The organism is Butyrivibrio sp. MB2005 (genome assembly GCF_000424285.1).
GTDB lineage: Bacteria > Bacillota > Clostridia > Lachnospirales > Lachnospiraceae > Butyrivibrio.
Genome location: NZ_AUJP01000020.1, coordinates 1 through 91,823 on the forward strand (window position 1 = coordinate 1; position 91,823 = coordinate 91,823).

Annotated in this window: 92 protein-coding genes, 1 tRNA gene and 1 pseudogene; 12 read left to right on the forward strand and 82 right to left on the reverse strand. The window is 42.3% G+C overall.

Annotated features, from left to right (window positions below; all coding sequences use genetic code 11):
* Positions 1-172: 172 nt before the first annotated feature.
* The 16 genes from G610_RS20665 to G610_RS23765 all read right to left on the reverse strand — a co-directional run bounded on the left by G610_RS20665 (position 173) and on the right by G610_RS23765 (position 17,921).
* Complete coding sequence (locus tag G610_RS20665; protein ID WP_051197954.1) at positions 173-1,081, reverse strand: alpha/beta hydrolase; 909 nt, start codon at positions 1,079-1,081, stop codon at positions 173-175.
* A gap of 93 nt (positions 1,082-1,174) precedes the next feature.
* Positions 1,175-1,372, reverse strand: coding sequence for a hypothetical protein (locus G610_RS0111580; RefSeq protein WP_026524928.1), 198 nt, complete (start codon positions 1,370-1,372; stop codon positions 1,175-1,177).
* Positions 1,373-1,418: 46 nt separating this feature from the next.
* Complete coding sequence (locus G610_RS0111585; RefSeq protein ID WP_026524929.1) at positions 1,419-3,134, reverse strand: class I adenylate-forming enzyme family protein; 1,716 nt, start codon at positions 3,132-3,134, stop codon at positions 1,419-1,421.
* Positions 3,135-3,188: 54 nt separating this feature from the next.
* Entirely contained in the window at positions 3,189-3,980 is a 792-nt protein-coding gene (locus G610_RS0111590; protein ID WP_196809841.1) for a lysophospholipid acyltransferase family protein, read from the reverse strand.
* Between the two features lie 807 nt (positions 3,981-4,787).
* Entirely contained in the window at positions 4,788-5,816 is a 1,029-nt protein-coding gene (locus G610_RS0111595) for a threonine aldolase family protein (RefSeq protein ID WP_026524931.1), read from the reverse strand.
* 57 nt (positions 5,817-5,873) lie between these two features.
* Positions 5,874-6,680, reverse strand: coding sequence for a response regulator (locus tag G610_RS0111600; protein WP_026524932.1), 807 nt, complete (start codon positions 6,678-6,680; stop codon positions 5,874-5,876).
* Positions 6,677-7,192: a hypothetical protein gene (locus G610_RS0111605; protein ID WP_026524933.1), complete on the reverse strand. Its 516-nt coding sequence runs from the start codon at positions 7,190-7,192 to the stop codon at positions 6,677-6,679. Before G610_RS0111605 ends, G610_RS0111600 begins: the two co-directional genes overlap by 4 nt.
* Positions 7,176-10,673: an EAL domain-containing protein gene (locus G610_RS22235; protein WP_026524934.1), complete on the reverse strand. Its 3,498-nt coding sequence runs from the start codon at positions 10,671-10,673 to the stop codon at positions 7,176-7,178. Before G610_RS22235 ends, G610_RS0111605 begins: the two co-directional genes overlap by 17 nt.
* A gap of 151 nt (positions 10,674-10,824) precedes the next feature.
* Positions 10,825-12,108, reverse strand: a complete 1,284-nt coding sequence (gene dinB, locus G610_RS0111615) for a DNA polymerase IV (RefSeq protein WP_035797444.1) — start codon at positions 12,106-12,108, stop codon at positions 10,825-10,827.
* Positions 12,109-12,172: 64 nt separating this feature from the next.
* Entirely contained in the window at positions 12,173-13,522 is a 1,350-nt protein-coding gene (locus G610_RS0111620; RefSeq protein WP_026524936.1) for an MATE family efflux transporter, read from the reverse strand.
* 15 nt (positions 13,523-13,537) lie between these two features.
* Positions 13,538-14,113, reverse strand: coding sequence for a xanthine phosphoribosyltransferase (locus tag G610_RS0111625; protein ID WP_026524937.1), 576 nt, complete (start codon positions 14,111-14,113; stop codon positions 13,538-13,540).
* Positions 14,114-14,144: 31 nt separating this feature from the next.
* Positions 14,145-15,233 (reverse strand): metallophosphoesterase, encoded by a 1,089-nt coding sequence (locus G610_RS0111630; RefSeq protein ID WP_026524938.1) that lies wholly within the window; start codon positions 15,231-15,233, stop codon positions 14,145-14,147.
* A 3-nt stretch (positions 15,234-15,236) separates the two neighbouring features.
* Positions 15,237-15,524, reverse strand: a complete 288-nt coding sequence (locus G610_RS0111635; protein ID WP_026524939.1) for a Nif11-like leader peptide family natural product precursor — start codon at positions 15,522-15,524, stop codon at positions 15,237-15,239.
* A gap of 64 nt (positions 15,525-15,588) precedes the next feature.
* Positions 15,589-16,374 carry a histidine phosphatase family protein gene (locus G610_RS0111640; protein ID WP_026524940.1) on the reverse strand — a complete coding sequence of 262 codons (786 nt, stop codon included), beginning with the start codon at positions 16,372-16,374 and terminating at the stop codon, positions 15,589-15,591.
* A gap of 63 nt (positions 16,375-16,437) precedes the next feature.
* Positions 16,438-17,004 (reverse strand): rhomboid family intramembrane serine protease, encoded by a 567-nt coding sequence (locus G610_RS0111645; protein WP_026524941.1) that lies wholly within the window; start codon positions 17,002-17,004, stop codon positions 16,438-16,440.
* A gap of 62 nt (positions 17,005-17,066) precedes the next feature.
* Positions 17,067-17,921 carry a patatin-like phospholipase family protein gene (locus G610_RS23765; RefSeq protein WP_026524942.1) on the reverse strand — a complete coding sequence of 285 codons (855 nt, stop codon included), beginning with the start codon at positions 17,919-17,921 and terminating at the stop codon, positions 17,067-17,069.
* Positions 17,922-18,087: 166 nt separating this feature from the next.
* On the opposite strand from G610_RS23765, the gene G610_RS0111655 reads away from it, so the two are divergent.
* Positions 18,088-18,861: an HD domain-containing protein gene (locus G610_RS0111655; protein WP_026524943.1), complete on the forward strand. Its 774-nt coding sequence runs from the start codon at positions 18,088-18,090 to the stop codon at positions 18,859-18,861.
* Positions 18,862-18,910: 49 nt separating this feature from the next.
* Here G610_RS0111655 and ybaK read toward each other — a convergent pair whose 3' ends face one another.
* The 30 genes from ybaK to G610_RS0111810 all read right to left on the reverse strand — a co-directional run bounded on the left by ybaK (position 18,911) and on the right by G610_RS0111810 (position 49,292).
* Positions 18,911-19,384, reverse strand: a complete 474-nt coding sequence (gene ybaK, locus G610_RS0111660; protein WP_026524944.1) for a Cys-tRNA(Pro) deacylase — start codon at positions 19,382-19,384, stop codon at positions 18,911-18,913.
* 57 nt (positions 19,385-19,441) lie between these two features.
* The gene (locus tag G610_RS0111665; RefSeq protein ID WP_026496874.1) at positions 19,442-19,675 is read right to left on the reverse strand and encodes a GlsB/YeaQ/YmgE family stress response membrane protein; all 234 of its coding nucleotides are present in this window, start codon (positions 19,673-19,675) and stop codon (positions 19,442-19,444) included.
* Positions 19,676-19,907: 232 nt separating this feature from the next.
* Positions 19,908-20,123 (reverse strand): hypothetical protein, encoded by a 216-nt coding sequence (locus G610_RS0111670; protein WP_026524945.1) that lies wholly within the window; start codon positions 20,121-20,123, stop codon positions 19,908-19,910.
* 27 nt (positions 20,124-20,150) lie between these two features.
* A complete protein-coding gene (locus G610_RS0111675) occupies positions 20,151-21,485 on the reverse strand; it encodes a hypothetical protein (protein WP_026524946.1) in 1,335 nt (444 codons plus the stop codon).
* Positions 21,486-21,504: 19 nt separating this feature from the next.
* Positions 21,505-21,699: a helix-turn-helix transcriptional regulator gene (locus G610_RS0111680; RefSeq protein WP_026496877.1), complete on the reverse strand. Its 195-nt coding sequence runs from the start codon at positions 21,697-21,699 to the stop codon at positions 21,505-21,507.
* Between the two features lie 3 nt (positions 21,700-21,702).
* Complete coding sequence (locus G610_RS0111685) at positions 21,703-22,236, reverse strand: DUF6442 family protein (protein WP_026524947.1); 534 nt, start codon at positions 22,234-22,236, stop codon at positions 21,703-21,705.
* Between the two features lie 220 nt (positions 22,237-22,456).
* The gene (locus G610_RS0111690; protein WP_026524948.1) at positions 22,457-23,290 is read right to left on the reverse strand and encodes an AIM24 family protein; all 834 of its coding nucleotides are present in this window, start codon (positions 23,288-23,290) and stop codon (positions 22,457-22,459) included.
* Positions 23,291-23,310: 20 nt separating this feature from the next.
* Complete coding sequence (locus G610_RS0111695; protein WP_026524949.1) at positions 23,311-24,081, reverse strand: hypothetical protein; 771 nt, start codon at positions 24,079-24,081, stop codon at positions 23,311-23,313.
* A 14-nt stretch (positions 24,082-24,095) separates the two neighbouring features.
* Positions 24,096-24,758, reverse strand: a complete 663-nt coding sequence (locus G610_RS0111700; protein WP_026524950.1) for a DUF4230 domain-containing protein — start codon at positions 24,756-24,758, stop codon at positions 24,096-24,098.
* A 40-nt stretch (positions 24,759-24,798) separates the two neighbouring features.
* Positions 24,799-25,107, reverse strand: a complete 309-nt coding sequence (locus G610_RS0111705; protein WP_026524951.1) for an endo-1,4-beta-xylanase — start codon at positions 25,105-25,107, stop codon at positions 24,799-24,801.
* 352 nt (positions 25,108-25,459) lie between these two features.
* Positions 25,460-26,191 carry a glucosamine-6-phosphate deaminase gene (gene nagB, locus G610_RS0111715; protein WP_026524952.1) on the reverse strand — a complete coding sequence of 244 codons (732 nt, stop codon included), beginning with the start codon at positions 26,189-26,191 and terminating at the stop codon, positions 25,460-25,462.
* 21 nt (positions 26,192-26,212) lie between these two features.
* On the reverse strand, positions 26,213-26,956 hold the full coding sequence (locus G610_RS0111720; RefSeq protein ID WP_026524953.1) for a response regulator transcription factor: 744 nt from the start codon (positions 26,954-26,956) through the stop codon (positions 26,213-26,215).
* Between the two features lie 2 nt (positions 26,957-26,958).
* Positions 26,959-27,810, reverse strand: coding sequence for a carbohydrate ABC transporter permease (locus tag G610_RS0111725; RefSeq protein ID WP_026524954.1), 852 nt, complete (start codon positions 27,808-27,810; stop codon positions 26,959-26,961).
* Position 27,811: 1 nt separating this feature from the next.
* Entirely contained in the window at positions 27,812-28,699 is an 888-nt protein-coding gene (locus tag G610_RS0111730) for a carbohydrate ABC transporter permease (protein ID WP_026524955.1), read from the reverse strand.
* Between the two features lie 6 nt (positions 28,700-28,705).
* Complete coding sequence (locus G610_RS0111735; protein WP_026524956.1) at positions 28,706-30,097, reverse strand: ABC transporter substrate-binding protein; 1,392 nt, start codon at positions 30,095-30,097, stop codon at positions 28,706-28,708.
* Between the two features lie 97 nt (positions 30,098-30,194).
* Positions 30,195-31,880: a sensor histidine kinase gene (locus G610_RS0111740; RefSeq protein WP_026524957.1), complete on the reverse strand. Its 1,686-nt coding sequence runs from the start codon at positions 31,878-31,880 to the stop codon at positions 30,195-30,197.
* Positions 31,880-33,295, reverse strand: coding sequence for a phosphoglucomutase/phosphomannomutase family protein (locus G610_RS0111745; protein WP_026524958.1), 1,416 nt, complete (start codon positions 33,293-33,295; stop codon positions 31,880-31,882). Before G610_RS0111745 ends, G610_RS0111740 begins: the two co-directional genes overlap by 1 nt.
* Positions 33,296-33,308: 13 nt before the next feature.
* Positions 33,309-35,753 carry a GH36-type glycosyl hydrolase domain-containing protein gene (locus tag G610_RS0111750; protein ID WP_026524959.1) on the reverse strand — a complete coding sequence of 815 codons (2,445 nt, stop codon included), beginning with the start codon at positions 35,751-35,753 and terminating at the stop codon, positions 33,309-33,311.
* 106 nt (positions 35,754-35,859) lie between these two features.
* On the reverse strand, positions 35,860-36,576 hold the full coding sequence (locus G610_RS0111755; RefSeq protein WP_026524960.1) for a Pr6Pr family membrane protein: 717 nt from the start codon (positions 36,574-36,576) through the stop codon (positions 35,860-35,862).
* A 117-nt stretch (positions 36,577-36,693) separates the two neighbouring features.
* A complete protein-coding gene (locus tag G610_RS0111760) occupies positions 36,694-41,199 on the reverse strand; it encodes an InlB B-repeat-containing protein (RefSeq protein ID WP_026524961.1) in 4,506 nt (1,501 codons plus the stop codon).
* 322 nt (positions 41,200-41,521) lie between these two features.
* Positions 41,522-43,513, reverse strand: a complete 1,992-nt coding sequence (locus tag G610_RS0111765; protein ID WP_026524962.1) for an oxidoreductase — start codon at positions 43,511-43,513, stop codon at positions 41,522-41,524.
* A 136-nt stretch (positions 43,514-43,649) separates the two neighbouring features.
* A complete protein-coding gene (locus G610_RS0111770) occupies positions 43,650-44,465 on the reverse strand; it encodes a nitroreductase family protein (protein ID WP_026524963.1) in 816 nt (271 codons plus the stop codon).
* The gene (locus tag G610_RS20675; RefSeq protein WP_026524964.1) at positions 44,465-45,031 is read right to left on the reverse strand and encodes a DUF3990 domain-containing protein; all 567 of its coding nucleotides are present in this window, start codon (positions 45,029-45,031) and stop codon (positions 44,465-44,467) included. Before G610_RS20675 ends, G610_RS0111770 begins: the two co-directional genes overlap by 1 nt.
* A 151-nt stretch (positions 45,032-45,182) precedes the next feature.
* A complete protein-coding gene (locus tag G610_RS22240; protein ID WP_026524965.1) occupies positions 45,183-46,718 on the reverse strand; it encodes a sensor domain-containing diguanylate cyclase in 1,536 nt (511 codons plus the stop codon).
* A gap of 204 nt (positions 46,719-46,922) precedes the next feature.
* Positions 46,923-47,078: a hypothetical protein gene (locus tag G610_RS23085; protein ID WP_155831018.1), complete on the reverse strand. Its 156-nt coding sequence runs from the start codon at positions 47,076-47,078 to the stop codon at positions 46,923-46,925.
* Positions 47,079-47,125: 47 nt separating this feature from the next.
* The gene (locus G610_RS0111790; RefSeq protein ID WP_026524966.1) at positions 47,126-47,344 is read right to left on the reverse strand and encodes a hypothetical protein; all 219 of its coding nucleotides are present in this window, start codon (positions 47,342-47,344) and stop codon (positions 47,126-47,128) included.
* Positions 47,345-47,584: 240 nt separating this feature from the next.
* Positions 47,585-48,064, reverse strand: coding sequence for a hypothetical protein (locus tag G610_RS0111795; protein ID WP_026524967.1), 480 nt, complete (start codon positions 48,062-48,064; stop codon positions 47,585-47,587).
* An 80-nt stretch (positions 48,065-48,144) separates the two neighbouring features.
* Positions 48,145-48,750 (reverse strand): LURP-one-related/scramblase family protein, encoded by a 606-nt coding sequence (locus G610_RS0111800; RefSeq protein WP_026524968.1) that lies wholly within the window; start codon positions 48,748-48,750, stop codon positions 48,145-48,147.
* 35 nt (positions 48,751-48,785) lie between these two features.
* The gene (locus G610_RS0111805) at positions 48,786-49,022 is read right to left on the reverse strand and encodes a hypothetical protein (RefSeq protein ID WP_026524969.1); all 237 of its coding nucleotides are present in this window, start codon (positions 49,020-49,022) and stop codon (positions 48,786-48,788) included.
* 18 nt (positions 49,023-49,040) lie between these two features.
* The gene (locus G610_RS0111810) at positions 49,041-49,292 is read right to left on the reverse strand and encodes a GlsB/YeaQ/YmgE family stress response membrane protein (RefSeq protein ID WP_242829648.1); all 252 of its coding nucleotides are present in this window, start codon (positions 49,290-49,292) and stop codon (positions 49,041-49,043) included.
* Positions 49,293-49,559: 267 nt separating this feature from the next.
* Here G610_RS0111810 and G610_RS0111815 point away from each other — a divergent pair, with 267 nt between their 5' ends.
* Positions 49,560-50,396 (forward strand): alpha/beta fold hydrolase, encoded by an 837-nt coding sequence (locus G610_RS0111815; RefSeq protein ID WP_330368118.1) that lies wholly within the window; start codon positions 49,560-49,562, stop codon positions 50,394-50,396.
* Between the two features lie 55 nt (positions 50,397-50,451).
* Here the strand turns inward: G610_RS0111815 and G610_RS23390 are convergent, their stop codons facing one another.
* The 4 genes from G610_RS23390 to G610_RS0111835 all read right to left on the reverse strand — a co-directional run bounded on the left by G610_RS23390 (position 50,452) and on the right by G610_RS0111835 (position 56,180).
* Positions 50,452-50,682, reverse strand: coding sequence for a hypothetical protein (locus tag G610_RS23390; RefSeq protein ID WP_207637774.1), 231 nt, complete (start codon positions 50,680-50,682; stop codon positions 50,452-50,454).
* Positions 50,683-50,812: 130 nt separating this feature from the next.
* Positions 50,813-53,656 (reverse strand): type I pullulanase, encoded by a 2,844-nt coding sequence (gene pulA, locus G610_RS0111825; protein ID WP_026524973.1) that lies wholly within the window; start codon positions 53,654-53,656, stop codon positions 50,813-50,815.
* 124 nt (positions 53,657-53,780) lie between these two features.
* On the reverse strand, positions 53,781-54,278 hold the full coding sequence (locus tag G610_RS0111830; protein ID WP_035797449.1) for a GNAT family N-acetyltransferase: 498 nt from the start codon (positions 54,276-54,278) through the stop codon (positions 53,781-53,783).
* A 15-nt stretch (positions 54,279-54,293) separates the two neighbouring features.
* Positions 54,294-56,180, reverse strand: coding sequence for a leucine-rich repeat domain-containing protein (locus G610_RS0111835; RefSeq protein ID WP_026524975.1), 1,887 nt, complete (start codon positions 56,178-56,180; stop codon positions 54,294-54,296).
* 211 nt (positions 56,181-56,391) lie between these two features.
* On the opposite strand from G610_RS0111835, the gene G610_RS0111840 reads away from it, so the two are divergent.
* Complete coding sequence (locus tag G610_RS0111840; protein ID WP_026524976.1) at positions 56,392-57,327, forward strand: bile acid:sodium symporter family protein; 936 nt, start codon at positions 56,392-56,394, stop codon at positions 57,325-57,327.
* A gap of 50 nt (positions 57,328-57,377) precedes the next feature.
* Here G610_RS0111840 and G610_RS0111845 read toward each other — a convergent pair whose 3' ends face one another.
* On the reverse strand, positions 57,378-57,743 hold the full coding sequence (locus G610_RS0111845; RefSeq protein WP_026524977.1) for a YccF domain-containing protein: 366 nt from the start codon (positions 57,741-57,743) through the stop codon (positions 57,378-57,380).
* Positions 57,744-57,848: 105 nt separating this feature from the next.
* On the opposite strand from G610_RS0111845, the gene G610_RS20685 reads away from it, so the two are divergent.
* Positions 57,849-58,223 carry an alpha-hydroxy-acid oxidizing protein gene (locus G610_RS20685; protein ID WP_051197955.1) on the forward strand — a complete coding sequence of 125 codons (375 nt, stop codon included), beginning with the start codon at positions 57,849-57,851 and terminating at the stop codon, positions 58,221-58,223.
* 127 nt (positions 58,224-58,350) lie between these two features.
* Here the strand turns inward: G610_RS20685 and G610_RS0111855 are convergent, their stop codons facing one another.
* From G610_RS0111855 to G610_RS20690, 5 genes are all read right to left on the reverse strand, one after another.
* Complete coding sequence (locus G610_RS0111855) at positions 58,351-58,926, reverse strand: hypothetical protein (protein ID WP_026524978.1); 576 nt, start codon at positions 58,924-58,926, stop codon at positions 58,351-58,353.
* A 534-nt stretch (positions 58,927-59,460) separates the two neighbouring features.
* Positions 59,461-59,679, reverse strand: coding sequence for a hypothetical protein (locus G610_RS0111865; RefSeq protein WP_026524980.1), 219 nt, complete (start codon positions 59,677-59,679; stop codon positions 59,461-59,463).
* A 141-nt stretch (positions 59,680-59,820) separates the two neighbouring features.
* Positions 59,821-60,273, reverse strand: a complete 453-nt coding sequence (locus tag G610_RS0111870) for a PaaI family thioesterase (RefSeq protein ID WP_026524981.1) — start codon at positions 60,271-60,273, stop codon at positions 59,821-59,823.
* Positions 60,270-60,905: a DNA glycosylase AlkZ-like family protein gene (locus tag G610_RS0111875; protein ID WP_026524982.1), complete on the reverse strand. Its 636-nt coding sequence runs from the start codon at positions 60,903-60,905 to the stop codon at positions 60,270-60,272. The genes G610_RS0111870 and G610_RS0111875 overlap by 4 nt, the downstream gene beginning before the upstream one ends.
* Positions 60,902-61,495 carry an NUDIX hydrolase gene (locus G610_RS20690; RefSeq protein ID WP_051197956.1) on the reverse strand — a complete coding sequence of 198 codons (594 nt, stop codon included), beginning with the start codon at positions 61,493-61,495 and terminating at the stop codon, positions 60,902-60,904. Before G610_RS20690 ends, G610_RS0111875 begins: the two co-directional genes overlap by 4 nt.
* A 235-nt stretch (positions 61,496-61,730) precedes the next feature.
* On the opposite strand from G610_RS20690, the gene G610_RS0111885 reads away from it, so the two are divergent.
* Positions 61,731-62,570, forward strand: a complete 840-nt coding sequence (locus G610_RS0111885) for a CPBP family intramembrane glutamic endopeptidase (RefSeq protein ID WP_026524983.1) — start codon at positions 61,731-61,733, stop codon at positions 62,568-62,570.
* A gap of 49 nt (positions 62,571-62,619) precedes the next feature.
* Here the strand turns inward: G610_RS0111885 and G610_RS23805 are convergent, their stop codons facing one another.
* The 4 genes from G610_RS23805 to G610_RS23090 all read right to left on the reverse strand — a co-directional run bounded on the left by G610_RS23805 (position 62,620) and on the right by G610_RS23090 (position 66,797).
* Complete coding sequence (locus G610_RS23805; protein ID WP_330368119.1) at positions 62,620-63,735, reverse strand: AlkZ-related protein; 1,116 nt, start codon at positions 63,733-63,735, stop codon at positions 62,620-62,622.
* A 133-nt stretch (positions 63,736-63,868) separates the two neighbouring features.
* Positions 63,869-65,086, reverse strand: a complete 1,218-nt coding sequence (locus G610_RS0111895; RefSeq protein WP_026524984.1) for an RNA-splicing ligase RtcB — start codon at positions 65,084-65,086, stop codon at positions 63,869-63,871.
* A gap of 131 nt (positions 65,087-65,217) precedes the next feature.
* Positions 65,218-66,690: a DUF2828 family protein gene (locus G610_RS0111900; protein WP_026524985.1), complete on the reverse strand. Its 1,473-nt coding sequence runs from the start codon at positions 66,688-66,690 to the stop codon at positions 65,218-65,220.
* A 34-nt stretch (positions 66,691-66,724) separates the two neighbouring features.
* Positions 66,725-66,797: transfer RNA gene (locus G610_RS23090), tRNA-Ile, on the reverse strand.
* A 287-nt stretch (positions 66,798-67,084) separates the two neighbouring features.
* Here G610_RS23090 and G610_RS0111905 point away from each other — a divergent pair.
* The 4 genes from G610_RS0111905 to G610_RS0111920 all read left to right on the forward strand — a co-directional run bounded on the left by G610_RS0111905 (position 67,085) and on the right by G610_RS0111920 (position 70,101).
* Positions 67,085-68,071, forward strand: coding sequence for a WYL domain-containing protein (locus G610_RS0111905; RefSeq protein ID WP_026524986.1), 987 nt, complete (start codon positions 67,085-67,087; stop codon positions 68,069-68,071).
* Positions 68,072-68,164: 93 nt separating this feature from the next.
* Entirely contained in the window at positions 68,165-69,178 is a 1,014-nt protein-coding gene (locus G610_RS0111910) for an aminopeptidase (RefSeq protein ID WP_026524987.1), read from the forward strand.
* Positions 69,166-69,540: a hypothetical protein gene (locus G610_RS0111915; protein ID WP_026524988.1), complete on the forward strand. Its 375-nt coding sequence runs from the start codon at positions 69,166-69,168 to the stop codon at positions 69,538-69,540. Before G610_RS0111910 ends, G610_RS0111915 begins: the two co-directional genes overlap by 13 nt.
* A 9-nt stretch (positions 69,541-69,549) precedes the next feature.
* Positions 69,550-70,101 (forward strand): DUF2087 domain-containing protein, encoded by a 552-nt coding sequence (locus G610_RS0111920; protein WP_026524989.1) that lies wholly within the window; start codon positions 69,550-69,552, stop codon positions 70,099-70,101.
* Positions 70,102-70,279: 178 nt separating this feature from the next.
* Here G610_RS0111920 and G610_RS0111925 read toward each other — a convergent pair whose 3' ends face one another.
* The 8 genes from G610_RS0111925 to G610_RS20700 all read right to left on the reverse strand — a co-directional run bounded on the left by G610_RS0111925 (position 70,280) and on the right by G610_RS20700 (position 76,138).
* The gene (locus tag G610_RS0111925) at positions 70,280-71,041 is read right to left on the reverse strand and encodes a GNAT family N-acetyltransferase (protein WP_026524990.1); all 762 of its coding nucleotides are present in this window, start codon (positions 71,039-71,041) and stop codon (positions 70,280-70,282) included.
* A complete protein-coding gene (locus G610_RS0111930) occupies positions 71,038-72,366 on the reverse strand; it encodes an MFS transporter (protein ID WP_026524991.1) in 1,329 nt (442 codons plus the stop codon). The genes G610_RS0111925 and G610_RS0111930 overlap by 4 nt, the downstream gene beginning before the upstream one ends.
* A gap of 188 nt (positions 72,367-72,554) precedes the next feature.
* The gene (locus G610_RS0111935; protein ID WP_026496157.1) at positions 72,555-72,812 is read right to left on the reverse strand and encodes a zinc-ribbon domain-containing protein; all 258 of its coding nucleotides are present in this window, start codon (positions 72,810-72,812) and stop codon (positions 72,555-72,557) included.
* A gap of 275 nt (positions 72,813-73,087) precedes the next feature.
* Complete coding sequence (locus G610_RS0111940; protein WP_026524993.1) at positions 73,088-73,345, reverse strand: hypothetical protein; 258 nt, start codon at positions 73,343-73,345, stop codon at positions 73,088-73,090.
* A gap of 160 nt (positions 73,346-73,505) precedes the next feature.
* Positions 73,506-74,042, reverse strand: a complete 537-nt coding sequence (locus G610_RS0111950) for a TIGR00730 family Rossman fold protein (RefSeq protein ID WP_026524994.1) — start codon at positions 74,040-74,042, stop codon at positions 73,506-73,508.
* A gap of 23 nt (positions 74,043-74,065) precedes the next feature.
* The gene (locus G610_RS0111955; protein WP_026524995.1) at positions 74,066-74,959 is read right to left on the reverse strand and encodes a phosphotransferase; all 894 of its coding nucleotides are present in this window, start codon (positions 74,957-74,959) and stop codon (positions 74,066-74,068) included.
* A 51-nt stretch (positions 74,960-75,010) separates the two neighbouring features.
* Entirely contained in the window at positions 75,011-75,676 is a 666-nt protein-coding gene (locus G610_RS0111960; protein ID WP_035797454.1) for a trimeric intracellular cation channel family protein, read from the reverse strand.
* A gap of 231 nt (positions 75,677-75,907) precedes the next feature.
* Positions 75,908-76,138, reverse strand: a complete 231-nt coding sequence (locus G610_RS20700) for a DUF1622 domain-containing protein (RefSeq protein ID WP_330368122.1) — start codon at positions 76,136-76,138, stop codon at positions 75,908-75,910.
* 119 nt (positions 76,139-76,257) lie between these two features.
* Here G610_RS20700 and G610_RS0111970 point away from each other — a divergent pair, with 119 nt between their 5' ends.
* Positions 76,258-77,109, forward strand: a complete 852-nt coding sequence (locus G610_RS0111970; RefSeq protein WP_026524997.1) for an alpha/beta hydrolase — start codon at positions 76,258-76,260, stop codon at positions 77,107-77,109.
* Positions 77,110-77,235: 126 nt separating this feature from the next.
* Here the strand turns inward: G610_RS0111970 and G610_RS0111980 are convergent, their stop codons facing one another.
* The 13 genes from G610_RS0111980 to G610_RS23545 form a co-directional block, all read right to left on the reverse strand.
* Positions 77,236-77,649, reverse strand: coding sequence for a PaaI family thioesterase (locus G610_RS0111980; protein ID WP_051197957.1), 414 nt, complete (start codon positions 77,647-77,649; stop codon positions 77,236-77,238).
* 47 nt (positions 77,650-77,696) lie between these two features.
* Positions 77,697-78,194 carry a peptide-methionine (S)-S-oxide reductase MsrA gene (gene msrA / locus G610_RS20705; protein ID WP_035797456.1) on the reverse strand — a complete coding sequence of 166 codons (498 nt, stop codon included), beginning with the start codon at positions 78,192-78,194 and terminating at the stop codon, positions 77,697-77,699.
* Between the two features lie 28 nt (positions 78,195-78,222).
* The gene (locus tag G610_RS0111990) at positions 78,223-79,881 is read right to left on the reverse strand and encodes a transporter substrate-binding domain-containing protein (RefSeq protein WP_026524999.1); all 1,659 of its coding nucleotides are present in this window, start codon (positions 79,879-79,881) and stop codon (positions 78,223-78,225) included.
* An 89-nt stretch (positions 79,882-79,970) separates the two neighbouring features.
* The gene (locus G610_RS0111995) at positions 79,971-81,569 is read right to left on the reverse strand and encodes a hypothetical protein (RefSeq protein ID WP_026525000.1); all 1,599 of its coding nucleotides are present in this window, start codon (positions 81,567-81,569) and stop codon (positions 79,971-79,973) included.
* Positions 81,570-82,277: an ABC transporter ATP-binding protein gene (locus G610_RS0112000; protein WP_026525001.1), complete on the reverse strand. Its 708-nt coding sequence runs from the start codon at positions 82,275-82,277 to the stop codon at positions 81,570-81,572.
* Between the two features lie 195 nt (positions 82,278-82,472).
* Positions 82,473-82,643, reverse strand: a complete 171-nt coding sequence (locus G610_RS0112005; RefSeq protein ID WP_026525002.1) for a hypothetical protein — start codon at positions 82,641-82,643, stop codon at positions 82,473-82,475.
* Positions 82,644-82,660: 17 nt separating this feature from the next.
* Entirely contained in the window at positions 82,661-83,050 is a 390-nt protein-coding gene (locus G610_RS0112010) for a hypothetical protein (protein WP_026525003.1), read from the reverse strand.
* Positions 83,051-83,146: 96 nt separating this feature from the next.
* A complete protein-coding gene (locus tag G610_RS23095; protein ID WP_155831020.1) occupies positions 83,147-83,323 on the reverse strand; it encodes a hypothetical protein in 177 nt (58 codons plus the stop codon).
* A gap of 19 nt (positions 83,324-83,342) precedes the next feature.
* Positions 83,343-85,013 carry a glycoside hydrolase family 13 protein gene (locus G610_RS0112020; RefSeq protein WP_026525004.1) on the reverse strand — a complete coding sequence of 557 codons (1,671 nt, stop codon included), beginning with the start codon at positions 85,011-85,013 and terminating at the stop codon, positions 83,343-83,345.
* Positions 85,014-85,134: 121 nt separating this feature from the next.
* Positions 85,135-86,529: an MATE family efflux transporter gene (locus G610_RS0112025; protein ID WP_026525005.1), complete on the reverse strand. Its 1,395-nt coding sequence runs from the start codon at positions 86,527-86,529 to the stop codon at positions 85,135-85,137.
* A 12-nt stretch (positions 86,530-86,541) separates the two neighbouring features.
* Positions 86,542-87,138 (reverse strand): 2-dehydropantoate 2-reductase, encoded by a 597-nt coding sequence (locus tag G610_RS0112030; RefSeq protein ID WP_026525006.1) that lies wholly within the window; start codon positions 87,136-87,138, stop codon positions 86,542-86,544.
* Between the two features lie 170 nt (positions 87,139-87,308).
* On the reverse strand, positions 87,309-87,464 hold the full coding sequence (locus G610_RS23100; RefSeq protein ID WP_155831021.1) for a hypothetical protein: 156 nt from the start codon (positions 87,462-87,464) through the stop codon (positions 87,309-87,311).
* Positions 87,465-87,628: 164 nt separating this feature from the next.
* Positions 87,629-88,879, reverse strand: coding sequence for a macro domain-containing protein (locus G610_RS23545; RefSeq protein WP_026525007.1), 1,251 nt, complete (start codon positions 88,877-88,879; stop codon positions 87,629-87,631).
* Positions 88,880-89,117: 238 nt separating this feature from the next.
* Between G610_RS23545 and G610_RS0112045 the strand changes: the two genes are divergently transcribed.
* Positions 89,118-89,810: a vWA domain-containing protein gene (locus G610_RS0112045; protein ID WP_026525008.1), complete on the forward strand. Its 693-nt coding sequence runs from the start codon at positions 89,118-89,120 to the stop codon at positions 89,808-89,810.
* Positions 89,811-90,179: 369 nt separating this feature from the next.
* On the opposite strand, the gene G610_RS0112050 is transcribed toward G610_RS0112045, so the two are convergent.
* On the reverse strand, positions 90,180-91,481 hold the full coding sequence (locus G610_RS0112050; protein WP_026525009.1) for a leucine-rich repeat protein: 1,302 nt from the start codon (positions 91,479-91,481) through the stop codon (positions 90,180-90,182).
* A gap of 102 nt (positions 91,482-91,583) precedes the next feature.
* On the opposite strand from G610_RS0112050, the pseudogene G610_RS0112055 reads away from it, so the two are divergent.
* Positions 91,584-91,823: pseudogene (locus G610_RS0112055) on the forward strand (IS110 family transposase); the annotation flags it as partial.

Sequence of the window (91,823 nt, forward strand, 5' to 3'; positions counted from 1 at the left end):
AGAGGTTGGTTGTCAAGGAAGGGCACCCCAATATATAGTCTCTGACATTTCACTCTACTATTTTGAAAAATGTCCTTGACAAGGGGTACACTTTATCAACTATATCTGCTTGTTGAACTATCCTGCCTGCCCAAGAGCATACCTTAATATATATCAATAAAAAGTTGTAATACTAATGTCCCAAGGCATTTTCATGTTGTCGGAACCATCCTATTATCTCATCGATAACTCTCTCGCTTTCCGTCAGATCCGGGCGTAATACAGGATATGCATGGATCAGTTTAGGGTCGCTTCCCATGTGACGAAGGAAGTGTTCCACGCCTTTATTGCCAAGCTCTCCGGCAAAATCCAGAGTGTACCGTTCAAGCATATCTGCCTTACTCGTAATGAGATAACACGGCGGAATATTGTATATGATCTCCGGATGTTCAGGATTCGTATACTGAGCCATTGCAATACTTCGAGCATCTTTTCCATAAAACGAACGGGAAAGGAATCGTCCCAAATCATCTTTTCTTGTTGTATAAAACATCCCACTTATAAGACCCATGGCCTTGATACTCATGCGTGTCGGCTCATATCCTATGGCATCCTGTAATGCCTTTGATTTCTTCATAGCTGCTACATATGTTGCAAGATATGCCCCCGCACTTTCTGCCACCAGATATATCCTTGTAAAATCAACATCGAACTCCACAAGTTTCCTGCCCACACAATCCATCCCAGCACAGACATCATCAAACTGCTCATACACACGAACATTCGGTATAAGACGATACTCAAGTGAGCATACCAGATACCCCCTTTTTGCTATCTGACGGCAGAACCCTGTGGATAAGTTTTTGCTGCCGTCAATCAACCCACCACCATGAATATTGATAATAACCGGCAGTTCTGTCCCCGGTGCGACTATTGGCTCAAATATATCCATCAGAAGTTCTTTGCCTGACCGGTTAGTATACGGGATGTCCCTGTGTTCCTTTAATCCGTCGGCCGACATTTCAATAACATTATCAAGATCCAAAGCTTTACTGAGCTTTCGCTTTGTGATCTCGATTATCGCATTCTCGAATAAACTCATTATGATTTACCTCATGTAGCAATATGTAAGCATTATTCCATCTATTTAAAATTTTTCTATCTGCCTATCCATTTGTCAGACCGTTTTATATCTTTACAAATTCGTATCCTCTACCGATTTTGCACCAAGGCTTATTCCCTCCGTCGGAACAAGAAAAGCTGTCGGTATAACTCCCTGTAATAACTTACTTTTCTTTATGTCAACCACGACGCAATCTTCTACCATCTCATCGTGATTTATAGCATTTTCAATCGGTATCGGTGACACCTGATGACCATCTGGTCTCTTCATGAGGCGTTTATACCTTCCTCCATACGTTGAGAAAATCACCTACCATTTATATAGCTTCTTTCTCAAGTGACCTATAATCGATTTTTCCTATTGGGGTAAGAGGTAATTTGTCTACAATTTGTATTTTTCCCGGTTGAGCATATTCGGGCAACTCCGTTTCGCATAATTCAACCAATTCATTTATTGTTTGCTCTTTATCATGCTGACCTTTGCCGGATAAAACAGCAAAAAGTATCGGCACCATACCTTGGGCATGATTATGATCAGGCGCTCCTACCGCACAGCATTCCTTTACCTTATCGCTTTTAATAACTACATCCTCGATATAGCTTGGAAACACTTTAAATCCATCATGTCGAACAATGATTCTTTTTATCCTTCCTTCAATAAACAAGAAGCCATCTTTATCCATGTATCCTATGTCACCGGAATGTACCCAAACAAGTCCATCCGTATGAATTCTTAGCATTTGATCCGTTTCCTTATCGTTTTCATAATATCCCACCATCGTATTAGGTCCCGTCATGCAGACCTCACCTATTTCACCATACTTTAATTCTTTGCCCGTCTCCGGATCAAAGACTGATATGATAGTATGTGCAAAAGGAATTCCGACACTGCCTATCTTATTTATTCTATCTGACATACATGCACTGACAGCTGCAGAAACTTCCGTCATTCCATAACCCTTCATGACATTGTTTTGACCATTGTGAGACTTAATAAATGTGTTTACTTTCTTCTCTAGTTCGGGCTTCATTGAGTCACCACCAACAACCGGCGAAACAAGATATGAAATATCCTTTTTATTCATTTTTTTACTGCTAATGATATTTTCATAATGCGACGGAACCCCAACTATATGAGTTGGATTATATTTGATCATGAGTTCATCATATTTCTTAGGATCAAATGCAGGTATCAAAACTACTTCCATTCCCTTTATTAAAGGCATATGTAATCCATTGCCTATGCCATAAGCGATAAAAGGTGGCATAATATCCGCCCATACATCTCCACGATTTAAATTGAATTCGCTATTAATTAACTGAAATGCAGACTGGTTAAGGTTATCGTTTGATAACATAACACCTTTAGGAAATCCGGTAGTACCTCCTGTATGAACTATTACACAGCATTCTTTTTCACGATAAGGGGTATCCTTACAATCCTGATCTTTCCCAATTTCAATAAACTTATTCCACATCATATGATCAGAATTAACCTTAGTTTTTCCTTTGGTTAATCTGTAAAGAATCTTCATTCCGGTTGGAAGAGAATCCGATGGCGATACAACAACGATTGTTTTTACCTGTGTTCCCTCTATAGCCTTAACTATTTTTTGATAGGCAATATCAAGAACAACAACTACCGTCGTTTTTGTTTCTAAGAGATACTCTTTTATCCCTTCAGCACTTGTCCTAGGATCAATCATATTCGAAATTGCACCTATACGATTTAAACCATAGAACGAATATATAACTTCAGGAATACTGACCGCAATTATGGCAACTATATCCTTTTCAGAAACTCCCAGTTTTGTGAAGCTCTTTGCCACCTGTTTTGTATAATCAAAGAATTGACCATATGTGATTTTTCTGCCGTAATAGTTAAATGCTGTTGAATCAGAATAATCCTTATTCTGTGCTTCAATATAGTCAATTATCTTGTATTTAGGTAATTCGGCATTTATCTGCTCTTCCGAGTAATATTTCAGCCAAGGCTTATCTATAGACGGATACCCTGTCTGTCTGTCAAGCATTGTCTTTCTCCTCCTAAACATTTATACTTACAGAAACTCAATTAGATTTTGTTCTTAACTGTTAGAGCCAAAAGCTCTTTTGTCAAACAAAAATGCATTATTCAAATTAGGAACAAGTAAATTCTGATGAGAAAATACATCAGATGGATCTGTTGTATCTTTTGGGTGAAACGCTTCTTCCTGTATATCTTCTACAGTAAGTGAGTATTCCGCATTCAATGAAAGAATACTGCTTATGAAATCGTCATATGCTGACTCTGATACATCTCTACGAGATAGCATCGGAAACCGCTCAATAATATCCCACTTTAACGAAGCCATGCAGTTTCTAAGTTCACCTGTAAGAGCAAATCTATCTTCGATCGTATGACCTTCGTAGCTTATATTCTCTCCCAGGGCAATATAGTAGTCATCACCATTCCTGCATATTGCCATCGGTACAATTTCTGCGTCACAAGTAATTGCCAGTTCAACAGCCCCTGCATACAAATATCCAACAAGTGCATTGGCACTGATATTCTGGACACCTTCTGGAAACAGCAGCAGATTCCCGCCTTTTTTAAGCAGAGCGATCATCTGGGCTTTAGCGGCTCTTCTGTCTTCCTTATGCATCACATCAAGTGGTATCCAGCCATTCATTCTGAGCATCATACCATTGATGTCCTTATACAGCTCATGTGGATCTCCAAGCACAATCCAGCATGGACTCTTTATTGCAAGAAAAGACATTTCAATATCCACACCACCTATATGAGTAGGACAGAAAATAATAGGACGAGATGTCTTTTTTCTGTCATCTCTGACTACATGCAGTCGTCGACCTGTCAGCCTCATCTCTGCTCTCATAAGTTGCACCAGTATATGATGCACAAACGAATGTAGTTGCAGATGTTCGACATGTCCTCCATAGGTATGGTAGCGTTCCAATCGCTTTTCGCGGCAGAATATCTCATAATCTGGTTTTGGCAGAGATAACATATAAATGAATGATCTAAGGTCTTTTAATGCACTCATGTTTTTGTCGCTACTCCTACGGATGGCTTATCAATTGATGGATACCCAGTCAGTTCCCCTGTCTGTCTCCTCCACACACTTGTCAAATTCTATATCCACTCGTTTTTCATTATGTTTACAAACGATTATTCGTATGAATTTTCTATAAACTCCATAATAAAATATAGCTTAAACATTTAATGATTTCAATTGGATATTCAACGATTGCTCACATCTAGTGTTCCACAAATCTATCAACTTATTTAAAGAGCTGCATTTGGTCGCCAGGTTCCGACACAGGCAAATTTCATTGTGGCATTTTATACGGAGGATATCCTTCTCATACTCATACAAATCACTAAAGATTTTACCAAGTATGAACCTTCTGGAGGAATACCTGTCCTGTTTCTGTCGCTTATCGCGGAATAGTACTCAACATGAACATTGCTTTCACAGAATGGGCAAGGTTTTAGCATGCCTTCCCCTTCAGCCTTTCTAATAGATTCGCTTTTCTCAGATAACCTGAAACCAAACCCGCTCCCAACTCTGTCTGCCAGATAAAAGAACCCTCAAACCTAACCCTCAAAAACTCCCATACAAAAAGGACCTGACCCTCAAGTCAGACCCTCAAAACGCTTGGCAAACCCTCAAAAAGTTTGATTATGATAACGCCTTATCCAGCTCAGCCAGATCCTCATCTGTTGTGGACCAGCTTGTGGCAAGTCTGACAACCGTGTGGTTTTCATCGGTCTTCTCCCAGAAGCTTACGGCTACCTTCTCCTGTAATTTCTTAAGCTTCTCATCTTCAAAAGCTACAAACTGTTGATTTGTAGGAGACTCCAAAAACATCGTAAGATCGTGAGCCTTACAAATAGCTTTAAGCTTCTCAGCCATATCTATGGCGTGCTTACTGATCTTAAAATACAGATCATCTGTGAAAAGTGTATCGAACTGAACGCCCAAAAGTCTTCCTTTTGCAAGAAGTGCACCGCGCCTTTTGATGGAAGTCAAAAAGTGCTTGGGCTTATTACCCTTTGTGAAAACCACTGCCTCTCCGCAAAGTGCGCCAACCTTGGTGCCTCCGATATAGAAAACATCGCAAAGTCTTGCTATATCCTTCAAAGAAACATCAGTGGAATTGCTCATAAGTCCGTATCCAAGTCTTGCTCCGTCAAGGAAAAGAGGGATCTCATACTCTCTGCAGACTTCAGAAATCTCACTGAGCTCTGCCTTGGAATACAGTGTTCCATACTCTGTGGGATGAGAAATATATACCATTCCGGGCCTGGTCATGTGCTCATGATTCTCGTCAGCAAAATATCCTGCAAGATAATCCTTAAGTACCGATCCTTCTATCTTTCCGTTTTTCTGAGGAATCTCTAAAACTTCGTGTCCTGTGTACTCGATGGCTCCTGCTTCGTGGGAACTTATATGCCCCGTTTTTGCAGCTATTACACCCTCATAGTCTGACAGCATGGTAGAAATAATAACTGAGTTAGTCTGCGTTCCGCCAACCAAAAACTCAACTTCTGCCTCCGGTATTCCTACTGCCTTTTTTATCTTTTCCTTTGCACTGTCGCAGTACTTATCACTTCCATAACCGGATAAGCACTCCATATTAGTCTCCGTAAGTGCCTTCAAAACAAGCGGGTGAGCTCCACAGATATAATCGCTCTCAAATGAAATCATAAAATGTCCTCTCTTCTTGTCTATACTATTCTGCCTGTGACATTTGTGCACAGCCCATCACCAATCCTCGTCATAGCTGTATTCATCAAGCTCTGCCATATAGAATTCCGACCAGCTGTACTGACTCAGGAATTCGCCGGCGTATTTATACTTGGACTTATCCTTGTTTTCAAGCCAGTCATAATAATCGCATTCTATTCTGTCTTTGGCGATGGCCATACTGCCACGTTGTTTAAGGATTATACCATCAAGCTTCAGCTTCTTAAATGTGTTTTGAAGATCCTGTCTTAAGTTACAAAGATAAGACAACTTTTTTTCAGGGTCGCCGTCATCCTCCCAAAGGTTGGCGATAATCTCACCATTAGTGGTCTGCGCCCCCTTATTGGCTATAAGAAGAGCCACTATCTCCTTGGTCCTCTTATATTTAAAATCCACAGGCTCTCCGTCCACAAAAAGCTCGAAGTTACCAAAGGTCTGCGCAAAAACCCTCTTGAACTTTTTGCGCATCTCAGGATAGCGCATATACTCCAGTTCCTTCTGAAACTCCGCTCCGGTGCCGGGCTTTTTGATATAGCCGCTGGCATGAAGCTTCATAGCATCATAAGCATGCTCTGTCTCATCGGAAACATAAATAAGATTTATGTAAGGATTTAGTTCAGAAAGATATTTTCCAAGATCTATACCTGAAAGTTCAGGCATATTCACATCCAGAAATGCCACGTCCATTTCCTCTTCTCTGGCCTTGGCAAGGGCGGAAAGAGGACTGTCAAAATAAAAACAATTGGCATCGGGCTTTACCTTCCCGAGAATGGTTTTCATTTTCTTTAGAGATGCCTCGTTACTGTCGACCGCCAATATATTCACTGCGCACCTCCTGTAGGCAAGGTTATGGATTTAACCTTCTGATTCTGACGCTGCTGCGCCGTCATGTGAAGAGGATCCGCCTCCCCTACCACAAGAGTATCTCCGTCATTAAGTGCAGCCTCGTGCAAAGGACCTGAATTCATATCTGCCAGTACAAGAGCTGCAAATCTGTCGTAATTATCATCATCTATTACAGGAAAATGATACTTCATCCTGTACCAGTGCTCCGGGTCATAGCCTGCGCCTCCGATGTAGAGTCTGTCTGCAGTATCTGCAACCTCATCAACTCCGGCTTTTTCTCCCGGCTCAAGCCCTGCCTCCTCACAAAAAAGCATAGCGTAAGCCTTAAGTACTCTGTCTCTTACTGTTTCATCGCTGCCACTTTTATTCTTTCTTCCTGTGGGAGTATCCATTACCTTGTAATAAAATTCCTGAGCCTCTTCGCTTTCATCAAAATTTACGATAGCGTTGTAGAACTCCCTGACATCTATGTCCTTAGCTATTGAAGCCATTTCTCTCTCCTTTCAGAGCGCTCTTATTCTCGTACATGTTCTTGTCTGCCCTTGCAAATACCGCAGCCACATTCTCATCATCATCGAATCTTGACATACCTGCCGCAATGACAACTTTTCTTTCAAACTTATTTATTCTGTTACTCTGGGCAACGCTCTCCATGAGAATCTCCACGTTGTCATAGTCAGTACCCTGAACAACAATAGCAAACTCATCACCGCCAAGCCTGAAAACAGGACTGTGCTTGAATATCTGACAGATCCCATCGCATCCATCCTTGATGAACTGGTCTCCGGCCTGGTGTCCAAGAGTATCATTGACCTGTTTAAGTCCGTTTATATCGAATACAGCAATTGCAAACTCCGGTTTTTTACCTGCCTTGATCTTTCTGTTTAGCTTTGCCTCCATCTCAGCATAAGCATGCTTATTCTTTACGCCCGTAAGCTCATCATAATTGGCCTTTTCCTTGGCTTCCATGAGGTTTGATTCATACGCCTGTTCTCTTCGTACTTCCTCATCAATATTAACAACACCAATTATTACACTGTCCACACCATCCTCATGCACCATGGTGGCTTTCAGCATGGCATAAATCGGCTTTCCATTTATCACAAGCCTGTAGTTAAGAGTAAACATGCCTTTATTCTTTATCTGAGACATGACTTTTTCCTTCTTGAACATTTTGAGGAAATAATCAAGATCATCAGGATAAATAACGCTTAGGGCTTTTTCCGCGGTGTCATCATAAAAATGTTCACCCTCTTTGCCGGTTCCAATATGTTCAAAATAATGGCTGGAGGTGTATTTTGTATACGCATCCGTTTCAGGATTGACCGTATAAAGAGCCATATAATCTCCGGAAAGAGCAATGATCCTTGAATAGGTAATCTGCTCCTCCCTCATCTTTTCAAGGGCCTCTTCATGCTTCATCTGGGCATCCACATTATTGATTCCTATGATAATATTGTTGCCCTTATTTCTGACCTTAACAACCTTCATACTTACATAGACAGGCTCTCCGTCCATCATTACCCTGTAGGTCAATGTGAAAATGCCGTTTTCCTTAAGGCTTTTTTCCACCTTCTCCGGGGTGAAGCTCTTAACAAACTCTTCTGCGTCTTCCTGATATACATTATTCTTTGCCACACTTGCTGTAAGTCCAAAGAAATCATGACCACGAGTTGAGACATTCATATCCCGGTTCACCCCATCCGGGCTGTACTCTGTATAATCTCCGTTATCCATATTTACAAAATACAGGTGAATATAATCCTCTGACAGCGCTCTTGCCACATAGTTGTAGGTGAGGGTGGTGTCATCATCGGGGCTATCTGAGACAGATAAAATTGCAACATTTACAGCTGCAGCTCCGGTAACAGGATTAACTGCCACTCTTCTAAGGAACATCTGCAGTGTCTTACCATCCTTGGTCCTGTCATCTATGATAAGTCTTCGACCATCTTTTGCACACTGCACAGCAGCATTAAGGGAATATGCTCCGGGCTTTCCTTCAAAATCCGCCACCTGGACCTCTGTACTATCTATACTGGCCGGGAAATTTCTCGCCATAAATTCTCTGAAAGTCCCGTTGCATCTTGTTAAATACAGCTTTCCATCAAGATATTCCACAAGGCACATAGGCCAGGTATCAAAATAATCCTTAAGCGTATCGTCATCTTTTCTTGAAACTGACAAATCATAGAGATTTACTTTTCCAAGCTGGACATAATAATCTGTCTCAGAAGGATTCTCAAATCCAATCTGAATACCCTTTTTATTTCTCTCAATGATTCCTGCAAGAGAATGAGCTTCACAGTAATAATATCCCTGCAACTTGGTACAGCCTATCTCCTTTAGGAATTCTGCCTGAACCTCGGTTTCAACGCCTTCTGCTATAGTCTCAACACCCAGAGCCATAGCCATTCTGACAAGCTCAGTGAGTATGATCTTAACGCTTTCTCTTTCACCTATCTGCTGAATAAAAAGCATGTCCAGTTTGAGTAGGTCAAAAGGTATCTTCTGAAGGATTACAGGCGATGAATATCCGCTGCCATAATCATCCATCCATACACTAAAGCCAAGCTTCTTAAACTCACTGATCCTATCTGCCATGTAATCAACATCATCCAGCAGAACTGTCTCAGTAATCTCTATAACCAGCTTATCTCTGGTAAGGCCGGATTCATCCACACGCCTTCTGATCTCCTCTACAATATCGCAGGTATAGAAATCAGAAATGGACAGATTAACAGAATTAGGGACAATATATAGACCTGTCTCTCCCTGCTCCTTCATCTTCTTAAGGACCATATCAACAACGCAAAGGTCCAATTTATATATGCTGTTTGCTTCTTCAAGATATGGGATAAAAGTATCCGGGGTCAGGATGCCTCTCTCCGGATCCTCCCACCTTACAAGAGCTTCTTCGTCGCAAACTCGTCCATTTGCGGTTCTGATGATAGGCTGATAATAAACCTTTATCCATCCCTGCTCTATGGCTCTGTCAAGATTCTCAACCACATACTGTCTGTGCTCTATCTGACGCATCATTTCATCATCAAAATGATAAATGTGGGATTCATAATTTTTCTTATGGAAATCACAGGCAATCTTGGCCCTGTCACAGGCAGCACTGATGCTGGTCTTCTCATCATCATAAGAATAGACTCCGATTCTGATGGGCATACTTTTACCGCCATTTAAGAGCTTACTCTTTTCAATAAGTTCTTCCAGCTTCTGTTCCAAGCCATCGGGATCCGTATAGATGCAAAAATGATCAGAACTAAATCGGCTGCACCTGCTGCTGCCAAAATAGCTGCTTAGAAGTTTTGCAAAGGCAACAAGAAGAACGTCGCCCTCTGCCATTCCGTATTTACGGTTATAGTTTTTCATGCCGTTGAAGTCCGTAAAAAGGACCGCCGGCTTAATTCCTTCCTTCCTTAACTCCTCACATCCATCTCCCGCAAGCTCAAAAAAGAGCGTCATGGTGGGAAGTCCTGTCAGGTAATCATAGCTGATATTATTTAATCTGCTTCTCTCTTCAAGGATTTTGCTGAGCATAGCTGTGAGCCCCTGTACGTCGCTACCCATATTAGGGGTATAGGCGCCCTGATCCGTATACCATATAAAAGCCAGTCTTACGCCATTATCCTTGAAAATATGCTTACCATAAGCGTGAATGATCCTGTACTCCTCATCCACTTTGGATCTGTAAATCACATCATAGGGTACGTCCTCTGTAGCAAAGCGGTAGGCAGCATCACTTATGGATGCCACATCATCAGGATGAGTATCCCTATACATGTCATTGTCCATAATCTCATAAGCCTCGTCGCGGTCCTTAAGACCAAAAAGCTCGCAAAAGCCCGCCGAAAGAGCTATGGTAATCACATGTTTATTTATAAACTGATACACTGCAAACGGTACAAAGCTGCTTTCTATCAGTGCTATTTGTTCGTCACTATATTTGTACTTTTCCAAGAGTAATACCTCCTGATAAATCACATAATATTAGACAAAAATATCAACTATATTCCATTTTATCACAAATGTAAAACAGTTTGTTTTCGAAATAATAAACTAAAAATAAAAAGTCCATTACCACTTTTTAACCTAAAAGCAGTAATGGACATTATTCTTTAAAGCAATTGACTCCATTTTGAAAATATCCCACAGGATGGATCATGTGATCCTCTGCCTTGGCATCAAGCCCGGACAGCGCCTTGTCATAATACATAAGCCCCCTTAGAACCGACTCGTAACCAAAACGCCTCCTGATATCCTCGATGGCAAGATCGGCCTTAAGGTATTTCTCCCTGACCTCCTCTCTCATGAAAAGATCGGTCTGATGAGGCATGGTATCCGGCACCAGATTGGACACTCTGACCCCTACACTGCGAATAGGATGCTCCCAATCGTAATTTGCCTTAAAAAGCTGCCAGGCATAGCCTGCTATCTCCTCGGAAATATTGGTAGGTATGTGGACCCTGTGCTGTCTTGTAAAGCTGTAAAGCCCGTTATCCCTAATACTTATACCTATAACATCCCCGATGAAATGATTCTCCTTAAGCCTTGCAGCCACGCTTTCAGACAGCAGATATATGACCATTCTCACATCATCATCATTTACAAGATCTCTTGGGGTAGTGGTGCTGTTGCCCACACTTTTAACAGGTGCATAGTCATCTGCTGCCGCAACCGGGGTCTGATCCTCGCCTCTTGCAAAGGTTGAAAGCACATATCCTATTTTCCCAAAAATCTGATGCAAAAACTCAGGGTCTGCCCTGGCTATATCGCCTATGGTAATAATCCCGTACTTCTTAAGCTTGGCAGTTGTGCGCCTCCCCACATACAGAAGATCCGATGCGGGAGCTGTCCAGAGAATGTCCTTATAATTCTCCCTGGAAATCTGAGTTATAGCATCCGGTTTCTTATAGTCAGAGCCAAACTTCGCAAATATCTTATTCCAGGAAACGCCTATTGATACAGTGATTCCAAGTTCTGTCTTGATGCGGTCCGATATCTCTCTGGCAACAGTCATTCCTGTGGATGTTCCGAGCATGGACTTAGAATCTGTTATATCTATCCAGGATTCATCAAGTCCGTAGGGTTCCACCAGATCAGTGTAATCACCGTATATCTTCCTGGCCTTCCTGGAAAACCTTATGTACTCATCATAATTGGGTGTAACAAAGACCACATCCCTGCAGGCCTGTCTCGCCTCCCACAAAGCCATGCCGGTCTTAACTCCGCGCCTCTTGGCAATATAATTGGCTGTAAGCACGATACCGTGCCTGGCCTCCGGATCTCCGCCCACCGCCATAGGCACATCCCGCAGCTCCGGATTATGCAACATCTCCACAGCTGCGTAGAAGCAATTGCAATCCGAATGAAGTATTATTCTCTCATCATTCATAAAAATAGCCACCTCGAACAGTTGTTCTTGTATGACTATATTATACGAATGTATGTTCTATTTTTCAAGTACCTGATCTGAATTCTTTTGACCTTACGATGAAGTAGACCGTCAAAGTGATCACTCCCGTGATGGCCCATGAGATCGGATAAACTCTGAACAAGGTTCCAAAATCATGGTGCTTTGGAATATATGTAAACACATAGATAAGTCTGAATACGCAGGTTCCAAAGATGGATATCAGCGCAGGAGAAAGCGAATGGTTCATACCGCGCAGGCAGCCACCGCTTATCTCATAGGAGCCTATAAGGAAATGCAGAATAAACGCATTCATAATTCTGATCATTGCAAAATCTATAACTGCAGGCTCTGTGGTAAAGAGGCTTATCATCTGATAACGGAAGGTCACCAGCACAAATACCACAACCGCAGATATGCCTACGCCGCATCCCATACATATCCTGAATACCTTTTTACATCTTTCGAATTTGCGGGCACCATAGTTCTGACTTGTGAAGGTAACTCCCGCCTGAACGAAAGAGCTCATGGCGCAGTAGGATATAAAATCAAAATTGGCAGCTGCCGTAGAACCTGCAATGGCATTAGAGCCAAAGCTGTTGACCGCTGACTGAATGACCACATTGGAAAGAGAAAACACTGCTCCCTGAAGTCCCGCAGGAAGTCCTATCTGCATCATGCGGACAAGATATTTTTTCCTGATCTTAAGCTTTTTAAAGCTGAGTCTGAAGGCTTCCTCCTCATTCATCAGAATAAAAAGAATGTATCCTGCACCAAACATATTGGACAGCACCGTTGCCAGGGCAACACCTATAACATGCAGATGAAAGCCTATTACAAACAAAAGATTTAAAAGAATGTTTATGACACCTGCAATAAGCATGGCATACAGCGGTCTTGCAGAATCCCCCTTACTTCTAAGGACAGCAGAACCATAGTTGTAGACCATAATTGCGGGCATGGCAAAAAAGTATATCCTAAGATACAGTATTGCAAGCTCCAATACATTTTCCGGTGCAGCCATCAGTATCAGTATGGGTTTTGAAATGAAAAATCCAATCAGAATAAGGGCAAATCCCGCGATAAGAGACAGAGTAATTACAGTGTGAACCGTATCGTTTATCTCATTCTTGTGACCGCCGCCTATCTGCATGGCTATAAGCGCATTGGCACCAACAGACAGTCCTATGAAAAAGCTGATTATCAGACCTATTACGGAACCATTACTTCCCACCGCAGCCATAGCTTCCGGTGAAGCAAATCTTCCCACAACAGCAAGATCAGCAGCGTTAAAAAGCTGCTGAGAGATGCTTGAAACTGCCAGTGGCAGCGCGAACATTACAATCTTATCCAAAAGACTGCCATTTAGCATGTCAAAATTTTTATTTTTAGCCATAAAAATGCTACCAACTCACTCTCTGAAAATAATTGTTCCATCTTCCTTCATGTCATCAATTATCGCAAGGGATGTCACATCATAGCCCATCTGTCTGACATCATCTCCGCCGTGCTGATAGCCCTTCTCGATACAGATACCGATACCTTCTATCTTGGCGCCTGCCTGATCGCAGATCTCAATGAGCCCCTTCATGGCATTGCCTATAGCAATAAAGTCATCAACGATTATGACTTTATCATCATTGCCAAGAAAATCTCTTGAAACTACTGCGTCGTACTCCTTGCCATAGGTATAGGAACTTATTCTGGAAACATACACATCATCTCCCAGATTAAGGCTCTTTGACTTCTTTGCAAAAATAACCGGCACATTAAAATGCTTCGCAACGGAGCATGCTACCGCAATTCCCGATGCCTCAATGGTAAGTATTTTGGTAATCTTCTTATCCTTGTACTTTTCATAAATAGCTTCCCCAAGTACATCCAGAAGACCAACATCTATCTGGTGATTAAGGAAACTGTCAACCTTGAGTATATTCCCCGGATATACTCGCCCCTCTTCAAGTATCTTCTCTTCCAGGATTTTCATGAGTACCTCGCTTTCTGCTATAAAAACGCCATTAATGTTTCCCTATATCCATCATAACATACTCAGACTTTGTGCCGGTCTTAAAATCCACTGCCCAATCGGATATTCCCGAAGTCACAATGAAATCCACATCGCCGCGTCTCTCATACCCATAGGTTCTGTCATTTATTCCCATCCATACTCCCCAATATGTTATGGGTATAAGCTGTCCGCCATGGGTGTGACCTGAGATCACAAGGTCTGCAGTTGTTTTTGATTCGTTATCATAATCCGTAGGTTCATGATCCATTACGATAATATATTTGGAGGTATCAGCTCCATCAAGAAGCTCATAAAGTTCTTTCCTGTCTGAGGTGATGGCATCCGCTCTTCCTACGATGCACAGATCACCGGTATACTCCACCTGATCCTCCATGACATGGACCCCGTTTTTAGAAAGTTCACTTACAAGATCCTCTGTAGTAAAATCTCTTGGTCCGTAGCTGCTCTTATCGTGATTGCCAAAGGCGTACCAGACTCCGTATTTTGCATCAACAGAGCCAAGCGCCTCACAGGCCAGGACCATATCCTCTTTTTTGGTATCGCTGTCCACAAAATCTCCAGGAATCAGAACGATATCCGGGTTCTTTTCCTTTATTTTCTCTATTTCCCTTGCAAAGCCCTCACCGTCAAAGGTGGTCCCGATATGGGAGTCCGCAAAGAAAACAGCCTTCACATTTTCAGAAAGCTTATCAGTCTCAAGGCTATAGTCCGTCTGCCATACATGAACGCAGAGGTAATTAGCCACAAGCAGGTATACAGCAGATACCACCAAGGCGCACCATCCCTGATAATAATATCTGAATTCCTTGTCCCTCTTTTTCCGGATTATCCCAAAGATAAATCCAAAGAGCATGGTAAATACAAGCACATGCAGATAAATGGCAAAGGCATTTACAAGTCCCATAAAATAACATGGCAGAGCAAAGCCCGCTGCATTTATAAAAATAAGTACCAGCCTTCTTAGCCACTTATTCTGAATGTTCTTAAAAATACCAAACCTGCCCACCGCCTTTACCATATAGCCAAAGCCAATGATGCAAAGTATAGCAACAACAATAAATCCAACTAACCAGATCATAAATTACAGGTCCCTAAGCCTCATCATAAAAATCGAATACTCATCATTCTGAAAATCCAGGTCAGGTGAATTCTCGCCGCCACCGTTAGTACTTCTCTTTATCTCAGCGTAGAACTCCTCACCCTGATTTACAATATCCATGACAGACATGGGGAATCCGTTTTCTGTAGCAATAGAGCAAAAATCTGCTATTGGATTCTCTGAAGCTCTTGTTCCAAGGAGCTTTTCCTTTAATGCCTTGTCATCTCTTGCCTTATTTAACAGTTCTTCCAATTTTTCGGTAATCTCCATAACCTGTCGCCTCCCTTGTATTTTTATGTGTAATGGCAGCTATTAAGCTGCCGGAAACAGCCTCTTAGTGTCTCTCATCTTCGTTTTCAAAACGTTCGCAGAATCTTGCTGAAAAAGAGGGCTGCTCATTTTCCAAAGTAAGATGGGTGATATCTCCGACTTTCAAGGTTCTGAAAATCGCAATTCCCTTTTCTCTCTCCTCTGTCACAATCTCTGTAACGGAAGTGGGTGCCATGGCAAGGAACTGCATGGGCACAAAGGGTGATACTCCCCAGAGATATGACAGCAGGACAGAAGTCAGTCCAAAGTGGCAAAAGAATGCAACTGTCTTATCGTTGCTCTCCCTAACCTTAAATACATTGCCGTCACGCTCATAGCCGTAATCTGACAAAAGCTCCTCGAATCCGGTAATAACTCTCTCATATACCTCCGGCATATCCGTGTATTTTACGATGTCAGAATCCATGAACGCGTGAGTATCAAAAATCTCGGGATGAACCTTGTAGTAAGAAGGCATTACATCCCAAACAATACGTCTGTGATATTCATCGGAATCTTTTTTCTTAAAAAGCTCGTTGGGATAAGCCTTCTTTGTCTCCTCATCAGCGATGTTGGGATTAAAAAGTGCAGGAAATTCTTCAAGCCACTTTAAAGTCGTAGCTTCTTTTCCCAAAACCTCAAGTGAATACTCCGCGGTCCTCTGAGCTCTGCCGCAGGGGGATACATACACATCATCTATTCCCCAGTCCTTGATGTGCTTTGCAAGGCACTGCGCCTCACGTTTTCCCTTTTCTGTAAGTCCGTCAATCTTGTAATCGGGATCCCCGTGTCTGATAAATAAAAGCCTCATTTTTTCATAACTCCTCGTAGTTTTTATGCATACCTGCCGGAAATGCTTATCCGGCGCGTCTGCTTATTTTGTCTTATTAAGTCTGTAGCCAGCCACTGCTCCCACAATACCGCCAAGGATATGGGTCAGGTTTGAAATATCGTCCTGCAAAAAGATTCCCTCATAGACCTGCTGTCCTATGAAAACAATGGTGACAAGTATGAATGTAAGCGGAATCTCGCCGTCCTTAAATCCGGTAAAGGATGTCATTAAGATAAATGCAAAAACAACACCGCTGGCGCCGCAAAGTGCAGCCTCCGGGAAAAGAATAAAGTGGAAAAGTCCTGTCACAACAGCAGTTACCAATATGACAAATATCAGTTTCTTTGATCCGTACTTTTCTTCAAGCATTGGACCAAGAAGCAAAATGTAGGTGGCATTCCCTATGAAGTGCTCCCATCCCGCATGTCCAAGGACGTGTGTGAAAAATCTCACGTAGGTTAAAGGTGATGTAAGTGACCAGCGATAGGTCATGAAAAGCAGCTGGTTAGACAGTCCAACTGTCAGGTAATTTACCACCATCACAATAAAGCAAATAAAAATGAATCCCAAAGTTACTGGAGAATTGAACGTTATCTTAAACTTCTTCATTACTTTTCCTCCGGAAAAACATATTTATATTCCATCTTCTTTGCGTAAGTTCTTTTAATTCCTTATTTTATCTGGTCTGAAACCCAGTTACTCTTCTTAAGAAACTCCTCGCCTGCTTCTCTTCCAATCTTGTATACTCTCTCAATCTCAGAGGGGTCGCTTTCAGTAGGCTTTATTGCAAGAGGGGCCTTGGGACGAATTACAAGAACTTCGCCGAGTTTCTCCTTTTCCCTGATATAACGCTTTTCCTCATTATACATTATATGACGGTTTTCCAAAGTTCTAATTGCATTGGGATATTTTCGAAGGTTCATTTTTATAAGGGGCATGTACTGCTGCTTGCCCTTAACGTAGTCTTCAGGCTGGGTCTCGATTACAAGAATCCTGTCGTAGCCCTGATCCTCCATGAACTTTAAGGGTATGGAATCCGCTGCGCCTCCATCTAAGTAAACACCGCCGTCGATTTTCACAGGTCTTGAAACGATAGGCATGGAAGCTGATGCTCTGATCCACTCCATATCCTTGCCCATTCCGTTGTCACACCTGTGATAAACAGGGCCGCCTGTCTTAAGGTCCGTTGCCACGCAGTAGAACTCCATGGGATTGCTCTCAAAGGTATCATAGTCCCAAAGATCAAGCTTAAAGGGGAGCTCTGAATAACAGAACTTCACGTTGAAAATATCACCGGTTCTTAAGAGAGATTCCATGCTGTGATATCTCTTATCGTTGCAATACTTTTTGTTGTATCTGTATGCTCTTCCGATCTGTTTTGATTTAAGATTAATTCCAAATGTGGCTCCTGCAGACACGCCCACAGCGCCGTCAAAGGTAATTCCTTTTTCCATGAAAACGTCAAGCACGCCGCAGGTAAACATACCGCGCATAGCTCCGCCTTCCATAACAATTCCGGTTTTCATATTAGTCTCCTGTATAAAAATCAAGCCCATTCAAATACTGGTCAAATAAACAAAAATCCCCTCAAACATCAATTATAACACCCTCTTTCTCCAAGAAAGCGCTAAATTATGATATTATTTTTGAGGATAAAAATTGATAACTTAAGAATTCTAGTTGGAGCAAATTATGAATATAGATAGAAAAAGAGTCCGCGAACAGTTCGCTGCATACACAAGAAATTACGATCCGGAGGATCCAAAGATCGCCCTTAAAATATCCCACACCTACAGGGTAGCAGAGAGCTGCGAGAAGATAGCGAAATCCATCGGCATGTCAGATGAAGATGCAGAGTTTGCATGGCTTTCCGGAATGCTTCACGACATCGGAAGATTCGAACAGGTAAGAAGATTCAATACCTTTATAGATTCGCAGTCCGTAGATCATGCGGAGTTTGGCTCAGATCTCCTCTTTGGAAAAGACAATCTTATCAGTCTTTTTACTGATGATATGTCCTGCAACAATACCCTTGAAGTCGTAATCCGTCAGCACAATAAATTCCGAATTCGCAAGGATATAACAGGCAAAACTCTCGATTTCTGCAACATCCTAAGAGACGCCGACAAGGTGGATATCCTCAGAGTAAACATCGAAACTCCCATGGAAGATATCTACAACGTATCAAGCGATGAGCTGATGAATTCCGGAGTGACTCCCGCAGTTATGGACCAGGTCCGTGAGCACCACGCAGTTTTAAGGGATGTGATGAAAACACCCACCGATCACCTTATAGGCCACACAGCGCTTGCCTTCGAGCTGGTCTTTCCCCTTAGCTGGGAGCTGGCAAAAGAACAGGGCTATCTTGATCAGATGTTTGCTTTTCCCTCCAAAAATGAAGAAATGCTCAAAGCTCTTGCAGATACCCGCAAGGAACTTGAAGCATTCTATGCAGCAAAGGACTAAGCCTGATCTGTAATTATCCTGACTCTCAAAGAGTTTTTGCATCTAAGGGTTACACAATATCTGCAACCTTACAATTTGCAACACTCATAAGATCAGCCGGTGCAAGCTCTATCTGAAAGCCCACCTTTCCTGCACTTACAAAAATATGGTCATACTGCTCTGCAGTCTCGTGTATAAAAGTCGGAAACTGCTTCTTCATTCCAATGGGGGAGCAGCCTCCGTGAACATATCCCGTAAGCGGTAAAAGCTCCTTTTGCTTAATCATGCTTACCGCTTTCTCACCTGCTGCCTTCGCAGCTTTCTTCAGATCAAGCTCCTCTTTTACAGGAACTACAAAAACAAAGTATGCTCCGGATTTCCCCTGAGTTACCAGTGTCTTAAAAACTTTATCCGGATCCTCTCCAAGAATCCCTGCAATTTCCTCGCCGCTCATGGTCGCGTCGGGATTATAGGCATGACTCTCATAGGCAATCTTCTTACCATCAAGTACGCGCATTACATTTGTCTTTTCTTCTTTTTTCATAAATGCTCCTGACATAAATAGAGCAGCAAATCTCATCCGATCAGCTGCTCCACATCTTTAAAATAATTTTCTTCCGGCCCAAATGCAGATGCATGCGCCAACTACGGAAACAATCAGGCTTCCGATAAGTCCTGTTGCTGCGAATCCGACGATTCTGAAAACAACACCGCCAACTACGCCGCCAAGCAGACCAAGAATAATGTTTTTAACTGTTCCTGATTTCTCCTTCATGATGTTGCTGGCAATAAAACCTGCAAGTGCTCCAAGAATAAGTCCCCATATGATTCCCATATCATTCCCTCCAATTCTTTTCTCGTACCTGTACTTTTAAGCACACATAACTATGATAGCGCTTTTTTCATACAGGTCAAACGTTTTTGTCTGTTTCTGATATGAGTATATAGCGGTCTTTATCTTCGTTACATATTTATGATTGCAATTCTGCTTACTATATTCCTCTAATCCCGAGAAATATAAACACCTTTTTACTGTGCTGCAAAAATGCGGCGCAGAAAAGGCTTGTCTAATAGATTTTATCCGGTTTATCCGTGATGCCGTACTGCGCTGTGAACTCTACAAGATCAGCGTTATCTCTTATGAGCATCACTTCTTCGAATTCACCGGTATGGATATTCTGAAAACCGGCCACCTGCTCGCCGTTACAGATACTTGCCTTTATCACAGGCTTTAGGTTTTCTTTGTCATAGGTTTTGATTTCTGTCTTTTTCTTAAAAAACATATGTATCCCCCATTTCACCGCACAGGCTTATTCCATAGAAAATATGACGCTGTTCTCTTTATCGAAAATCATTCTCTCCCTGTAATACTCGTTGTAATCAGGATTATCGTGGATCAGATATCCATCCTCTGATATTGAGGTCTCACTGGTACTAAAGGACAGATAGACATAGAACTCTTCGCCCTGCTTACTGATTATGCCCCTATAGCTGTGATAATCTGAATCCTCAGTGTTGAAATAGAAATAATACTCATATATGCCATCTGAATTAAAATCAGCATAGCCATCGTCGAATATTCTAAGAGCGCCTGATGTATAAGGGTAAATTACACCGTCCTTTAAAAGTTCGCTGAACGATACCTTCCCGAGAGAATTCATATACTCATCCGTTGCAGCAGCAATAACTGTTCCATCATTTTCAATCAGCTCTTTGTAAATATTCTCATTAGCATCAGGGAAGCCAAAAGGGCCTGACTCAGGCTGCTTCTTCCCCGCCTGGTACTGCGCAAACTCAGTATATTTTATGATCGGATAAAGTGTATTTGTATCATAAGCTGAAAGGTAATATGCGCCATTTACGATATCGCGCGCCGCTGCATAATCAGCATCCTCTTCACCGTTCTCTATTCGTTCGTTTATATTTTCCTCATAGAGATAATCGTAGGCTGTCTCACCATTTTCAAACCTGAATCTGGAAACAGAGGCATATCCCATATGTCCCCAATAGCAGATAATTCCATTTTCGCCCGGATCAGAATAAAGTCCTGTATGTCCCAGCGGGAACTCATCTGTTAAAAGCTCTGTTTTCCCATTCTTATACGTATAAACGCTTCCGTGAAAATCCGCTTCGCAGGTACCGTATTTAAGTATCAGCTCCGGAACATCATCCTTGTCTATGTCGTAAAGCCAGTAACAGTATATTCTTTTATCAAGCATCATGTTCTCATATTCTTCGAAATCCATGTCGCCGTTTTCATCAAAATTAAACTGACCTTCCTTCACGATATCCATGTAGGCTGTCTGATAATCGGAGAGTTCGGGTTCTTCAGTCTCTTCAGATACGACGCTATCTTCGGAGACTTCCACTTCTTCGGCAGTCTCGCCTGTGTTCGTATCTTCGACTTCTTCAGTAGCATCGCCACTATTCGCATCTGTAGTCTCTTCCGTGGTTGCACCGGCAGCTGCTTCTTCTGTATCAGCTGCTTCGGTTTCTTCAGCAGCATCTTCCCCAAGCTTTTCAGACAAAGCCTTGGTGATCAGATTATCTTTATTTTCAGATTCTGTCGTATCTCCGCTTTTTCCTGCGCATGCGCTTAGAAGAAATGATGACATAAGAATTCCCGCTACAAGCTTACTTTTCATAATACCCACCTCGTCAGATTTAATCTTCCCAGAAAAGTTCATCCAAACTTTTATCAAGGGCCTTACATATAGATATACAAAGCTTGATGGTGGGATTGTAATCTCCCTTTTCTATGGCACTTATGGTCTGCCTGGAAACCTCGCAGATCCTGGCAAGATCTTCCTGAGACAAGTCCTTGGCAGCTCTGGCGGATTTAAGTTTTAAATTCTTCATGGCTTAGTCCTCGCTTTCTTTTTTGGATGCAATCATCTTGATAGCGATGGCAACGGCCATTGATAAGAAAGTAACTGTCATTGCTGCACTTGATGCCGCCTTTGCAAAAAACAAATGCATAAATGCCTCATCATGCTCTGTACTTATTATTCTAACAAATTCTGACACAAATGAGCTACAATGAATAGCACCTACAACAATGCAGATACATAAATAGGTCTTCCAGTCCTGACCGATTCCAAAGAAGGAATCATGTCTGATACAATAAATTCCCCATATTGTGAAGCTGAGCATTACTACAACAATAAGAAGTCCGCTAAGCACATACTGAGGAAGGGCCTCACCTGCAATAACATCATAAATAATTATTCCGGTAAGCATGGCAAGTACTGAAAAGAACGCGATCTTGTAACCCTCTGCCCTTACCTTCTCCTGCATCTCATCGAAATTAGTATCCTTTTTTCTTTTTTTGACTATAACCCAAAGAACAACAACAATTACAACATAAATTGCTAAAGCTAAAATTTTCTCAAACATAACGAGCCTCCATAAAATCATTCAAGTAGTTAATAGTTTCAAGTCGACTTACAAAAAACAATTATTTGTTTTTGTGATTTTATGTTAGCTCGTTATATGAATAATGTCAAGTATATTTTACATTTATATTTATATAGTTTACTTTATGCCATAAGTGCTTTATCTGTATAATTGGCAAAAGCCCGATATATTCGGGCTTTCACTGGTTTTTTCTGTCTTATTAGTGTCCAAGGGTATTGCTTGTTATTGCTGCGGCCTTAGCTGCAATTGTGTTGGTGGAAGCATACAGTGAAGATGTGGGAGCAACAGGGCTCATGAGAACCTTTCCTGTTCCGCGGTATACATTCACTAGACCCTCGCCGCTTACTGCTGAGCCAAGAAGAGTCTTGGTGGATCTCTCAACTGTAAAGTCAAGATTGGATGACCAGCAAACAGCCAGGTTACCATCGATTTTCAAAGTATCGTTTTCAAGCTCAACCTCCACAAGTTCATTGTATGGAACATTACTTTCAAGAGCAGCAATGCCGCTACCTGAGAGGCTTAAGTTAAAGAGACCTTCACCACCAAGTGCTGCTGAAGAAAGATTTTTTCTTGAAACTACTGTGTTCTTAACTGTACCTGAGCAGGCGTAGAACATGCCGTCTTCGATGGTTATTCCGGATCCCCAGCTTCCTACATCAACCAGAATAATGAACTTGTAGGTGGGCTCTAATGTCAAAAATCCATTTCCCACATACTCAGGCTTTACAGCAGATTCCTTTGTGACAGCACCTTTTACCATTTTTCCGAAAAGATCGCCCACACCCTTAATTCCTGAAGTAGCCTCGATATTTCCTGCCGACCACTGCATTGCCCCGGCCTGAACGATAGCTGAATTATTTTCATCAAGCTGGATAACCAACTGTCTTCTGTGAACGCCCATCTTGCTCATGAAATACTCTGTGGAAGCGTTCATGGGAGATACGCTGGCATCCTGCAGATACTCAAGCACATGGAAATTGCCCATGTTGTTTACAAACTTTCTGCCTTCGTTTTCAAAATTTCTAATGTTCATTTTTCCCCTCCTCATAAGGTTTATTTGTTTGTTTTACCTGTTAACGCATCGAGAGCTGATGTATCCAAAGTCAGCACGTTAGATGCGAAAATGGTTTTTACAAGCCATACCAAAAATACAAAGACAAGTATCGGAATGATGCAGGCTGTCACGATCATCACCGCAAGAGACTCGATAAGGCCGCTTAGGAATGTGGTAACACTGTCCACAGCGTCATTCGTGAGAGTTGCAACCTCATTTAGAAAACCGCCCTCTGTTCCATTTCCAATATCCAAGTTATTGTATTCTTCAACTGCGGTGTTTACCCTCTGAGCCTGTGTCTGATAAACCATGTCAGAGAGCTTCACGCTGGCAGGAACAATTATAAAAAGCACTACTCCGATAAGCGCGATCTTCGCTGCAAGTATCCGCATATTCTTTTTACCAAAAAGAATTGCTATGCCAAGTATGATGCAAGCAGCAGGGATAAGCACAGAAAAAGTAACATATCCGGATATGCTTATCATGAATTTCTCAAGATACAGCGCACTTAGTATCATCAAAAAATACTTGGAAAGCTCTGCCATCTGCTCGGCAATCGGTGTACACATATCCCCCGGAAGAAGTGACAGGGTTGCAGAGGTAGCCGCAGCACCTCCCGAAAGCGTCATCACTGTGGTTATCTTATCCTCGGTCTGAGCAATGGAATGCGTATGATTCTGTGGATCTCCTGCCCAGGGTGCCACCTTGGTAACAGATATGGTTGCAAGAAGTATCAGTAAAACTACAATTGTAATTTTCTTTAAATCCATGTTCGTCCTCCCCCTTATTCAAAAGTCACTGCATAGCCTGATGCAGAGGGCATGCTGCTTATAAAATTCGAAATAAGCGCCTTAGCCTGTTCATCTGACCTGTCCAGAATTCCGCTATCAAGTGCCTTCTGCTTGGCAGTCTTCTCGAACTCTGAGAGCGAGAGGTTGTAGTCTTCAAGCTTCAAAGGATTCCAAAGTGAATCCTTTTCCGAATATATTTTCAAGGTGTCCTTATCCACGCTTACAGTCTGGATTTCAGACTCAGGGAGCTTCACGATAAGCTTCTTTGCATTATCATCTTTTTCTACTGTGATCTTGGTAAAATCAACACCGGCAAAAACCGAACCATCATAACTGTACATAAACTCAGATGATGAAGGTATGCCAAAAATCAACTCTTTTTCTTTGGTGTACTTTTCAATCTGTGTAAAATAGTACTCCTGAGTTACCAGAAAGCCCATGTTTTCAAGGCCGTCCTGGATGGTCTGTGTGTTTATTGAAATCAGTACCTTGTCCTCTTTTTTCTCTATCTTGACAGTGTTGCCTTCCTCAAAAGAGATATCAGAGGTCGTATCCCTGTTTTTTATGTAGCCGGTTCCAAGGATAATGATGACGATCACAGATACTGCGATCACCACAAGATAAAAAATGTTTTTGGGCTGCATGGAAAACTTCATGATTCTCCCCTCCCTACTTTTTCATACTTTATCTTCTATTTTACCTTGATGCGCACTTAGACTCCAGTACTTCCACAATTTTTCCAAAGGCGGGCTTTGGCATATAACTTCTGTCAAAAAGTCTTGAATTGGTGGTATCTCCTTCGCGGTAGTGATCCACAAGACCAAAGACTGTGACGTTTGTGATGTTTGCAGGTCCGCCGCCCTGTGTGTCCATATCGCAAAGGAGATTAAAGATTTCCTCGTATTTATCTGCCTGCTTTTCAAACATGGCGTCTGTCTCTTTGTCCACACCTACTGAAAGCTCTGTTATCTTCCTCCTATATTTAAAGCACTCATATCCCCTCAAATCTCATGCCCTAAATATAGAAAAAAACCGACTGTTCAGCTACTCAGTAATTGTGGCTTTTAGTATGGATATTGCGAAGAAAATCGTGGAAAAATAAAAACCGCAGCTAAGGTGAAGCACACGCCACCGTCGCTGCGGATTTGTCTAATTTTATTTTCTACCTCATCTATTGCAGGGGCAATTGATGTATCTTCTTCTGTGAATTCCGAAAAACATAAGTACCTTATCAATAACCTTCATTGCTTTATCCTCCATAACTCTTTCATGTGTTTGCGTTGTTTGTTTCATCTGATGATCTTATATTATCAGCCCCTATATCACACAACTATCACACGAAAAAATATAAAGTTTATCATTCATCAAGAAGGCTGCAGGCTTCCTTATCTGCAACAATTATCACATCATTGTGAAGCTGCAAAACGGAGGCCTGAACTGCCGGAGATATCTCGCCCTTAACTGCTGCGAAAAGGGCCTCCGCCTTGTCTGCGCCGCTTACAACAACCACAATCTTTTTAGCCTGCATAATTGATTTAATGCCCATGGTATATGCCTGGCTTGGCACATTCTCATCCTCTGCGAAAAATCGCTGGTTCGCCTTTTTGGTGGTCTCTGTCAGATTCACAAGATGAGTCTGGGCTTCAAAGGCAGTGCCGGGCTCATTAAAACCGATATGACCATTGTGACCAAGTCCAAGTAGCTGCAGATCGATTCCACCGCAGCGCTTTATGATTTCGTCATAGCTCTTGCAGGCATGCTCTGCATCCTCATCCATTCCATCAGGAATAAAAGTCCTTGTTGTATCTATATTTACCTTGGAAAAAAGCTTTTCATTCATGAAATAGTAGTAACTGTGAGGGTCGTCTTTTGTGATACCTCTGTACTCGTCCAGATTGACGGTAGTTACCTGAGAAAAATCAAGATCCCCCTTGTTGTACCACTCAACAAGCTGATCGTAGGTTCCGATGGGCGTAGAGCCTGTGGCAAGTCCCAAAACACAATCAGGCTTCATAATAATCTGGGCAGATATTATATTAGCTGCCTTCCTGCTCATATCATAATAATCCTTCGCCCTGATAATTTTCATAATATTCCCCTTCTCAAACTTTTATTTTAAAAACTTATTCCGGTACTCATTGGCACTCATTCCGGTGTATTTCTTGAATACTCTGGAAAAATGCGCCGTATCCGCAAATCCGACTCTGTCTGAGATGTCAGCAATATGCAGGGAAGAATCCTCCATCAGCTCCTTTGCATTCTCGATACGGATCTCATTCAAAACATCGGAGAAACTTTTACCTGTACTGTTTAACAGCTTACTAAGATGCCAGTGGCTCACATAGACCTTCTCTGCCACATCCGTAAGCTGAAGCTTCTCTCTGTAATGCTGTTCCATGTAAGCGATTGCCTGCTTGACGATAAAGTTATTGGCACTGGTATTGTCATCATCGGCAACTGTCTGCTCAGTATCCGCCATAGCGGCAAGTCTCTCTGAAAGACTTTCCATGGCTTCATCCAGTTCCTTCATCTTAGAGGGTTTAACAAGATATCTGAACACTCCCAGATTCAGTGCCTCCCTTGCATAATCGAAGTCCCGATATCCTGTGAGAATGATCACCTGAAGATTTTTGTGCTCACTGCGAAGAGCCGCCAGCATGGTAAGTCCGTCCATTCCCGGCATTCTGATATCCGTAAAAAGAATGTCCGGATTGCACTTTTCCACCATGGCAAGACCCTCTTTTCCCGAAGAGGCTGTCCCCGCAACCACACAGTTATATTTCTCCCAATCAACTATTTTCTTAAGCCCCTCCGCGATAACGGGCTCATCATCAACAATCAGTACCTTATACATACTTAACCCTTTACAGCGCCGGCAGTCATCCCTTTAATTATATACTTTTGCAGGAAAACATACACTATAATTACCGGAATGATTACAAGTGTTACAGCCGAAGCCATAAGACCGTAGTTGGTTCCCTCCTTGGATGTAAGCTCGTTAAGAAGCCTTGTAATTGCCTGCATCTCAGGACGTCTTAGGAAAAACATCTGAGTGAACAGATCGTTGTAGCTCCATAAAAAAGAGAATATTGCCACCGTCACAAAGGACGGTTTTCCTAACGGCACAACTATCTTAAAGAAAATCTGCGGTATTGAGCAGCCTTCAAGATGTGCTGCCTCTTCAAGCTCTAAGGGGAGTGACTGAACATAGCCCATAAGAACGATTATGGCAAAGCTCATGTTACCTGCAATCTGCGGCAGTATTACCGAAATCATGTTTAAAAACCAGTTGGATGTATTGGTGATATGCCAGCTCGATTCCATAGTATAAACAGGAATGATAGTGGAAAAAACAGGAAACATCATCGCTGCTATTACCAGAGTGTGACAAAGTTTTTTGGCCTTAAAATCAAATCTTACAAGAGCAAATGACGCAAGCCCAGCCAGCACCATAACTCCCAATGTCACACAGCCGGATATAAAGATACTGTTTATATATGCATGACCGATATCAAGTCTCTCAAAGGCTCTTCTGTAATTGGCAAGAGTGAAAAGGTCTCCCACAGGCAGGGCAAAGCTCTGCTTTAGTATCTTGTCCTTGGCCTTAAATGAATTCTCCAAGACCCAGAACAATGGATAAATAGTGGTTAGAGCCCAGGCACTCAGTATTACATAAAGAAAAGCGAGACCGATCTTGTTTCTCTTCATATCAGAAGTCCTCGCTTTCTTTAAAGGCGCGTCTTGTGATTCTTGACAAAACAACTCCCAGCACAACTATAAGCACTGCCAGTGTTGCTCCGTAATCCACGTTCTTGGCCTCCATAGTCTGATAGTACATATATGTACCCGTAAGGAATGTCTTTTTAAGAGGCATTCCTTTGGGGAACATAGTCCATGGAAGATCAAAGACCTTAAGAGCTCCGGTAACCCCCAGAGTGAGGCATGTACAGATCACGTTCCTAAGAAGAGGAAGTGAAATGTACCATACCCTCTGGAATCTGGTGGCACCATCTATCTCCGCGGATTCATACAACTCCTGTGAGATGTTGTTGAGTCCTGTCTGAAGTATGACAAAGTAGAATCCTACATATTGCCATACAACAGGGATCATCATGGTCACAATCGCAAGCTTCTCGCTCTTGTAATCTATCAGCTCCGTTCTGCCCAAAGCTTCAAGAAACTGATTCAGCATTCCCTTGTCATAGAGAAAAATCAGGTTGAACAAAAGGCCCAGAGCAGTTGCTGAGATTACAATAGGGAAGAAATACACTGTTCTGAAAAACTGAGTTCCTCTGCCGATATTGTCAACGAGAATTGCCAATAAAAGCGCTATTCCCACCTGTCCCACAATAGTGGCTATTATCATCAAAAATGTGTTTTTAAGGGATGTCCATACAACCGGGTCCGTAGCCAGCTTAACGTAATTCTCATACCAGGGAGAATTCCATTTTGTGCCGTAGGTACCCAGGTTTTTGATGGACCTGAAGCTCCCGTAAATATTCACAAAGAATGGATAATACAGGTAAATTATCAAAAATAGAAATGCCGGTGCAAGAAACAGAAATATGTATTTTTTGCTCTTGTATATGTTTGACATATCTTTTTACTCAGCTGAATCTTTATAAACGTCGATACCTTCCTGAACTGCATCTGCTGCAGCTACGCCGCCTGTTACGATGTCAGGCATTCCGTCAAAAGTAGATACTCTGCAGTCACCGTTGAACATATCCTGAACAGCGCCTGTAAGACTTGTAACGCCACTCATCATATCCATAGCCTTAACCTGAAGAGCATTGAATTTGCTGGAATCAACCTTAGGAGCGTTCTTAAGAGCTGATGCTGTGTGCTGTGCAAAAACAGGAACAACCTCATCACTTGTCATATGCTCAACAAAGCTTACAGCTGCTGCTTTCTTGTCGGGATCTTCCCAAGCCTTGGTTGTGATGTAGTAACCCATTGAAAGTCCGCCTACAAGGTCTGTTGTCTTTCTGTTGCCCTTGCCGGGGAAATAAGTTACGTCAAAGTGGCTGAGCTTTTCTTCATCAAGAGTGCTGGGATCATCGGGGTCTGACTGGCATGAACCAACGATACCGCCTACCTTCCATGAACCATCAAGAAGGAATGCAGCCTTATCATCTGTAAACATTGCAAAGGTTTCATCATCTGTTGCTGAAAGAGTATTGTCAGGGAAGAAGCCTTTCTCATAGAGATCCTTAATATCCTCAAGACCTGCAACCCACTGTTTTCCAGTAGCATCATCTGCGCTTCCGGGAATATTCAGGTGATTGTCCGGTGTCTGCTGATTGTAGATAGCAAACTCCCACCAGTAATGAGGAATATTACCAAGGGCTGCTGCGATAGGAGCATAGCCTGCATCCTTGATCTTCTGGCAGTCTGCAAGGAACTGATCCCATGTATAATCTGCGCCTGGCATTGCTACGCCTGCATCCTCAAGCACCTTGGTATTTACGAACATTGCTTCCCAGTATCCGTTTACAGGAACTGCATACTTAACGCCATCAGCCGGTGATGCTGCGATAAGATCATCGTTCATGTTGGATGCGTATTCAGGGAACTCTGCTCTGATGTCATCAATTGATACAACCTTTCCTGCTTTAACAAAATCATCCGCATCTGCTCCGTTAAAGAAGAAAAGAACGTCAGGCTCTGAGCCTGTTTCAAAGTCTGTGATGATCCTGGTCTTAAAGGTCTCATCACTTGTTGCTGAGGTGTCGCTGACTGTGTTGCCTGTCTCACTCTCCCAATCAGCCACAGCACTCTTGTAGTTCTGTGCGTTGCTGTCCTCACCTGCAAAGGTTGTTGTTACGGTGATCTCTACGGATCCACCTGCCTTGGCAGAGGTTGCTGTAGATTCGTCAGATATCTCTACAGAACTCTCTTCTGCCGGAGCCTCAGTTGCTGTGCCGCCGCATCCGGCTACGCTAATTGTCATAATTGCGCTCATAAGCACTGCTGTCAGATTTTTTAACTTCATACATGTCTCCCTTCTGCGCGTTACTACACACATCATGTTTCGTATTATCTAATTCAAGGATAGCAGTGCTCCTAATTAAATCAGATTGCTGAAATTGTCAATTTTTGACAAAAATAGTGCTGATAGTATTATTGTTTCCATCCGTCTCAATTGTAAGGCCGCTTTCAGCGCCGTAGAGTATCCTCAGTCTCCTGTGAACGTTGCGGATTCCAATCCTCGTTGAGCGCTCTTCAAGAGGCTTTATATCCATGGTATCAGTCAAAAGCTCTTTTATCTTGGCGAAATCCTCGTCGCTAGGAACGCCGGGATTAATTATCTTTATTCTCATATCGATTTTTTCATTGTCCTGAGTTCCCTCTATCTCAAGACGGACCCTCCTGATTCCATCCTCTGAGTAGCTGTATTCAACAGCATTTTCAATTACAGGCTGAATGATAAGCCTTGGCACCATCACATGAAAAAGAGCTTTATCTATATGCTCCTCATAAATGAATCTGTCCTGATATCTGCACTTTATTATGTATATGTAAGCGTTTACATACTCAAGCTCCTCAGACAGCGCGATGAGCGACTGCCTGTTTCTGTCCATTGTGGCACTCATCATTACAGACAAAGCCTCGATCATACTGGATACCTTTTCCTGGCCGTTCATTCTGGCTTCCCAGTTGATGATCTCAAGAGTGTTATTTAAAAAGTGAGGATTTATCTGGGACTGCAGGGCATGAATATTGGCATCTCTAAGGGCAATCTCCTCCACAAAAATCTTATTGAACTGCTCTCCGAGCTTGGTACTCATCTTGTTAAAGTTCCTTGTAAGGTCAGCAATCTCGCCGCTGTGCCCCTTTGGTTCTTCCACTACTTCCCCGTACTCGCCATCAGCGATCTTTTTAGAAGCAGCAGTAAGCGTGGCAATAGGCCTGTTAATCCTGCTGTTAAAGAAGAAAAACATAAGAAGCACAAGTGGCAGAAGGAAGATCAATAGTATTAAAAATGTGATATTTATGGACCTTCTCTCCAAGCCCACAGCTGTCGCATCATAGGCAACAGAAAAAGTAAAAAATCCGTCTACGCTTTTCCTGTCACAGCTTATAAAACCGCCTGACGTGTTGTAGTTACCCTCACCGTACAGCCTCTCGCCATTAAAGGATACATCCATGCCACGATATTCCCATACGCTCTTTAAGCTCTCGAAAACCTCTTCCGGATTAATCTCCATGACAAGAAGCGCATACTTTTTAAAGCCTCTACCAAGGAGGTTTCTTATCATATACACATGACCGTCCATGGCAAAAAACTCTGTCCTTGTATCCAGATCCTCTGAAATCTCAAGGGCTTTATCCTTAACGGAATCTGTAAAAAACTTAAACCTTGAAACACTTCCTCTTCCCGTGGTATTACCTGTGTAATACAGGGTGTCAGGCTCATCCGTAAAAATAAGCACTGTGATATCAAAACTTGGATCGTATTTATAATGGGCTGATAAAAATGTAGTAACCTGATTGTAGAGATTACCGGAATCACCGCTACTTTGATACTCTGCCCAGTAGTCTCCTATGTATGAAAGATAAGATGCATCCTTTGATGAATCGATGCAGTCCAAAAGGCGGAGGATACTGATATCCGCCGCCTTTTCCATAGATGTATTAATTATACGCTGACTCTGTCTGTCGATTCTTCCTGAAACCACCACAAGAAAAACCACCAGAATGACAGTAAGGGGCACAATCCACCCTAGTGCAAGAAGTCTTAGCATCTGCCATTTAAGAGAATTTCTTTTTTTCATTATTCTTCCAACCCCAACAGATTTTTGTAAGCATCACATGTCTTTTCCGCAAGGGCCTTATCAGGCATCTCACAGAAAATCCTAAGAAGTGGTTCTGTTCCTGAAAACCTTACACATACCCATCCCCCATTTTTAAAGTATACCTTACAGCCATCCAGATAGGAAGTCCTTGCAATCTCCGTTTCAAAGGCAGGAATCACCTTATCCTCCATGAGGATTTTCTGATAATCGGGCTTTTTTTCAGCCCTGAAGGAATAGTTATTTTCAATCATGAAAAACTCTCCAAACTCCTCCCTAATATCATCGTAAAGCTCAGATATTTTCTTACCTGTTACAGCCAGCATCTCAACAAGCAGGGCCGCTGCATATACTCCATCCTTACCGTTTATATGTCCCCTCACAGTAAGTCCCCCGGAGGATTCGCCGCCGATAAGGGCATCCGTTTCCGTTATTTTTGCCGATATGTGCTTAAAGCCCACGGGAACCTCGTAGCACTTTTCTCCAAATTTTTCTGCAATCCTGTCAAGCATGTGTGTGGTACAAAGATTCCTGACTACAGGCCCCTTCTCATTTCTGTATTTCTCAAGATAGTAGTACAAAAGAACCAGAATATCATTTGGAGATAAGTATCTTCCCTTGTCGTCTACGACACCTATTCTGTCGGCATCACCATCTGTTGCAATTCCTATATCGCAGCGATTATCAATGACCGTGGATTTAAGGAGGCTCATGGCAGGTTCATTTGGCGCAGGGAGCTTTCCTCCAAAAAGTGTGTCATGACGTCCGTGGATGGTCTCCATTTCACATCTTGCCGTAAGAAGAATGGTTTTTATGGCAGTCTCACTTACTCCGTACATGGGATCAAGAGCCACTCGCAGGGATGCAGCCTTAATGGCATCCACATTTATGCGGTCAAGAATGTTATCTATATATTCGTTTATTGGATAGAACTCCTCGATAAGCCCTGCTGCCTTTGCATCCTCGTATTCCATGGTTTCTACAGGAAGTGTCACCCTGTTTATGTATTCTTCAACCTCTTTTGTCTGCTCCTCATCAGCATCTCTGCCGCCGTATGTAAAAAGCTTTATGCCATTGTAGATAGCAGGGTTATGGCTTGCCGTCACCATCATTCCATAAGGTAGCTCATGCTTCATGACGTAGAACATAACAAGAGGTGTGGGGCTTGATTTATTTATGAGGCTTGCCTTTATGCCTGCTGCCGCAAAAGTAGCGCCTGCCCACTGCATTGCTTCTTTAGATAAAAAACGTCTGTCGTAGCCAAGAACAATGCCCTTATCTGCCACATTCTCAGCCTTCATTTTGGCAGCCATGGCGTTTGCCAGAATCTGAACATTTTCCTTGGTAAAACCATCACCTATTATGGCTCGCCATCCGCCGGTTCCGAATTTGATCATTGTTTCGCCCCCTTTATCCCATCACAACTTCCACACTGTGCACTTCCCCGGCTGAGCCTGCCGGTATTACAGCTACGCTCCTATCCTTCGAAAAATCCTTATCATAGCCGCAGGATACTTCTACACCATCAATTACTACCTTCTTTACGCCGCATTGAACATGCTCCGGATTTGTAACCTTAATATTGTAGACAACGCCGCGGAATACTCTTGATACCTCGTATCCATCCCACTGCGCAGGAATGCATGGATCAACAATAAGCTCGCCAAATCCCGGTCGTACTCCCAGAAGATAATGGGTCACAGCAAAATATGCCCAGCCGCCGCTGCCTGTCATGAAGGGGTGATGCGCCCTTCCATAGGTGGTGTGGTCTTTTCCCGAAATGAACTGGCAGTAAGAATAGGGCTCCGCCCATCTTCTTTCAATATCATCATTCTGATAATAGGGACAAAGGCTCTTATAGTATTCAAAGGCTCTCTCACCATTACCCATCCTGCATTCCGCAGACCACACCCAGGGATTTGGATGAGAGAAAATACTTCCGTTCTCCTTAAGTCCCGGGTACACTCTTGTCACAAAACCAATCTCATCATCAGGCTCTGTAAATGCAGGGGCATTAAGCATGATTCCGTAAGGAGTTGCAAGCCTTTCGTGAACACTGCTCAGAGTCTTCTTTGCTCTGTCTCCTGTGGATACACCTGACAAAACTGCCCAGGCATTTGATTCAAGATGGATCTGTCCCTCTTTGTTTTCCCTGGTTCCAATCTTTCTTCCGGAACCTGTAAAACCTCTAAGATACCAGTCACCATCCCACAATACATCATCAAGATGCTTAGAAAGATCATCTGTTTTTTCAGAAAGTTCTTTGGCAAAGTCGGCATCTTCCATATATTCCGCGGTCTCTCTAAGACAGATAAGTGCTCTGTACAAAAGAAATGAAACCAGCGCGCTTTCTCCTCCGCCAAGATTAAGGCAGTCGTTCCAATCAGCCCGAAGTCCCTTGCAGATTCCATGTTCGCCCACTTCCTCAAGAGAGAAAAGAACAATCTTTTTCATGTGCTCATAAACACTTCCGGATCCTCCGTCAGCGTAGCCGTATTCCTCCTTTAGGAAATTCAAATCACCTGTCTCTTTGACATACTCCGTAATTGAAGGTATAAGCCATAGTGCATCATCCGAGCATGCATCAGCCAGGCCATGAACCTTCGATGATGCCTCAGGTTCCGGAATTACAGTGGGTGACTTAAAGGGCTTTTTCTTATTCTCTTTTTCATCTTCAGGCATAAACCACCTTGGCTCAAAGAGATGAATTCCATAACCTCTGGTTGTGAGCGCTCGTAGCAGTTCTACAATTCTCTTTTTACAGCCCGCAGGATTACTTGCTATAACCGTCATGGAATCCTGTGCCGTATCCCTGTAGCCAAGACCTGTTCTTCCGCCTACTTCGATAAAAGAAGCAAACCTTGAAAACATTACATTTATCTCAGCCTGATACAAGGTCCATGCATTTATCATGGTATCTATGCCCTTCTCAGGACTTGAAACAGCAAAGGTTCTCTGCTTTTCTCTCCAGAACTCTCTAAGTTTTTCATAGGCAGCATCAAGTCTTGCGGGATCACTGTATTTTTCTTTGATTGCCCTTGCTTCATCATAGCCGCCCTCACCAAGAAAATAGATAAGCCTTACAGACTCACCCTTTTTCAGCACTATATTCTTGGAAAGCCCTGCGCAGTGATTTCCGCCCTTTTCAAAGGAGCCGGAAAGACTTCCCTTCTCCACGGTTTCAGGATTTGACTCGGTATTGTAGGTTCCGATAAATTTATCCCTTAAGCACTCAAAGCCATCAGGCTCAAAGCTTGCCGCAAAATACTGATATCCCTCTTCTTCATAAAAAAGATCGTACAGTATTATCCCGTCTTTGTACTCGGATCCCGCACAGTACAGGCTCATCTGAAAATTCTGATTATCTATTGGAACGTGATGGAAAGAAAATTCGGCATAAGAAAATACACTTAGATTCCTTGTATGATCACTTTCATTTTTAATGACGACATCCCAGATAAGCGCATTGTCACCAATAGGGATACTCAGCTTCTCACTGGCCCATAATCCCTTGTATTCACACTCATAGGTGGTTACGCTCATGCCATGTCTTGTGGTATATTTTGCCACGTCTAAAGGCTTCCCCACAGGCTGCCAGGAGATACTGAAATAATCCCCGTCGTCGTTATCCCTTATGTAGATATAGTCCCCGGGTCTGTCCATAGGAACGGCATTGCCGCGAAACCTTGTTATCCTGTGATATTCGGGAGACTTGTAAAAAAGGTATCCTCCCGCAGTGTGATTAACAACAGCACACATATCCTCAACTCCAAGATAATTAGTCCAGGAAGTGGGAATATCGACTCTGTCTATTACATACTCATTGTTTTTTTCATCAAAATGTCCGTATCTCATAAAAACCCCCATTAACTTTTATGTCTCTAGTTTAAGAAAATGGGGGCAAAAGAAAATGTCCCATCTTGGCGTGTTATAGGTGTTACGCCAAAATGAGACATCTTATTCATTCATCACTGTTCTTTTCTTTCAAATTCCTTTCTTTCAAGTTCTTTTTTCGGAGAAAATCAGCAATTGCCAGATAGAACCTTCCTACCATTATAAGGAAAATCAGCAGCACAAAAATCCACCACATGGTTCCCATATATGGAAGCTCATCGGCAAAACCAAAAGCTCCTGCAGGACTTCCCCAGTTTAGGAAAAAGTATGGATAATTACGTCCATCAGCAAATTCCCAACCTCTTGCATATCCGATTCCTGCATAGATGACATATAAAAGAGGTGGGATAATTACAAGAAATGCGTCTCTGTGACTTATTCTGGTAGACTTTGCTATTACAAAAAAGTCGATGACTGAAGCAACCGGCACAACCACATGAGTCAGTATGTTATGAAGACTCCATGCATGTTCGCCAAGGAGCGGTGCCAGCAAAGTGCAAAAAACAACTCCGGTGAGGGTTATGGAAACCGTCGCAACGAATTTAACAATATTCCAGATCCACATTATATGCTTTTCGCGTCTGACAAAATAAATTCCGGCAGCGGAAATAATCGCCATGACTATATTGGACTGAGTGGTAAAGTACATAAACGTCCTACTGCCGCCCATGAAAAAACCACGACCCGCATTAGCACTAAGATAGATACCAACAACTGCTGATACGATGATAATAATTTTAAGACAATAACTGATTATTTTCTGTCTGTCTGAAAAAATGCCCATAAAAATACCTCTTGAAAAGACGAACTGAGCGCAATTTAATTTTATCGCATTCCCAATCATTTCCAAGAGGTATTTTGCATTTTATAAACTTTTAATTATTTAAGAAATCTGGTCCTGTCAGTTTTCTTCCTTGTTTTCACGCTTCTCTAAAAGGATTAGTCCGAGGGCTGCAGCTGCCAGCAGTAAAACTATGATTCTTGAAACGTTATCTGTAGTATCATCTGTTCCGCCTCTTCTTGCTCCAAGAACTGCGGGCTCTTCTTCTGCAGGTGCTTCTCTCCTTGCTCCGAGAACTGCTGCCTGAGGAACAGGTGCCTCATTTATGACAGTAACTTCATCATCTGAGTATGACTCAGTAGTTTCAGGAGTCTCATCGATAACCTCTTCCTCAATCTCACCACTTTCATCCTCAATATCTGCACTGTCAGGTAATGTAGTGGAAGTCTCTTCCTTTGTAGGCTCAGGATCTTTTTCTACCTTCTCTTCCTTTTTCTCTTCTTCCTTCTTCTCCTCTTCCTGAGGTACCTCTTTCCATATAGCGTAAAGAGTATTGGTCTCCTTTGGAAGATTATCTGCGCCAACCAGGTCACCTTCTACAAAATCAGGCTCTGTAGCATCAGGATTCTCATTTGCCCAGCCAAGGAACTCATATCCGGGTCTTGTGAAAATATTTCCTGCTACTGTAATAGGAGCATTGATCTGAATTTTGCTGTAGGTAGCTGTAGTCTTGTCTGCAGAAACCGTAAGGTTCTTTGCTGTGTCAGATACAAGTGCTGTGGTTGCAGGTGAAGCTGCATCTCCGTTACCGTTATAAACGATCTTTGTAAGTCTGATGTCTTCGTTGGTATCAGGTACATAAACCGCACGAAGTCTTATTATGTACTGATATGAAGCTGTATCTGCACTTGCATCCTGGACAGGCTGCATCTTTGCATAATCTCTGGTTGCTGTAAGGAGATTACCGGGCTTAAAAGTAATGTCTGATTCTGTAAAATCTCCTGCCCTTCTCATTACGTTGGGGCTCATGAGAACCCAGTGATCAAAGCGCTGACCCTTAGGTGCTTCTGCTGTATTATCAAGTACTTCTGCCTTTGCCTGATCCTTATAAAGAGTAGGATCTACAACTACCTGAAGATCATTGGGTTTTCCAAGTGCTACATCATATTCGATGTTAATTCCGTCAGCGCCTTCAAGTTTGCCGCGCCATCTTGCATAGAGATCGATCTTTCTGTCAACCCAGTAACGATTTTCATTGGCATCCTTATTGGTCTCTACTAAAACATCTCCCCACTTATCACGCTCAGTACTCTCAGTCTGATCGTAAGGTTCTGTGGTTTCCTCTGTCATTGCATATGCATCGAAGTTGAAAGGATGCTTGAACTCGGGGTCTGAATACCAGCCGATAAGCTCATAATCTGCTCTGTGTACCTGGTTTATACCCACGATCTTCTTTCCATAATCAACCTTGAAGCAGGTTGCCTGTCCTTCTGCACCCCAATCCAGTGTAGTATCGCCTGAGGCATTTGTGTGCAGGAAAACACGACACTCTTTGCGGATCCACTTTGCATATACTTCAATACCGCCCTGAGGCATTGTGGCATTTTGGAAATCAAAAGGATCACCTGTGCACTCTTTGTCGCCATACCATCCTGCGAAAACAAATCCGTCGTAACTTGAAGGCTTGAAGCTTCCTTCTGATGCTACGCTGGCATCAACCTGGATGGGATCGCTTTCCTTAATAAGGCCGAGACTTTCGTACTCATCAAGGATTTCTTTGTGATTTGCACCGCTTACATATACACCGTCGTAGTAAAGAACCTTATTGGTACTTCTGTTGTAGAAGAAACTTACATGACGGTTAAGATTTGCCTCTCCTGTGGGATGAGTATTTCCTACATTTGTAAAACCATTGTATGCCGGAGGCTTTTGTCCTTCATACTCAGATGTTGATCTTGCACTTACTTCCTCTACAAAGTAGTAACTCTTAGTTATTCTCTTACCATCTTCTTCATAGGTAAACTGCTGAATTTCTTTACCCAAAGGTGGCTCTTCTCCGTCTATCACATCGAAGAAAATCCTGTAAGTGTACTGATACTGCTGCTTGTCAAATCTGGCTGTGAGGTAATTGCCCTCAGGAGATTTCCAGTTGCCAAGAATCTGATAATCCAGTGTATCAATTTTTCCTTTTACGGTATTTCCGCCGTTTCCGCCAGTAGATGTCTTAAGAGGAGCACCATCCATAAGGATCCAGCTTGTCATTCTGGTATAGTTTCTGGCACCGCTTGAGTTGTAGCCGCTATTGCCCTTCATGACATTGTAGAGAGCCTCAAACCTGTCGTAATCAGGCCAGTTATTACCAAACTGATCGCCGTAGGTGATCTCTACCGGTATGTAATAGTAGTCGCCATCCTTTTCTGTTGTAGGGAAAGCGTTCACGAGACTGCTGTCTGTTATTGTGAAACGCGCATCTGTCTCATAGTGAACAAATTCATAGGTGTCGTTACCTAAATCTTTTGCATATCTGAATTTGATGGTGTAAGTAATTCTTTCAAAGATTACGTTAACAATTGCATTTCCTTCTGTCTTAATAACTACGTTCTCATCGAACTCCTTAGGTCTGAATCCAACTATTTCAATCTTCGTTTCATTGTTGTCTTCATCTTTTACCAGAACAGCATCATAATCATTGAGCTTAATTACGTTTTTATCTATAGTTGTTCCTACTAAACCCTGTCTTACATATGTTCCATAATAGGAAGTGCCGCCTGTAAGGTTTTCAGTCCATACAACTACTCTGTATTTTGCCTTAAGATTAGGTGACCAGCCTGCGTAAAGTGTTGTTCTCTCACTTATGCTGCTGTTAAATACGAATTTATCGCCTGTAGGATGATCGCCCACGTTTTCAGGCTTATTCTGATACCATCCATCGAAGATATATCCATATCTTGTGGGAGCTGTAGGCTCTGATGTAATATCACCTTCTTTTACAAACTGAGGAGCGGTATAGCTTGATCCTGTTCCATTGCCTTCGAATGAAAGCCAGTTTCCTTTAGGTGTATATGCCTTGAAAACTACATTTCCTGTTATTGTGATCTGATCACTGTTTTCGTACTGAGCAGGATTCTTCACATTCTGAATATTGCTCTCTGTACCCTCTACAACTTCCCAGCCAAGGAATGCCTTATCGGGATCGTAGGGTGTGTACTGCTTATCGATGGTGTAAGGACCATTTTCAGGATTCACAACCTCGTTTTCAATTACTGTGCCAAGCTCATCCTTAAATGTAACTGTGTAGGACTCTTTATAAACAGCTACCAGAGTAACCTCTTCATTTGCTGCAAGTCCTGTAAGATCTACGGCTTCACCAAGCTTAATCTGAGTATCATGACTTCCGTCATCATTAAGTGTGAACCAGCCTTCGAATACTTTACCTGCGTGGTAAGGAGTATCTATAGCTGCAAGTACGTTGCCGCCTTCGATGTTTCTGAGGATCTGGTTATCAACCTTCTGCCCTGCTTCATTGGTGAAGAAGTAAGGTACGTAGGAATCTTCTTCATTGATATCGCGGAAGAAATATGTACGTGTGAAAAATTCCTCATCCTCTTCCTTTACTGTAACCAGTGCATAGATTGAAAAAGCATCACTCTCAAACTCAGCTGCATTGCCGCTTACTGTTGCACCGACTATTGATGTATCTCCTGAATCGTCTACGTGTACAACCTGTGCATCCTCCGCTTTTGCAAGCTCTGAGGAAGTCATCTTTACAGAGATGGCTTTTGCGGGCTCGATTTCTTCGCCGTCACAGTAGAAAGTAATGTCAACTGCGATAACCTTCTCAACTGTTTTTACTGAATCAGAAGTATCTGAATTAACTTCCTGCTCAACAGTATCCTTAACAGCTGCAATAACACCGCTGTCATATACGGGAGTAACTGTAACTGTTGTGCCTTCAGGAAAAGCACCTTCGGGAGCATCAATTGCAACATTTACGCCGCCTGCACTCTTGTTAAAAGTAACTGCCGGCATCTGCTGTTCTTCAGGGTCCTGCGCTTCTTCTGCTTCAGGAACTGCTACAGCTTCTTCTGCAGGCTCTTCCGGTGCTGCTTCACTTGCTGCTTCTTCCGGTAATTCATCTGCTGCCTGATCATCAGCTGCTGTGTCAGCACCGGTATCCTGCGAATTGTCTGTACCTGCCTGCTCTTCGCTGTCTGCAGGAGTCTCATCATTATTTACTTCTGTTTCTTCAGTGGGAATGTTTTCAGAATTGTCATTCTCAAAAACCGCCTCATCACCGTTATCAGCGTTTTCTTCTACGCTTTCTTCAGGTGCTTCTTCACTGAAATCTTCACTGGGCTGTTCTTCCTCATAGGAGTTGTCATCTACAGGTTCCTCTTGGATTTCCTCCGCTTCTTCAGGTTCCTCGTAGGATGGCTCTTCTTCTGTAGGAAGATTTTCCTCATTTATTTCCCCATTGTTTTCCAGGGACACTATATCAGTGTTCTCCTCCAGCACTTCTTCGCCCGTGGCATGAACTCTGGCTGATCCGAGATCACTACTCAGAGTAGTTGCTACCAGAATTAAACTGATTATGAATGCCCACAGTCTTTTATGGTTTTTACGCATATCTTGTTCCTCCTCATAAGAAACTGCCTCAGGTTACTTATCAAAACCGTGCTGAGCGGTTTTTGAATTATTAAGTTTTGATTTTCTATACTATAAGTGTAGCTGAAAAAAGAGATGCGTAGGATACGGAAAATGAACAGTTTCATTCAAAATTCGCACTTGACAAACAGAAAATATTGTGCACTGATATTAATTTTATGATTAAGCCTTAAGAAAATCACAATATGATCCGATATAACAAAAAAGATTCCCTAAGAGGCTTCGGATTTTTCCTCCGTCTGCTTAGGGAATCATTTTTAATTATCACCAATTCATGCAATCATCAGATGTGATTGGCAACCTCAAATGCATCCCAGATTCCATACATGATATTGGAAACCTGTCTTGCATCACCAAGAAGATAGATCTCGTCCACATCATTCTTGTGTGCTTCATAAAGAGTATTCTCACTTGCATATCCAACGCAAAGTACTACGCTGTCTGCACTGATCTCTTTTGTCTCTTCACCAACTGAAGCTTTTAATACACCGCCCTTAAACTCAGTAACCTTGGCGCCTGTAACAACTTCTATTCCGTTGAAAGGAATAAGTTCTTCAAGCATCTCCTTGTTTGCTGTACAAAGAGGACCGTTAACTGCCATCAGTTTATCGAGAGCTTCTACGATAGTTACTTTCTTACCCTTCATAGCAAGGTCAAGAGCAAGCTCGCAGCCTACAAGACCGCCGCCCACAACAACTACCTTGTCGCCTGTTTCCTTCTCTCCAAGAAGAACCTGCTCAGCAGCATATACCTTGTCATCATCACCAAGAGAGAACATCTTGGGTCTTGAACCTGTTGCAAGGATAACTGCATCGTACTGAGGATCAAGAATCTCTTTTTCTGTAGCCTTTGTATTAAAGTGTACATCAACTCCAAGACGAACCATCTCATCCTCATACCACTTTGCAAGTGCAAGGTCATCCTCCTTAAAGGAAGGTGCTCCGCCGGGAATAAGATTACCGCCAAGACGGCCTGTAGCTTCATAAAGAACAGGCTCATGTCCGCGCTCTGCAAGAACTCTTGCAGCTTCACTTCCTGCTACGCCGCCGCCCACAATAAGAACCTTCTTCTTTTTGCAAACAGGATTGTACTGATTAAGTCTCTCTTTTCCTGCCTGAGGGTTAACTGCGCAGTTAGTAAGTGAATATGCCTGAATACGTCCCATACAGCCTTCCTGACAGCTTATGCAGGGACGGATCTGACTAAGAGCGTTCCTTCTGATCTTGTTTACAATATCAGGATCAGCCAGAGTAGGACGTCCAAGGGAGATCATGTCGCACACATCACTCTCAAGGCAATCAAGTGCCAGATCGGGATTATCCACACGACCTGCCATGATAACCGGAATATTTACATTTTCTTTTGTAATCTTGGCAAACTTTCTGTAAGGAGCCTTCTCCATATACATCGGGGGATGATTCCACCACCATGCATCATAGGTTCCTGCGTCTACATCGAGGGCATCATAGCCGAATTTCTCAAGAAGCTTTGCTGCCTCAATACCCTCTTCGATATCGCGGCCCTTCTCTTCGAATTCTTCTCCGGGAAGTGCACCCTTACGGAAATCCTTAACCATACTCTTAAGTGAAAATCTCATTGCTACAGGGAAATCCCAACCGCAGGTCTTAGCGATCTCTTCTCGGATTTCTTTGGCAAATCTGAGTCTGTTTTCAAGGGATCCGCCATATTCATCTGTTCTGTGATTGAAGAATGAAATAGCAAACTGATCGATCAGATAGCCTTCATGAACAGCGTGGATCTCAACGCCGTCAAAGCCTGCACGCTTAGCGTTATAAGCACCTTTTCCAAAACTCTCAACGATGCCGTGGATCTCCTCAACTGTAAGGGGACGGCAGGTCTTATCAAGCCATCTGTGGGGTATTGCTGATGCTGAAACCGGCGGGAATTCGCCAAGGTTTGTGGGAATAGTAACACGGCCAAAGCCGCCGCTCATCTGCAGAAAAATCTTTGCTCCATAGGCATGAACGCGCTCTGTCATCTCACGGCTTGTTCTTACGAACTGAACCGGATTATAAGTTGAATTGGGTGTGTTGGGGAAAGAGGGCTTTTCCACCTCTGTGTCGGAAAATGTAACACCGGTGATTATCAGACCAATGCCTCCCTTAGCACGTCTTGTGTAATAATCAATTCCCCTGTCGTTCCAACCGCCTTCACAATCGCCAAGACCAAGGGGTCCCATAGGCGCCATAGCATAGCGGTTTTTGATTTCAAGCCCGCGGATCTTAATGGGCTCAAAAAGCTTTTGATACTTCATTTTGTAACCTCCTACCTTCTTTTTCGGCGCCGCAGCGCCAACCTTCTCAATGCAATATTATAAGTCAAACAGGAGGTTATAGAAAAGAAAAACGGCCACTATGTGACCGTTTTGGGGAGAAATATGAAAACACTTCTTACCATCTGTAAGTTGCGATATACTCTGTATCATCCGGTATTGCAAGACCCGGATCGCTTATCTCAAGTTTGGGAGAAATTCCCTTAGAAACAAGCTCTGTCTCAAAGTGGTACATTCCGATTCCCACATCAATCTTCTGAAGATCGTAATCAGGAGTTGCAAAGCCCTTGTCTTTCTTCTCATAAAAATGTGCTGCGTTTCCATCTATAACTACGCGCCAGGGCTGCTTATTTACTGCAGAAGGTGCAACTCTTACATTTTCAAGAGCTTCAAAAACTCCGGCAGCTGTTGCCTTTTCCTCAGAAAGAGGTGTATTGAAATCTCCCTCGAAGAAGAGCTTATTAAAATCAATACGGCTGTCTGCCTTAACGCCCTTACGCATCAGAGTTTCCTTAATTGACATCTTTTGCGCAGGCTTTCCAAGAGGACTCATGCAAGGCATGATCTCATTTGCTGCAAGACCTGTTGCATTCTCGAATTTTTCTCTTGGCATTGTTCCGCCAATCCACACGGTACCAAGTCCCATCTTGTGTGCATGCATCAAAAGAGCTTCAAAGGCATAACCATAAGCTTCATCTGCATGTTTACCTTTTATAACAACTGCGCTCACATAGGTTTTCTCACCTGAAAGCACAGGACTTGAAAGACCGTTCTCATCCTTGTCAAGGAATATAAATCTCACCTGTACGTCATAAGGATTGTTTATTGTTCTGGCAAAATCCTTAAGCTCGCTCAGCACTGAATCATCAAGCTTTTGTCCATCAAAGGTTCTAACACTTCTTCTGGTTTTCGCCAATTCCAAAAATTCGCTCATTACTTTTCCTCCTGATCAAATCCCTGCATAACCTGCGCCACATCCTGAAGATAGCGTTCTTCCTCCTCTGCAAGGATCTCTTTATTTTGTTTTATTGATTCACTAAGAAGCTTACTGGCAGACACGAAATGAAGATTATCGACTGCTGCCTGGGTCTTCAGCACCACCTGCTGATACATGGGGCCCACGCATAAAAGCTTAAGGGCTTCATCATCGGAGAGATACCCACTTGTCATAATTCCAAGAGTATTGAAAATAGTATCATTTGCTATGGGACCCACTATTACATCATACTCCGAAAACTCATCAGGCTTAATCCTTCTGTTGGAAAAAATGTATCTAAACCACTCTTCATCTCTGTCTAAATACTTTATCTTAAGTCCGCTCTCATCCAGCTCATAGGTGTTCAAAATGATGTCCTCTCCGGACTTCTCTCTTGCCCACCTGGTTGCAAATTCATAATCCTTTGTAACGTAAAAGCCCTGTCCAAAGTCCGCATTTTTGCGACCTCTGTGAAGGTCCGGACGCATTATAAGTTCATATCCTGCATGAAATACTTTTATCATCTGATTACCTTATTTGAATCAATATCTGTTACGGGATGATTATACCACTTTTGCCATTTATTGCAATTTAATTGTTTAAAATGTTTTGCAAAAATTTTTAGACCCCTTTTTTCAGTTTCCACGTCGGGTCTGTTTGCATGTTTGAAGGGGTCTATGGTCTTCCGCGGCGTTCGTAGCCGGTTTCTTGATAATATCTTGTTTTTTCTTCGTACATATACTTATCAGCTATTTTCTTTAACTCTTCTATTGTAGCATCAGGATAGTCCTTATGGGCAGCATATCCTATGGAAACCGCAAGACTTTCGCTATAGCTTCCGCTCCAGGCAGTTACCTTTTCCCTGATATTTTTATCTATTGCAGAAATACTGTCGGTGTGAATAATTGCCGTAAACTCATCTCCGCCAGTTCTGTAGGCTTTTCCCGAATCTCCGATAGCAGATGCAAGGCAGTCCGCGGCAGCGATAATAAGCTCATCACCGGCAGCATGTCCGAGAGTATCATTCGTGGCCTTCAGCCTGTTGATATCGATGGAAGCAAATACAAGGTCGTCTTCCATGGACTCATATTTATAGCGGGCAAGGTCATCATCAAGACTTCGCCTGTTAAAGAGCTGTGTCAGTTCATCGGTCAGAGATATCCTGATCAGATCCTCCTCACGGCGCTTATCCATATTTATATTCTGAACCGTAAATACCACTATAAAAGGAACGCCCTTTTCATCAGCTTCCACGTTGATATACTGGGCACGGAACCAACCGGTATCTGAATTTACGAACTCGCCATATATAAATCTTTTCCCTGTAAGTCTCTTTTCCAGGGTCCTTAAGTTGGTAAATTCCAAGAACTTTTCCAAATGATCTTCGGAAACATATTTTTTTATCTGATGAGTCATAACTGTGTGTGCATGCTTCGCAAAGTCAAGATCATGTACATTGTAGGACTGATCACTGAGGGATGTCTCTGTCATGGACTTTAGATCGATCAGATTAACATTGTCATAGACCTCTGCCATAGAAAACAGAATATTCATCTGTTTTTTCAGTGCATCTGCGTTCTCACGGACTTTCTTGTTTTTATCCAAAAGTGCATAAAAATAATCCCTAAGAAGATTGGTCAGAGTGATCCCGCCAACCAGCATAACAATGCTCTCAATGGTGTAGCCCAGCATGGCGTTAATGAAATACTCAAATGCCGAATCGAATATCAGATTGATGGCGTCATAATATGGCGACACAAGCCAGTTGGCAATAAACATTGCCACATAGTTGGTGGCAACTGCTATAAAAAACAGCCTGGCCTCGCAAAAAAGAATACTTAGAAGAGGTACAAAAAACCATGAAATATTAATATGAATATGGTTATATACCATGAACATCAAAAGAAGCTCCATGGCAATAAGAGCCAGCATTCCCACATGTTCAGAGTAGGGCCATATCCTGATAATAAGCGTATGAAGAACTGATACGACCAACATGCATGCAGATACTATGACGCAGGTATAATAAGTAGCAGCTGAAAAAACACCGAACTTTATGCCCACAGCAATAGCAGGCCCTGTAAAAATACAGAACCACAAAACCGTGTTTAAGTATCTGTTTACCATCTTCCTGTTTTCCTTAAGAAAAGATGGATAATCAGTCACTTCGGTAATATTCTGTTTCAGATCAGCAAAGCTCATTCGCGTCATGTGTATTACCTGTAAAACAAGTTGTTCAGCTGTACATTTATTTTACAATAGGCTATTTATAAAATGCGGATTTGCAGAAAACTTTTAGAGAATGTTTAGAAATGAAGTTGAGCGCAATAATGGTGCGGTTTCTGATAAGACAATAAAAAACGCAGCATCGGTTTCCCTTTGCTGCGGAGTGAATGGTATTTTTTAATAACTCGCTTAACGAACTGTCACGAGATCATCAGCGAATCTGATAAGAGCTGCCTCTATTCTGCTATAATCTGAAGACTCAAGTCTGCCAAAAGGCTTTCTGTATGTAGTCGCAAAATCCATAAATCCAAGCTCTTCCATGAAACTCTCAAATATTCTACGCATAAGTCATCTACCCCCTAATAAGTATCTAACGTTTGTTATACCTTCAATCAACCAACAATGTGAATGTGCTCCATGCAATGTGTACACTCAACATCGTCCTGCATTACATCTACTGTTACATTCTCATGGCAGTGCGGGCAGCTGATTTCCATCATCTGTGTCTTTGCTGCTTCTGCTGTCATGTGGCTGTGGAAGCCTGCTCCTGCAACAATTGCAACTGATGTAAGTACCATTGCGATTTTCTTTGTCATGTTTCCCTCTCTCATTTCTATACCCCTCTTCTCTATTCACAAAACTGTGTGTTTTCTTCGTTTATCTTGTTGATGATGTTATATTATCAATCCATCTATCACAGTTTTATCACACAATGTCCAACAAATGTCTAACACACCAATTCTGCTGCTTTTTACACTTGTTTGACATTAAGAAGTGGGTATGCGAACAAGTTCGCATGACAATATTTACATCGGCACCAGGGGTGGAAATATTTAGGGTAGGATTCTATCTCACAAATTCTCCATGAAAATCATAGGATGGGCGGTGCAGAAGGGTGTTTCCTTCATGTACAGGCCTAAGGTCTCATCGTTGTCGTCCATGAGGACCACTGACATGGGATCGATGTCAGGGAAAAGTTCTTTTATCTTGTCCTTGACTATCTCCGGCTTTTTAGAGGCATCCAGGGTGTAGAAGCAGTGGGATGCAGGGATTCCGTAGAGGCGCTCCACCATCTCTGACTTCCATGATTCATGACCGTGGGGCTCTCTGGAGATACAATAAAGCCTGTTTACGTCATGACTCTGAATGTATTCATATATCGGGTTCAGCCTTTTGCAGTCTGCATAAATGTTGACGTCCCTGAATTCGGGCGTATAGTCAAGCTCGTGGTGAGCATGATGATCACCGTAATTGTAGCTTGTAAGCGTACCGTCTATATCAAAGAAAACCACCGTATCAGGCTTATGTAATATTTCCCAAATCTGTCCCATTTAGTGAACTCCTAAAATAATATTTTCCGGATTTTAATTCGTTAGCATTCGTTAGCTTTTCTCCGGAAAAAGCTCTTTCATCAGTCTGAAGATGATGAGGAGGATGAAGAAGAATCTGCTGCGTTTTCTCTATCCTTGATCATGTGCTGCAATGTGATAAGAATTGCAACTACATTCTTTTCATATTCAGGCTTGTAGATGTCGATGCAGTATTTATCATGGATTGAGAGCATCTTCTGAGCTATTACAGCAATGATGTCTCCATATTGATCATACAGTTCAAAATTAAGACCAAGTATATTGCCCCTGAGCTGCCATCCAAGGCCCTCGATATTCGTGATGTCTTTTATGAGATGGAAAAGCTCGTTTGAAACCTCAAAAGAAGTTCCGTCTGCCATAGTTACAAAATGTCTCTCGTGGAGAGTGAAGAATTTCCTTTCGATGTGAGCAACCTGATTTCCTAACGCATCGGTTATATCTGTCTTATCATGAAGAGAAGGGAATTTTGTCTCAGCATGATATACCACATTTTCGCCGGCATCGGTTATATCAATCTTATGATGAAGCGTAAAAACTTTTGATGTTGTAAAAAGTGACTTTGTAGGTTCACCAAAACGATCTACGTTATTGACATTTGCAACCTCTCCGGCTTCTCTGAATCTGTGTACCTTTGAAAATACTCCCATACTTCCCCATCCTTTCTGTTTTCACCATTAGTTACTCAGAATGATTTATAGCCACACTCTGATTTCTCCGGGCCGTCGACACCGGACTCGTAATGCGCTCTGAATTCCATGTTAATCTCACGGATTTCCTTAAGTCCATCGATGTAAGGCTGATACATTTCTGCCAAACCACCCATGCAACCATCACATGAACCGCTGATATTTCCTATGGACTCCGCAACTATCTGCTCGCGCTCTTCCTTTGTAGTATCTTTGATTAAAATTGATTTCATTTAAAACCTCGTTCCAAATTAAAACAGCTTTCTGCCGATCCAAATGCAGATGCAAGCGCCGACAACAGGAACAATCATGCTTCCGATGATACCTGTTGCAGTAAAGCCAATGAGCTTAAACAGGTTATATCCTACGATACTACCAATCACGCCAAAAATCATGTTTTTCAGCATTCCTGACTTCTCGCCCATGATCTTGCTGGCAATAAAACCTGCAAGCATTCCCCATAACAAACTCAAAACTAAAGTCATAACAATAAGAATAAACATACCTTTTCCTCCAACTCTTTTCGGCCCCGGGTTAGTGGGCACCTTTTATATGATAGCCTTTTTTTCGCCCGGCGCAAACCGTTTTCTTTGTTATGTCTTAAGTATATTTTGGTTTCATGGTTAGTTACATGCCTGTTATTGCAATTCCGATAATCATATTTTCTACAATTAGGTAAAATAGAAGTCTTCTTCCGCATCCATACTGTCTTTGTGGTATGATGGTAGCAAATTCTTTTTCGATAATAATGCAGGAGAAAATACACATCTATGAATTTGACAGAAAAAACTTACATAACTGATAAAGGCACAATCCATTACTGGACCTGCGATACACCTGAAAAAGGCAAGCCGGAACTTGTTTTTCTTCCGGGGCTTACAGCAGACCACAGACTCTATGAAAAACAGCTTGAATATTTTGCAGGAAAATACAGGATATTTGTCTGGGATGCGCCGGGACATGCATCTTCCTATCCCTTTAAGATGACTTTCAGTCTCGAAGATAAAGCAAAATGGCTGGATGAAATTCTGAAGCTGGAAAACTTCAAAGAACCTGTTTTCATTGGACAGTCTATGGGCGGATATCTCAGCCAGGCGTATGCCTGGCTTTTCCCTGATAAAATGAAAGGCTTCATATCAATAGATTCTGCGCCTTTGGGAAGAGGTTACTACAGATCATGGGAACTGTGGGTCCTTTTCCGAATGGAGCCAGTTTATAAGAAATACCCCTGGAAACTTCTCCTTAAGCAAGGAACCGAAGGTGTTGCAACAACCGATTATGGACGCTCTTTAATGCACAGTATGATGATGACTTACGACGGTGACCAGCCAAGATATGCTCTTTTGGCGGGCCAGGGCTATAGAATTGTGGCTGAGGCTATATCAGCAGATCTGCCCTATGAGCTAAAATGCCCCACCCAGCTTATCTGCGGCACCAAGGACCAGGCAGGTTATTGCAAAAGATACAACAAGGCATGGCATAAAAAGACCGGCCTCCCCATCACATGGATAGAAGGAGCCGGTCATAATTCCAACACTGATGCACCTGATGAAATTAACAAACTCATATCAGATTTTGTAGAAAAGCTTGATGCTTCGCAGCCCTGAGCGAAGCATCAGAAATCTTTCTGCTATCACCAAATCCTCTGGTTTTGGATGTTATCTATTTATCCCTTTCACTTATGCAGGTTATCATTTCTCCGTTAACCGTGAGCACTCCTAAGGTCTTTCGGATTGCAGGCGATGACGGAGGAATGAAAAATGCGGTGGAATAATTCCCTAATGCCCCTTCGTTATAAAAAGGAAGAACGTCGCGGAGGTCCTTGGCGATTATTATCTTGTCAGTACCGTCTTCAAGAAAAGCCTTCGCCATCAAATAATCATTGATAGTCACTTCGTTTTCTTTACACTTTTTCGCAACGTTTTCAAGTTCGTCCGGAGCGGTCTTTTCCAGGAAAAATCTTTTCCATAACCGTCCTCCGAGTTGGTTAATGCGTAACATCAACTTAATTGTAGCACGATTATCACTTTTTCTTCTTACCAAACAGATAGGCCACAAGGCCAACAAGAGCTGCAGCGCCAGCTATGATGCCGGCTACAGCACCGCCGCTAAGACCACCTGCACCGGAAGTAGCTTTGGTAGCTGCATCGCCACCGGATGTGCTGCCTGCTTCACCAGTAGTGGCAGTTCCCTCCTCTTTGTCGTTGCCCTCATCACCTGTAACGGTGCTTTCATCGCTATTACCAGCAGCAACAATGCTGTCATCTCCCTTAACAAGCACAAGGGCGGAAATGCTATCAACACTCACACTGCCGCTTACCTTGCCAAGTGAATTAACTCCGGCCTTTATGTCTTTTACGCAAACATCCCACTCACCTTCGGGAAGAGTAACTGTAGTCTCTTCAGGATTAGGATTGAATACCAGGAAAATGCCTTCAGCATTCTCACCTGTAACACCCTTATCAGCGTTATCCATAGAGAAAGCAACTACATTTTTATCAAGTCCCTCCACAGGCACAACACGCTTTGCAACATCGTCTGCGCTTGTAAGTCTGAGAAGACCATGCTCTTTTCTGAAAGCAATAAGTCCCTTATAAAAATCAAGATTAGCTTTGTATTCCGGATCGTCCAAGGTCTCCCACTTGATGCAGTTTATCTCATCCCCTGAGCTATAGCTGTTTTCATCAAAGGTTCCGTCCTCTTTCACTTTTGTTCTGAGAATCTCTTCACCTGCCTGCATGAAAGGAATTCCCTCTGCAGTCATATAGAAAGCTGCTGCCAGATTACTCATCTTTATCCAGGATGCTCTGTCTAAATCCTTTCTTGCAACGGCGATCCTGTCAAACAAAGTGTTGTTGTCGTGACAGGATGTGTACTGCACAATCTGGGTAGGCTCTTTGCTCCAGCTCTCGGCAGCCATGAAAGATGTGGTCATCTGACGCTCTTTTCCCTTTGAACCGGAAGCCCAGCCTGTCTCAGCAAAATTGAACACACTACCCTTTAAGCCATCACGAATATTATCATTAAAATATGCAAATCCGGGAGTCCTTCCCGAAGCCTGCTGCGTAGCAAGAACTACATCTTCCTTGGTTACATCTGTATTCATGCTCCAGCCTTCGCCGTAAAAAATAACATCGGGATGTGTCTTGTGAACCTCAGTCACGATCTCATTTATCGTATCCACATCAAGAAGTCCCACAAGGTCAAATCTGAAGCCGTCGATGTGGTACTCATCTGCCCAGTAGCGAACAGAATCCACAATATATTTTCTAACCATGGAACGCTCGGAAGCTGTGTCGTTGCCACAACCTGAACCATTTGAATAAGTGCCGTCATCATTTATTCTGGAAAAATATCCCGGAACAAGTCTGTTCACGCAGAAATCTTTTCCGTTGTAAACATGGTTGTAAACAACATCCATTACAATTGAGAGGCCGTTATCGTGGAGAGCTTTAACCATCTCCTTTGCTTCTGCCACGCGGACCTCGCCGTGATAAGGGTCTGTGGAATATGAACCCTCAGGTACATTGAAATTCACCGGATCATAGCCCCAGTTGAACTGATCTGAAGTGGGTGAATTCTCATCAACAGATCCAAAATCATAGAAGGGAAGGATGTGTACATGTGTCACACCAAGGTCCTTTATATAGTCAATTCCCGTGCTGCTGCCACCTGCAGTCTTTGTGCCCGTTTTGGAAAAAGCTGTATATTTTCCCGCATCACCGATTCCACCTGCCTCATTAACAGAAAAATCCCTTACATGAAGCTCGTAAATAACTGCATCCGTGATGTTCTCTCCTGCGTGAGGATTTTTATCGCTATCCCAGCCCACAGGATTTGTGCCTTCAAGATCTACAACCATGGCTCTTTTGCCATTGACGCCGGTTGTCCTTGCATAAGGGTCGCAGGCCTCCACATTAAGACCATCTATAACAGCGGTAAAAGTGTAGTAGGTTCCTGCTTTATCTCCTGAAACCTCTGCTACCCATGTACCGTTAACATCGGAATTCATCTCAATTTTCTCTATGAGATTTTCCTCCCAGGGATCTCCTGACTCATACAGATTCAGGAAAACTGTCTCAGCAGTGGGTGCCCAAACTCTGAAAACAGTCTTGTCCTTACTGTAAACAGCGCCAAGATCATCGCCTTCATAAGTGAACTTTTCCTCAAACTCAGGTGTCGAATAAACGATGGGCATGATGATCTGATACTCCTCATCCTCGAAACCAACCCTGTAATTTCTGTTCACATCAAGCTCTTCTGCGATTGTCAGATCATAGTAAAACTCGCTCTCGGAAGCCTTCTCTTTTAATGCCACCTCGGTAACCTCAGTTTTGCCCTGTCTTCCGATCACATAAAAAGACTTCTCCTGATCGGCATCAAGCTCTCCTGTAAAAAGTACCGTAACTTTATTTTTCCCGTCATAATTTGCACTCTTTAATTTTGTCCCCGTCACAACATCATCTCCATATTCTTTAACTGCGCCTTCTACGCCTGATTCAACGTAGGCATGTACTGTTCCTGATATAACCTCTGAAATGTCAATGTACTGATCCTGCTCGATGTCTTTCGTCCAGTCCTCTGTCCTGACGATAAAACCGACTCTTGTAGCTCCCGCAGGTACTGTCATGGTCGCAACCATATCCCCGTCCTCTTCTTCAAAAGGATAACCTGCTCCTTCGCCGCCATCCGGCCAAAGCCATGCATCCCATAGTTCGTAGTCCCCATCCTCCCTATGATAATGCAGTTTCAGTGTGACCCCCTCATCCGCTCTTACCTGTATGGACACTCCTAAATCCGACAGAAAAAGCGTTGCTGCCATGACAAAAGCCATGACAAAATTGATACCTCTTTTTGCTCTTTTCACCTCGACCTCCCAAGTAAAAATTATTCAGTTAAGAAAACGTTTTCCACAAGGCAAATTCTACTACATCGGGTTTTATTCGTAAAGAGAAAAATGGTCGCCAATGGCAACCATTTTTTTAACTGTTTTATTCTAAATAAAGCTCTTTCAGGAAAAACCTATTCATCGTGGCATGGACCACTTCCTTGGGCTTCTCGATTTCTTTGTAGCCGCATTTTTCATAAAGATGAATAGCTACCGGCAGGTTATTATGAGTCTCTAAATACATCCTCTTATAACCAAGCTCCCTGGCTTTGTCTTCGATAAATGACATGAGTTTGTAGCTGATCCCACGGCCCTTAACTTCATCCGAAAGATATATCTTTTGGAGCTCCGCGCAGTCCTCTCTAAACTCGAATTTTGCAAGTCCGACTCCGCCCACAAGCCTGTCTTTTTCATCAAGCAAAATGTAGTAAAAGCGCTCCCTGGCATCAGCCAGATAAAAATCGCTGAGGTGATTTAAGTTATCATCAAAGTAGACCGTTCCAGGAATATCGAGAGCATGCTTTTTCAAGTTATCTCTTATTATCTCTGCAAGGGCCAGGTCATATTCCGGCGTAAGTGTAGTAATCTTCAAGTTTTCCATTTTTGTTTTGTCCTTTTACCACGTGCTAACATACAAGCATTCTTCAGATAAAGTGTGGAACACCACTTCCTCCGTGGCTCCATCGTCCCTTGTTAGCGTTCCTATAAGCATCCTGTCAGAATTAAAGCCCTGCTCAAATTTAAGATTCTTAATCATTCCATCTCTGCAGAAAAATCCTTCTGTCTCCACGACCTGATCCTCACCATCGGCGTTAGGATCTGCATAATAGGGAACATCCATAAGCTCCCTGCCGTTGATATACACGCGAAGTATCTCATCCTCAAGTAGTAGCTGTGCATCTGCAAAGTACCCTGCACCTGTAAAGTATTCTCCCGTAATGGACTGCGTCCAGTAATAAGGCACGTCGCGGTCTTCGCCGGGTTCACTGTCTTCTTTTTTACCTGCGGATGTTTCTGCCACCTTCTTAGTCCAGGTGTCCGCCAGTTTAACTGCAGAAGCAGGTGCACTAACCTTGCACCCTTCAGGGAAACTTGGTTCCTTTTCTTCATGGCCGTAATAGTCCGGTATATCTCCCGTGAATTCAACACTTTTAAGTCCGGTACATTCTTTGAATGCGCCTTCTCCTACGCTGCACATGTCTTTTCCAAAAGTCACCTTCGTTATAAGAGGACAGTCTAAAAATGCATTCTCTCCTACGCTGGTCATTTTTTCAGGAAAAACAAGCTCACCGGCGATGGAAGAACAGCCGCCAAAGGCATATCGTTTTATATGCTTAAGACTTTCAGGAAACGCGCTTATAGAAGTGAATCCTTTGCAGTCCCCAAAGCTTCCTCGGCCGATAGACTTAAGTCCTGCAGGAAGCACCAGTTCTCCCGTAAATCCTGTGGCAGTAAAAGCATCATCGCCGATTACAACAAGCGCTGATGGAAGATGCAGCTCCCCTGTCATTCCTTTGCAATACATAAAAGCATTGTCGTTAATATATTCAAGGCCGTCCGGAAGCTTAAGTGAAGTAAATCCCTCACAGCTCTGAAATGCCGACGAATCGATCAATGTCACGGAGTCAGGGATCACCAGATCACCTTTTAGATTCTTACATGTAAGGGAATAAATTCCGATATATTCAAGACCTTCGGGAAGTGTCAATGTTCCGTCGAATCCATCATCCACAAAGGCGTGCATTGCAATGGTTTTTACTCCCTCAGGAATCACAAGGTCGCCCTTAAAATTCTCACAAGTTGAAAAAGTACCCGTTTGAATTTCTGTCAGATTTTTGGAAAGAGTAAGGGTTCCGTCGAATCCGCACTTCGCAAAAGCATAGTCTCCAATAAAAGTAACCGAGTCCGGAATCACCAGATCACCCACCAGATTCTCGCACCTGTTGAAGGCACAGCGCTCAATCCTTTCCAGGCCATCCGGAAAGACAAGACCACAGTTCAAACCGCTCATGCCTTCAAAGGTCTCTACGCCTATGTTTTTCAATGATTTGGGAATACTGAGCCCGGAGAAACCGGTACACCTTGTAAACGCATAGTCCCCGACAGTTTCAACTCCATCCGGAATCTTCAGTTCACCTGTCAGTCCATCGCATCCATAAAAAGCAAACTCACCTATAGACTTAAGGCTTTCCGGCAAAACCAGCTCGCCCTTGAGGCTGCTGTTAGAATAAAAAGCGAGAGCTGCAACCGACGTTATACCCTCGCCGATCACAAGTTTTTCAATCTTATAATCAGACCACATGAATTTTTCAGGAACCACCATTTCACCGGTTCCCGAAATAGTCATGGTCTTTTCTTTTTTATCATACTTCCAGGTTATGTTATCGCCGCATGTGCCTTCAGCATTTTTCCCGCCGGCATCACCACCAAAATTTTTAATACCGCAGCCAAATAGTCCAAAAGCCATAACGACCCCCACGATAAAAATCAGTGTTTTCTTCATGTTCTGTTCCCTCATAAAAAACCGTATATTTATATACTCAAACATGATCAACTATCTGTCTCAATTATCATAACATCAACTGTACCAAGATGTTCAAATCATTTTTTACTTTTTTAAAATTTCTTGAAAAAAGGGCCTGTACATTTTAAAAAGATGCAGTATACTGTCCCCAAACAATAGATGGCACCCGCAGCGGCGCCGGATTAGGGGGATATTCAAAATGAAAAAAGTAAGTGAATTTGTTGGAAAGTATATGGCAGTAATTGTTCTTGTGGTTGCTGCGCTTGCACTATTTGTGCCGGGATCATGTCTGTGGATACAGACATCATGGATCAACTACCTTCTGATGGTAGTAATGTTTGGCATGGGGCTAACACTAAAATTTGAAGACTTCGCAATAGTATTTAAAAGACCAAAAGACATCATCATCGGCTGCATTGCTCAGTTTACGATCATGCCGCTTTTGGCATTTGCTCTTGGAAAAATATTCGGACTTGAAGCAGGGCTCCTTGCCGGCGTAATCCTGGTTGGAACTTGTCCCGGCGGAACAGCCAGTAACGTCATGACATACCTTAGCAAAGGTGATGTGGCACTCTCTGTAGGCATGACCAGTGTGAATACTCTGCTGGCCCCTTTCCTTACGCCCTTTATCACTTATCTTCTGCTGAAAACAACTGTAACTGTGGACATGATAAGTATGTTCGTCTCAATCATCAAAGTGGTCATCGTTCCCATTGCTCTGGGATTTATCATTAACAGATTTTGGGGCAAATACACTGAAAAAGTATCAGAAGTTTTGCCGCTTATCTCAGTTACAGCCATCACTCTCATCGTAGTGGCGGTAGTTTCTCATAACTCAGAACGAATTCTGGAAACAGGCGCTATCGTGTTTGTTGTGGTCATCCTTCATAACATTCTTGGCTATGCAGTTGGCTTTATCCTTGGAAAAATCCTTGGCCTTCCAATGACCAGGAAAAAGGCTCTTGCCATCGAGATTGGAATGCAAAATTCAGGACTTGCGACTTCACTTGCAGGAACAGCATTTCCTGACCTTGCCATGGCCACAGTTCCCGGCGCTATCTTCTCGGTGTGGCACAACATATCCGGCGCTCTGCTGGCAAACATTTTTAGAAGGATTGAAGAGTAATAAAAAACGGTTAGTGACTGAAATCATTCAAATCACTAACCGTTTATTTTTTATTTTTTCACAACTCTTGCGCCAAAGGGAAACAGTGCAAGTCTCGCGATCTTGAAATACTGCTTACCAAAGGGGATTCCTACGATCGTAATACATAAGATAATGCCAATCAGAGCATTGCCAAGTGCCAGCTCAAGTCCTGAAATGAGCATCCACAACAAATTCAAAAGAAATGAACCTGCTCCGCCTTCATCAACTATCTCTTTTCCGAATGGACAAAGGGAAATCGTCGACAGCTTAAAGCACTGTATTCCTATCGGAATTCCCAGAACAGTGATGCACCAAAAAATCCCGGCAAGCCACCATCCAAGCGCACTGAAAAATCCTCCAAATATAATCCATATCAAGTTACCCAGAAACCTCATATCTCACCCTCCAAGAAAAATATTAGTTTACTGCATAATTATACTGTATTTTGCAAATTATATCTTTCATATTTTTTCAACATTAACGCATGAATCAAAATTTCATTGAACATCAAAAAAGGAAAATGCGCAGAGATCGGTGCAAAAGGAATTATAGTAAGTCACCATCAAGGCCGACTTCCTTATGCAGTTCCTCCGATGATGATCCTGCCTGATATCAAGGAAGCACTAAAAGATAAAGATATGACAATCATTGTAGACTGCGGCATTGCAAGCGGCGCTGATGTCTACAAAACTCTGGCTCTTGGAGCAGACGCTGCAGCTGTTGGAAGATCAATGATGCCTTCTCTTGAAAAAGACGGAGCTCCCGGCGTTTCAAAATTCCTTACAGAAATCGGAAACGAGCTTCGATACATCATGAGCAATACCGGCTTTGCAAAGGTTTCGGACATTGATGATTCAGCTTTATACGAGTATTAAAAAATTTCTCTTAGACATAAATTGGCAGGTACTCACTCCCTTTCATGAGCATCTGCCATAACCATTTCTTTTTTATACCAACAAATTTCTCTGTGATACTTGCACCTCAAGTATCATTTTCCTCCCATTATTTTTCTATAAAATGCTTAGTTTTCTTCATGACTTTCCCAAGTATCTCGATGTTTTCAAGAGTGTTTTTTCCTTCAAGTGAATGATTAACACCTTCATAAAGATGCATTGGAATTCCTTGTTTCTTTGCCATTTCTACAACTTTTGGCACATCGCTCCAGGGATCGTCTGAGCCGATAAATGCTATCGCGTCGATATTCTTTTCCCCATTAAGGACCTCGATAGTCTCTGCCAGCGGCGTGTAAAGCACATGCCTTACGCCCTTTATCTCACACTCTTTTTCAAATGCAGCCGCAATTACGGTTCCGATGCTTTTAGACATAAAAATGACATCTGTGTATTCATCAAAAGCTACGCCGCTAAGACTCTCCTTAGCCTGGGCATAGAGCGCATCAAAGGCCTGTCTCATTTTTTCCTTATCACCGCGAATGTTCTGAACAGGGCAACTGTAGCTGATATTTATAACCTCGTCATAACCGGCTTCAGCTGCTGTTTTCCTGCCATAATACAAAAGAGGCTTATCACAGTGATATCCAATCCCTGGGAATACCACCAGAAGTTTCTTTTTCTTCATACTTTTTTCCTTCACTTCTCATTAATCCAGACTGCAAAATCTTCATAACTCTTAGTCTTCATTTACCTATTGTTTCATCCTAACATCAAGTTTTTTGCTCCATCAGTAATTGTAGTATCAAGGCGCGCCAAAATAAAGCCCACAATTTACATTAGGCTGCGCTGCCGCTGATTAGTGCCTATGAAAAAAGGTATCTTCCTCATCTTCATCCAACTCTTTTCTAAATTCATAGAAGTAATCTAAAACTGACATAACACTCATATAACCTATCATAAAATAAAAAAAGTCCCATTTAAGCCCGAACTGCGCCAAGAAGCTGGTCATGAAATTGTTAACGGTGTCAATAAACATAGAATTTTGCCCTCGATTTCTTAAGATTTTTTATAAAAAAAGATAAATAGATAAAAAGGGAGGATCATTGGCTTTTCCATCATTTTCCATGTTACAGAAAATCGAGTCCAATAATCCTCCCACTATATAATTTTTAATATCAAAAAATAAGAGCGGTACATTTTCAGTACCGCTCCGCTGAAATCATTTCTTAAATAATCCGCCTGCGAGATCTTTGATATCGTTAAGATCAAGTTTTCCATCTGCTACAGCAGCCTGTACCTTCTTGATATCTGACTCGTCCACGTCAATGTTTGCTTTCTTGAAAAGCTCCTTGGCCTGAGCCGGATCAGCCTTGGCTATCTGCGCCATTAACTCTTTGTTACCATTAATCTGTTTGAGAATTCCTGCTATGTCTGCCATTTTTATTCCTCCTCCAACGATGTTTTAATAACGATAAAAATATTATACTACCAATCTCATCAGACAAACACTATATTCTTCCGGGTTCAAGCCTGTTTATTTTTCAAAAATACGATCTCAGTTTCGCCGGAAAGATCCTCCCTAAAACTTTAAGTTATCCCCAAGTACCTGTACCTTGCTGGCGAAGAATGAGAACTCACCGCTATCAAGAAGATTACCGTTATCATCAGTCACTCTGATATCAAATACCAGGATATGTTTTCCTGTTTTCAGCTTCATGCATTCACAATAGATATACTCCGTATTCACTGCAGGCAAAAGGAAATTCAGATTAGCAGAAACCGTCGTCACATAGTAACCGCTCATGCTTCCTGTAGCACCCGCCATGACATCAACAAAAGAAAGCAGCGCTCCGCCATGAATGCTTCCGTATGTGTTGTAAAGTCTCTCATCACACTTAACCCTGGATTTACTGTAGGTCGGACTTAGCTCCAGCACTTCAAATCCAATGAACTTGTTATACTCATTTGCATATAGTTCAGAGATTATCTTTTCTCTGATCGCATTTTCTTTTTCTGTTCTTGCTTTTCTCATGATACTCCTTCATCAAAAATACAGTCGTTAAATTTGCTAAACGCTTTCAGTGTACTTAAAAGTGCTGCGTCCAGCTTTTTGGTTTTCCGGATTCCCGGCTCCCACCATAATCCTTTTACGGAAAGGATCTTATTTTTCCTGTCTGGAATAGCCTCTATCCTTCCCACGAACTTTTCACCAAAAAGAATGGGCAAGGTGTAGTACCCATACTTACGCTTTACTGCCGGCGTGTATATTTCCCATGAATACTGAAAATCCCACAGCGCAAGGACTAATGACTTGTCCCACATTAAAGGATCAAGTGGTGCTATAAACGACATCCTGGTTTTTAGATCCGCACTTCCTTCAATTATTTTTTTCATCAGGGCATCGTCGGAAGAAAGGTAATAGAATGTGGTTTTAATGCCTTCCACCATAACAGGACAGATTTTGTCTTCATCCGTAAGCCTTGCCAATATCTTTTTCCGCATCTCGGCATTTTTACCGCAGACATCCACCGGATCATACTGAATACATCCGGCCTGCCTGACATAATCATAGGCTCCGTCTTTTCCCTTAAAACGATATGCCCCAATCAGTCCCTGCTTTGAAAGAATAAACTGTCTGGCTTGTTGCTTTGAAATTGTTATCATCGCTTTCCTCTAAATTTTGGTCCTAGGGACGGGGTTGGTGGTCCATTTTTGAGATATTCCGTAATGATTTCAAGTCCTTCAGTCGGCACACAGAAAGTGCCATCCCGGTGCTCGCAGCCCTTACGGACTTCCTCAATATCAAACCATTTTACTTCTTCAACTTCCTCTGTCTGGAGTACAAGCTTAGTCTCATCCACCGGCTTTTCATAAGCATAGACAAAGGCCACTTCGTTGTCCCTGAACATCTTCCCATGGAATTCCATCGCATAGTTTATATGGAACTTGCCGGCAAATGTGAGATCATCTTCGCCTGCGTCGATTCCCAGCTCCTCAAACAGCTCTCTCTGCGCTGATTCCAGTGGTTCATCCCCGGCCTGAATGTGACCGGCAGAAGATGTGTCATACATTAAGGGAAATGATTCCTTCTCAGCGCTTCGTTTCTGAAGCAGCACCTGCCATGAATCTCCCTTTTTTCTTACAACCCAAATGTGAGCAGTTCTGTGTAAAATCCCCTTATCATGGGCTTCACTTCTGCTAACTGTCTCGCCAGTAGGCGTTCCATTTTCATCTGTAATATCAAAGAACTCCATATTTTCCACCTTAGTTTTGAACTTTTTCACTTTACTTATTATAGCCAACAAAAAAGAAGCATACCATTCATTTATGAATCGTATACTCCCAATTGTAATCCCTTTGAATAACTATCACTACTATTGTGGACATTTGTTGGACATTAGATGATAGTATGCTCGTGTGATTTAAAGTTTTGCTTTCAATACAGATTTATTTTGTGCGTCGTTATGACCATATGTGAGGGGGAAGAGCATGATAAAAAATGAAAAATTGAAATGGCTTAATGTTATTTTTTGGCTGGCATCTGTTGCCGCAATGATAGGGCTTATGATAGGCTGCGGAAGATTTTTTGATGACAGCACCGATATGGGCCTGCTTATTGAATTTGTTATTATAACTGTGGTAACGCTGGGCTTTTTGTATCTCATATCAGGGAAAAAGACTTTTACCTATTTAACCAATGAAACCGGATACACGGTTAAAATGCTGTGGCCAACCCTGATTTTTTCCGGTATTTTTGCTTTGTTTGGAGTACTGGCCTACTTTATTGATAAGCCCCCTTTAAAGGATAATTGGTTGCTGGGACTCATCATTTCTGCCATCTCCATGTTCTTAGTTGGAGTCTATGAAGAGGGCTGCTTTAGAGCATGTGCTTGTGATGCACTTTTGCCGATTTTAAAGAAAACAAAACACCCTTTCTTTTGGACAGCTCTAATTTCCGGACTTATATTCGGTTATGTTCATGTGGTTTCCTTTGATTTTACAGATCTTCAACAAACGTTACAGTTTTTTCTGAAAATAGCAAATTTGTTAATTACCGGAGCTACGTACATGATCTTATATTGGAAGACGAGGAATCTGCTTGGTCTTGCGATTGTACACGGATTAAATGACTTCCTTCCGGATTTTTTGAATCACATATTTGAGTATAAAAGCCAGGATGATTCTGAAGCGTATATCACCGGTGATGCTTCTACAACCATTGTCTATGTAATTCAGTTAGTTATTGAGTTGCTATGCTTTATCTATGTATACAAAAAAGTCGCTAAGAAAATTGACTATAAGAAGACACTGGATGAGTGGTGTGACTAATGAGAAAAACACTCTTTAGTCATTGATAGCTTTTGGTCCCGGGGGACCATTATTTTAACGCGTCACTCAGACTATCGGTTATTCCCCTTGGCCCTCTGATTGCATTTATTCCGTACTTGTCCTTAAGAACCCGGAAAGTAAAACTATCCTCTGGATACCTTTTTTCCAGTTTGATCTTCATAAGTGCCGTTATGGTCAGATTTTTATCCGAGTAGTCATATGGGATGTCCGTTTCAGTGACTGTGCACTTGTACATTACCGCAGACACAGGAGCACCAACATACACGTAAACCGTATCTCCGGTTATGATTCCTGCTCCCTGCTTCCAGTCTATCTCCTCAGCATTATCAAATGCGTGAACTATGTCATAGTACTTGGGATTGGCAGGAATGATCCATTCCTTAGGAGCACGAGCCTTCTTGCTTTTAGTCGATGATCCTGATCCAGCTAATAGTTTTGCTATCTGACTTTTGGATGCAATGGGGTATATTTCTTTTATGTGCTCTTCTATGGCCTTCCCTGATTCTTCAGGCGTCTCACCATATCTGGAGGTGACAAAGTCATATCCCCAGAGAGTTTCTGGCTTTGCATACACCGCGATGGACCAGCCGTAGTACTCGCCCTTTTTGTTTTTCCTCTGTCTGAAGTCCTTTACGCAGAGGTAGGTTTTTGCCTGAAGGTCGGTGACTACTCCCTCGAATCCCTTCTCTCCGCCTTTGCCAAAACCTGCCCTTAACTTGACTTCGTTGGAATATATTTCATCCTCAGTTTCAAAGATGTCCATTATCTTTTTCTGTTTTCTTGATGCCTTCTCATCATCCCAAAGAGCATCAAAGTCATAGCCATCCCGCCTGAAATTGACGAAATAGGGCAGCCATTCCTTAGAGATAAAGCCGGCCTTTTTTTCAAAAAATTTGCCATATGCAATTTCACCGCTTCTGGCGATGATCTCTCGCCACTCCCAGGGATCAACCTTGGGATCTCCGCACCACCAGTAGCCCGGAACAGTGCGTTCCTCCAGTGAAAATCCCGGAATATCATTTTTGAAAAGTGGCAGAAATCCTATTTCATTTATGTAGTTTATTGCATCCTGAACCGTGTGCAGGCACTCCGGGTCGTCCCAGTCCACACCGTACATTATCCAGTTTCCGTTCACATTTTCCATACCATTTCCCCTTTTTACCGGTTCGTCACTGTACCTATTATATCCCAACAAAAAAGGGGCATACTATCCATTTCTGAAAAATATGCCCCCAATTTTTTCTTAATTTATCGGTCCATACCGGCGAAGTCCCATTTCATCCAGCAGCTTTAAAATTATAAATAGGCTTCATCACATCAACTATCTCTACAGACTCCTTTATTACATCGATAATGTCATCAAGTGACTTGTAGGCCATAGGCGCCTCATCGATTGTGGCCTCGCATACAGATGATGTGAAGATGCCCTTCATGGACTCCTTGTACTCTTCCATGGAAAGGTTGTTCTTTGCGGCGGTTCTGGACATTATTCTTCCGGCACCGTGAGGCGCAGAGTAATTCCACTCGGGATTGCCCTTTCCCACAGCAAGCACAGATCCGTCTCTCATGTTTATTGGAATCAGAACCTTCTCTCCCTTGTGTGCAGCTATTGAGCCTTTTCTTAAAATCATCTCATCTGTGTCGATGTAGTTGTGGATTGTATGAAAAGCCTCTCCACCTCCAAGTCCTGCTTTCTCCACCAATATCTCAGCAATCTTTTCACGATTTCTTCTGGCAAAACGTTGGCAAATCTCAACATCATGGAGATAGTCATCAAGATATTTTCCTGATAAAAAGCAAAGATCAGCAGGCATGGTTCCGGGATATTCATGGTACTTTTTATTATAAAGCTCTTTTAACGCAGCCTGAATCTCAGAGCGTCTTCCCTGCTCTTTATAGGTTCTGATAAGTTCATCCCTTGCCTCAAAATACTCGCCGATACCCTTATCAAGGTCAACTGCCAGTGACTGGTAGTACTCTGCCACCTGCTTGCCAAGATTTCTGGAACCGGAATGGATCACAAGGTACTGAGTTTCATCTGCTGCCTTGTCCACCTCGATGAAATGATTACCTCCGCCAAGTGTTCCCAGGGATCTCTCGAGACGCTTTGTCTCTTTGAGCATTCGATAACATCTAAGCTCTGTGAGGTCGAACTTCTCTGTTCTCCCCTCCCACACATCTCTTCCGGAAGGTATAAGAAAAGCCGTCGCATCAAGCTTTTCAAGGTCGATTGGATTTTTGCCAAGGTTAACTGTGTACATGCCACATCCGATGTCCACGCCCACAACATTGGGTACTGCTTTATCTTTGATGGTCATGGTCGTGCCGATAGTGCAGCCTTTTCCTGCATGAACGTCAGGCATGATTCTTATCTTTGATCCTTCTGTCATAGGAAAATCGCACATTCTTCTGATCTGCTCTATAGCCTCATCCTCCACTACCTTGGCGTAGCAGATGGCTGTATTTACTTTTCCCTTAATCTCAATTGTGTTCATTATTTTTTCCTCTTTGCAAGGTGCCTCTGCCCCCTCGGGGCAGATTGTTCGATTGACAGTCGATGTAGTTCATTGCTGTATGCACCTTTTATATATGGCTGTCAGCTCCATTCTGCCAGCCCATTCATCCTTTAAGCAACGATCCTCTCATATCTTTCTGATGAAAGGACGCTCATCATAAATCTATATGGCTCAAGATCCCCTTCTTTTAACATGGAGAAAATCTGAGGATTGCAACCTGAAACCAGCGCCACTCCTCTATCGTTCACCTTCACAGGCTGCTGACTGTTTCGACTCTCCACATTCCAGAAAACTATCTGAGGAAGTTTATAACCATATCTCTCAAACTCAGCCTTGGCATATTCGAAATTGGTCATATTCGTATTACCCGCACAGTAATCGAATTCCATGTCAGAGATGATGTAGAGCTTTTCCGGCATATCTGCCTGTGTAAGGTTATTCTTTACAGCAGTTCTGAGAATAAGCGCAAAAGTTCTGGCTATATCCGTATTGCTGCATTCATTGAAACGCATACAGTAACGCACTTTTTCCACAATATCTCTTCCCTTTATCTCCACTAATCTGGGATTGGTGGAAAAGGTTATGAAATGGTTATGAAAAGCGCCTGTATTTCTCTCAGCAAAATATATGCCAAGTGACTGCGCAACTGCTGCCGGAAGCGGATTTTCACCGCAGTACATAGAACCTGAACCATCAACTACAACAAGTGAATTTTCGGCACCAGCATAATTCTCCAGAGCATTCCACGTGGCATTCATGGCATGTCTTTCGTCCTCTGAAAATGCTACTCTTTTTATCACAGGCGCAATAACATCATAAGGAGTAAGTGTACCTGTATGCATGATGGAAGGATCAGCCTCTGCCTTTGTTATGAAAGCTGTATATCTTTCCTGGTCGTTTCTTAAAAAAGCCTGTCTGTACTTATAGAGCGCCTTAGAAGGTTGCTTTTCATAATCGAAGGTGTAATCCTTTTCTCTTAAATTATTCTCTATGATTCTGATCTGTGCTCTGAGCGCAGACAATGTTTTTCTGTACTCGGCATCAGTCATACCCATGGCTCTTGCGATCTTTCTTGCATTTTTTACAGCTTCCTTATTGCTTGTATTAGCGGAAGGAAGCCACTTGGCAAGAAGTGAAACAGTTTCATTTTCTTCCTTAAAACCGTTCATGACCTCGATGTCCTTCTTTAAAGTCTTACCAATGTAAGCCATTACTTCCTTCTCTACCGGAGTACCGATTAGAGCAAGAAAGTCATCGAATCTGCCGTATTCTGCCACGTTCTCAATATTCTTTTTTACAGATTCAGGCTCAGTCATAGCAAGGTACTCAAGGATTACCCTGAACACTCTTCTCTCTCCAAGACCACCTCTGATATCTCTTGCGAAAAAGAGTATCTTCATTGCCAGATCAGCATCTTCTGCATAAGCCTTAATGAATCTGCAAACTATATCATCTTCAGAAGCATTTCTAAGGGCACCGATTGTCGCAAATAAATCAAGGCACTCTGACTGAGTGGATGCATAAGTAACTGCGCCGTTTTCTGTATATGTTTTATTTGCTTCCTTCTTCAAAAACTCTAACATTTTCTTTTCCTCCTAATCCACTAGATACAACCTTTAAATAGATGATGGGATTCGAACCCATCGAATGCCTGGTTATAAGCCAGGTGCTACCATGTAGCGAACCATTGGAATTATTGCTGTTCGTATCTATTTGATTACTGTATTTCAGCCTTACAAGACACACTTCCCCAAAAGGGAAGGGTGGGATTTGAACCCACAGAGCCGAACCGAAATCCGACTGTGCCAACCAAATTGCTGTATGTGTCTTTCGCCTTTCTGTGATTTTATCTTAGCCCAGATAATTGGATATAAAAAGATGCAGTTAGTATACATATCACAACCCCCAATATGATACAATAAACACATAAAACACATAGATATTTATTTTTTTACAACCCCATTTAAGAGATATGCCATGACTGAGAAATATAAAATTTATTTATCCGAGGATACAAGATCAAGACTTATTAATGATGCAGAGCTTTTTGAATTCACTAAGAAGGATGAAACTGTAAACCTCAATGCCTTCCTGAAAATCCTGATCGTCAACTACTTCGATCAATACAGGCATGACAGCGAGGCTCTGTTAAACAACATAATGAGCGATCTCACAGAGATGACATCCATATCTGATGCAGATGCTGCCCATCTGGCAGATAAAATCGTCAGCACATACATAAAGAACGATAGGATATCCAGTTCCAAAAATATAGCTGTTACATTGACTGTCAGCGGATCATCCTATGACATAATCCGAATTATAGAAAACAACATGCTACGTGATACTTCCCTCTCGCAGTATCTTAAGGACATGTTCAATTCATATCTGTCCATTCCAAGGAGCCAGAGAGAAGCCATCATTTTTAAGGATACCTACGAAGATATAGAAAAAGCGCTTAAGGAAAGTCGTGTGCTCACCTTCACAACAACATCTTCTGAGGATGACAAATCCTTTGCTGTGAAGCCTTACTTTATTGCACCTTCTAAAGAAGAACAATGCAACTACCTTCTGTGTTGCGATGCCCGTACTCGCACTCCGCATACCTTCAGAATCTCAAGAATCAGGAGTGCCTTCGTAACATCAGATAAATTTGAAATTGATTCAGAGCTGCAAAAAGAGCTCCAGGAAAAAGCTATCCGGAGCCCTCAATCAGTATCGAAAACGGTATCTGCTGTCATCAAATTAAATAAATATGGAGTTAGAAAATTTAAGGTTGTCACCAAGAACAGGCCTCTTGTGTCAAAGATAGACGGCGACCTCTACTACTTTGACTGGCCCGAATTGCAGCTTGAAGAATACTTCAAGCGTTTTGGAAGGGATGCCATAGTAATAGAACCGGCTTCACTTAAGGAAAATCTGCGCAAATACTATTACTATGCCCTCAGAGAATATAGTAAATAAAAAAACCTCTCCTCACTAATATTATATTGACAAAAATAATAGATGTGTTTATATTTAGATAATCATCTAATTAGAAATTGTGAGGAGGATATTATGAAACGAGATACATATAAAAAAATAGTCGCTGCATCAAGCATAGAAACCGGAGACCTTGTACTTATTCAGTACTGGATGAATGACAGCTTCAGTGAGGATATTGGTTTTCTTCAGGCTGAGATAGCTGCTGCCGGCGCAACACCGGTAATGGTGGTACAGAACCTCAGTATTAGTCAGCTTATCAATGAAAATGCCACCGAGCACACCTATAGCGACAAGTTTTTCAAATTGTACGAAGATGCTGATGTGATCATCGACCTTATGGAGAGACCTGTGGGCGTTCTTACCAAGCCGCTTGATCCTGAAAAAATGGGACTTCTCGGCGGATATATGGGTAGACTTTTCCAGACATGCGCATCCAAAAAGAAGATGCTTCAGCTTCGCGTTCCCACTGAGGTTATGGCTTCAAAAGAGGGCCTTGCCCCTGAAGATTACAAAGCTCGCATGGAAGCTGCAATGGATATAGATTATAATTCCCTCAGACAGAAATGCGAGGAACTCAAATCTGCCAACAGCCGTTTCAGTGGTGTTACAATTAAAACCGGTGACAATTACAGCCTCGAAATTTCATTCGGAGACAGATCATGGGATATTGATGCGGGAGACGGTGATATTCCCTGCGGTGAGATCAACATCGCACCCATGGAGAATCAGACAAACGGTGAGATTTTCTTTGAAAAGATATATCTCCCTGATCCGGAGAACCCCAGAGCCAGACATGATTTCGACAAGGTTGTACTCTCCATAAAAGATGGCGTTATTACAAGCTCAAACAACGATGAACTTAACGCCCTTATTGAAAAATTCGGCCCTGAAAACGTCACTGTCTGCGAGCTTGGATTTGGCATGAATCCCGGAGTTACAAGCCTTTGCGGCTGCGCAGTTCTGGATGAAAAAATGATAGGCACCTTCCATCTTGGCATTGGCGATAACACAATGTTTGGAGGAACTAACGAGGCTGACTTCCACAACGATCTGATCGGCCACGGAGAATATATTTGGAAAGAGTAAGGAATTATCTGATGAACGAGAAAGAAAAAGAATTATTTGATTTTCTTGATGAGAAAAAGGCCTTAGTGCTGGCAGAGGTCAAGGATCTGGCATCCCAGGACAGGATGGACGAGAGCAACATCTTAAAGGCCAAATCCAATATCTATGATATCTGCAAAGCCGTGTTTGGAGCAGCGACCAAGAAAGCTTCTGACGGCAATGTTAAAGATACCTTTTTATCAACATTTGGAAACATAACAGGCCAGTGGCAAAAATCCCTTGAGCAGGCCAAAGCGCATGATGACAGTTACAAAATTCTGATCGAAGAAGCCAAGCTTTCTGCAGTTTCCGAGATTCTGGAAAAGACTGAAGATCTCTTTTAAGGAGGCAACATGACTGAATCACAGGCAATTGCTCTTTTCAAATGTCTTGCAGATAAATCAAGAATACAGATTTTAAAGTCTCTCATTGAGGAAGAAATGTACGTAGAGCGTCTCTCCGAGCGATTAGACTTAACCCCCGCCACCATCTCTTTTCACCTGAAAAAGCTTGTGGATGTCGGAGCCGTAAAATCGCGAAAAGAACAGTACTATACCATTTACTCCATCAATGACGATGTCTTTAACGTATCAATCTTGGACATTCTAAGAGAAGAGTCTGAGGAAAAAGATCTGCAGGCAGAGCGAGACGAAAACTACAGAAAAAAGGTAATAGACAGCTTCTTTGAATATGGCAAGCTTAAAAGCATTCCTACCCAGCGAAAAAAAGAACGCATTGTTCTTGAGGAAATCGCTAAAGCTTTTGAACCAGATCGCAGCTACACTGAGCGCGAGGTAAATATCATCATCGCTGATTTTCATGACGATTTCTGTACGCTTCGTCGCGATATGGTCGCAGAAAAACTTCTGGTTCGCGATAAGAATCAATATAAAAGATGGTCCTAGAGGTAACTTAAGTAAAACATATTCATCCGTTATTACAAAAACTACTACACAACATCACCAATACTTCTGCGGCCCTCGAAGAGCTGTCAGCAAGTATGGATACAGTGGCAACCACAACTGATCAGATCAATGCGAGACTGGAAGAAGTAGATGAATAGCGGAGGGAATTTTTATGTTATCAACCTTCATATTTGTACCATGGATGTGTTCCGATTATTTCAAATCCGACAGAGCAAGCTATTTTCATGGATGCTTCATTCCTTGTATCGCAGCCCCATGAAGGTGTTTTCCCTCTTCGAAGCGTTTCCTTTACCATTGCCGAAGCAACGATTTTTCCATATCCTTTTCCCCGGCATTCTTCTGCCGTCTCCACTCCGATATCCACATAATCCTTTGAGACTCCGGCAGAAAACGCACAAGCTGCCATACGTCCGTCTTCGATCAAAAAATATCCAAATCCTTTTTCCAAAAAGGCATTCTTGTTCTCCCATGAAAATGTCGGAACTATCCATCCCCTCATCAAGTCGTAATTATCTGCGTTTATTTCTTTGGTCTTTAATCCCGTGACGGGTGCTGTGACATTTTTCTCTCCACGAAATTCAAAAATATATCGATCATATTTAGAAACTCCCGGCGTTTTCAGTATCATCTCCTGCAACTTCAGATCGTTTTCTGCCTGCAGCGCCAGACGCCCCGAGTGACCATCAAGTGGTTTTCGCATCATTGACACAGTTTCTTCAATGAATCTCTCATTGTAGTCGCCAAGGATGTTGGCAAACCCGCAATAGTGCCAGATAAGTGCAACCTTTGGCGAGTCCACATCATCCACAAATATTTCGCCGTTTTGAATCCCTTCCAGTATTGAAAGTGGATATGGTTTTTCAACGCTAATCTGATCAGTCAGGCGACTTATTTTTCCATAGTCTGTGAGTTTTTTCATGATTTTTCCATACTCTTTCTTTGTGCAAAATACAGCGGAATGATGGTTAACAGAACTACGACAAATCCTGCAATAAACACTGAGTTTGTAGGAAGATACTCTGTAAAGCCGTACTCATCCACAAACTCGCCGCTTCTTTTTATGATGGGATTCGAGATAAGCGGAGCAACCACCATGGGTATAAGGACGTAGAAAATAATACGTATACCTTCAAACTGGCCCCTTGAATCCTCAGGATACAGGCGCTTTGACCAAACAGTTATGGTCTGCAAAAACAGCATGTATCCGATGCCTACAAACAGCACGCCTGCCAAAAGATGCGGATTCCAGATAGTGGAAGGATCAACGTTAGTGGGTGATACAAGCAGGCCGATTATTAAAAGGCCTATGGAATTGATAATGATAGCTACCAAAATTATCAGCGCTGATTTTCCTTTTTGAATAAGCTTAATTGCAGGAATGGTCGTAAACATGGCGATAAGAAGCCCCACGCCCTCGATCAGGCCCATGGTATCAGCCGTAAATCCAAGATAATAGATCATGAAGTTTCCAAGATGTGAAAAATAAACATTGAAAGAAATAAAGTAAACTGCCAGCATCAAGTTTACGAAGACAAGCTCCCTGTGCTTTAAGTATTCTTTTATATTGAAAATAGAGAAAAACTGCTGTGAAAAGCTTCCCTTAACAGAAGGGCGAAGAGACTCGGCATCCTTCATTCCAAAAAGAGAATACAATCCGAGCAATATCACGCTTCCACCAATTACCACAAAAAGTCGCATGTAATTGTCATCTGCACCTACAAGAAGACCGCCAAGAATTGTTCCTGCGATCGTTCCGATGACAGGCTGAACTGCAAGAGCAGCACCCAATGCTCCCGAGTTTTCCGGAGTCATGTAGTCGTTGATCCAGGCGTTAAAACCTATATCATTTCCCATGGAGCCAAAGAAACTCATGATTGCGTCAGCTGCAATGACAGCAAATGCAACACCTATGATGGAAGCATTTTGATTTTCCTGATTCCTCAGAAATTCCGTTGTTCCAAAAAGAATTGTAAAGATTCCCCACAAAATATACCCAACTGATATAAGCGTTTTTCGGGTTCCTTTTCTGTCGGATATGCATCCGAATAAAAATGTGGACACCGTTGTTGCCATGGCAGATATTGCCAGCATCCACGAGATAATAGTCGGATCCTTTGCGATTTTTGCATACACGAAGGTGTTAAACCACTGGTTTTCCATATTCCAGCAAAGCTGTCCGGCAAGTCCCAGTAGCCACACGAATGACCAGAACGATACTGTACTCTTCTTAGAATCAGAATGCATATTTGAACCCCCCATTTCACTTTTTTCTATAAATATCATACTACATTATTTTGGACCTGGGGGACGGGGTCCATTTTAATTCAATACCCCATACCCTGAGACTAATAATTTATATATTCACTCAACATAAACGAAAGGGCACCGCCGAAGCGATGCTCTTTTTCTAGTTATACTATGAATAATACAATTTATCTCTTCAAAAAGTTCAACAATGCTCCGCTGGAAATAAGCTGTCCAAGTGCATCCGCAAGCTTAGCTCTCTGCCTGTTTCCGTCTTCCAGCTGCATGTTGATTCGCTTAAGCTCTGCCAATATTTCACTATTATCCGGCGCAGGCGCCTGCGTAGGAACCTGCGCTCTGTACTGTTCACCTTTCAGGCCATATCCGCAGTTAGGACAAAATCTCTCATGACCATTTAAATCAAGACCGCAATTAGGACAATTCATATAAACACCTGCCTTTCTGCCAATCCAACTCCAGAAACACATATTATTCCATGATATATATTTATTATCCCTCACATATCTAAAACACTCATAAACTACGGCTTAAAGGATAATTAAATGGATTTTTTATCTGCAACTTTTCTCCAATATCACTCATCCACATACTGGCGGTATGTATTTCCCCATATAAAAAGGCAGGAATTTCTTCCCGCCTTGATAAACCACATATTATTCACTTATTTATACTCTTTTATAATATCTCTTCAATATTTTCTTCATCCCCTATAAAACACCCGGACTCTGCTGCAAGGGATCTTTGGGTCTTTATCGTACAGATCCTCGTCGTCTGCATACCAGAAACCGGAAATGACCTTGATATCTTCAGCCTTGCATTTCAATACTGCTGCCGCGTAGTCTTTCGCCAACTCCAATGGGCACCTGACTGAGACTGTTATATATTCTCTCCCGTCTTCGACGCCAAAATATGTCTGCGTGAAATAATTTTCTTCTACTTGATGTCTGATGTTTTTCATGACAAGCTCTCCCCCAAAGCCTCAACAAGGCTAAACCAAATAGCCACAACAGCAATAAAACCAGGTACTGCCTCAGCATCAATCCCGGCATTAGCATTACCACTTACCACATTATCGCCCCAAGCACTAACTCCAGCATCAATTTGATAAATCTATGATATCACTTCTTGCTTATAAACTCCGCTATCTCTTCCATATCCTCAGAAAAGAGAACCCTTCTAAAGTACTCCTTCTGTCCAAGGCCGTTATTTATGACATTATCAATGACGCCCTTAAATGGCTGATAATATCCGTCTGTATTGAAAAAGACGATGGGACAGGTAGTGATATCAAGACTCCCAAGAGCCATTACTTCTGTGATTTCATCCAGGGTTCCAATGCCGCCGGGGAGAGCCACAAAAGCATCTGCCAGTTCGATCATTTTGGATTTTCGCTCAGCCATGGTGGCAGTCTCTATGTACTCAGTAAGGCCATGATGTTTCCTCTCCTGAATCTGTGGAACGTCGGGAAGTACACCTATGACTTTGCCGCCTGCTTCCAAAGTACTGTCACTTACAGCTCCCAGGAGGCCTTTGCTGGCCCCGCCGTAAACAAGAGTGTGTCCGTTTTCGCCTATCCATTTGCCCAGTGTCCTTGCTGACTCTGTTAACTTCTCATTATTCCCACTTGTTGACCCGCAATATACCACAATATTCATCAGCATCTTTCCTCCTGATATTGCTACTTACAAGTAATCATATCCCACAGTGTATCTTTTTTATCTATGCCGAAATTTAGAATCTTCCATAAAGAATCCACAGCATATGGACCATAAGTCTGCATGTATGAAATGTGCATCTGTTCTGCGCCATAAAAGATCAGATCGTATTCTTCTTTCGTCAATTCTTCTTCACCGTAATATCCTCTAAGGAAGCTTTTAGCCAGATCAAAGCGATAATTCATCTCTTCGGTATCATGATTAAAGTCTACAAACTGCATGATGAAAGGCCACCCAAGATCAAGATATCTACTGCCAATTCCGGCGTCATCCAGATCGACAAATATCACCTTGCCATCCTCGCTTAGCATTACGTTATGTGGACCTATATCGGTGTGAACAAAGCATTGATCCAATTGTTCAAAATCGGGGATATCGTCCAGAATTGCATCGAATTCTTTGACAAAGCTGCGATCTCTGAACCATTCATAAAAACGCATTTTGCTCTGAGTAAAAGGAGATTTAATGTTATATCCTTCCAGCTTATGCAACTGCCTCAATGCTTTACCGATCATGTATTCATCGTCGGGAGTCTCTTGCATTTGCCTGCCATCAATAAACTCCATAAGATAAAGCCAAAAATCGCCGTCACATATATAGAATTTACCTGTTTTCGCAGGGATAATTCTTGGTGCTACGCCCTTTTCATTTCCTAAAAACAAGTGTGCCTGAACATTACTCGATATAACAGTTTCAGGCATTTCGCAAGAAAATCCCTTTAAAATATAAAATCCAGAATTCGTTTTTATTTTGTAAACAGGTCTTTTTATATCTTCCTCTAGCTGTTCTTGAATATGCGGATTATCAAGATCCCAATTTTTCAGTAAATAATCTAATTGACTCTGTATCCCTGCCAACGCCGGTTCTCCTAATAATCAATAAAATTGACTCCGTCCCCCTGGTCCACTTTATTTTGGTCCACTAACCACGTCCCCGTGGTCCACTTTTGGCAGATTCCAGAGGAAATGTCTTGCCAGAACTCTGAGCAAAATCACAAGGACAAAGCTGCATACCATCGCAGCATTCCAGGCATGAAAAAGTTCGTGCATGAAAACCATGAGAATTCCGCCAATTATTACGGGAAGGGCATAAACATGCTTTACGAAAATAGCAGGCATCTGATTGGAAAGAACGTCCCTAAGCACGCCTCCGCCGACACCTGTGATAAAGCCGAGAAAAACAAGGAGAAACAGATCATCAGCGTAACCGAAGTTTGCTCCGATCATGACACCGTCAACCATAAATGCCGCAAGCCCAAGAGTATCGGATACGAAAAGCCCCCTGTCATAGATACCTGTAAACTTCTCAGGTACGCCTTTATGGAAAAACATTATACAAAAAACAATATTGGCAACAATGGCTGCCACCAAAACATAAAAAGGATTAATAAACATCTGCGGCGGAAAATTGCCCATGACAATATCTCGCATAAGACCGCCTCCGCAAGCCGTCAGAATGGCAAGAATATTAACACCGAATATATCCATCCTCTTCTGGATGCCTGTGATCGCACCGGATATAGCAAAGGCAACTGTGCCTATAAAATCGAAAATTCCTAAAAGAAGTACTGACATTTCCCCAAATACCTTCCCCAAAATTCTTAATCAGCGTATTCTATGATACTCCTTTTTTAGCTTGTTTTGTACTGTTCCTGACAGTAATATCATCTTTGCATTTTTTATTTTGTCTGTCTTCTTCTTTTCTGTCATGGGGTCGCATCATTTTTGCTTGATTTCATGGAAAAACAGCTCAGGACTTTTGGTCTTGAGCTGTTTGCATTTAAGTTCAATATATAAATTCATGTGTTATTTTTCTAAAGCCTTTTCCTCGTTCTTGATCTCCCAATGGATCAGAAAAGTCAGAGCAGCTCTCAAAGTTATGATAGCTCCCAGGATTCCAAGCTCAGCCCATTCACGAACAACAACTGTTCTTAAAACCTCACCGCCAAGCTTAAATTCCAAAGCAAGTGCTATGCCCTGGGCAAGCTCAAGTCTTATGGCATCATTTTTCTTTATCCAGTAAATGAAGCTCTTCACACAAGGGTATATGATACTATTATAAGTTCGGGCAGAATGCGCCGATGGCCATGGATACAGACAAAATCCGGGCCTAAGTCCAATCAAAATAGCCTGAACCAAAGGAGGAGCAAAAAACAATGGATTACGTTTTTGAAATGCCGGGGGAAATGCTCGTAGAAGCGGAAAAGAAGGGCCGCGTCGAGCTGCTTGAGTACGATTCAAACACTTATGATGAAGAGAACAGAACTCTTCACAAAAAAGCATGGGTATATCTTCCCTATGATTATGATGAAACCAAAAACTACAACATTCTCTACCTGCTGCATGGCGGCGGATTTACACAGGACTGGTGGCTTAAGCTTTTCCCTGACACTGTGACAATACTTGATAACATGATAGAGAAAAAGCTCTGCGATTCCTGCATCGTTGTAACACCTACTTTCTATCACGATGAGGATGACAAGCACACCAAGGATGAGTCCAGATGTGAAAACTTCTGTCACGAACTTCGCAAAGACCTGATTCCTGCAGCCGAGAGCAAGTATGCAGGATTTTCAGGAAAAGATGTATCTGAGGAGAATCTCATTAAGACAAGAGATCATCGCGCTTTTGCAGGACTTTCTCTTGGTTCAATGACCACCTACAGAGCTGCTTTCTACAATAACTTCGATCTGTTTGCATGGTATGGTCCTTTCTCAGGATGCTGCGGCCCCTTCGGTGATCACGAGGTTGAGGTTAAGAGAATCTGCGAGACACTTGAAAAGGGCAAAGAAAATGGCTACGACCTTAAGTTCATGCTTTGCTGCAACGGCGATAAGGACATCGCCTTCGAGGAGCACAAGGATATCATGGAAAAAGCAGTTGCTAAGAGCGACCTGCTGATTCAGGATAAGAACTACGATTTCTTCATTATCTCCGGCGGTGTTCACGATATGAAGGCATGGCAGCTCCACATGTACCATGCACTTCAGGTCTTCTTTAAAAATTGATACTGAAGTTAACTGCACCATCATGATAGAGGGATGCTCCAAACGGCAGCACGCGCCCTCTTCTGTATGAAAAATTTTTAATACTGTTTGTAGGAAAAGTATCTATTAGTTGCATGGCATATCCCCCTACTGGTCTTTATCCGGTAACCTGAACATGTCCACGTTGCCATCTGAAAGCAGCTTACCATCAGGTGTTATCACCCTTGCATGAATAACCACAACACTTTTACCACGCTTTATTACACTGCTCTCGGCAAAAATCTCCTTTGCGTCCTTTGTATTTGAAAGATAATTCACATAGACGTTCTGGGTCACATAATTGTGATTATCGGCTCTGGCCGTTATTCCCGCGACGCAGTCCATAAGTGTATACAAAAGACCGCCGTGAACCATCCCGTATGGATTACAGGAATTCTCCGTTATGGTGGCCTTAAGAACGCTTTTCTCGGGAGATATCTCCACAATCTCTATGTTGTTATATTCCATAAAGGGATTCCGCAACCTGCTTAATGGATAATCACTTCCGCTATCGCTTCCCATAAACGCCTCCTGCATTTATCATAAATACCCAATATTTATAAAAAAGATCAGGACTTTTTCTTGCCAATCTCAAACATAATAGCCGGAATATGGCAGTATCCCTGAGGATTCTTCACAAGGTATTTCTGGTGATACTCTTCTGCCTTATAGAAATTCTCAAGGGGCTTAACCTCTATGGCACTCTTTTGTCCAAGCTCCTCTTCAAGAGCAGCCATTCTTTTCTCGATAACAGGAAGCTGAGAATCATCTGTGTAGTAAATTCCTGTGCGGTACTGAATTCCCTCATCTCCGCCCTGCTTGTTAATTGATGTGGGATCAATGACCTTAAAATAATATCCGATCAGCTCATCAAGTGTGATAACGCTGCTGTCAAACTCAACCTTCACTGTCTCTGCATGACCTGAATCATTGCAGACCTCCTCGTAGGTAGGATTCTCGGTGGAGCCGTTGGCATAGCCCGTATCAGTACTGATAACACCGTCAAACTGGTCAAAAAATCTCTGAGTGCCCCAGAAGCACCCGCCTGCAAAATAAATAGTTTCCATAATTACTCTCCTCCGTTACTTAAAGCCATCAGATCATTCTGAAAAGCTGAACCCTTGTCCTTAACAATCTGATCAAAATTACAATTACAGCAATAACCAAAATCACTGAAAGAAACAGCCATACATTATCTTTAAACATATCCATGTTTGAATACGAATAAAGAAGACCCGCATAGCGATAGGCCATATTCCGCGCATATTCAGGACCGATGATATTCACTCCGCGGTTTAGGAGCTTTAGAAGTCCTTCATTTCCTATCTTTACTCCAAAGCACCTGTCATCAGCCATACTAAGCTGCTTAAGGGAAAGGCCCGAATACTTTCTGTTCCTTAAAATATCGTTTGCACGAAGACCATTAAGTGTGGTCGCATTTGCTTCTCCCGCAAGAACAGCATCAAGGCACTCCTCTATCGAAGGATACAGGCTTACCTCAGCCCCGGGAAAATTAGTTTCGATGTAATAGTACTGCATCTTGTTGTTTTCATTTACAGCAAAATGAGTAACCACATCGTCGTTATATTCTCCTAAGTAAACCAGATCGCTGGATGTTGAAATCACTGCATTTGACTGGTATATCCCGTTTTCCTCGGAATAGTAAAGGCCGCCTCCCACAGGAAAAGCCACATCAATATCGCCTCTTGTAACATCATAAATCATGTCATCGTAGCTGCGATACCCCACATAACCTACATCTATTCCGGAAATATCTAAACTTTCCAAAATAGTGGGAATCAGATCCTTTATTACACCAGTCACATTACCCTCTTCATCGGTATCACTGTAGGGCAGATAATTCTCAAGATAGCCAATAGTCAGGCTTGAATGCTCGCTCATCCAGGTCCTTTCAGATTCGGAAAAAGAACGACTTGAGATTGTGGATGCGTAGTACTTACTTCTAAGAGTACTTAAATAACTTGGTTCCTCCACAGAAAGCTGAAGCTGTGCATAATTAAGCTCATCCAAAATATCTTTTCTTTTAATATTTACACAAAGATAATAATCATTGGCACCGAAATTACTGATAACCTCGGCATGCTCCCTTTCACGGGTACCATAGCCCTCAGCTGCCAGAATATCGATCTCCTTGGTATCAAAAGCTGTGAAAAGAGAATCATAATCCTCGAATATCACAACCTTTGCGGTGGTACCGCTTGCCACAAGATATTTCTCGAGCTCATCCACCATGGCGCTTCGTAAAACGCCGATCTTTTTCCCTCTTAAAGTCTTGGGATTCCTTGATACCGTGCCATCCCTGTCATGTTTTACCAGAGTATAGGTCTCATTACCCATGGGCTCGTCGGGATATGCGATAATAGATGCTCTCTCCTCTTTCCAGGCGAGTCCCGCCATGAGATCTATCTCGCCCTTAACCAGCATGTCGTAGAGCTCCTGAAAACTCCCATAGACATATTCATATTTCCAGCCTGTGTATTCGGAAAGCTTACGATAATACTCGTATGCATAACCGGTTTTAACGGCGCCAACCGCAGCACCTTCCTCAAAAACTTCGTTCTCGTAGTATCCGACTCTTATGATCTTATCTTCTGGATCTGCCAAAGAGCCATCCTCTGCTCTTACAGACAAAGGACTTATAAAAACAGTTATAAGAACAATCAAAAAAGAAAAACAAATAATCCTTTTTCCAATACCTGCAAAAAGGCTTCCCCATTTGCGACAACAACCCATATATAAAAATTCTCCCTCTCTCTAATCATACATATCTATGATAACAAAAGATGGAGAATTTCAGAAGTATTCTTTCTTTTATAATAAAATTAAAGTGCTGCGAATTCTTTTGCCCCTTTGGTCCTTAACCAAAATGCAACTGCAATTGAAAGAACTGCGAAAGCCACTGTCCAGACAAGCATATAAACCATGTTCCCTGCCAGATATCCAAAGAACATATAGCATGCAGTAAATATCACGCAGATAACCCAGCTTCCAAACATAGCAAGAAATACTCCGCCGCTGTGCTTTATTGGCTCAATCTCGTTTGTCCAGCTAAGGATCGGCATCTTTACTGCTATCATGGTATCAAGTATTGCCGAAAACAGAACAAATACCATAGGCATAAGCACCAGTAAAACCTTCTCTCCCAAAGGTGCATCAGCGCCGATAGCTGTCATTATACTTCCCAAAAGCATCGGTATTCCCGTAAGGATAATCTGAAGTCCTGCCTTTGCTGCCAACGATACCCAGGGCTTTATAGGAAGCGACCGGCTTATCCAAAGATTCTTTCCCTCCAGCGAAACAGATGGTGCAGCCATAAGATTCATCGAAGCAAGAAGGCACAGCGCCATGCACACAAGGATTGTTGCGCACTGAGGGCGATCTGCCATAGCTTCGTTTATAAGAGGCATAAACTCCTTAGCTTCCAAAAGGAAATAAACTCCCGCTGCAGGAATAAGAAGTATTCCAAGGCCACAGTTAAGCATATAGTTGGGACTTGATGTAAATCTTGTAAGCTCCTTTGAAAGCATTGCTCCGAAGAGGTTCTTTTCTTTAACCTTCTTATCAACATAGCGCTGAGTTTTTACTTTTCCTGTAGCAGTGGCAATGGCCATAAAGCTCTTAAGCATCCTCATCCAGATAAAGATAACCACAGCAGAAACCACCACTGTAAAGCCGATTGCACAGACAATATCACCTGTTCCGATAAGGCCAAAGAGATAAAGAACATAAGCCACACCTTTTATCTTTTCGCCGTATTCCTGTGCATGAAGCAGCAGGTCTCTGATAAAAGTTCCCGCCTTAAAATAAAAGAAATAATAGCCAACTATAAAAAGCAGTGTAACAGCCACAGTTACAAAACTCTTATTCTTTATCTTAAGACTTATCTTTGCCACAAATAGTCCAAGCAGACTCGAGAGGGCAAGAACAAAAAATGACAGGATAAAGAACAGCAACAGCATACATATCAGCTTCATGGCTGATACCCCGGTAACCATCAGATATACAATATCCATGGGTATCATAACCGTCACCAGATACATGGTTCCCATAAGATAAACATTAAGGAGTCTGGCACCTACAATCTTGCGAACAGGAATTGGCATTGAAAGAAGTAAATCATTATCCTTTGCAAGATACAAAGCGGTATATGTGTTATACACGCTTCCAAAGCAGCCAAGCAGAATCGCCATTCCGCCCATCATAAGGAAATACATCCAGTCCATCCCTGCAGAAATGAGCGGGCCGCATAAAGTAAATGATAATGCAAGGAACATCCCTCCCAGGAGTCCCACCATTATCACAAAGAAAAATACAATCCACGCTCCGATAGCGAGGGGTGAGCGCATCTTGTTTTTCTTCGCATCGTAAAAATATCCTTTGAATACTTCAAATAGCTGCTTTTTAAGTAGAGTCCTAAGCATTTAGACCGCCTCCAGTTCAAGGAAAACATCTTCCAATGTATCATCGCCTTTGACTTCATCCATAGTTCCGACTTTTATAAGCTTGCCGTGATTGATTATGGCAACCTTGTCACAGAGTTTTTCTGCAACCTCAAGTACATGGGTTGAAAAGAAAATTGCACCGCCCTTATCGCAGTGAATTCGCATCATTTCCTTCAGAAGATGTGATGCCTTCGGATCAAGACCCACGAAGGGCTCATCCATTATTATGAGCTTGGGATCATGCATCCATGCCGAAATAAGTGCAAGCTTCTGCTTCATTCCGTGAGAGTATGCTGCGATAGGAAGTGCCAGATCATCTGTGATCTCAAACAGATCCGCATATTTTCTGATTCTGTCGTTTCGAAGATCTGAGGGTATCTCAAATATATCTCCGACAAAATTCAGATATTTGATTCCGCTCATGAAGTCATACAGATCCGGATTATCCGGAATGTAAGCAAGGTCTTTCTTACAGCGGATGGGATCTGACTTCATGGAAATCCCATCTATAAGAATGTCCCCTTCATCAAAATTAAGGATACCTACGGCGCTCTTAAGTGTGGTACTTTTACCGGCACCATTGTGTCCAATAAAGCCAAAGATCTCTCCTTCCTTGATCTCAAGGCTAAGATCGTCTACGGCTTTTTTATCACCATAGGTTTTGGTTAAATGTTTTATTTCTAACATCTCAAAATCCCCCTTTATCTACTACTTTTGTCATTAACAGTTACGTCATTTTAAGGGTGTGTTTTCCTTTCACAGTACTCTGACAATAAAATAGCAGATAATAAAAAACAGACCCATCCTGCACGGATAATGGTCTGTTTTACACCGCATTATAAATTCATTATCGGAGCCAAAAACTATGGCTGCCATACTGCCTTATACTATTGTATACTGCATCAGTTCGTATTTAAGCTGAGTTCCTTCCGCTATTCCATCAGGTAAAAGAGCTCTTGCCACAAGCTTAAGGTCATCGGACTCAATATCCGTTCTCCTTAAATTCGCATAATCGCCGTCAATACTTTCCACAACGTAATACCAAGTCTCCATATGAAGCACCCTTTCTATCACATAGCCATGCCTTCTGTCATGGATTTCTCCATGGGCTTACGAAGGCGTAATCTTTCCTGCTCCTTCATTATCTCATATTCTCGTCTTCTTTGCTCACTATTCATAGTGCGCTCAAGTTCACGCTTTTCTTTGAGTGATCTGATCATATTCTTAACATGGCTTCTATGCATCATCTTTTCAGCTCTTACTCTTCTTGCGAGTTTTTGCTGAAGCTGCTCGAAGCTTATCTGTTTTACCATTATCCTGCGGCCTGCATCTGCCATGAGCTTCTGGATATCTGCTGTTGAAGCATCATTTATTGACTGACCCTTGCCAAGGAGAACTTCTCTGTGCTCTCTCATTATGAAAAGCTGCTCTGCTTTAAGTGTTCTTGCAAATGTTGACATAGCCCTTACCTCCTTTAAATCTTGAAGTCCCTATATCCTTTAGAATCTTTCGATTCTGTTGTTTTCTATCTTGAATATAGATTAGCAAAAGCTATGTCACAGTATTATCACATAAAAATATTTAGTTTTTAACTCACCAAAATCCATAAGTCCTTCGGTTTCATCTGTTACTACTTCCTCATCTTCAAGCTCTGCTGCGGAAGGTGTAGGAATGAACTCTGCAAGGTATGCATTCTGGCCAATGCCTTTGTTCCTCGGATAGTATATATTCATTTTTCCAAACGGGCAATACTTAATCCTTCAGATCAAAAACTGTTGCCTCGTAAGGTCTGATAGAAGATGCCTTTCCTTTGTAATTGCTGATGAGTATATCTCCTCCTGTCATAGTCTCAATACTCTTTGGAACATCCAGAGTCTTATCTGTGAAGTTACATACAACAAGAAGTTTTCTGCCGTTAAGACTTCTTGTGTAAATGAAGAGATTCTCATCTGCTGCTTCTAAGAGCTCATATGTGCCATCAACGATAATGTCATTTTCCTTACGAAGACCTATGAGCTTCTTATAGTAGTTGAATACTGAATCAGGATCATCAACCTCTGCTGCCGCATTGATCTTCTTATAGTTGGGATTAACCTTAAGCCAGGGCTTACCTGTGGTAAATCCGCCATTTTCACTATCATCCCACTGCATGGGTGTTCTTGCGTTGTCGCGGCCTTTAGCGCTGATGACATTCATCATCTCTTCATGGGTGTAAACTTTGGCATCCGTAACAAGATCCTTGTAGATGTTTATCTCCTCTACGTCATCACAATCGGAGATTTCCTTGAATGTATAGTTGGTCATTCCAAGCTCTTCGCCCTGATATACATAAGGAGTTCCCTGCATCATGTGAAGGCAGGTAGCAAGCATCTTGGCAGATATTTCTCTGTACTCATCGGAATCATTGCCCCATCTTGATACGATTCTCGGCTGGTCGTGGTTATCCCAGAAAAGACTGTTCCATGCAACACCTGCAAGTTCCTTCTGCCACTTTGTGAGATTCTCTTTTAAGTCAGGCAGATACAGTTTCTTCATGGTCCACTTGCCATGCTCATCGGAATCAAGATCCATGTGCTCAAACTGGAATACCATGTTCAGCTCTTTGGAATCAAAGCCCGCATACTTTTTGGCTTCTTCTATGGTTACGCCTGCTGCCTCTCCTACGGTAACAAGGTCATACTTACTTAAAACCTTCTGGTTCATTTCCTTCAAATACTCATGAACGTGAGGTCCGTTTGCTGTGATGTTTCCGCAAAACGCGTACTTTTCTCCGGGTCTTACAGGACCATCCTCATAAACTTCGGGCTTGGAAATCAGACTGATAACGTCCATTCTAAAGCCATCGATTCCCTTTTCACACCACCAGTTCATCATGTCAAAAACGCCATCTCGTACCTTTGGATTTTCCCAGTTAAGGTCAGGCTGCTCCGGTACGAACTGATGCAGATAGTACTGGCCTGTGGTCTCATCAAACTGCCATGCAGAGCCGCTGAAAAATGCACCCCAGTTGGTGGGCTCGTGGCCATCAACCGGATCCTTCCAGATGTAGTAATCTCTGTAGGGATTGTCCTTTGATTTTTTACTCTCTAAAAACCACTTGTGCTGATCAGATGAATGATTAACTACAAGGTCCATAACGATCTTAAGCCCTCTCTTGTGGGCCTCAGAAAGCATCTCATCAAAATCAGCCATGGTGCCAAATTCAGTCATTATGTCGCGATAATCACTGATATCATAACCGTTATCCTTGTTGGGAGACTTATAAATCGGAGAAAGCCAGATTATAGTCACACCCAGATTCTGAAGATAATCGAGTTTTTCCGTAATGCCTTTAAGATCGCCGATTCCATCACCGTTGCTGTCTTTGAAACTCCTGGGGTATATCTGATATACCACAGCATTTTTCCACCACTGTCTGTCCATAGTCCCTCCTTATTAAGAAAATATTGTCATGTATGCTATTTCTGCCGGCCACTGCCGGATTTTTTCTAAAAACACGGGTGCCGCATCTTTTCGGTTTCTACCCTAAATATTTATTGCGGCGTTATCCTCTCTTCGGTTTCCAGCCCTTCATAGCCGCTATGCCCTCAGGGGTAACGGGCTTAATCCATTTTCCTCTGTAGAGATGAACCTGCATAAGGATATATCTAATGGGTTCATCCATGTAGCAGCAGGCAAATACCACCAGTGTAGGAAGTTTAAAAATCATACCCGTTGACCAGACAAGGGGTATAACCATAGCCCACATGAAAGTAATCTCTAAGATCGTTCCGTAGGCTGCATCTCCCGCTGCCCTGAAGGTGTCGTTCTGAGTCCAGTTGCCCATTCTGATAAATGCAGCAACAGCGTAAATACACAGGAATCCAAAGGCTATTCTGAAGCTCTCTCCGCTCATTCCCATAAGTGTCAAAATAGGTGTATGGAGCGCCACCAGTGACAGCACCACAAGACCGATTACAGACTGGCACAGATAAACCAGCCTCCATGCCCTTGCATAAGCTGTATCGATGTTGCCGCTTCCAACCTCTTTTCCCACAAGAATGGAGGATGCGTTGGAAAAGCCTGCAAAGAATCCTATTACAAGTCCCTCAAGAGTTCTGAAAACAGCGATGGCCGCAATGGCTTCTTCCGGCTGCCTTCCAAGAACTATATTTATTACCATGTTACCAAGTCCGATAAGAACTTCGTTGGCAATGATCGGCGCGCACTTTTTAAAGTACTCACCGATAAATTTACCTTTCCATCCAAAGTGCCTGCTAACTGCCAACAGATAAGGATGCCTATTGTGAATTCCAAGAATGGTCAAAACAGCCACGCTTACAAGTTGAGCAATCACTGTAGCAAGAGCTGCTCCGCGAACACCCATGGGCTTAAAGCCCAGATGTCCAAATATCAATACCCAGTTAAGGAATACATTTGTCAGAACTGACGCTATAGAACTGTACAGCGGTATTCTCACTCTCTCCGTGCACCTCAACATAACTGCCATGGCCATGGATAATACCATAAGCGGATATGAAAATCCTGCAATTCTAAGATATGAGATACCAATCTGCTGAATGGACTCCTTGTCCGTGTACAGCTTCATGACAAGCTGCGGAAAACAAGTCCCCATAAAACAAAACAGCGCAGCAACAGTCATCATACAGGTCAGCGTAAGACCGTAAGATCTGTTAATTCCATCATCGTCCCCCGCTCCCCAGTACTGGGATATGAAAAGCATTCCTCCGCCTACAAATCCCCAGTAGCCACTGAACATCAGTGATGAAAACTGCGCACAAAGTCCCACCGCTCCGACTTCCATCTGCCCCAGCGATGCGATCATCATTGTATCCACCATTGAACCGGTGGTAGTAAGTAAATTCTGCAGTGCAACAGGTATTGCTATCACTGCAACCTTCTTAAGAAAATCTCTCCAGTCAAATCCTCTACTGCGCATATTTGATTTCCTTTACCCCACTATATTTCTTATCGTCTCCCAATCATTACAACGTCTGAAATCACCCTCAGGGAACTCGCAATCACGGTTCCAGGGTCTGTCATAAACAAGCACCTTTAATTCCGGCAGGTGACTAAAAAACCCAAAGGCCATGGGCGAATCTTCCACCGCATAATCAAAGTGCATCTTATAATAATCCTCAAGCTTAAGAGTAAACGAGCTGCCTTTTATGAAGTTATCGCGGCCGTATTTATCAAGACAAAAAAGATTAACCCTCTCCAGATTATGCTCATCAAGCCACTGCCTTGAAGGCTCATAAGCGCTTGCAGGGCGCCCTGTTATGATAGAAACATCTATCCCCTTATCAATCCAGCTGTTAATGGTGGTTGAGGCTCCCGGTGTCTCATCATAAGAAAGAAGTACCTCCGGCTTATGCCCCTCTATCATCATGTGTTCATACTGCTCATCTGTCAGTGAAAAAGTCTTTTGGAGATTAAAATACTTCATATTATCATAGGGCACGTGTATATCGAAAAGCCCTACTACAAGATCAGAAAAGCTCTTTGCTGTCTCGCAAAGACAGTCATCAAAATCAACATATATTTTCATTCTGTTTAGTTTCCTTTATTAAATCTTCCATATCTAAGTTTACAGTTTTCAGGAATTAAATCAATATCATTACTGTCATGATGACTTCTCAGATTTTGAACTAAAAAAACGTCAAAACCTTCCGAAAAAAGTCCTGACGTTTTCATCTCTATATTTCGATCCTTTACTGATTAGAAGAAAAAGGATGCGCCGAATAGAGTCATTCTCTTGTTGTTGTTAAATACTGAAAGTCTGTTGAGGAACTCATCATGCAATTTTTCATATGTTGCATTTCTTTGTTCGCTCTTCAAATCTTTTGTTAAGTCCTGTACGTCGTGAAATCTCATAATGGATCCCCCTTTCATTAGTTTCTTTTTTATTACCACGTGGTATGTTGTTGGTTTCTGATAATATATATACCACCCGCAAAAAAACAGACCGTATGATACACTCATATCGGTCCGCTTTACACTGATTTGTCAAAATAAGTTATATTTTTATTGAAATTCCGTCATCCCTTCGACAGTGGCTCAAGCCCGTAATCAAAGAGCGCTATGTCTATTTTCATAACGCTATAGTCCCCGCGGACAATGAAATACTTCACTACAACATCCGTCTGAGAGATGGGAGACAGCGCATATCCAGCAAGCTTTAGGAAATCCACAGTCTCATCCAGATTTAATCTAAGTCCCACAGCCAGTGAAAGTACCTTCTCCTTGGAGGGCTTAACCTGGCCCTTTAAGAGCTTTGAAAAGTACTGCTTGGATATATTGGCAGCGGTGTAAATCTCCGAATTCTTAAGACCCTTCTTGTTTATCAGCTGCTGCAGATGCTTCTCAAAGGAATCCGTGTACATCCCCTTAAGAGCATCATCAAGAGACTGGGGCTCCTCCTCTTTTGCAAGAAACATCATCTCGCATTCGCACTCTTCGTCCTCAGCTTCTTCCGCCTCAAATTCGAAATCTTCATTAGGAGCCGGTGTTTTTTCCGTTTCAGCTTTGAAATCTTCATTCGGAAGCTGTGTCTTTTCAGCTCCCGCGCCAAGCATCATATCTTCGAAATCGCCAAATGACTCTTTCTTCTTGGAAGCTTCTTTTGCACTAAAGGGCATTGCTGATGCCATGGCCTCTATAGTATTAAGTAAGAACCCTCGCCTGCCTGACTCTCTATCACTTGGTCCGTAGTGCCCTTCCGGTATGCCGTCATAGTAATACTCATCTTCAAGAGCAGCGCTTACATACTCTTCGTCTATATAACTCTTAACATCATCAAAGATTTTACCGGAAATATGGTAAGCATATTCACCGAAAACAACCAGCGTAATCTCCATTTCATGACTTAAGAGGAACTGTGTGAACGCATCAATTGCAATCTGAATTCCAAGCTCCTTGGGAAATCCATAAGTTCCTGTCGCAAGAAGCGGAAAAGCAATAGACTCGCATCCATTCTCTGCTGCAAGCATAAGCGACCTGTCATAGCACTGCCTAAGAAGCTGCGCCTCACCATGATCGCCGCCTTCCCACCATGGCCCGCTGGCATGGATAATATACTTCGCATCAAGATCAAATGCCGGAGTAATCCCAACTTCACCTGGATTAAGAACTCCAATCTCCCTGCGGGCATTAAGGAGCTTCTCCTCTCCCGCAGCCTTATATATTGCAGCATCAACTCCATCACCTATGGCAACAGCAGGATTCGCTGTATTAACGATGGCATCTGCTTTTATTTTTGTAATATCATTTCTGATTATGGAAAATGGCATAATCTATTCCCCTCATTCAATATGAGTGTTTTAGTGTGATTCAATCATCATTGTATCACATCCTGTGCTTGTCGCACTTTCAGCCGTCAATGTGAATGTGTGCATGGCGTTTTCTTCATATCTAAATTTCACCATGCTTTTCAAGTTTAAATGGTCGCCTGCGGGTTGACCATTTCTTACTGCCTTTTTTGTAACATGACAGTGTAAAGAAAATGATTGTTGCGAAGGAGGTAGCAAGATGAGTAAGGGTTATACAGAGATTGTTTATATTCTGGACAGAAGCGGATCAATGGGTGGGCTGGAGCCGGATACCATAGGCGGATTTAATTCCATGATGGAGAAGCAGAAGAAAACAGGAGAAAAGGCAGTCGTATCAACAGTGCTTTTTGATGATGTGTGCGAAGTGATCCATGACAGAGTTCCGATTGAAAAGATTGAGAAGATGACAGACAAACAGTATTATGTCAGAGGCTGTACAGCACTGCTTGATGCAGTAGGTGGGGCGATTCATCACATTGGGAATGTTCATAAATATGCAAGGCAAGAGGACAGACCTGAAAAAACAATCGTTGTCATCACTACAGACGGAATGGAGAATGCAAGCTGCAGGTACTCCAGAGAGAAAATCGAAAAGATGGTAAAAAGACAGCAAAAGAAGTATGGATGGGAGTTTATTTTTATCGGAGCAAATATCGATGCATACGCAGAAGCTCAGAAGTATGGCATCCGCAAGGACAGAGCGGTCAATTATGTTTGTGATGATATCGGAACAGCGAATGTCTACGCGGGAGTTTCAAAGGCAGTCTGCTCAGTAATGATGGCAGAAACCGCAATGGACGCTGAAGAAGAACTTAACCGCTGCGCATGGGATGAGGATATCCGTGATGACTATGAAAAGAGAAGTGGCAAGCGTAGTGTTCGAAACAGATAGTGTGATACTTTTGTGATATTTGTAAGAGTATTATTAACTCAGAACATAAGACAAGGACAGCCACGGTAGCGATGCTTTACCAAGGTGGAGTCTAAAGTCTTAAAGGATAACATTCCAGCAAAGGTAGCGATGCTTTACCGGAGCCAAGGAATAAAGCCTGCGGTTCACTGTTGAGGGGAAAGATATTCAGGGCGGCGATGCTTCACCCGAAGATATCACATATACAAATCATCCACTGCAAAGGAGTTTTTTCTCCACGCGAAAGGACGACACTACGAAAAAAGCCGGTTTGAAACCGGCTTTTTTCGTGTTCTATTCTATATGACTTATACTTACAGAAATACAATTACTTGGTTATAACTAATATAATCACTTATTTATAGCTCTTATAAGCTTTTTCTTGGTGTTACCTTTTACACCCTTAACCTTTATGGTAGCGTCCTTGCTAATCTTCTTGAAAGCGCCTTTACCTATTTTCAAGGATTTGTTTGCCTGGATAGTTACTTTACCAAGCTTTTTACATTTATAGAACGCTTTATTTCCAATTGACTCTACGTTTGATCCGATGGTGACAGTCTTGATTTTACTGTTATTTTTGCAGGCATTATTTGCGATAGCTACAACTGGGTAAGTTTTTCCATCTACAGTGACTGTGTTAAGGGCCGCCTTCTTTTTGGAGTCTATCTTTACTGCGGTAGCTTTTCCGTTAACATCGATTACATAGGTGATGTCATCTACGATTACCTTCTTGGGAGCGCTTGCTGCATCAGTCCCTTTGCCTTCAGTTGTAGGCGCAGCTGACTTGCCTGTAGGGTTCTGCGAAGCTTCCTCTGACTTACCTATCTGATTAAACCACTCTTCTTCCGTCATGCCTCCGGATCCCTGCTTTTTTTCATCCGGAAAGATAATAGTCATAGGTGAGTAAAACGGTATTCTTTCTTTGATGAATTGGGCTTTTATATCATCACTTAAAGTAAAGGTGACTTTATCCTTAACAGAGTTGGTCTTCAGTACCTTATATGTATCAGTCTCCTGTCTATCAACTATTTCAATGTCCATTTCTCCGTCAAGGTCTAAATCAATTCGTCTTCTTCCATTTCTATCCGGGGAAGCAACCACCAAAACTTTAAGTAAATCTAATGAATCATAACCATAAAATGAACGCCTGATCATATCCATAGGATCTGATACTTCAGTAGAACCTTCTGACAGATCTATTGTTAACTCACCTTTGTCGAATAACGCCTTAGTATCAACTGCAGGAAGAGTGAAGGTCACAGGTTCTGAATCAGCGTGAGTACTATAATCCCTAGATAGAGTTCTGAGTTCTACCTTCTTCTCATAGTCGTCCATTGTCATTAATATATAGTTACTCCCTTTACCAACTAAACCGCCACTTGTTCCTTGGTCAGTGGGATAACTATACGTATGGCTTAAGCCATCATCCTTCCAACTGATCTTATATCTGTAAATGTAAGTACGATCATTGGAAACTTCCACTTTTACGTCCTGGGGCTTGGCTTCTCTTTCGCTGATTGTTGTAGAGTATGATTTTACTACGTAATTTGAATCTTTCTTATATTTTTCAACATCAAATACGATAATACCCTTTTTCTCAGCTCTCCATACAACATAAACCGTTACTTTTCCGGGATTATATCCATTAGACAATATGTAATGACCTCCATTTTGTAGCAACGTGGATTTACCTGTATACTATAGTTGCTAAAACAAATGGTAACAGGGATTACCGCATACAAAAGGAGGTCACAAATGAATAATACCACAGTTTACGTAGGAATGGATGTCCACAAAGAAAGTTTTACACTTTGTGCTTATACTCTGGAGAAAGAGAAAGGCTCCTATTCCAGAAGAACACCCGCAGATTATAAGGAAGTCCTGAAGTATCTGGAATTCCTTCGCACCGTCTACGGAAACGATACTATCTTCGTATGCGGTTATGAGGCGGGCTGCCTCGGTTACACCTTATATCACCAGTTGACCGATCATCAT

Excerpts from the sequence above, each read along its gene's own strand:
- G610_RS0112045 (WP_026525008.1), top strand. The coding sequence starts at position 89,118 with ATGAGTAAGGGTTATACAGAGATTGTTTATATTCTGGACAGAAGCGGA.
- G610_RS20690 (WP_051197956.1), bottom strand. The coding sequence starts at position 61,495 with ATGGAGTTCTTTGATATTACAGATGAAAATGGAACGCCTACTGGCGAG.
- G610_RS0111595 (WP_026524931.1), bottom strand. The coding sequence starts at position 5,816 with ATGATTTCATTTGAGAGCGATTATATCTGTGGAGCTCACCCGCTTGTT.
- G610_RS20675 (WP_026524964.1), bottom strand. The coding sequence starts at position 45,031 with ATGATAAAAGTATTTCATGCAGGATATGAACTTATAATGCGTCCGGAC.
- G610_RS23545 (WP_026525007.1), bottom strand. The coding sequence starts at position 88,879 with ATGCCATTTTCCATAATCAGAAATGATATTACAAAAATAAAAGCAGAT.
- nagB (WP_026524952.1), bottom strand. The coding sequence starts at position 26,191 with ATGAAAATTATCAGGGCGAAGGATTATTATGATATGAGCAGGAAGGCA.
- G610_RS23095 (WP_155831020.1), bottom strand. The coding sequence starts at position 83,323 with ATGAATATATACTATCCGAGGAACAAAGGCATTGGCCAGAATGCATAC.
- G610_RS0111970 (WP_026524997.1), top strand. The coding sequence starts at position 76,258 with ATGGATTACGTTTTTGAAATGCCGGGGGAAATGCTCGTAGAAGCGGAA.
- G610_RS0111995 (WP_026525000.1), bottom strand. The coding sequence starts at position 81,569 with ATGCTTAGGACTCTACTTAAAAAGCAGCTATTTGAAGTATTCAAAGGA.
- G610_RS0111990 (WP_026524999.1), bottom strand. The coding sequence starts at position 79,881 with ATGGGTTGTTGTCGCAAATGGGGAAGCCTTTTTGCAGGTATTGGAAAA.
- G610_RS23085 (WP_155831018.1), bottom strand. The coding sequence starts at position 47,078 with ATGCGTAGAATATTTGAGAGTTTCATGGAAGAGCTTGGATTTATGGAT.
- G610_RS0112020 (WP_026525004.1), bottom strand. The coding sequence starts at position 85,013 with ATGGACAGACAGTGGTGGAAAAATGCTGTGGTATATCAGATATACCCC.
- G610_RS0111960 (WP_035797454.1), bottom strand. The coding sequence starts at position 75,676 with ATGTCAGTACTTCTTTTAGGAATTTTCGATTTTATAGGCACAGTTGCC.
- G610_RS22240 (WP_026524965.1), bottom strand. The coding sequence starts at position 46,718 with ATGACGCGAATGAGCTTTGCTGATCTGAAACAGAATATTACCGAAGTG.
- G610_RS0111770 (WP_026524963.1), bottom strand. The coding sequence starts at position 44,465 with ATGAGCGAATTTTTGGAATTGGCGAAAACCAGAAGAAGTGTTAGAACC.
- G610_RS0111875 (WP_026524982.1), bottom strand. The coding sequence starts at position 60,905 with ATGATAACAATTTCAAAGCAACAAGCCAGACAGTTTATTCTTTCAAAG.
- G610_RS0111800 (WP_026524968.1), bottom strand. The coding sequence starts at position 48,750 with ATGGGAGTATTTTCAAAGGTACACAGATTCAGAGAAGCCGGAGAGGTT.
- G610_RS23805 (WP_330368119.1), bottom strand. The coding sequence starts at position 63,735 with ATGGAAAATGTGAACGGAAACTGGATAATGTACGGTGTGGACTGGGAC.
- G610_RS0111925 (WP_026524990.1), bottom strand. The coding sequence starts at position 71,041 with ATGAAAAAACTCACAGACTATGGAAAAATAAGTCGCCTGACTGATCAG.
- G610_RS0112030 (WP_026525006.1), bottom strand. The coding sequence starts at position 87,138 with ATGAAAATATATGTTGATTTTGATGACTGTCTTTGCGAGACAGCAAAG.
- G610_RS20665 (WP_051197954.1), bottom strand. The coding sequence starts at position 1,081 with ATGAGTTTATTCGAGAATGCGATAATCGAGATCACAAAGCGAAAGCTC.
- G610_RS0111605 (WP_026524933.1), bottom strand. The coding sequence starts at position 7,192 with ATGGCTTCAATAGCTAAGGACATAGATGTCAGGGAGTTCTACAACGCT.
- G610_RS0111720 (WP_026524953.1), bottom strand. The coding sequence starts at position 26,956 with ATGTATAAGGTACTGATTGTTGATGATGAGCCCGTTATCGCGGAGGGG.
- G610_RS0111900 (WP_026524985.1), bottom strand. The coding sequence starts at position 66,690 with ATGTTAGAGTTTTTGAAGAAGGAAGCAAATAAAACATATACAGAAAAC.
- G610_RS0111665 (WP_026496874.1), bottom strand. The coding sequence starts at position 19,675 with ATGGGAATCATATGGGGACTTATTCTTGGAGCACTTGCAGGTTTTATT.
- G610_RS0111585 (WP_026524929.1), bottom strand. The coding sequence starts at position 3,134 with ATGCTTGACAGACAGACAGGGTATCCGTCTATAGATAAGCCTTGGCTG.
- G610_RS0111920 (WP_026524989.1), top strand. The coding sequence starts at position 69,550 with ATGACTGAATCACAGGCAATTGCTCTTTTCAAATGTCTTGCAGATAAA.
- G610_RS0112025 (WP_026525005.1), bottom strand. The coding sequence starts at position 86,529 with ATGCGCAGTAGAGGATTTGACTGGAGAGATTTTCTTAAGAAGGTTGCA.
- G610_RS0112010 (WP_026525003.1), bottom strand. The coding sequence starts at position 83,050 with ATGTCAACATTTGCAAGAACACTTAAAGCAGAGCAGCTTTTCATAATG.
- G610_RS0111855 (WP_026524978.1), bottom strand. The coding sequence starts at position 58,926 with ATGAAGAAAAAGAAACTTCTGGTGGTATTCCCAGGGATTGGATATCAC.
- G610_RS0111655 (WP_026524943.1), top strand. The coding sequence starts at position 18,088 with ATGAATATAGATAGAAAAAGAGTCCGCGAACAGTTCGCTGCATACACA.
- G610_RS0111910 (WP_026524987.1), top strand. The coding sequence starts at position 68,165 with ATGAAACGAGATACATATAAAAAAATAGTCGCTGCATCAAGCATAGAA.
- G610_RS0111760 (WP_026524961.1), bottom strand. The coding sequence starts at position 41,199 with ATGCGTAAAAACCATAAAAGACTGTGGGCATTCATAATCAGTTTAATT.
- G610_RS0111690 (WP_026524948.1), bottom strand. The coding sequence starts at position 23,290 with ATGAACATTAGAAATTTTGAAAACGAAGGCAGAAAGTTTGTAAACAAC.
- G610_RS23100 (WP_155831021.1), bottom strand. The coding sequence starts at position 87,464 with ATGAGATTTCACGACGTACAGGACTTAACAAAAGATTTGAAGAGCGAA.
- G610_RS0111815 (WP_330368118.1), top strand. The coding sequence starts at position 49,560 with ATGAATTTGACAGAAAAAACTTACATAACTGATAAAGGCACAATCCAT.
- G610_RS0111935 (WP_026496157.1), bottom strand. The coding sequence starts at position 72,812 with ATGAATTGTCCTAATTGCGGTCTTGATTTAAATGGTCATGAGAGATTT.
- G610_RS0111670 (WP_026524945.1), bottom strand. The coding sequence starts at position 20,123 with ATGTTTTTTAAGAAAAAGACAGAAATCAAAACCTATGACAAAGAAAAC.
- G610_RS0111795 (WP_026524967.1), bottom strand. The coding sequence starts at position 48,064 with ATGGGACAGATTTGGGAAATATTACATAAGCCTGATACGGTGGTTTTC.
- G610_RS0112000 (WP_026525001.1), bottom strand. The coding sequence starts at position 82,277 with ATGTTAGAAATAAAACATTTAACCAAAACCTATGGTGATAAAAAAGCC.
- G610_RS23765 (WP_026524942.1), bottom strand. The coding sequence starts at position 17,921 with ATGAAAACCGGAATTGTTATGGAAGGCGGAGCTATGCGCGGTATGTTT.
- G610_RS0111940 (WP_026524993.1), bottom strand. The coding sequence starts at position 73,345 with ATGAAAAACATCAGACATCAAGTAGAAGAAAATTATTTCACGCAGACA.
- G610_RS0111645 (WP_026524941.1), bottom strand. The coding sequence starts at position 17,004 with ATGAAGAAGTTTAAGATAACGTTCAATTCTCCAGTAACTTTGGGATTC.
- G610_RS0111745 (WP_026524958.1), bottom strand. The coding sequence starts at position 33,295 with ATGATCAAATTCGGAACCGGCGGATGGCGAGCCATAATAGGTGATGGT.
- G610_RS0111580 (WP_026524928.1), bottom strand. The coding sequence starts at position 1,372 with ATGAAGAGACCAGATGGTCATCAGGTGTCACCGATACCGATTGAAAAT.
- G610_RS0111750 (WP_026524959.1), bottom strand. The coding sequence starts at position 35,753 with ATGAGATACGGACATTTTGATGAAAAAAACAATGAGTATGTAATAGAC.
- G610_RS0111885 (WP_026524983.1), top strand. The coding sequence starts at position 61,731 with ATGATAAAAAATGAAAAATTGAAATGGCTTAATGTTATTTTTTGGCTG.
- G610_RS0111805 (WP_026524969.1), bottom strand. The coding sequence starts at position 49,022 with ATGAAATCAATTTTAATCAAAGATACTACAAAGGAAGAGCGCGAGCAG.
- G610_RS0111810 (WP_242829648.1), bottom strand. The coding sequence starts at position 49,292 with ATGTTTATTCTTATTGTTATGACTTTAGTTTTGAGTTTGTTATGGGGA.
- G610_RS0111930 (WP_026524991.1), bottom strand. The coding sequence starts at position 72,366 with ATGCATTCTGATTCTAAGAAGAGTACAGTATCGTTCTGGTCATTCGTG.
- G610_RS0111630 (WP_026524938.1), bottom strand. The coding sequence starts at position 15,233 with ATGATCTGGTTAGTTGGATTTATTGTTGTTGCTATACTTTGCATCATT.
- G610_RS0111620 (WP_026524936.1), bottom strand. The coding sequence starts at position 13,522 with ATGGCTAAAAATAAAAATTTTGACATGCTAAATGGCAGTCTTTTGGAT.
- G610_RS0111865 (WP_026524980.1), bottom strand. The coding sequence starts at position 59,679 with ATGGCAGACATAGCAGGAATTCTCAAACAGATTAATGGTAACAAAGAG.
- G610_RS0111845 (WP_026524977.1), bottom strand. The coding sequence starts at position 57,743 with ATGAGGTTTCTGGGTAACTTGATATGGATTATATTTGGAGGATTTTTC.
- dinB (WP_035797444.1), bottom strand. The coding sequence starts at position 12,108 with ATGAATGATGAGAGAATAATACTTCATTCGGATTGCAATTGCTTCTAC.
- G610_RS0111695 (WP_026524949.1), bottom strand. The coding sequence starts at position 24,081 with ATGGATTTAAAGAAAATTACAATTGTAGTTTTACTGATACTTCTTGCA.
- G610_RS0111980 (WP_051197957.1), bottom strand. The coding sequence starts at position 77,649 with ATGGGAAGCGATAGCGGAAGTGATTATCCATTAAGCAGGTTGCGGAAT.
- G610_RS0111755 (WP_026524960.1), bottom strand. The coding sequence starts at position 36,576 with ATGGGCATTTTTTCAGACAGACAGAAAATAATCAGTTATTGTCTTAAA.
- G610_RS0111640 (WP_026524940.1), bottom strand. The coding sequence starts at position 16,374 with ATGAGGCTTTTATTTATCAGACACGGGGATCCCGATTACAAGATTGAC.
- G610_RS0111790 (WP_026524966.1), bottom strand. The coding sequence starts at position 47,344 with ATGAGAGAGGGAAACATGACAAAGAAAATCGCAATGGTACTTACATCA.
- G610_RS0111725 (WP_026524954.1), bottom strand. The coding sequence starts at position 27,810 with ATGAAGAGAAACAAGATCGGTCTCGCTTTTCTTTATGTAATACTGAGT.
- G610_RS0111680 (WP_026496877.1), bottom strand. The coding sequence starts at position 21,699 with ATGAAGAATTTAAAACTTAAATCCGCCAGAGCTGCCAAGGACTTGTCT.
- G610_RS0111730 (WP_026524955.1), bottom strand. The coding sequence starts at position 28,699 with ATGTCAAACATATACAAGAGCAAAAAATACATATTTCTGTTTCTTGCA.
- G610_RS0111950 (WP_026524994.1), bottom strand. The coding sequence starts at position 74,042 with ATGAATATTGTGGTATATTGCGGGTCAACAAGTGGGAATAATGAGAAG.
- G610_RS0112005 (WP_026525002.1), bottom strand. The coding sequence starts at position 82,643 with ATGGAGACTTGGTATTACGTTGTGGAAAGTATTGACGGCGATTATGCG.
- G610_RS0111765 (WP_026524962.1), bottom strand. The coding sequence starts at position 43,513 with ATGAAGTATCAAAAGCTTTTTGAGCCCATTAAGATCCGCGGGCTTGAA.
- G610_RS0111590 (WP_196809841.1), bottom strand. The coding sequence starts at position 3,980 with ATGAGAGCAGAGATGAGGCTGACAGGTCGACGACTGCATGTAGTCAGA.
- G610_RS0111870 (WP_026524981.1), bottom strand. The coding sequence starts at position 60,273 with ATGAGAAAAGCAAGAACAGAAAAAGAAAATGCGATCAGAGAAAAGATA.
- G610_RS0111740 (WP_026524957.1), bottom strand. The coding sequence starts at position 31,880 with ATGAAAAAAAGAAATTCTCTTAAATGGCAGATGCTAAGACTTCTTGCA.
- ybaK (WP_026524944.1), bottom strand. The coding sequence starts at position 19,384 with ATGAAAAAAGAAGAAAAGACAAATGTAATGCGCGTACTTGATGGTAAG.
- G610_RS0111835 (WP_026524975.1), bottom strand. The coding sequence starts at position 56,180 with ATGAAGAAAACACTGATTTTTATCGTGGGGGTCGTTATGGCTTTTGGA.
- msrA (WP_035797456.1), bottom strand. The coding sequence starts at position 78,194 with ATGGAAACTATTTATTTTGCAGGCGGGTGCTTCTGGGGCACTCAGAGA.
- G610_RS0111675 (WP_026524946.1), bottom strand. The coding sequence starts at position 21,485 with ATGAAAAGTAAGCTTGTAGCGGGAATTCTTATGTCATCATTTCTTCTA.
- G610_RS0111830 (WP_035797449.1), bottom strand. The coding sequence starts at position 54,278 with ATGGAAAACTTGAAGATTACTACACTTACGCCGGAATATGACCTGGCC.
- G610_RS0111735 (WP_026524956.1), bottom strand. The coding sequence starts at position 30,097 with ATGAAGTTAAAAAATCTGACAGCAGTGCTTATGAGCGCAATTATGACA.
- G610_RS0111635 (WP_026524939.1), bottom strand. The coding sequence starts at position 15,524 with ATGGAGATTACCGAAAAATTGGAAGAACTGTTAAATAAGGCAAGAGAT.
- G610_RS0111700 (WP_026524950.1), bottom strand. The coding sequence starts at position 24,758 with ATGAAGTTTTCCATGCAGCCCAAAAACATTTTTTATCTTGTGGTGATC.
- G610_RS0111905 (WP_026524986.1), top strand. The coding sequence starts at position 67,085 with ATGACTGAGAAATATAAAATTTATTTATCCGAGGATACAAGATCAAGA.
- G610_RS0111685 (WP_026524947.1), bottom strand. The coding sequence starts at position 22,236 with ATGTTTGAGAAAATTTTAGCTTTAGCAATTTATGTTGTAATTGTTGTT.
- G610_RS0111625 (WP_026524937.1), bottom strand. The coding sequence starts at position 14,113 with ATGAAAATCCTGGAAGAGAAGATACTTGAAGAGGGGCGAGTATATCCG.
- G610_RS0111895 (WP_026524984.1), bottom strand. The coding sequence starts at position 65,086 with ATGAACACAATTGAGATTAAGGGAAAAGTAAATACAGCCATCTGCTAC.